Consider the following 111,960-nt stretch of genomic DNA (forward strand, 5'->3'; position numbering starts at 1 on the left):
CACGGTAGTTCTTGGTGAGCACCTGGAACGCCGTGCCGACCAGGATGGCCAGGAACGCGATCCGCAGCGGGGTGATGACCAGGACGTTCACCAGCCGGGCGGTGGGGCTGACCGGCACGATGTCGCCGTAGCCGGTGGTGGACAGCGTCACCGTCGCGTAATAGAGCGCGTCCAGCCAGCTCATCTGGCCGTCGGAGCCGTCCTTGTAGCCGGTGCTGTCGGCCATCACCACGCACACGACCGCGGCCAGGATGCCCAGGCCGTACAGGACGCGCCGGCCGATCTGGCGGACCGGGTCGACCTCGCGCTCGGGCAGCTTGATCTGCCCGCGCTCGATCGCGGCGGCGTGCTTGGTCTTCGGCCCGGCCATGCTCGGAGAGTATCCGACGATCAGCTGTCCAACCCTGACCGTATGAACGAATTAGTAATCGTCGAACGGCCAACAACCGCCACGTACTTCCTGGTGAGGCTCTCTCGATCATCCAGTGACGTAGGTAACAGAATGGGAACGCTCCCATCAGGTCCCTTGACACCCACGTAACCTCACGGCAATCTCATGGGAGCGCTCCCGACCATGTGGTCCACGCCACAGGGAGCCGATCCCTAGTTTTCACCCCCACCGCACATCGACGACCTGAGAGGGGTCAGGATGAGCACGAATCTGCGGCGCCGTTCCTTCGCGGCGATCGCACTCGCTGCCGCCGTCACGCTCGGCGCAGCGGCCTGCTCGTCGGAGGAGCCGGGCACCGGCCCCACCGAGCAGATCACCCTGAATGTGGATGTCTTCGGCAACTTCGGTTACGAAGAGCTTTACAAGCAGTACATGGCCGAGCACCCCAACGTGAAGATCGTTGAGCGTGGCACGGGCTCCCAGCTGGACGCGCACAACCAGCAGCTGACCCAGCGGCTCGCCGCCGGCGCCGGTGCGGGTGACGTCGTCGCCCTCGAAGAGGGCGTGATCATCTCCTACCTGGACAAGGCCAACCTGTTCACCGACCTCGGTGAGTACGGCGCCAAGGACCTCGCGGGCAACTTCATCCCGTGGAAGTTCCAGCAGGGCACCACCGCCGACGGCAAGATCCTGGGCCTCGGCACCGACGTCGGCTCGATGGCCATGTGCTACCGCACCGACCTGTTCAAGAAGGCCGGCCTGCCGACCGAGCGTGACAAGGTCTCGGCCCTGTGGCCGACCTGGGACGACTACATCAAGACCGGTCAGACGTTCAAGAGCAAGGTCAAGGACGCCGGCTTCATCGACGCGGTGACCAACACCTACAACACGATCCTGATGCAGAAGGCCGGTCAGGGCGCGGGCTACACCTACTTCGACAAGTCGGGTGCGATCACGATCGACACCAACCCGGCGGTCAAGGACTCCTACGACCTCGCGGTCAAGATCCTGGACGCGGGTCTGTCGGCCAAGCTGCAGGCCTGGACCCAGGAGTGGAACAACGGCTTCAAGCAGGCCCAGTTCGCCACCATCGCCTGCCCGGCGTGGATGACCGGTTACATCACCGAGCAGAACGGCGCCGACGGCAAGGGCAAGTGGGACATCGCTGCCGCGCCCGGTGGCGGCGGCAACTGGGGCGGTTCCTTCCTCGCCGTGCCGAAGCAGTCCAAGCACGCCAAGGAGGCTGCTGAGCTGGTCAAGTTCCTGACCAACCCGGCCGGCCAGACCGCCGCCTTCAAGTCGAAGGGCAACCTGCCCTCGTCGCCGCAGGCGCTGGCCGACGCGGCCGTCAAGGCCGCCGTGAACGAGTACTTCAGCAGCGCCCCGACCGGCGACATCTTCGCCAAGGGCGCCCTGGACCTCAAGCCGGTCTACCTGGGCGCGAAGAACGCCCCGGTGCGCACCGCGGTCGAGAACGCGCTCCGCACGGTGGAGCAGGGCACCAAGTCGTCCGCCGACGCCTGGACCGCCGCCGTCACCGACGGCAAGAAGGCCGCCCAGTAAGTAACGCCCGATGAAGCCGGGGTGCGCGGTCGAGCCGACCGCGCACCCCGGCCATGGCAGTGACACGGTCGGCCGGCAACGCACAGGAGTGGTCATGGCAGTGCAATCCTCCACGCGACCTGAGGTCGCGCCGGGGCAGCGCAGGGGTGGGTCGAAGCCGCCCATGGAACCGCAGCGGAGCAGGGGAGTGCTCGGGCGGCTCGACATCAAGTACTCCCCGTACCTCTACATCGCGCCGTTCTTCGTGGTGTTCGGCATCTTCGGCCTCTGGCCGCTGATCTACACCCTGCGGATGTCGCTCTACGACTGGGATCTCGGCTCCACCGTCGAGACCGCGAAGTTCGTCGGATTCGACAACTTCACGATGTTCCTCGGCGATTCCGACTTCTGGAACTCGGTCGTCAACACGATCGCGATGTTCCTGATGTCCACGATCCCGCAGCTGATCCTCGCGCTGATCCTGGCGAACGCGCTCAACAAGCGCCTGCGCGGCCGCACGCTGCTGCGGATGGGTGTGCTGATCCCGAACATCACCTCGGTCGCCGCGGTCTCCATCGTCTTCACCCAGCTCTACAACCGCGACTTCGGTCTGATCAACTGGGTGCTCGGCTTCGTCGGCGTCGAGCCGATCGACTGGACGGCGCGCAGCTGGTCGTCGTGGGTCGCCATCTCCTCGATGGTCGACTGGCGCTGGACCGGCTACAACGCGCTGATCTTCCTGGCCGCGATGCAGTCCATCCCGCGCGACATCTACGAGTCGGCGTCGATCGACGGAGCGTCGGGCTGGCGGCAGTTCTGGACCATGACGGTGCCGATGCTGCGGCCCACCATCATCTTCGTGACCATCATCTCGACCATCGGCGGCCTGCAGCTCTACGGTGAGCCGCTGCTGTTCACCGGTGGCGGCAACCCGCTGCTGGGCGGCTCGGACCGCCAGTCGCAGACGGTGACGATGTTCCTGATGGAGCAGTTCTACATGAAGTTCGAGCTGGGACGGGCCGCCACGGTCGCCTGGCTGCTCTTCATCCTGATCATGATATTCAGCATCATCAACTTCCTGTTCACCCGCAGTCTCCGGTCCGCGGACGGGAAGGCCAAGCAGAGGAAGGGCGTGACCCGATGACCGCCACGGCCGTACGCCACGGCACCACGGCGCCCGCGCCGAACCGTCGTCGCCGCAAGGGCGGAGGCGCCGCGGAGCGGCTCTGGCAGGCCAGCCCGCTCACGTACATCACCCTGCTGGCCGCGGTGGCGCTCTCGATCTTCCCGCTGTACTACATGTTCGTCATCGCGACCCGCACCAACGACGCGATCGGGCAGACCCCGCCCCCGGTGACCCCGGGTGGCGAGATCGGCGGCAACGTCGACCGCCTGCTGTCCAACGACAGCGCCGCGTTCATGACCGGCCTGGTGAACTCCGCCATCGTCGCGACCGTGGTCACCGTGTTCGTGGTGTTCTTCTCGTCGCTGGCCGGCTTCGCCTTCGCGAAGCTGCAGTTCAAGGGCCGCAACGGGATGATGCTGGCGATCCTGATCACGATGATGGTGCCGACGCAGCTCGGCATCGTGCCGCTCTACCAGATGATGTACGAGTGGGACCTGCACAACAAGCTGCCCTCGATCATCCTGCCGTTCCTGGTCAGCGGCTTCGGCGTGTTCATGATGCGCCAGTACGCGAGCCAGGCCGTGCCGGACGAGCTCATCGAGGCCGCCCGGATGGACGGCTGCAGCACGTTCCGCACCTACTGGAACGTGGTGCTGCCGGGGCTGCGTCCCGCCATCGCGGTGCTGGGCCTGTTCACCTTCATGGAGCAGTGGAACTCGTTCCTCTGGCCCCAGATCGCGCTGGGCGACCCCACGAACCCGACCGTTCAGCTCTCCCTGCAGCGCCTCTCGCAGGGTTACTACAACGATTACTCCCAGGTGTTCGCGGGTACGCTGCTCAGTGTCGTGCCGTTGCTCGTGATCTTCATTATCTTCGGTCGTCAGATCATCGGCGGCATCATGGAAGGTGCAGTAAAAGCGTGACCACTCAGCAAGACCCTCAGCTCGCCACGCCGACCGTGTCCTTCCCCCAGGACTTCCTCTGGGGTGCGGCCACTGCCTCCTACCAGATCGAGGGCGGCGCGTTCGAGGACGGGCGCACCCCGTCCATCTGGGACACCTTCGCCCGCACCCCGGGCAAGGTGCTCAACGCGGACTCCGGCGACGTCGCCTGCGACCACTACCACCGCAGGGCCGACGACGTCGACCTCATGGCCGAGCTCGGGCTCCGGTCCTACCGTTTCTCCGTCGCGTGGCCCCGGGTGCAGCCCGGCGGCCGCGGGCCCGCCAACTCCAAGGGCCTCGACTTCTACCGGGGCCTGGTGGACGACCTGCTCAGCAAGGGCATCGAGCCCTGGCTGACGCTCTACCACTGGGACCTGCCGCAGGAGCTCGAGGACGCCGGCGGCTGGCCGGAGCGGGACACCGCCTACCGGTTCGCCGAGTACGCGGGCCTCGTCCACGACGCGCTCGGTGACCGGGTGAAGTTCTGGACCACGCACAACGAGCCCTGGTGCAGCGCCTTCCTCGGCTACGGCTCGGGCGTGCACGCGCCCGGCGTGACCGACGGCGCGAAGGCCCTCGCGGCCGCGCACCACCTCAACCTGGGCCACGGCCTGGCGGTGCAGGCGATCCGCGCGGCGGTGCCGGACCGGCAGATGGGCATCACGCTCAACCTGCACTCGCTGCAGGCCGCCACGGACGCGCCCGAGGACCTCGACGCGGTGCGCCGCATCGACGGCGTCGGCAACCGGATCTTCCTGGACCCGGTGTTCCGCGGGGAGTACCCGGCCGATCTGCTGGCGGACACCGCCGAGCTGACCGACTGGTCCTTCGTGCAGGACGGCGACCTGGCGATCATCAACCAGCCGCTGGACATGCTCGGCGTCAACTACTACACCCGGCAGGTCGTGGCGGGTCCGTCCGACGACGGCGCGCCGCAGTCGCACTGGCGGGCCCCGTCGGCGTGGCCGGGCAGCGGGCAGGTCCGCTTCCTGACCCGGGAGCTCCCGGTGACCGAGATGGGCTGGGAGGTCGACCCCGACGGGCTCGTCGACCTGCTCAAGCGCACGCACGAGAACTACGGCCCGATCCCGATGTACATCACCGAGAACGGCGCGGCCTACGACGACAAGGTCGCCCCCGACGGCTCGGTGCCGGATCCGGACCGGGTCGCCTACCTGGACGCCCACCTGAAGGCGTGCCATGAGGCGATGGCGTCCGGGGTGCCTTTGCGGGGATACTTCGCGTGGTCGCTGCTGGACAACTTCGAGTGGGCCTGGGGCTACTCGCGGCGGTTCGGCATCGTCCATGTCGACTATGACACCCAGGTTCGCACGCCCAAGACCAGTGCACACTGGTACGCGGACGTGATCCGGCGCGGCGGGCTCGCCGCCTGACGGCACAGCAACCCGGGGCCGGCCACCGGCCGGCCCCGGACCTGCCCAGAACGAGGAGCATCGATGACGACGCAGCGCACCAGGTCTGCGGGGCGGCCCACGCTGGATGAGGTGGCCGCGCTCGCCGGCGTGGGCCGGGGCACCGTGTCGCGGGTCGTCAACGGCTCACCCCAGGTCAGCCCGGAGGCCCGCTCGGCCGTCCAGGAGGCGATCAAGGAGCTGGGCTACGTGCCCAACCGCGCCGCCCGGGCCCTGGTCACCCAGCGCACCGACTCCGTCGCCCTGGTCGTGTCCGAGTCGCAGGAACGTGTCTTCACCGAGCCGTTCTTCGCCGGCATCGTGCGCGGCATCAGCTCCGCCCTGGCCGACACGTCCCTGCAGCTGTGGCTGGCCATGGCGCAGACCCAGGGCGAGCGCCAGCGCATCGAGAACCACCTCACCAGCCAGCACGTCGACGGCGTGCTGCTGGTCATGCTGCACGAGTCCGACCCGCTGCCGCAGCTGCTGCGCCAGCGCGGCCTGCCCACCGTGCTCGGCGGCCGCCCCGTCAACGTCGACCCGCAGATCTCGTACGTCGACATGGACAACGTCAACGGGGCCCGCGCCGCCGTCGAATACCTGCTGGCCTCCGGCCGCAAGCGGGTCGCCACCATCGCCGGCCCGCAGGACCTCGGCGTCGGTGTCGACCGCCTCGTCGGCTACCGCGCCGCCGTGCAGAACGCCGCCGTCGAGCCGCTCATCGAGTTCGGCGACTTCAGCGAGTACAGCGGCGTCGACGCGATGCGCCGGCTGCTGGCCCGCCGTCCCGACCTCGACGCTGTCTTCGTCGCCTCCGACCTGATGGCCGCCGGCGCGGTGCGCGCCCTGCGCGACAACGGCCGCCGCATCCCCGAGGACGTCGCCGTGATCGGGTTCGAGGACTCGCCCGTCGCGCGGCAGACCGACCCGCCGCTCACCACCGTCTACCAGCCCGTCGAGGACATGGGCCGGCACATGGTCCGGCTGCTGCTCAGCCGCATCCGCGGCGAGGACCAGCCCACTCACGTCCTCCTCGACACCCACCTGGTCCACCGGAATTCTGCGTAAGCTGCGACTGCTCCGTGCGCACTGACGGACGGTGGCCACCGAGGGCCTTGCCCACAACGCGGTCGGCCGCCGGCGTCACGCGCCACCAAGGAGGTAAGCGCAGCGAAGCCGACGACTGGCGCGTGACGTCGGCTGAGAGGCCGAACGCCGCGCCCGCGGAGCGGGTGCCGGATGACAGTGAGTTCATTCGTCGTCCGCGTGGTGGACACGCGTTGACGGCGGTTCGGGTGGGCGTGGAGGATATGAGTCCGCCCCTTGTCGGGCGGTGCATCGCATTCAACATGGTCGTTGTGTGTGGAGCTGATGGTGTGGTGTTGCCGCACCATTTGCCTGTGATCGGCGATCATGGGTAGGCCCGGGTGGCGGCAATGGCGGCGCCGGTCCGGTGAAGACGCGCGCTGACCTGCGGGTATGAGGTGGAGATTGTCTCCCGCGGATACGGCGCTGCAATGCGTACGAAACGGTAATAGGGCAAGCTCGGACAGAGTTCCGGCACAAGCCCGCGTGCCGTCGTGGAGAGGAGCCGCCATGCTGCTGAGGGTCAGAGTCGCCCTGCCCGATCGTCCCGGCTCGCTGGGGCAGGTGGCCCGGACTCTGGGTGTGGCCGGCGCGGACATCGTCCAGGTGGTCGTGCTCGAGCGTCTCGGCGGCCGGGCCATCGACGACTTCACCGTGGTGTGGCCCGGTGGGGCCGGGGTCGAGCGGCTGCGTGCGGGGTTGGGCGCGATGCCCGGCGTGCGGGTCGACGGCATCTGGCGCGCGATCGGCGCGCCGGTCGCGGGCGCGTTCGACGCCGAGCTGCTCACCCAGGTCGCGGCCAACCCCAACGAGGGCCTGGCCACGCTGGTGGACACGGTGCCGGCGCTGCTGGCCGCCGACTGGGCGATGGCCCTGCAGGTGCCGGCCGACTGGGCCGCCCGCGGCTCGGTGGGCATCGACGCGCGCCACGGGGCCGACGACATGGCCGTGCTGGGCGCGGTGCGCAAGCGCCCGACGCCCCCGGTGGTGTACGCGAGCTGGCGCGCCCCGGAGCAGCTGCAGCTGCCGGAGGTCACGCCGCTGCGAGCGCGCGCGATCACCGGCGCCGACGGCACCCGTTATGCGCTCGCGCCGTTCGGCCGGGCGGGGCTGGTGCTGGTGGTGGCACGGACGGCCGACGCGGAGCTGCCGGTGGCGGCGTTCCACGCGACCGAGGTCGACCGGGTGGCGCAGCTGGTGCGCGCCGCCGCGGCGATCGTCGGCGACCGGCTGGACGCGGCGAAGGCGCCCGCCCCGCGGGAGCCCGAGCGCTCGGCGGAAGCACCGGCATCGGCGCTCTGACCTGCATAATCGTTTCTACCGTGTGACCTCGGGCATAGCGAGATCTTGACAAGGCCGTGTAACCGAGCCGAAACACGCCAGGCGCACTCTGAATCCTGTCGGTGGCCGCCCTCATCATGGAGGAGCGTCCATCGACGGGCAGTACCGCCGCAAGAAACGGAGCAGGTCATGGCGTTGTGGCGAGTGAGGGCGACCGTCGACGATCGTCCTGGGTTCCTGGCGGTGCTGACGGCGAGTCTCGCGCTTCGATCGGTCAACATACTCGCGGTCCAGGTGCACACCACGGAGGCCGGCGCCGTCGACGACTTCCTGGTGGACGCCCCCGACGCGCTGTCGGAGGACGAGCTGATCGCCGCGATCGAGCGCGGCCGCGGGCGCGACGCGTGGGTCAGCCGCACGGATGTGTACGGGCTGATCGACCCCCCGACCCAGGCGCTGGGCCTGGCCGCCCGCCTGGCCGCCGACCCCGACGGCCTGCACGGCGCGCTGTCCGGCCTGCTCGGCGGCAGCCTGGTGCGGCGCGAGCAGGGCGGCGCGACCGTCACCGGCCACGCCGACACCACGATGCGCCTGGCGGACCCGTTCACCGACAACGGCGTGCTGGTCGTGACCCGGCTCGCCCCGGCCTTCACGCCGGCCGAGTTCGCCCGCGCGCAGGCGCTGGTCGAGGTCGCCCGCGCGGCGCTGACCCGGCGGTTGGCCAGCGCGGTCGCGTTGCTGCCCGACGGCACCGAGGTGGCGTTCCGCCCGGCGGGCTCGGCGGACGTGTCCGCGGTGGACGACATGCACGGGCGCTGCGGCGACCGCAGCCTGTTCATGCGCTACCTCGCCGGGACCCGCGGCCCGAGCCGCGGCCGGCTGTCCCGGCTGCTGACCCCGGCCCGCGGCTGCACGCTGGTCGCCGAGACCACGGTGCCGGGCACCGCGGGCAGCCGCGTCGTGGCCGTGGCGAACCTGATCGGTGAGGGCGAGACCGCCGAGGTGGCGCTGCTGGTCGAGGACGGCTGGCAGCGGCGGGGCATCGGCACGGCGCTGCTGCGCCGCCTGCTGACGCTGGCGGGTCCGGCCGGCTTCCGGTCGGTCACCCTGCACACGCACTGCGACAACGACGCGATGCTGCGGACGATGAAACGGCTGCCCCACCCGGCCCGCACGGATCGGGACGGCGCCCTCATCAGCGCCACGATCGCGGTGTCCGAGCTGCGTGCGGCCGTGTGACCTGGTGGGTGAGGTGATCGACCGTTGGTAGGCGGTCGCACACATTGTGCGATGGCCATACTTGCGGTCGTCACACCATTTCACTCATGACCGCCCCTCACACACCTCCCACGGGCTACCGTGACGCTCCGTTGACCGACTGGCACCCGGATCGGCCGGTCGACTTCGCCGAGGCCGAGGAGTTCCTGCGTGCCTGCTACGCCGAGCTGCCGAAGCTCGGCCCGGTCGAGCCGCGGCTCGCCGTGGTGCGCGAACAGATCGCCGCGCTGGGGACCTACACCCACACCCACGCCGAGCTGGTCCACGGCGCCCGGATGGCCTGGCGCAACGCCAGCCGCTGCATCGGCCGGGTTTACTGGCGCAGCCTCACGGTGCTCGACCGCCGCCAGCACCGGGTGCCCGATCAAATCTTCGACGACCTCGTCAGCCACCTGCACACGGCCACGGGCGAGGGACACAACCGGGGCAAGCTGCGGGCGGTCATCTCGATCTTCGGGCAGGCGGTGCCGGGCCGCCCGGTCACCCGGCTGTGGAACGACCAGCTCATCCGGTACGCCGGCTACCGCAGCGGTGACGGCATGACCGGTGACCCGCAGTACGAGCACTTCACCTCGGCCGTCACCAGGCTCGGCTGGACCGGCAAGGGCAGCGCGTTCGACCTGCTGCCGCTGGTGCTGCAGACCGGCGACGGCGAGCCCCGGCTCTACGAGCTGCCCGAGTCGGCGGTGCTGGAGGTGCCGCTGGCCCACCCGGAGTACGGCTGGTTCGCCGAGCTCGGCCTGCGCTGGCACGCCGTGCCGGCGATCGCCAACATGCGGCTGTCGATCGGCGGGGTCGACTACCCGCTCGCGCCGTTCTCGGGCTGGTACATGGGCACCGAGATCGGCGCCCGCAACCTCGCCGACGTCCACCGGTACAACCAGATCCCGGTGATCGCCGCCCGCCTGGGCCTGGACACCAGCAGCGAGTCCACGCTGTGGCGGGACCGGGCACTGGTGGAGCTGAACCGCGCGGTGCTGTGGTCCTTCGAGCGCGCCGGGGTCCGCGTCACCGACCACCACAGCGAGTCGCGCCTGTTTCTGACCCACGTCGAGCGCGAGCGCCGGGCGGGCCGGGCCACCCCGGCGGACTGGACCTGGATCGTGCCGCCCATCTCGGGCGGGCTCACCCCGGTGTTCCACCGCTACTACACCGAGGCCGACCAGCGGCCGAACTTCTACCTCGATAGGTCCGCCCAGCACCTGTCGCTGACCGCGACACCCGCGGTGACGGTGCCGGCCCAGCGCACCGCACCGGAACCGCGCACCGCCGTGGCGGGCGAACCGGCCCGCTGCCCGATCACCGGCCAGTTCGCGGCCGCCGCACCGGCGGCGGACTTCGCCGCCGACCGCGACCTCGGCTCGCCCGACGGCCTCGGCCAGGACGACCTGGACTTCGACCTGGACGGCCTGGCCTTCGACGGCCACGACCCGCAGCTCGTGGACGGAGTGAGCCGCCCATCGGCGAGCGATACCGCGCCGGCCGGGTCCGCACCCGCCCCGATTCCCGCCGAGCCGGTGCCCGCCCGCAAACGCGGCCTGCGCCGCCTCCTGGGCTGACAGCCACTGACCTGGGGTTATCCCAGAACTCGTGACAAACATCTCCGTCGGGGTGAGGGTGGGTCGGCGTGACGGCGTCGACCCACCGCTCCGGCGGGCCGCCGGGCCGAGCCGGCCCGGTATCGATCTTGAGCAAGGCTGCAATCGGGCCTGGAGATGGACTATGGTCGGGGCACGCTGAACCCCCTCCCCCCAGGAGTTCGCATGCAACGACGCATCGCGGTTGTCGCTGTGTTCGTCATGATCGCGCTCGCGGCCTGCGCCTCCCCCTCGAAGCCCGCGGCCGGTGGCACCGCCTCGACCCCGACCCCGACCTCGTCGCCCGCCCCGGCGGTGACGCCCACCGCGGCCCCGTCGCCGTCGATGTCGATGTCGGTGCCGAGTGCCTCGCCGACGGTGGCCCCGGCGCCGCCGACCCCCAAACCGGCCCCGCCGGCGACCTCGGCCAAGCCGATCAGCTGCACGGGCAAGATCGCGCAGACCAGGCCGGTCGCGAGCGGCGCCGGTCCCGGCGGCTCGCTGGTGTCGACCGGCTCGCCCGCGGTGGCGCTGACCTTCGACGACGGGCCGGACCCGATCAACACCCCCAAGATCCTCGACGAGCTGAAGCAGTGCGGGGTGAAGGCCACCTTCTGCGTCGTCGGCTTCCGGGCCCGGGACCACCCGGAGATGATCACCCGGATCGCCGCCGAGGGCCACACCCTGTGCAACCACTCCTGGCAGCACCTGTTCGACCTGGCCAAGCGGGATGACGCGTACATCCGCAAGGATCTGGAGAACACCAACAAGATGATCCTGCGGGCCGCACCCGGCGCCCGGGTCGCGTACTTCCGCGCTCCCGGCGGCAACTTCACCACCAAGCTGGTGAGGATCGCGTCCGAGCTGGGCATGAAGTCGATCTACTGGCACGTGGACCCGCGCGACTGGGAGAGCGCCAAGTTCGGTAAGGGCACGGCGATGGTGAACCACATCATCGCGGCGGTGGAGCGGGACGTGCGTCCCGGCTCGATCGTGCTGTCGCACGACAACGGCAAACCCGACACCATCGTGGCGTACCGGACGCTGCTGCCCTGGCTGAAGGCCCGCTACACCCTGATCGCGCTCCCCGACGCCCCGCCCCCACCACCGTCCCCGGCGCCCGCGACCCCCCTGCCCTGACGCCGCCGCGCGCCGCGGCCCTCCCACACCGGCGCAACTCTTGAAGAGTCGCGCCGTCCGGGACGTGCTCAGGCCGCAACTCCTAAAGAGTTGCGGCCTGAGATGGACGCGGCGCGCGGTGCGGGGTGGTGGTCAGTGGTCCGACAGGGTGCCGTGCTCGACGCAGGTGGCGGTCCAGCCGGTGGGCACGACCTGGACCTTCATCCGGCGGCGGCAGTGTGTGCAGAAGCGCGGCGGCTCCAGCTCGCGGGCCGCCTGGCAGCCGTGGTGCGGCGCGCCGTCGGCGGGTTCGCCGCAGCGGTCGCAGTAGGCCGTCTCCACGGTCGGCCTCACAGCGTCGCGGACAGGGCCTTGACCGGCATCTTCAGCTCGGCCAGCAGGTCGAGGTCCGAGGTCGCCGGGCGGCCGAGGGTGGTCAGGTAGTTGCCGACGATCACCGCGTTGATGCCGCCCAGCAGGCCCTCACGGGTGCCCAGGTCGCCCAGGGTGATCTCGCGGCCGCCCGCGTACCGCAGGATGGTGCGCGGCAGTGCGAGCCGGAACGCGGCGATGGCCCGCAGCGCGTCCTTGGGGTCCATCACCGGCTGGTCGCCCAGCGGGGTGCCCGGCCGGGGGTTGAGGAAGTTCAGCGGCACCTCGTCGGGCTGCAGCTCGGCGAGCTGCGCCGCGAACTCGGCGCGCTGCTCCAGGGTCTCGCCGAGGCCGATGATGCCGCCGCAGCAGACCTCCATGCCGGAGTCGCGCACCATCTTCAGAGTGCCCCAGCGCTCCTCCCACGAGTGCGTGGTGACCACGTTCGGGAAGTAGGACCGGCAGGTCTCCAGATTGTGGTTGTAGCGGTGCACGCCCATGTCCACCAGGTCGTCGACCTGCTCCTGGCTCAGCATGCCGAGGCTCGCCGCCACGTTGATGTCGACGGCCTCCTTGATCGCCTTGACGCCGTCGCGCATCTGCTGCATGAGCTTGGCGTCCGGGCCGCGTACGGCCGCGACGATGCAGAACTCGCTCGCGCCGGTGGCCGCCGTCTGCTGGGCGGCCTTCACCAGCGACGGGATGTCCAGCCACACCGAGCGCACGGGGGAGGAGAACAGGCCCGACTGCGAGCAGAAGTGGCAGTCCTCGGGGCAGCCGCCGGTCTTCAGCGACACGATGCCCTCGACCTCGACCTCGGGCCCGCACCAGCGCATGCGGACCTCGTGGGCCAGCTGGAGCGCGGCGGGGATGTCCTCGTCGGGCAGCCGGAGCACTTCGAGGATGTCGGCCTCTTCGAGGCCTTGTCCCTCGGCGAGGACACGGGTGCGGGCGCGGTCGAGTACCGATACTGAGCTGGTCGACATGGGCGTACCCTACAACGCGGCCTGTTCGGGTCGGCCAAAGGCCGAGTGACTGAGGTATGGATGGGTTGAACCATGGGCGACTGGCTGGCGACGCTACGCCGCAAGGCCGACCTGCGCGAACGCGCCGGGTTGCGCCGGGAACTGCGTCCGCGCGCCGGTGACGACGCTCTCGTCGACCTCGCCGGCAACGACTACCTCGGCCTGGCCCGCCACCCGCGGGTGCGGGCCGCCGCGGCGGCCGCGCTGGACGAGTATGGCCTCGGCGCGACCGGCTCCCGGCTGGTGCGCGGCAGCACCGACGCGCACACCGCGCTGGAGTCCGCGCTCGCCGCGTGGCTGGGGGCCGAGCAGGCGCTGGTCTACTCCAGCGGCTACCTGGCCAACCTGGGCGCGATCCGGGCCCTGTGCGGCCCGAACACGCTGCTGGTCTCCGACGCGCACAACCACGCCTCGCTGATCGACGGCTGCCGGCTGGCCGGGGCGCAGACCGTGACGTTCGCGCACGGCGACCCGGCCGACGCGGGCCGCGTGCTCGCGGCGCACCCCGGCCGGCCCGCGGTGGTGCTCACCGAGTCGGTGTTCTCCGTCGACGGAGATCTCGCCCCGCTGGCGGAGCTGCACGCGGCCTCCCGCGCACACGGGGCGCTGCTGCTCGTCGACGACGCGCACGGGCTCGGCGTGCTCGGCCCGCAGGGGTCCGGCGGCGTGGTCGCGGCCGGACTCGCGGGTGAGCCCGACGTGATCGTCACGGCGACCCTGTCCAAGGCGCTGGGTGGTGCGGGCGGCGTGGTCGCCGGACCCGCCGCGCTGATCCGGCACCTGGTCGACACCGGCCGGACCTTCATCTTCGACACCGCGCTGCCGCCCGCGATCGCCGCCGGGGTGGGCGCGGCGCTCGACCTCGCCCTCGACGGCGCGCCGCTGCGCGCGGTGCTGCACGAACGCGCGGCCGCGATCCGCGACACGTGCCGGGCGGCGGGCCTGACCGTCACCGACCCGGCGGGTGGTGTGGTGTCCGTCGAGGCCCCGTCGGCCGAGCAGGCCTGGGCCTGGGCCGGGGCCTGCCGGGAAAAGGGCGTGGCAGTAGGGTGCTTCCGCCCGCCGTCCACACCGGACAGTCGCTCGCGGTTGCGGCTGACGATCAACGCAGGCGTGCCCGCGGCGGACTTCGCGCGGGCCTTGGAGATCATCGTGGAGGTGCGGCCATGACGGCGCTGACGGGGATCGTGCTGGTCACGGGCACGGACACCGGGGTGGGCAAGACCATCACCACAGCCGCGATCGCCGCCGCGGCAACCGCTTCGGGGGTACGCACCGCGGTGGTCAAACCCGCGCAGACGGGCATCGACCCCTCCTACGGCGAGGTGCCCGACATGGCGGTGGTGGCCCGGCTGGCCGCCCCCGCCACCACGGTCACCCTCGCCGAGTACCCGGACCCGCTCGCGCCGACCGCCGCCGCCCGGGTCGCCGGCCTGCCGCCGCTCGACATGTTCGCGATCATCGACCAGGTCAAGAGCATCGCGGCCGAGCACGAGCTGACCCTCGTCGAGGGCGCGGGCGGGCTGCTGGTGCCGATGGGCCTGCACCCCGGTGGCGCGGTGTGGTCGCTGGCCGACCTCGCGGTCGCGCTGTCCGCGCCCGCGGTCGTCGTCGCGCGGGCCGGCCTGGGCACCCTCAACCACACCGCGTTGACCCTGGAGGCGATGGCCCGCCGCAACATCGCCGGCCGTGTCGTGCTCGGCGCGTGGCCCGGCCGCCCCGAACTCGTCCACTACGCCAACCTGTCCGACCTGCCCGAAGAGCTCGACGGTCTGCTCCCCGAGGGCGCCGGCGACATCGAACCCGGGGTCTTCCGCCGCAGTGCCCCCGGCTGGCTCAGCCCCACCCTGTACGGCGACTGCGACGACCCGCGCACCCTGGCCGAGCCCGACGAGGACTGACCCGGCGCCGTACCCCCGCAGCCACCCACCCCACCAAGGTCACTCGACTTGCCTGGCACCTGTGGGAATGGGCCTTCAAGATACGCACGAGTGCCAGGCAAGTCCGACGATCATGAGCCGCGCCGCGCCGGCGGGCGGGTCAGGGGCGGCGGATGGTGAAGGTGTCGGGCATGCGGAAGCTGAGGTTGTCCGGGCACCAGGGGGCGCGGACGACCTCGATGTCGCGGAGCAGGGGTGCGGTCTCGGCGACGACGACGGCGGCCTCCATGCGGGACAGCTGCGCGCCGACGCAGCGGTGCGCGCCCGCGCCGAAGGCCAGGTGACGCCGCGAGCCGCGCTGGCCGGGCACGAAGTCGTGCGGGTGCTCGGCGACCGCGAGCCCGGCGCGGGCCAGCCACAGCACGACGCTCGCACCGGCGCGCACCGGGAAGCCGTCGAGTTCGGTGTCCCGGGCGGCCACCCGCCGCCAGGTGGGGATCGGCGGCACGAGCCGCAGCCCCTCCTCGACCACGTCGTCCACGCCCACGGTGCCCCGGGCCAGGCCGTCGAGCACGGCGGGCTCGCCGGACAGCCGGTGCAGCAGCAGGGTGAGGAACTGCGAGGTGGTCTCCTGCCCGGCCACGAGCAGGAAGAACAACGCCCCGACCGGCGTCTCCTTGGGCAGCCCGGCCTCGGCGGTGTGCGCGCGCAGCTCGCCGACCATGCCGCCGGCCGTGGCAGCGAAGTCGCGCAGCACCGTGTGGAACCGGCCGACGGTCTCGGCCAGTGCCAGCTGCCGGGGCGTGTCGAGCGGGGCCCAGAACAGCTCCAGCGCGGCCCGGGAGAACTCCTTGACCACGGCCGCTTCGGCGTCAGGCAGCTCGACGAGCTTCGCCAGCACCAGCAGGGGCAGGTCGGCGGCGAGGTCGGCGTACAGGTCGACGGGCTCGCCCGTGCGCAGCCGCGCGGCCAGTGTCGCGACGCGGCGCCGGACCACTCCGGTCAGCCAGGGGCGCAACGCCTCGACCCGAGCCGGGTGCAGGGCCTGCGCGGTGATCTCACGGATCGCCGGATGGGACACGCCGCCGTTGTTGGCCAGCGTGGCGGGCAGCTTGAAGCCGTACGAGGCGAGCACACGCAGCGCGCTGACCGGCATGGGGCTGATCGCGTCGAGGGCGTTGTCGGGCCGGAAGGTGTCCGGGTCGGCCAGCACCTGCTTGACGAGCCGGTGCTCGCTGACGACGACGTGCGCGACACCGACGTGGTCGGTCACCTCGACGGTCGCTTCGGCCCGCCCGTCGTTGTCGAAAGGCTGGTCCCAGGTACGGAACAGCACTCGGACACCGTACTAGGCGGGGTGAGCGACCGTTCAGGCAAGGGCTCGCGGGGTGATGACGGTGATGCCGGTCGGGGGCGCCTCGCCCATCGCGGTCAGCGCCGCGGGCACCTCGTCGAGGCCGATGGTGCGGGTGACCAGCGCGTCGGGGCGCAGCCGCCCGGACACGACGAGGTCGAGCATCGGACCGTAGTCGGCGGCGGCCATGCCGTGGCTGCCCAGGATCTCCAGCTCCCAGCCGATGACCCGGCCCATCGGCAGCTCGGGCGCGCCGTGGGGGAGCAGGCCGACCTGCACGTGCCGACCGCTGCGCCGCAGGCTCAGGATGGCCGCGGCACAGGTCGCCGGGCTGCCCAGGGCGTCAACGGTCAGGTGCGCCCCGCCGGTCAGCTCGCGCACCGCCGCGACCGGATCGGTCTCGCGGCTGTTCACGCAGGCCTCGGCGCCGTGTTGCCGGGCGAGGTCGAGCGCGCCCGGGGAGACGTCGACGGCGACGACCCGCGCGCCGTACGCGGCGGCGATCATCACGGCCGACAGCCCGACGCCGCCGCAGCCGTAGACGGCGACCCACTGCCCTGCGGCGACCCGCCCCTGCGCCACCACCGCGCGGTACGCCGTGGCGAACCGGCAGCCCAGCGCTGCCGCGGCGGCATATGACAGCTGCTCGGGCAGGCCGACCAGGTTGAGGTCGGCGTGGTCGATCGCGACGTACTCGGCGAACGAGCCGCGGTGGGTGAAGCCGGGCTGGGTCTGGTGCTCGCAGACCTGCGGCGCGCCCCGGCGGCACGGCTCGCAGCCACCGCAGCCGCAGACGAACGGCACGGTCACCCGGTCGCCGACCCGCCAGCCGGTGACGTCCGCGCCGACGGCGTGCACGGTCCCGGCCAGCTCATGGCCGGGCACGTGCGGGAACGTCGCGATGTCGGGGTCGTGGCCCATCCAGCCGTGCCAGTCGCTGCGGCACAGCCCGGTCGCCTCGACCTTGATCACGCAACCGTGCGGCAGCGCCGTCGGTTCGGGCAGCTCACGCACGTCGGGCTGCTGTCCGAAACCGTCATAGGCGACCGCGCGCACGTGTTCCCCTCCCACCGGGCACCGCGGCCGGTGCTCCGGTCGCGGTGCCCAGCAGACTACGTCGCTACTGCGCCGCCGGGTAGGGCTCCGGGCGGCGGTACGCGACGCCGAGCGCGTCGAAGCGCGCCAGCATCACGTCGAGCCGCTGCCGGAAGTCGCCCAGCTCGGTGCGGGTGCCCCAGCCCGCCTCGGCCACCGCGGACATCCGCGGCAGCAGGTTGTACGCCGCCCGGCCGACCGTCGGCAGGTACTCACCCCACAGGTTGCCCTGCACGCCGAGGACCCGGTTGGCGCCGGCCGGCAGCTCGTCGGGTTCGGGCTGGTAGGCGTACACCTTCTCCAGCGGCAGCAGGCCGCCGATGTTCACCGGCTCGCCGGGCGCGTCGGACTCGTAGTAGTCGAGGTAGACGTGCTCGCACGGGGTGGCGACGACGTCGTGCCCAGCAGCCAGGGCGGCGGTGACGTGGTCCTGGTGCCGCCACGCCATGACCACGGCCTCGGCCGGCGCGCCCCGGCCGACCAGCTCGTCCCAGACCACCACCCGGCGGCCGTGCTCGCGCAGGTGCGCGGCCAGTTCGGAGATCCACCAGCCGAGCAGGTCCTCCGGCTCGGTCAGTCCGAGCTCCTTCATGCGCGCCCGCGCGCCCGGGTTGGCCGACCACTCCGCGGGTGGCACCTCGTCGCCGCCGAGGTGGATCAGCGTCGACGGGAACACGTCGACCAGCTCGTCCAGCACGTGCTTCATGAACTGCACGGTGGCGTCGTCGCAGTTGAGCACCGTGTCGTAGATGCCCCACCGGGTGCCGGTGGCCAGCTGCGTGCCGGGGTTGTTGCCCAGCTCGGGGTAGGCGGCGATGGCGGCGGTGGTGTGCCCCGGCAGGTCGATCTCGGGCACCACGGTCACCCCGCGCCGGGCCGCGTACGCGACCAGCTCGCGCAGCTCGTCCTGGGTGTAGTGGCCGCCGTGCGGGGTGCGGTCGGCCTGCTTGATGTTCTCGTGGCCGATCGGCGACTCCCGCCGCCACGCGCCGACCTCGGTCAGCCGCGGGTATCGCTTCACCTCGAAGCGCCAGCCCTGGTCCTCGGTCAGGTGCAGGTGCAGCGTGTTCATCCGGTGCATGGCGAGCAGGTCGACCACGGTGCGCAGCCAGGACACCGGCTGGTGCCAGCGGCCGACGTCGACCATGATGCCGCGCCACGGATACCGGGGCCGGTCCTCGATCTGCGTGTACGGCAGGGTCCACGCGATCCCGGCGGCGGGGGTCGCCGCGTACGCCTGCGGGGGCAGCAGCTGGCGCAGTGCCTGCACGGCCCAGCGCAGCCCGGCGAGGGTGCCCGCGACGGCGCGCACGCCGGTGCCGTCGACGGTGAGCCGGTAGCCTTCGTCGCCGAGTCCGGCCGTGTCGTCCAGGGTGAAGGCCAGCTCGGCGTCGTCGCCGCCGTCGGCCAGCGGCAGGCCGGTGGCCGGGCCGAGCAGCTCCCGGAGCAGGTCGGCGATCTCTGCTGGGGCGCTGACCGTGGTCTGCGGGGTGAGCGTCCGCTGTCCCGGGGCCGGCGCGTACGAGAGGGGTTGCGGGATCAGCACGGCGGCTCCTCCAGGTAACGACGCCTAGAAAACGATTTCGGGAACAACAGGGTGACCGTAGTACAGCTTCTTAACAGTAGTCAAGATCCACAACTGGCGGATGCCCGTTGTCAGGCAATGGTCAGCGGCGGTGTGCCCGGCGACGGGAGAGAACGTTTTCCGATTTCTCTTGTGTGGCGGAGAGCACATGCCCTATCTTCTGCGTCATCGATGGGGGAAACGGTTACGTAAGTCCGCTGTAGTACTGACGTAAAGAGGATGGATCATGCACCTGTCCCGCCGTCACCTGCTGCGGGCAGGCAGCGCCTCCGCACTGGGCGCGCTGACCCTGCCCCTGCTCCCGGCCGGCCCGGCGTACGCCGCCGACGAGTACGACACGCTGCGCCTGCGGTATCGCGACAGCATCACCGGCACCGGCTTCAACCCGGCGGTGGAGCCGTACGCCTCGCGCCTGGCCGTGATCGGCGAGATCGCGACCCAGCGCCGGGCCGCGATGACCCCCGGCGGCGCCGCGCTGTGGCCGGACCTGCCGCTCGACGTCTCGTCCTCGGTCACCGGCAGCTACTCCCGCCTGCGTGCCATGGCGATGGCCTGGGCGCAGCCAGGCACCGGCCTCACCGGCGACGCGACCCTGCTCGGTCAGATCGTCACCGGTCTCGACTACCTGCACACCAAGATTTTCAAGCCGTCGACCAGCTGGTTCGGCAACTGGTGGGATTGGAACATCGGCACCCCGCAAACGCTGCTCGACATCATGGCGCTCGTCTACGACCACCTCACCGCCACTCAGGTCGCCGACTGGCTCGCCGCCGTGGACACCTTCACCCCGTCGGTGTCGCCGCTGCTCAACGGCGGGGCGAGCACCGGCGCGAACCGTTCCGACGTGTGTGTCGTGGTGGTGCGGCGCGGCATCCTCGGCAAGAACGCCGCGAAGATCATCGCCGGGCGGGACGGTCTCTCTCCGATCTTCACGTATGTGCGCACCGGCGACGGCTACTACGAGGACGGCTCCTTCATCCAGCACGGCGTGGTGCCCTACCAGGGGACCTACGGCGCGGCGCTGCTGTCCGGGCTCGCGGGGCTGTTCGGCCTGCTGGCCGGGTCGACCTGGGCGGTGAGCGACCCCCACCGGCAGATCGCCTTCGACGCGATGACCCGCTCCTGGGCCCCGTTCATCTACAACGGCCTCGTCATGGACTGCGTCAGCGGCCGGGGCGTCAGCCGCGGCCTGTCCCTGCAGGACCCGCTGGGCATTCAGGGTGACGACCACGTGCGCGGCCACGGCCTTGTCGCGAGCTTCGTGCGGATGGCCGACGCCGCGTCCACGGCCGAGGCCGCGCTGTGGCGGGGCATGGTCAAGGGCTGGATCCAGCGCGAGTACTGGGGCAACCTCGCCGACGACCAGACGCTGAGCGTGCCGACCCTGGCCGCGTGCCTCGCGATCCGCGACAGCGCGTCGGTCACCGCCGTCGCGGAGCCCGTCAGCCACCGCCTGCTCGCCGCGCAGGACCAGGCGGTGCACCGCCGCGCGGGCTGGGCCGCGTCCATCGCCATGTGCTCCAAGCGCACCACCTACTACGAGACCGGCAACGGCGAGCACCTCAAGGGCTGGCACACCAACAACGGCATGCTGTCGTACTGGGGCTCGACCTGGGGCAACGGGCAGTACTCGGACGCGTTCTGGCCGACCGTGGACCCGTACCGGCTGCCCGGCACGACGGTGTCGAAGAAGGCGCTCGCCGACGGCGCGGGCGGCACCTGGGGCGCACCCGACCCCGGCACCAGCTGGGTCGGCGGCGCTTCCGACGGAACCTTCGCCGCGCTCGGCCAGGACACCCGCGGCCTGGAGTCGACGCTGCAGGCGAAGAAGTCGTGGTTCTGCCTCGACGACGGCATCGTCTGCCTGGGCGCGGGCATCAGCAGCACCGACGGCGTCGCGGTCGAGACCGTCGTGGACAACCGCAACCTCGGCGGCGGCACCGGCAACCAGCCGCTGTACATCAACGGCGCGACCCAGCTCGCGACCCTCGGCTCGGCCACCTTCACCGGGGTGAACTGGGCGCACAACGCCTTCGCGGGGATCGTGTTCCCCGGCGGCGCGACGGTCAAGGCACTGCGCGAGTCCCGCTCCGGCAGCTGGTCGCAGATCAACACCGGCGGCACCACCGAGGTGCTGACCCGCAAATACCTCACGCTGTACGTCGACCACGGCGTCAACCCGACCGCGGGCTCCTACAGCTACCACCTGCTGCCCGGCGCGGACACCGCCACGACCGCCGCCCGCGCCGCCTCACCCACCGTCACCGTGCTCGCCAACACGGCGAACGCACAGGCGATCAGCGACACCGCCACCGGGATCACCGCCGCGAACTTCTTCGCCGCGGGCACCGCCGGGCCGATCACGGTCAGCGCCCCCTGCTCGGTGCTGATGCGCGAGTCCGGCGGCCAGCTCAAGGTCACCGTGGCCGACCCGACCCGCAACGCCACCACGGTCACCGTCACCATCGCCCGCAGCGGCTTCAGCACCGCCTCCGGCGACGGGCGCATCACCGTCACCGGACTCAACCCGATCACACTGGTGGCCGAGGTCGGCGGCGCGCTCGGCGGCTCCCGGAGCATCACCTTCGGCACCGGCGGCCCCGTCACCGGCGGCCGGCACCTGAGCCTGTCGCCCACCGCCGACGCGCACACCCGCGACGGCAGCTACGCCACCACCAACTACAACGGCGCCACCCTGGAGGTGAAGAACGACGGCGTGGGATACGCCCGCAAGGCGTTCCTCAAGTTCGACCTCACCTCGCTGGCCGCCGCGCCGAAGCGGGCGGTGCTCTGGGTCAGCGGCAACACCGCCGACTCCGTCGGCACCCACACCAGCATCAGCGCGTACGCCGTCAGCGCCGACAGCTGGACCGAGTCCGGGATCACCTGGAACACCGCACCGGCGCTGGGCGCCCAGCTGTCCACGGCGCCCCTGTGCCAGGTCGCCGACTGGATCCCGCTCGACGTCACGCCGTTCGTGCAGGCCGAGTGCGCGGGGGACAGGACCGCGACCATCGGGCTGTGGCAGGCGGCGGTCGGCCGGGCGACGGTGCTCAACAGCCGCAGCAACGCCACCCGGCCCGCGTTCCTGCAGGTCGTCACCGGCTGAAGGATTCCTTCGCGCGGAACGGTCTGCCTGTCGACCGGCGTGGACAGAACGGATGAGGACGCGTAGGGTAAACGCTTTCTAGAATCGTTTCCCCTGCTCTCCTCATCCTTCTGGGGTTCCTATGAACAAGCGGCCCACCATTCGCGACGTCGCGGCGATGGCCGGGGTGTCGGTGGCGACCGTGTCCCGGGTGCTCTCCGGCGACTACCCCGTCGCCAACGCCACCCGCACCAAGGTCCAGCGGGCCGTGCGCGAGCTGGACTACGTCGTCAACGCCCACGCGCGGGCGCTGTCCGGCTCCACTTCCAACGTCGTCGCGCTGGTCATGTACGACGTGGTCACCCCGTTCTTCGCGTTCATCGCCTCGGGCGTGGAATACCAGGCCACCGAGTCCGACCGGCTGTGCCTGGTGTGCACCACGCACGGCGACCCGGACCGCGAGCTGGAGATCGTCAAGCTGATGCGCGAGCAGCACGCCGACGCGGTCATCCTGGTCGGCGGCGTGAACATGACCGACGACTACCGCGAGCGCATGTACCGCTATGCCAAGGGCCTGGAGGACGCGGGCAGCCGCCTGGTGCTGTGCGGCCGCCCCTCGCTCGGCCCGGACTTCCCTGCCATCACCGTCGAGTACGACAACGCCGGCGGCGCGTTCTCGGCCACCAGCCACCTGCTCTCCTCGGGCCACCGCCGGATCGCGATGCTGGGCGGCCCGATCGGCAACACGACCTTCGACGCCCGCCTCGACGGCTACCGCCGGGCCCTGGAGGCCTTCCGGACGCCCGTCGACCCGGCGCTGATCACCCACGGCGACATGAGCCAGGACTCCGGCTTCCGCCAGGTCCAGCGCCTGCTGGCCGACGGCGTGGAGTTCACCGCGATCTTCGCCGCCAACGACTTCGTCGCCGCGGGGGCGATGCGGGCGCTGCGCGCGGCGGGCAAGAGCGTCCCCGACGACGTCTCCGTGATCGGCTACGACGACACCCCGTTCGCCCCCGAACTCACGCCGGCCCTGACCAGCGTCCACCTCCCGCACGAGGAACTCGGCCGCACCGCCGTCAAACTCGCCCTCCAGCGCGGCGATGGCTCCGCCCGCCAGCACGTCATGCTCGGCACCCACATCGCCATGCGCGACTCCGTCCGCCCCCTGATCTGAGGCGAGACGAAGGAACGGCTTGATCGCCGTTTCGTGTCGGAACCTGCGGTAGGACCCGAGGTTCCGACACGAAACGGCGATCATCGCGGCCGGTGGGGGCGGTAGGGGTGGTTACTTCACCGCACCGGCGGTGAGGCCGGCCTTCCAGTAGCGCTGGAGGCTGAAGAACGCCACGATCAGCGGCAGGATCGCCACCAGCGAACCGGTCATCAGCAGCGGGTAGTACAGGTCCTGATCGGTGTTGATCAGCTGCCGCCACATGAACAGGCCCAGGCCGACCGGGTACAGCTCGTGGTCGGACAGCATCAGCAGCGGCATGAAGAACGCGTTCCAGCCGCCGGTGAAGCCGAACAGGAACAGCGTCGCGAAGGCCGGGCGCAGCAGCGGGAACGCGATCTGCCAGAAGGTGCGCAGCTCGCCCGCGCCGTCGACCCGGGTGGCCTCCAGCAGCTCGTCCGGCACGTACGCCTGGCTGAACACCCGGCCCAGGTACACCCCGAACGGGCTGGCCAGGCCGGGCAGGAACACGCCCCAGAAGCTGTTCGTCAGGCCCAGATCCGAGGCCATCAGGTACAGCGGCACCGTGGTGACCGCGGCGGGCACCAGCACGCCCAGCAGCACCAGCCCGAACCAGCGCTCCTTGCCGGGGAACCGGAACTTGTCGAAGGCGTACCCGGCCAGGATCGAGATCATCGAGCTGACCAGCGCGCCGACGCCGGCGTAGAGGAAGCTGTTGAGCAGCCAGCGCAGGAACAGCCCGTCGTTGAAGGTGAACAGCGCGACCAGGTTCTCCCACAGCCGCACCCGGGCGAATTCGAACCCGCCGGTGGAGTACAGGTCGGCGTAGCCCTTGGTCGCCGCGACGACCAGCCACGTCAGCGGCAGCACGGTCCACAGCATGGCGGCGATGAGCACGCCGTTGACGACGCCTCTGCCCAGCAGCGGGGAGGCGGACCGGGTGCGCCGCCGGTCGCCGGGCCGGGTCGCGTGGTCGGCGGAGGCCGCCCGGTCGGGGCGGGTCAGCGTCTGCGAGGGGCTCATAGCGTCGCGCCCTTCTTCGAGAATCGGGTGACCAGGAACGACGCCACGGCAAGCACCACGGTCAGGATCAGCGAGGCCGCGGCCGCGCCGCCCATGTCGTACGCCTTGGTGAGCTGGTAGATGTACAGGCTCGGGGTCCACGCCTGGTCGATGGTGGTGGCCGCGTCGCGCACGATGAACGGCTCGGTGAACAGCTGCATCGCGCCGATGACGGTGAACAGGACCGCCAGCACCACCGCGCCGCGGATCATCGGCGCCTTGACCGACCACGCGATGCGGATCTGCCCGGCGCCGTCGACGGTGGAGGCCTCGATGACCTCGCGCGGCACGGCCTGCAGCGCGGCGAAGAAGATGATGACGTTGTAGCCGGTGTGCATCCAGGTGGTCAGGTTGGCCACCGCGCCGACGGCCCCGGCGTCCGAGCCGAGGTGGAACGGGATGCCGACCTGCTCCAGCGCGTCGATGATCGGGGACAGGCCCGGGGTGTACAGATACGTCCAGATCATCGCGGCGATCAGGCCGGGCACGATGTTCGGCAGGTACAGCGCGAGCTGGAAGAAGCGCTTGGCGCGGGCGTACGCCGAGTCGAGCAGCAGGGCCAGCACCAGCGCGATGCCGATCATGACGGGGATGTAGACCAGGCAGTAGACGCCGACCGTCACGAAGCTGCCGAGGAACTGCCCGTCGGTCAGCGCCCTGGTGAAGTTGTCCAGGCCGACGAAGACCTGCTCGGGCTCGCCGCCGAGGCCGAGGCCCGACGTCTGCTCGCGGTGCAGGCTCAGCCAGCCGCCGTACCCGATCGGCGCGAGGGTGAAGGTGAAGAACAGCAGGAAGAACGGGGCGGTGAAGAGCGCGGCGACGCCGTACTGGCGGCGGGCCAGGCCGGAACGGGTGGGGGGCATGAGCGCACCTCCTTTCAGCAGCTAGAGCGGGGCGGGCGCCGCTGCCCGAGGACAGCGCCGCCCGCCCCGTGATCGTCAGGACGCGTTGATGCCGCGGCCCTTCAGGTCGGCGATCGTCTTGGTCTGCACCGGGCCGTACACGGCCGGGAGCTGCTGCTTGCCCGTCTGCACGAGCTTGAACTGCTCGCCGATACCGTCGAACACGCCGCGCATGCCCGGACCCCACACCCAGCCGGTCTTGATGGTCGGCAGCGCGGTCTTGGCCACCGCGTAGATGTCCTGGCCGCCGAAGAACGTGGTGTCGAAGTTCTTCGCGGCGACGTCGGCCAGCTCCGGGATGGCGGGCAGCGTCGAGCTGGCGCCGCTGGCCAGGCGGGCCTGGATACCCTCCGGGGTGGTGGTCATCCAGGTGATGAACTTCAGCGCGGCTTCCTTCTTCTTGCTGGTCTTGCTCACGCCGAAGGACGAGCCGCCGACCATGGCCGACGCCGGGGCGGCGTCCCACGAGGGCAGCGGGGCCGAGGCCCACTTGCCGGCCTGGTCCGGCAGGCCCGCCTTGAGGCCGCCCGCGGCCCACGCGCCGCCGAGCTGGGTCCACACCTGGCCGGCGGCCTTGCGCTTCTGCACTTCCTCCGCCGGGACGTTGGTCACCAGGTCCTTGGTGATCAGGTCCTGCCAGTAGCCGGCGACCTTCTGCGACTCGGGGGAGTCGAGGGTGACCTTCCAGGAGTCGCCCTGGATGCCGAACCACTTCGCGCCGGCCTGCCAGTTCAGCGACACGAAGTTAGCCGAGTCGGTCTGGTTCCAGTCGGTGATGCGCGACTTCGGGTCGGCCTTCTTCACGGCCTCGGCCGCGGCCTTGAACTCGTCCCAGGTCTTCGGCACGGCGATCTTGTGCTGCTCGAAGAGGTCCTTGCGGTAGAACATGACCATCGCGCCCGCGTCAAGCGGCACGGTCCAGGTCTTGCCCCCCAGCGTCACCAGCTCCTGGATCGGGGCCGGGTACTTCGACTTCACCAGGTCGGTGATGTCGCCGGAGATGTCGGCCAGGTTGCCCTGCGCCAGCATGTCCGGGAGCATCGCGTACTCGACCGTGGCCACGTCCGGCGCGTTGCCCGCCTTGACCGCGTTGGTGAGCTTGCCGTAACCCTCGGCGCCGCCCGGGATCTGCTCGAACTTGACCTGCACGTCGGTGTGGGTCTTGTTGAACGCGTCCGTGACCTCCTGCGAGGCGCGCAGCCAGGACCAGAAGGTGACCTCGGTGACGGCGGATTTGTCGGCGGGGGTGTCGGTGCCCTTGCTGCAGCCGGTCGCGACCAGAGCCATGGAAACCATGGCGCCGGCGAGCGTCGCGGCTGCCTTCATCGATCGGGTCTTCATGACCGCTCCTTTGCGGGGGGAATGGATCGTAGCGGAGGTTTTCGCAGTTCAGAGCCCCGACCCTGGGGCCCGGGAGTGATGCCGGGGAAGTGGCTCAGATCACCGTCCCCGGCGGAGACAGAAACTAAACCGGTTTCTATGACGACGTCAAGTCGTCGTTTCCATCTCGTTGCAATCGGCACGCAAACCCAGTGTTGACCTCGTAAACGGATGCGGCTACGGTCCTGAATCCGTACAGCAACCGTTTACTAAAGATCGCTAGGGAGAAGCCGTGAGCCAGCCGGACCGCCCTGCCGGGCTCATCGTGATGTCGCCGCCGGCGGCAGGCGCGGTGTTCCCCGCCGACCTGCTGACCCGGCTCGACGGCTCGTTGCGCCTGCTCACGCCCGATCCGGTCGGCGGATTCGACGCTGTGGCCGGGGTGCTGTCCGAGGTGGAGATCCTGCTGACCGGGTGGGGCTGCCCCCGGCTCGACGATCACGTGCTGGACGCGATGCCCCGGCTGCGCGCGGTCGTGCACGCGGCGGGTTCGGTGAAGCTGCACGTCGGCCCGGAGGTCTTCGCCCGCGGCATCGCGGTCTCCTCGGCCGCCGACGCCAACGCCGAGCCGGTCGTGGACTTCACCCTCGCGGTGCTGCTGCTGGCGGGCAAGCGCGCCTTCGCCTTCGCCCGCCGATATGCCGAAGGCCGCCAGCCGACCTTCGCGGTCAACGAGCGCGCGGGCAACGACGGGCGGGTCATCGGGGTGGTCGGCGCGTCCCGCATCGGCCGACGCGTCATCGTGCGGCTGCGCACGGCCGGGTTCCGGGTGCTGGTCAGCGACCCGCACCTGGACCCGCTGGACGCGGCCGCGCTGGGCGCGGAGCCGGTCGGGCTCGACGAGCTGTGCCGCCGCAGCGACGTGCTGACCCTGCACGCACCGGAGCTGCCCGAGACCGTGCGCATGATCGACGAGCGGCGGCTGGCCATGCTGCCCGACGGCGCGATCGTCATCAACACCGCGCGCGGGGCGCTCATCGACACCGAGGCGCTCACCCGCGCCTGCGCCGACGGCCGGATCGACGCGCTGCTCGACGTCACCAGCCCCGAGCCGCTGCCCGCCGGGCACCCGCTGTTCGCCATGCCCAACGTGTGGATCACCCCGCACCTCGCCGGGGTCCAGGGCACCGAGGCCCGCCGCCTGGGCGCGTACGCCGTCACCGAGGTCGAGCACCTCGTCGCCGGTCGCCCGATGTCCGGCGAGATCCGCGCCGACCAGCTCGCCGTCCTCGCCTGACCCGGACCGGTGCCCCGCGGGACGCGCGTCCCGCCCCGCGCCACACCGCGGCCCAGGGCCGCATTGTGCGCATCGCCCGCGACACCGGACCGGGCGGCGGCCTCACCAAGGTCGTTCGACTTGCCCGGCACCTGTGCGAAAGGCCGTCCAAGATACGCACAGGTGCCAGGCAAGTCGGGGGATCTAGAGGGCGGCGGATCGGAGGTGGGATAGGAGGAAGGCGGTGATTTCAGCTTCGTAGTGGGCGTGGGCGTAGCGGCCGGCGGGGCCGGTGTGGGCGCCGGAGCCGAGTTCGGGGCGCAGGTAGAGGGGGCCGTCGTCCGGGGTGGCGGTGGCGCGCAGGCGGGCGACCCACTTCGCGGGCTCGTGGACCATCACGCGGGGGTCGTGCAGGGCGCCGGTGGCGAGCAGTGCCGGGCGTCTGCCCTGCGGCAGGTGGTTGTAGGGGGAGTACGCCCACATCCAGTCGAACTCATCCGGCTTGCGGGGGTCGCCCCACTCGTCCCACTCGTTGACGGTCAGCGGGATGTCCGGGTCGAGCATGCTGGTGATCACGTCCACGAACGGCACCTCGGCGACGACCGCGGCCCAGCGTCCCGGCCGCCGCGTGTAGACCGCGCCCTGCAGCAGGCCGCCCGCGGACAGCCCGCGGGTGGCCAGGCGCGACCCGTCGGCGATGCCGTCGGCCAGCCAGTCGGCGACCGCGAGGTGGTCGGTGAAGGTGTTGGCCTTCGCGGCGAGGTGCCCGTCGAGCCACCAGCGGCGGCCGTTCTCGCCGCCGCCGCGCGGGTGGGTCAGCGCGTACACCACCCCGCGGTCGAGCAGGCTCGGCAGCACCGGATCGAACTCGGGGTCCAATACGGACTCGTAGGCGCCGTACCCGTAGAGCAGGGCGGGGGCGGTGCCGTCGAGCGGGGTGTCCGCGCGCCAGGCCAGGGTCACCGGCACGGCGGTGCCGTCCGGGGCGGTCGCGTGCCGTCGCGCGGTCCGGTACGCCGTCGCGTCGTAGCCCGGCACCTCGCGGCGTTTGCGCAGCTCGCGTACGCCGGTGCAGAGGTCGACGGAGTGCCAGGACGGCGGTTCGGTCAGGGATTCGACGACGACCGTGACGGTGGTGTCGCCGTACTCCACCGGGGTGGCCAGCCGGATGTGCCCGGCGTCGATCTCCGCGGCCATCTCGACCACCGCCCCGGTCGCCCGGTCCACGGCCCGCAGCAGCGGGAAGCCGTCGCGGCGCAGCTCGACCAGCCAGTGCCGACGCAGCGCGTGGCAGGCGGTGATCCGCTCGCCCGGCCGCGGCGCGAGCAGTTCGGTCCAGTGCTCCGGGCCGGGGGTCGCCACCGGCGCGGACATCACCCGGAACTCGGGCGCGCCGTCGTCGGTGACGATGACCAGCCGCCCGTCGGCGTGGTCGACGCTGTAGTCGACGCCCTTGCGCCGCGGCGCGACGAGCACCGGGGCCGTATGCGGGGCGTCGGCGGGGATCATCCGCCACTCGGCGGTGTCCCGGCTGCGCGCCTCGATCATGATCCAGCGCAAGTCCCGGGTGGTCTGCACGGTCAGGTCGAACCGGGCGTCGTCCTCCTGCAGGACCAGCACGTCCGCTTCGGGAGACGTGCCGATGAGATGCCGCCACACCTGGTGGGGGCGGAACAGGTCGTCGTGCACGGTGTAGAAGAACGTGCCGGAGTCGGCGCTCCACGCCCCCGTGTAGTACGTACGCGGGAGTTCCTCCGAAAGGTCAGTCAACGTCGCCAACTGGAGGAACTTCAATCGATACACCTCATCACCGGTGGTATCCACTGAATACGCCAGGAGCGTGTTGTCGGGGCTCAACTCCCGCAATCCGATCTCGGCGAACCCGTCGGGACCCGCCAGCCAGGCCCCGTCGAGCAGCACCCGGTCCGAGTCACCGTCATGACCAGCTTGTAAGAACTGCTCGTACTCACTTCCCGCGACGGTCCGGGTGTAGTAGAAACGTGAACCATGTCTCCAACTGACTGAGTCATCAGTCGGAAGGAGTCGTCGCTCCACCTCGTGAAAGACCTCGGTCTGGAGGCCCTCCAACCGGTTCGCGGCGGCATCGTAGTACCCGCGCTCGGCGCGCAGGTAGGCGAGAAACCGCGGGTCGGAATGGTCGCGCATCCACCCGTAATCGTCGGTCCACCGGCGTCCGTGCAGCTCGTGCTCGTGGGGCTCGCGCGGGGCGACCGGCGGGACGGCGGTGTTGTCGAGATCGTGCGGCATGACCGGGCACCCTACCCGCCACGCCCCCGGGCACCAAGGAGAGAACCGATGAGCAGCACCCCTCCTGCTCCCAGATCCTGGTTGACCAATCAGTCAGTGCGCCGTTTGCGCGCCGGGGTGGCACTGGCGGCGGTGGCCGCGCTGACCGCCCTCGGCGCGCTCGCCTCCCCGGCCGCCGCCGACGGGACGCCCACCCCGGGCTCCTCCGCCGAGCGCAGCAAGACGAGCTTCGTCATCGGCGTGAAGCAGGACATCGACTCGCTCAACCCGTACGTGGGTGTCGTCGCGAGCGCCTTCGACGCCTACCAGCTGATGTACGACTACCTCACCGTCTCCGCCGCCGGCGACTTCTCCCCGGAGCCGTGGCTGGCCGAGAAGTGGGAGACCTCGGCGGACGGCAAGACCTGGACGTTCCACATTCGCCAGGGTGTGAAGTGGTCCGACGGCGTCGACCTGACCGCCAAGGACGTGGTCTACACGTTCCAGCGGGCCAAGGACGACGAGACGGCCAACGGCCAGTACGCCAGCTACGTCGACAACATCACGAAGATCAGCGCCACTGACGACCACACCGTGGTGATGGAGACCGAGAAGCCCAGCCCGATCATGCTGCGGCTCTCGGTGCCGATCGTCCCGGAGCACGTCTGGTCGAAGATCAGCGCCAAGGACGCAGCGACGTACGCCAACGACAAGGACGTTGTCGGCTCCGGGCCGTTCCAGCTGGTGGAGGCGAAGAAGGGCCAGTTCTACCGGTTCGCCGCCAACAAGCAGCACTTCGCGGGCGCACCCAAGATCGATGAGCTGATCTACACGGTGTTCGCCGACGACTCCGCGCTGTCCCAGGCCCTGAAGCAGGGCGAGATCGACATGGCTCAGGACCTGCCGGCGGCCATCGCCGACACGCTGGTGAACCTGCCGGGCATCACCGTCAACGACGCCAAGTACTACGGCTTCAACGAGATCGGCTACAACCTCGGCGCCGCGACCACCGAGGGCAAGGCGATCGGCGACGGCCACCCGGCGCTCAAGGACAAGCAGGTCCGGCTCGCCATCGACCACGCCATCGATCGCAAGACGCTGGTGTCGAAGGTGCTGGCCGGGCACGGCAGCCCTGCGACCGGGGTCATCCCGCCGATCTACGCCGACACGCACTGGAACCCGGGTTCGGCCGAGCGCGCGTTCGACCTGGCCAAGGCGAACTCGATCCTCGACGCGGCGGGCTACGCCAAGGGTGCCGACGGGATCCGGGCCAAGGACGGCAAGGCGCTGAAGTTCCGCCTCTTCGGCCGGGACAGCTCCGAGTATTCCAAGCAGAGCACCGAGTACGTGCGCTCCTGGCTCAAGGAGATCGGCATCGACGCGGTCGTGTCGATCATGAGCGAGGACAACCTCACCGCGGTGCTCGGCAAGGGCGAGTTCGACCTGTTCGAGTGGGGCTGGGTCGTCGAACCCGACCCCGACTTCCAGCTCTCCGTGATGACCTGCGACCAGCGGTCGACCGAGGAGGACGGCGAGATCGCCGCGGGCTGGTCGGACAGCTTCTACTGCAACGAGGCGTTCGACAAGCTGTACGCCGAGCAGCAGACGATGATCGACCCGAAGGCGCGCGCCGAGGTGATCAAGCAGGCCCAGCAGATCCTCTACGACGACGTCGCCTACTCGCTGACCTACTACTACAACCAGACCGAGGTGTACCGGTCGGACCGGTTCACCGGGTTCGTGCCGCAGCCGTCCCGCGGCGGCATCCTCGCCTTCCAGTACGGCACCCACAGCTACCGCAACATCGCCCCGGTCACCGCGCAGGCGGCCGACGTGAACTCCGGACCGGGCATGGTGCTCTACGTCGTCGGCGGCGTGGTGCTGCTGGTGGTCGTGGCCGGGGTGGTGCTGGTGCTGGTCCGGCGCAAGAGCGCGGACGACCGGGAATGACCGGCCCGTCCAGCGGGGCCGGCGCGGTGACGCGCCGGCCCTCCCGGCTCCCCTCCCCGATGTTCGTGCTGCGCAAGTGCGTCGCGGCGCTGCTGATGCTGGCCTTCGTCGTGGTGGTGAACTTCTTCCTGTTCCGGGTGCTGCCCGGTGACCCGGCCAAGGCGTTCGCCCCGCGCGGGCGCAACGCCGACCCGGAGGCGCTGCGCGAGCTGCGCGACCGGCTCGGCCTCAACGACCACTGGACCGTCGCCTTCGGCAAGTACGTCAAGAGCGTGCTCAGCGGCGACCTCGGCGTCTCGTTCAGCCAGCACGCCAAGGTCACCGACGTGATCGCGGAGCGGCTGTGGCCGACCGTGCTGCTGTCCGGCACGGCGCTGGTCATCGCGGCGGTGCTCGGGGTGTGGCTGGGCGCGCGGGCGGGCTGGCGGCAGGGCAGCCGCTTCGACAAGCTCAGCTCGAACGCCGCGGTCACCTTCTACTCGATGCCGGAGTGGCTGCTCGGCCTGGTGCTGCTGGTCTTCCTCAACCAGTACGGCATCTTCCCGACCCGGGGCATGAACGACCCCCGCTCGACCCTGCCCGCCTGGCTGGACGTGCTCTGGCACATGGTGTTGCCGGTGACCGTGCTCGCCGTCGTCTACGTCGCCGAGTACTCGCTGATCATGCGGTCGTCGATCCTGGACGAGCGCCGGGCCGACTACCTGACCACGGCACGGGCCAAGGGCCTGCGCGACGACCTGGTCATGCGCCGCCACGCGATGCCCAACGCGCTGCTGCCGTCGATGACCCTGTTCTTCCTGAGCATGGGCTTCGTGGTGGCGGGCGCGATCACGGTGGAGACCGTGTTCTCGTGGCCGGGCCTGGGACGGCTCACCTACGACGCGCTGCGCGGCCCGGACATCCCGCTGCTGCAGGGCCTGTTCCTGGTCTTCTCGGCAGGAGTGATCATCATGAACCTCGTCGCGGACCTGCTGATGCCGGTGCTCGACCCCCGGGTGCGTGCGGCATGAGCGCGCTCGCGGCGGCCGCCCCGCGGCGGCGTACCAGTGCCTGGCGGGCCTTCCTGCGCGACCGCGAGGGCCTGTCCGGGCTGATCGTGCTCACCCTGTTCGGGCTGGTGGCGATCTTCGCGTCGGTGCTGGCCGACCCGGCCGGGCTGGAGGTCACCAAGGCCGACGGCCCGCTCGCGGCCGCGCCGTCGTGGGACTACCCGCTCGGCACCGACCACGCAGGCCGTTCCGTGCTGACCATGGTCATCCACGGCAGTCAGGTGACGCTGCTGGTCGGCCTGGCCGCCACCGTCATCTCGATGCTGCTGGGCACCCTGATCGGCATCACGTCCGGGCACTTCCAGGGCCTGTTCGGCGGTGCGCTGAACAGGTTCACCGAATGGTTCCTGGTCATCCCGTACCTGCCGCTGGCCATCGTGCTGGCGACCGTGTTCCCGGCAGACGTGCCCAAGCTGATCGCCGTCATCATCGTGATCGGCGTGACCTCCTGGTCGGGCACGGCGCGGCTGGTCCGCGCGCAGACCCTGGCCATCGAGGCGCGCCCCTACCTGGAGCGGGCCAGGGCGCTGGGCGGCGGCCACTGGCACCAGATGACCCGGCACGTGCTGCCCAACGTGATGCCGCTGGTGCTGGCGAACACCACGCTGACCGTCTCCATCGCGATCATCGCCGAGACCACCCTGTCGTTCCTCGGCCTCGGCGACCCGCTGCGGGTCTCCTGGGGGCGCGTCCTCGATGAGGCGTACGCCCTGGGCGCGATCGACCGCGGCGCCTGGTGGTGGGTGCTCGGCCCCGGCGTCGCCGTGGTGCTCGTCGTCCGCGCGTTCAACATGTGCGGCCGCGCCCTGGAACGCATCCTCGACCCGCGGTTGGAGGGCAGGTCATGACCGGCGAGCAGCGAGACCCGCACACAGGCACGGGCGCGGCGAGGATTCCGCACCCGCGGACCGGAGGCGCGGCCGGCCTGCTGGAGATCAGGGATCTGCGGGTGTCCTACCGCGACCGGGGGGTGCCGCTGCCCGCCGTGCGCGGAGTGGACCTCGTCCTGGGGGCGGGGGAGACGCTCGGCCTCGCCGGGGAGTCCGGGTGCGGCAAGTCGACGCTGGCGAGCGCGCTGCTCCGGCTGCTGCCCGGCAACGCCGAGGTGTCCGGCGAGATCCTGCTCAACGGCAGCGACGTCATGAAGATGAGCTGGGGACAGCTGCGCGCGGTGCGCTGGAACGAGGCGTCGATCGTGTTCCAGGGCGCGATGCACGCGCTCAACCCGGTGCGCAGCATCGGCCGCCAGATCGCCGAGGCGATCCTGCTGCACGCCCCGAAGTCGTCGTCGGCCGCCGCCCGCAAGCAGGTCGGCGAGCTGCTGGAGCAGGTCGGCGTGCCCGCGTGGCGGGCCGAGTCGTACCCGCACGAGCTGTCCGGCGGGCAGAAGCAGCGCGTCATGATCGCCATGGCGCTGGCCTGCTCGCCCCAGCTGATCATCGCGGACGAGCCCACCACCGCGCTCGACGTCATGGTGCAGGCCCAGGTGCTCACCCTGCTCAAGCAGCTGGTCCAGGAGCGGGGCGTCGGCCTGATCCTGATCAGCCACGACCTGTCGGTGCTCGCGTCCACCTGCGACCGCGTCGCGGTGATGTACGCGGGCCGGGTCGTCGAGCACGGACCGGGGCACCGGCTGTTCGCCGACGCCGCCCACCCGTACGCCCAGGCGCTGGCCGCGGCGTTCCCGGTGATCGGCGACATGGCCTCCCGCCGTGCGCCGCGCGGCCTGCCCGGCGACCCGCCGGACCCGCGCGAGCTGGGCGGGGGCTGCGCGTTCGCGCCGCGCTGCCCGGTCGCGCTGGCCGAGTGCGTGGAGTACGACATCCGGCTGCGCACGGTCGACACCGCGCGCAGCGCCGCCTGTGTGCACGTGGGGGTAAAGGCATGAGCGTCCGTGTTGCCGCCGACGAGTGCGGCGAGGAGAAGGCATGAGCGAGCGTGGTGACGCGGGCGTCTCCCTGCATCCGGTGATCGAGGCGCGGAACCTGCGTGTCGGGTTCGGCGGCCGCGGCAAGGGCGTCCCGCCCGTGCGCGCGGTCGACGGGGTCGAGCTGTCCGTCGACCGGGGGCAGATCGTCGCGCTGGCCGGCGAGTCGGGCAGCGGCAAGACGACGCTGGCCCGCACCCTGCTGGGACTGCAGCGGCCGTACGAGGGCCAGGTGCTGCACCACGGCAAGCCGCTGGACTACAGCGGCCGGGGCCTGAAGGCGCTGCGCCGCAAGGTGCAGCTCGTGCTGCAGGACCCGACCGGCGCGCTCAACCCGCGCCGCACCGTGTACGAGGCCGTCGCCGAGGGGCTGCGCATCCACAAGGTGCCCGGTGACGAGCGTGAGCTGGTCGCCAAGGCGCTGTCGCAGGCCGGGCTGCGGCCCGCGGAGCGCTTCTTCGGGCGTTATCCCCACGAGCTGTCCGGCGGGCAGCGCCAGCGCGTCGTCATCGCGGGCGCGCTGGTGCTGGAACCCGAGCTGATCATCGCGGACGAGCCGGTGGCGTCCCTGGACGCGTCGGTGCGCGGCGAGATCCTCGCGCTGCTGCTGTCGCTGCGCGACGAGCTCGGCCTGTCCGTGCTGGTCGTCACGCACGACCTCGGGCTCGCCTGGAACATCGCCGATCGGCTCGCGGTGATGTACCTCGGCCGCATCGTCGAGGTCGGCCGGACCGAGCAGGTGCTCGCCGCGCCGAAGCACCCGTACACCGCGGCGCTGCTGTCGGTGCTGCCGGAGGCGACGGGGCGTACGCCCGTGATCCTGTCCGGCGAATCGCCGGACCCGTCGCGGATCCCGGCCGGGTGCCGGTTCCACCCGCGCTGCCCGGCGCTGGCCGGCGGCCTGGCGGCGCGGGCCGGCATCGCCGCCCGGTGCGTCGGCGAGAGCCTGCCGGTGCTGCCGCTGCACGGCCCGCACGCCGCCGCCTGCCTGCTGTCCGGTCACATCGGCGACGGCATCGCCGGCGCTGCCGGCGGCTCGCCGACCGGGCTGCTCTCCGTCTGACCCCGTCGGCCCGGGTCCGTCCCGGGCAGACCTGCCCTGCATCCCGGCGGTCTGGTGGTCGCCCCGGCGGCCACAGACCGTCGGGCCCGGGCCGGGCCCGGAGCCGGCGGATGTGCCGGGTCATCGGCTGCGGTGACACGGCCGGGCGGTGGGCGCGGAAATCGCGCGACGTCACCGCCGCCGCTGCCATATCGTCGCCCTTTCGGCGAGGTCGGAGGGACAGCGTGGACGGGTATCAGGTGCGTTCCCCGCGAGACGGCGAGTGGCCGCTGCTGGAGGCGCTGGAGGCCGCGGCCGACCGGGTCTTCGAGCCGATCGGGTTCGGCCCGCTGCCGCCGCCCGCACCGGCCGCCTCCTATGCCGCCGCGGACTGCGTGCTGGTCGTGGCGATCCGCCGGTGGGGCTGGCCCGGCTCGGGCTGGTCGACGGGACGGCATACCTGGCGCAGCTGTCCGTGCACCCCGACCACAGCGGGCAGGGCGTCGGCAGCGCGCTGCTGGCGGCGGCGTGCACGTGGGCGGCGGCCGCGGGCCATCGCGAACTCACCCTGACCACGTACACCGAGGTTCCGTGGAACGGCCCGTTCTACGCCCGCCGCGGCTTCCGGCCGATCTCCGACCTCGGCCCGCAGATGCGCGCGCTGCGCCTGCGTGAGGCCGAGATGGGCCTGGACGCGCTGGGCCCGCGGGTAGCGATGACCAGGGCACTGTGAGCCGGGAAGCGCTCGCGCTCATCGATGTCGACGGGGTGCTCAACCCGCACGGCTCGGCTGCCTGCCCGCCCGGTTACACCGAGCACGAACTGTTTCCCGGTGAGCTGGTCCGGGTTCGGCCCGAGCACGGGCGGATGCTGCTGCGGCTGGCCGACCGGTACACCCTGGTCTGGGCGACGTACTGGGAGGACGAGGCGAACCGGCTGCTCGCACCACTGCTGGGGCTGCCGCGGCTGCCGGTGATCCCGTGCGCGGGGCCGCCCGGCAGCCAGCAGGACAAACTGGTCGGGATCGCGCCCTGGGTCACCGACCGGGCCGTGGTGTGGTTCGACGACCTGCACAGCACGGCCGCCCACGAGTGGGCCGCGAGCAGGGGCGCGCCGACCCGGCTGATCCACGTCGACCCTGTCGGCGGACTGGCCGACGTCCACATCGATCAGGCGCTGCGGCCATGACGCGCCGCCGGGCCGCAGGCTGAGTGCGTCGGGCCGGTCAGATGGCCAACGCGGCCAGGACGAAGAGCCCGGCGATCGCGGCCACCGGGGCACCCGCCAGCCAGCCGATGGCGAGTCCGACGCCGCCGGCGCCATCGCGGCGTACGGTCCTGGCGATGCCCAGGGCGACGACGAAGGCGGCGAGCAGTAACTGGGCGGCGACGCCGCCGATGGCGAAGACCGGGCCCGGGTCGTCGGTCAGGATCGCCGGGAGCAGCGGCAGTGCCACAGCCAGGCCGTGCCCGGCCAGCGCGGTCCAGATGCCGGAGCGCACGCGCCGCGCGCGCCGCGGGCGGCGTTCGTCGGCGGGCGGCACGGGTACGGCGCCACGGCCGGCATCCCGCATGCCGGCCTGAGTGACGCGGCTTCTGGAGGCCGATGCGACGGGCGGCCCGGCTGCGAGCAGGGGAGCCCGGTAGGGGTTGGGGGTCACCTCTTCATTGCACCAACCCGGTGGCCGTACGGCCCCTCGCTGCACGAGGTCTTCACAGCATCCACACGGCCTGCTCCACCGGCGGCGGGCGTGAAGAAGGGCACCTTCCACAACGCGGAGCGTCAAGAAGGTGCCCTTCCCTCGGGTCAGGAGAGTTCGGCGAGGACGAGCTCGGCGATCTGGACGGCGTTGAGGGCGGCGCCCTTGCGGAGGTTGTCGCTGGAGCAGAACAGGGCCAGACCGTTAGGGGCGGTCTCGTCGCGGCGGATGCGGCCGACGTAGGTCGGGTCCTGGCCGGCGGCCTGCAGCGGGGTGGGCACCTCGGCCAGGACCACGCCGGGGGCGTGCGCGAGCAGCTCGCGGGCGCGCTCGGGGCTGATCGGGTTCGCGAAGCGGGCGTTGAGCTGCAGCGAGTGTCCGGTGAAGACGGGCACCCGGACGCAGGTGCCGGAGACCGGCAGGCCCGGGATGTCGAGGATCTTGCGGGTCTCGTTGCGGAGCTTCTGCTCCTCGTCGGTCTCGTCGGAGCCGTCGTCGACGATCGAGCCGGCGAGCGGGAGCACGTTGAAGGCGATCGGGTGCGCGTACACCTTCGGCTCCGGGTAGTCGACCGCGCGGCCGTCGTGGGCGAGCGCACGTGCCTCGCCGACCACGGCGGTGGCCTGCTCGTGCAGCTCGTCGACACCGGTCAGGCCGGTGCCGGAGACCGCCTGGTAGGTGCTGGCGATCAGGCCGGTCAGCGTCGCCTCGTCGTGCAGCGGGCGCAGCACCGGCATCGCGGCCATGGTGGTGCAGTTGGGGTTGGCGATGATGCCCTTGGGGCGCAGCTTGGCCGCCTGCGGGTTGACCTCGGCGACGACCAGTGGCACGTCGGGGTCCAGCCGCCAGCCGGAGGAGTTGTCGATGACGACCGCGCCGGCCGCGGCGACCTTCGGCGCGAGCGCCAGCGAGGTGGTCTTGCCAGCGGAGAACAGCACGATGTCGAGCCCCGTGTAGTCGGCGGTGGCCGCGTCCTCGACGGTGATCTCGCCGTCGGCCCAGGGCAGGGTGCGCCCGGCGGACCGGGACGAGGCGAACAGCCGCAGCTCGCCGACGGGGAACTTGCGCTCCGCGAGCACCCGGCGCATGACGCCGCCGACCTGGCCCGTGGCTCCGACAATGCCGATTCTCATACGCACAGGTTACTCAATCGGTTGATCTACCAGGCCCGCCGTCCCGTCATCCGGGCTGTGTCGGCCCGTGACGAGCGGCACGTCAGCGGGGGTTCGCGCCCGGCCGCGGGTGGTCGCGGCCGGGCGCGAGATCAGCCGCGGCCCATGGTCACACCGACGGCGCCGACGACCACGCCGAGCGCGGCGATCAGCCGCCGCCACATGTCGCGCTCGCCGAGCATCCGCGCCCCCAGGAACACCACCAGCAGCACGCTGACCTCGCGCAGCGGGGCGACCACGGTCACCGGGGCCATCGTCATCGCGGTCAGGGCCAGCATGTACGCCCCGGGTGAGCAGACCGCGGTGCCGAACACCTCGCGGCGGTGCTCCCGCCACACCTGCTTCGCCCGCGCCCGGTTCCTGATCAGCCACGGTGCAAGCAGCAGCGCCCGGCCGGTGTCACCGCCCCAGTTGACCAGGATCGGCGACAGCGCGGCGACCGCGACCGCGTTGCGGTCCCAGAGGGTGTACGCGGCGATGAACACGCCCGTCGCGAGCGCGTACAGGATGGGGGCCGTGCGTTTGAGGGCGTCGGGGGAGGGCTTGCCGATCAGGGCGACGCTGACCGACAGGGCGAGGGTGCCGGCCCAGCCGAGCAGGCCGGGATCCTCGTCGAAGAACGGCACCGCGACGGCGCAGATCAGCACCGGGCCCAGCCCGCGGGCGACGGGGTAGACGACCGACAGGTCGCCGACCGCGTAGCCGCGTTGCAGCAGCAGGTAGTAGCCGGTGTGCAGCAGCGCCGCGCCGCCGAGCAGCACCAGGCTGCCCCAGCCGAGCGCGTCCCAGCCGGTGACCAGCGCCCAGATGCCGAACGGGGCCCAGATCAGCGCGGCGACCACCGACCAGACGGCGACGAAGGCCGTGCCCGCGACCGCGGCCCGCTTGGACAGCAGGTTCCAGGTCGCGTGGCACAGCACCGAAGCGGCGACCAGCGCGAAGGCCGTGAGCGACACGTCAGGCCGTCACGGCGGACTCGACGGCGGGCGCGGCCCCGGCGGCCGGGCGGTCCGACGCGGCTTCGGCGGCGGCGTCCCGGTCGGCGGCCGGTCGGTTGCTCGACCGCTCGGGCACCAGCGAGGTCCCGGCGAGGTGGCTCTCGCCGATGAGCGGCTGCCCCAGCACGGCGAGCACGGTCGGGGCGACCGAGACGTGGCTGACGCCGGCGGGCGGCGTCGCGCCGATGCCCGCGCCGCAGGCGGCCAGCCAGGCGGTCCGCTCCCAGCGGCTGCGGCCGCCGTGGCCGCCCTCGTCGCGGTGCCCGTGGTCGGTGACGACGAGCACCGTCCAGCTCTCCTGCGCATACCGGGGGCGGCTGCGCACCGCGTCGAGGACCTGGCCGAGGCGCCGGTCGGCGCGCTCGATCGCCGCCGTGTACTCCGGCCCCGTGCCCAGCTCGTGCGCGACCTCGTCGGGCTCGCCGAGGTAGACGAACGAGGCGTGGAACGCGCCCCCGCCCAAGGCGTGTGCCGCTGCGTCGGCGACGTGCTGGTCGGCGACGTCGTGGCCGAGCGTGTGCCCGTCGGCGAAGGTGAGCAGGCTGGGCGAGGTGAACATCGGGCCGCCGCACGCCGTGGTGACCAGCGGCGCCCAGCTCGCGCCGACGAACGTGGTGAAGCCGCGGCGCTTGGCCGTGGTGAACACGTCCGGGAACGCGTCGAGGCGGTGGCCGGAGAACACGTTGCCGTAGATGCCGTGTACCCGCGGCCACAGCCCGGTCGCCACCGACGCCCAGGTCGGCCCGGACAGGGTGGGCGCGTCGGTGCTCAGCTCGAACTCGGCCAGCCACCCCTCGCGCTCGATCGCGTCCAGGTGCGGCGTGTGGGCGGCGCGGGCGGTGTCCAGCCGGACCCCGTCGATGCCGACGACCAGGATGTGTGCGGTCATGCCTTCTCCTCGCTGCGCTCGTCGGCGGCATCCTGACCGCTCGTGATTCGCTCGCTGCGCTCGCTCATGCCTTCTCCTCGCTGCGCTCGCTCATGCGGGCTCTCCAGCGGTGTTCATGCGGTGCGCAGCCAGACGGCGCTGTTCGGGGCGATCTTCAGGTCCTCCAGCGGATCGCTGGTGAGCAGCAGGTACTCGTAGGGCGGCAGATCTGCGGGCGTGTCGCCGAGGTTGACCAGGCAGGCGAAGCCGTCGCCGCGCTGGAAGTGCAGCACGCCGTCGGGGGCGGGCAGCCACTGCAGCGGGCCGTCGCCGAGGTCCGGTTCGGTGCGGCGCACGTGCAGGGCGCGGCGGTACAGCTCCAGCATGGAGCGCCGGTCGCCGGTCTGCGCGGCGGCCGACAGCGCGGCCCAGCTCGGCGGCTGCGGCAGCCACGGGTCGGCGACCGCCCGGTCGGGGCTGAAGCCGTACGGCTTCGTCTCGCCCGACCAGGGCAGCGGCACCCGGCAGCCGTCGCGGCCCCGGTCGGTGAACCCGGACCGCAGCCAGCGCGGGTCCTGCAGCAGCTCGTCCGGGATGTCCTCGACCTCGGGCAACCCCAGCTCCTCGCCCTGGTAGACGTAGGCGGAGCCGGGCAGGGCCAGGGTGAGCAGCGCGGCGGCGCGGGCACGGCGGGTGCCGAGCACGAGGTCGCTGGGCTCGACGTGCTTGGCATCGTCGAACGAGTGCGCGGTGTGCGCCCGGCCGTAGCGGGTGGCGTGCCGGACCACGTCGTGGTTGGACAGCACCCAGGTCGCGGGCGCGCCGACCATGGCGTGGGTGGCCAGCGTCGTGTCGATGACGTCGCGGAACGCGGCGGCGTCCCACGGGCAGGACAGGAACGGGAAGTTGAAGCCGGTGTGCAGCTCGTCCGGGCGCAGGTAGCGGGTGAACCGGTCGGGGTCGTCGTCCCACAGCTCACCGACGAACACCCCGCGCTGCGGGTACGAGTCGGCGATCTTGCGCCAGTCGCGGTAGATCTCGTGCACGCCCTCCTGGTCGCGCCAGGGCCGGATCACGTCCGGGCGCAGCGTCGCCAGGTCGGGCAGGGCCGGGTCCTTGACCAGGTGGTCGGCGACGTCGATGCGGAACCCGTCGACACCGCGGTCGAGCCAGAAGCGCAGCGTGGTCTGGAAGTCCTCGCGCACGGCCGGGTGGTCCCAGTTCCAGTCGGGCTGCTCGGGGGCGAACATGTGCAGGTACCACTCGCCGTCGGGGACCCGGGTCCAGGCCGGGCCGCCGAAGTGTGAGCCCCAGTCGGTGGGCGGCAGCTCGCCGTGCTCGCCCTGGCCGGGCCGGAACCAGAACAGCTCCCGCTCGGGTGAGCCGGGGCCCGCCGCCAGCGCGGCCTGGAAGCGCGGGTGCCGGTCGGAGCAGTGGTTGGGCACGATGTCGACGATCACGCGCAGCCGGTGCTGGTGTGCCTCGGTGATGAGCAGCTCGGCCTCGGCCAGGGTGCCGAAGACCGGGTCGATGTCGCGGTAGTCGGCCACGTCGTAGCCGGCGTCGGCCATCGGGGAGACGTACCAGGGGCTCAGCCAGATCGCGTCGACGCCGAGGTCACGCAGGTAGGGCAGGCGTTCGCGCAGGCCGGCGATGTCGCCGAGGCCGTCGCCGTTCCCGTCGGCGAAGCTGCGCGGGTACACCTGGTAGATGACGGCGTCACGCCACCATGGGTGTTCGTGTCGTGAGGACATGTCCGGCTCCGTGGGGGAGTGGGGTGGGGTAGTCCGATAGTAACAAGATGGAAAACGCTTTCCATCGCGGCCGCCCACCCTACCGGGGCACTTCACTCACGGTCAACGGCCCGACCGCGCCCTTGATCGCTCGACTTGCCTGGCACCTGTGCGTATCTTGGGCCGCGTTTCCCCCAGGTGCCAGGCAAGTCGAGCGATCTTGGCGGCTACGAGTGCAGGGCGAGCAGGGCGGCGACGCGGTCGATGGGCAGGCCCTCCGAGGAGTTGCCGTTGCGGCCGGTCACGGTGGGGGCGTTGAGGAGGCTGTTGAGCACGCTCTCCTCGGTCGCCTCGACCACCGCGGCGAAGAACGGGTCCAGCTGGCGGCCCTGCAGCGGGGCGACCGGCGAGACAGCGCCGCGCGGGGCGCGCAGTCCGGTGGCCAGGGCCAGGAAGATCTCGCCGCTGGCGTGGTGCGCGGTCGAGCCGGTGCGGGCCAGGCCCAGCCCGGCCCGGCGGGCCAGCCGCTGGCAGCCGGCGGGGTCGATCGGCGCGTCGGTGATCACGACGACGATGCAGGAGCCCGCCGGGGGCGCGGTCGGCGCGGGCGCGGGTGGCAGCAGCTGTCCCACCGGGACGCCGGCCACCGTCAGTCGACCGCGCTCGCCGAAGTTCGTCATGACCAGCACGCCGACGGTATGCCCGGACGGCACCACCCGCGACGCGGTGCCGATGCCGCCCTTGAAGCCCAGGCAGCTCATGCCCGTGCCGGAACCGACGGCGCCCTCGGCGGGCGGCGCGGTGGGCCGTCCGGCCGCGCGGTCGGCCGCGGCGGTGGCCGCGCTCGCCCGTGCGGCGGTCAGCGCGGCGGCCACGTCCTCGCGGGTCACCTGCATGCGGCGGGACTCGGACAGGAAGCTGTCGTCGCACTCGGCCACCACCGGGATGACCACGTCGTCGTCGCCGATGCCCGGCTCGGCCTCCATCAGCAGTTCGCATGCGGCGTCGTAGACCCGGCCCAGCTGCATCGTCGAGGTCAGGAAGATGGGCGTCTCGGCCAGGCCCCACTCCTGCGCGGACATGAAGCCGGTGCACTCGCCCGCACCGTTGAGGATCGCGCCGCCCGCGGGGATCGGCTCGCGGAACGCGTTGCCGCCCGGGTCGACGACGGTGACGCCGGTGCGGGCGACGCCGCGGCCGACCGGCGGCGGGTCCTCGTCGCGCCACACGGTGGCGTGCCCGACGCCCACGCCGGGCACGTCGAGGATGGAGCGGCTGGGGCCGCTGGGCAGCTCACCGATGGTGATGCCGAGGTCGGTCACACGAGGCATGGGCGCAGCCTAACTGAGTCTCGACTCAGTAACGATCCCTGCCGCCCGGCCGCCTGTGCTGGCATCATGCCGGGATGGCGAAGCTGGACCTGCCCGTGGTGTGGAGCGACGACGTGCTGCGGCACGTGCCGAAAGCCGAGATCTGGATCGGCGTGCCCACGCCCGGCACCGAACTGCCCGAGCGGGCCACCGTGCTGCGCTCGGCGCTGGTACGGGCCGGAGCCCGCCTGGTCGAGGCCCGCCCGCTGGGCGACGAGCTGCTCGCCGAGGCGCACACGCCCGAGCTGCTGGCGCACCTGGAGGGCGTGTACGGCCAGTGGGTCGACGGCGGCTACCTGGAGTACCAGGACCGGGTGGTGCCGTACGTGTTCCCGACCGAGGCGATGCTCGAAGGGCTGCCGATGCGCCGGCCCACGGCCACGCACGCGCGGGCGGGGCAGTTCTGCTACGACACGATGACCCTGGTCGGGCCGGGCACCTGGCCCGCGGCACGGGCGGCCGCACACGCCGCCGCGACCGCGGCCGACCTGGTCGCCGCGGGGGAGCGGGCGGCGTACGCCATCTGCCGGCCGCCCGGCCACCACGCGACCCGCAGCGGCTTCGGCGGCTCCTGCTACCTCAACAACGCCGCGGTCGCGGTGCTCGCGCTGCAGCGCGCGGGGGTGGCCCGGGTCGCGGTGGTCGATGTGGACGCCCACCACGGCAACGGCACGCAGTCGATCTTCTACGACCGCGCCGACGTGCTCTACACCTCGGTGCACGTTGACCCCGGCGAGGGCTGGTTTCCGCACTACGCGGGCTTCGCCGACGAGACGGGCACCGGCGTGGGCGAGGGGGCGAACCGCAACGTGCCCCTGGCGCCGGGCACCGGCGACGAGGGCTGGCTCGCGGGCGTGCGGCAGCTGGTCGAGTTCATCGGCGACCGCGCCGACGCGGTGGTGCTCTCGCTGGGCGTCGACGCGGCCAAGGACGACCCGGAGAGCCCGCTGCAAGTGAGCGAGGACGGCTACGGCCGCACCGGTGAACTGGTCCGTGAGCTGGGCCTGCCCGTCGTCGCGGTGCACGAGGGCGGCTACCACCTGCCGACGCTCGGCCCGCTGACGGTCGCCACCCTGGCGGGGATCACCGGAACCCGCTAACCTCAACGGCGGTAAGCGCTTTCCGCATCATCTCCGCGGCGGGCATGGCAGCAGAGGCGGCGGGTCGCGTGGAGTTCATGGTGGCGGGTCGGGTGGTGGCCGAGTACCGCTCGGGGGCGGAGGTCGCACCGACGCTGGGGCCGCGGCCCTACCTGCATCCGATCCGGACTCTCGCGGGCACGCTCGTCACGGATGCGATGCCCGACGACCACCGCTGGCACCTGGGGCTGTCGCTGGCCGTGCAGGACGTCAACCGGAACAACCTGTGGGGCGGCCGGACCTACGTGCGGGACCAGGGCTACACCTGGCTCGACGACCACGGGTCGATCACCGGTGAGGGGTTCGACGAGGTGGGCTCGGGCGGGTTCGCGCAGCGGCTGGCATGGCGGGACGCGGACGGAAAGGTGCTGCTGGCGGAGCGGCGCTCGATGACGGCGACGTACCTCGACGAGCGGTCGTGGATGCTCGAACTGGGATGGTGGCTGACCGCGACGCAGGCCGTCGTGCTGGGCAGTCCGGCGACCAACGGGCGGCCGGGCGGGGCGGGGTACGGCGGGTGCTTCTGGCGGATCGCGCCGGGGGCGAACCTCGCCCTGACCGCGGGCGAGCTGGCCGGCGAGGAGCAGGTCAACGGGAGCGCGGAGGCCGAGCTGGTCTGGCGGGGCGAGTCGGGCGGCGCGGCGTACACCCTGCGGTTCTCGGGGCTGGGCAGCGGCGACCGGTGGTTCGTGCGCACCAGCGAAGGATCGACCGGTTATCCGGGAGTCTGCGCCGCATGGGCCTACGAGCATCCGCGGCTGATCGAGGCGCACGAGACCTGGCACGGCAGGCTGCGCGTGGTGATCAGCGACTGAACCGCGGCACGGTGCCGGTCAGGCCAGGTCGGACGGGTCCAGGCCGACCTCGCGGGCGGCGACCATGCGCATCCAGTCGAAGGCCTGCTTGCGGGAGATCGCCTTCTCGTGGACGGTGAGCTGCACCGCGAGCCCGTCGATGATGGCGTTGATGCGCCACGCCGCCCCGGCCGGGTCGTCGCAGGTGAACGAGCCGTCGGCGACCCCGTTGGCGATGACCTCGGTGAGGCCCTCCTTCCAGCGCAGGTCCATGCGGCGCGAGACCTTCTCCAGCTCCGGCGTGCGCAGCGCCTCCGACCAGCCGTCGATCCACATCATCCACGACTTGGACCGGCCGGTCGGGGCGAGCAGTTTCACCAGCTTCTTCAGCTTCTCGACGGACGACGCGTTGGAGTCGATCACCGCGTGCAGCCGGGCCATGTCCTGCTCGGCGGCGTACGCGAACGCCTGCGCCAGCAGCGCGTCCTTGCTCGTGAAGTGGTAGAAGACCAGGGCCTGGCTGACCCCGGCCGCCTTGGCGACATCGGCGGTGCGGGTGTTGGCGAAGCCGCGCTCGACGATCACGTCCACTGCGGTGCGCAGCAGCGAGTCCAAGCGCACTTCAGCAGTTCGTCGAGCCACCGCTGAACCCTAACCCACCCCCGCCCGCGCCCCACCATCCACCAACTCCCCGACCAACCCCGGCGCCGGGGCGCGAGATCGCCCGACTTGCCTGGCAGACGGGCGAATGCGCCGCCAAGATACGCACAGGTGCCAGGCAAGTCGGACGATCAACCGACCCGGCGCGGGTCAGTGGGCGGCGGCGGGGGCCGGGAGGGCGGCGGGGTCGGGGTTGGTGGCGGCGTCGGCGGCGATGCGGCGGCTGGCGGTCAGGGCGAGCAGGGCGCCGGTGGCGACCATGGCGGTGGCGATGAGGATGACGACGCTCAGGCTGGTGCCCTGGTTGATGATCAGGCCGGAGAGGGACGAGCCTGCCGCGAAGCCGACGTAGATGCCGGTGCCGACCCAGGTGAACGCCTCGGTGCTGCGCCCGGCGGGGGCGATCCGGGTGACCAGCGCGCATTCGACCGCGGTGGTCGGGGAGATGACCATGCCGCCCAGGAACAGGATCAGCGCCAGGCTGGGCAGGCCGAAGGCCAGCAGCATCGCGGCGAAGCCGACCGTGTTCAGGCACAGCAGCAGCGCGAACAGCTTCGGTTGGCTCAGCTTCGGGTTCATGCCGGAGAACCAGACGCCGCCGAGGATGGAGCCCGCGCTCCAGGCGGCCACCACCGCGCCGGCGGCCTGGGGCGCGCCCAGGTCGGCGGCGTACTTCGGGATCGCCACCTCCATCACGCCGTACGCGGCGGCCTCCAGCGCGCCGACGACCAGCACGACGACCATGCTCAGCCGCATCAGCCGGTTGGCGTGCAGCGCGCGCTTCAGAGCCGCCGCGCTGGTCGTGACGCCGTCCGAGGCGGTCGCGGCGCGGGCGAGCGCGGCGGTGCGCACCTCGCGGTAGCGGGCGGTCAGCCCGGGTGCGGCGGCCAGGCCGACCGAGCCGGCGGTGGCCAGCAGCGCGGTGACGATCACCGCGACGTACGGGTTGGTGGCCGCGGTGACCAGCGCGATCAGCATCGGGCCGAGCACGTAGGTCAGCTCGACGGTGATGGCGTCGAAGGCGTACGCCGTCTGCACGTGCGCCGGGGCCAGGCCGGGCAGCACCACCCGGGTGACCGCGCCGACGGGCGGGTTCGCGGCCCCGGCCAGCGCGGCCAGGCCGATGATCAGCCCCACCGGCTGGTGCGTCCACAGCGCGGCGACCATGCCGGACAGCAGCAGCGCGTAGAGCACGCCGGTGACCCGCAGCACCGCGACGGCGTGCCCCCGGTCGCACAGCCGCCCCAGCCAGGGCGAGGTGAACGCGGTGATCGCCGAGTGCGCGCCGGTGGCGATGCCCGCCACGGCGTACGAACCGGTGCCGTGCTGGACGGCGAGGATGAACACGAGGGTCGCCATGCCGTAGGGCAGGCGGCCGATCAGGGACGGCAGCGCCACCCGGGCGACACCCGGGCTGGCGATGAGGGCACGGTAACGGCGGGCAGCGGTGACGACCGCGAGGCCGGACATGGAAAGGTCTCCCCAAGGAGGAAGTGAAGGATGGTCGACGTCGGCGCGGTGGGCGACGTCAACCGAAGCGGCGGGCCGCCTGGTGGTTCCAGCAGCGCTTGCTCACGACGGCGTCGCCGTCGTACGCCTGCAGCGTGATCGCGACCGTCAGGTGGTCGGCGTCGGCGGTCAGCTCGACCGCGCATTCGGTGCTCACGCTGGTATCGCCCCAGGTGAGCGTGAACCGGGCGGTCGACGTCGACGTCTGCCGCCAGGTGCGCCGGTCGACGGTGACCGACCCGGTGTACCGGTCGGTGCAGGTGCCGCCGGTGATGTCCCAGGTGGAGCCGTGCTCCACGGCCGCCGTGGTGACCCGGTCGACCACGTCGTCGCTGATCCGCCACCCCGCCGGGTCGCCCTCGACCGCGCGCTGCCCCTGGTCGTAGCGGGGCGCGGGGTCGGTGTCGTGCGGCGGCGGCAGCGAGATCGTGGTGGCGTCGCCGTCCACGGCGAGCGTCACCGGGCGCGGGGGCGCGATGGTGTTGGGCCAGTCCACGCCGGTGACCGACAGCCGCAGCCGCCGTCCGGGCAGCAGGGTGTAGGCGCAGGTCTCCAGCTCGACCTCGGCGTCGACGAACTCGCCGGGCACCAGCGGCACGGGATCGGTGTGGCCGTCGCGATGGGTCAGGTTGAGGAATCCGCGGGTGATGAGCGTCGAGGTGCCGTCGTCGGCGACGTCGCACAGCTTCACGGACACGCTCGCCACCGGCTGGTCGGCGGCGACGCGCAGGCGCACCCAGCCCGGTCCGATGAGCGTCATCGGGTCCGACTCCGCGGGGAAGTCCCAGGTCAGTGAGGCGGCATCGTCGAAGCGCTGGTCGGTGGGCTGGCCCCAGGGCAGCCGACCGGCGCAGCTGTTCCACGCGGCGGTGCCGGTGTCGGGGCGCACCGCGAGCACCCGGGTGCCGCCGCCGATCACCCAGGACAGCGGGCAGCGCCAGGTCGTGTTCGGCCAGTCCGGCATGCTGCGCCAGGACCCGGCCACCTGCGCCGCGTCCGGCTCCGGGGCGCCGCCGGATTCGCGCAGGAAGAAGGTGTACGGCGGTTCGGCGTCCACGCCGTTGTCGGCTCCGCGCAGCCAGCGGTCGAACCAGCGGGCCAGTTCGGCGGCGAGGTCGATGTGCGGGCCGGGCAGCGCGGATTCGGCGGACATGTGGCTCCACGGCCCGGCCACCAGCCGCGCCGGGGTGCCCGCGTCGCGTAGCGATGCCACGGTGCGGAAGCTGTTGTTGCGGTAGCCGTCGGCCCAGCCCGCGACGATCATCGTGGGCACGTCGATGCGCTCGTAACCGAGGTGCAGCAGGCCTTCCGGGTCCGGCAGCGACGGGTCCCGCAACGAGCCGTGCCGCCAGTACGGCCCGTCGGTGGCCTCCTGCAGCCAGCGCAGCAGCCACGGCTCGGTGCGGTCGAGCCGGTCGAGCCAGCGCTCGCGCCAGTCCGGCCCCGCGATCGACGGCACCGGCGGCAGCGCGTTCATCGCGATCATGTACGTCGGGTAGTCGACGACGTCGAGCAGCCGCAGCGAGCCACCCATGTAGTGCACGTCGTCGGTGTACCGGTCGTCGGTCGCGTAGATCGGCGCGATCGCCTTCAGCGCCGGCGGGCGGCGCATGGCGACCTGGATCGCGTTGAACCCGGAGTAGGACGTGCCGTACATGCCGATGCTGCCGTCGCACCAGGACTGTGCCGCCAGCCAGGCGATGACGGCGACGAGGTCGTCCTGCTCGCGCGGCGGGTACTCGTCGACCGCGATGCCCTCGCTGGAGCCGGTGCCGCGCAGGTCGACCCGGCAGACGGCGTAGCCGAACTCCTCGCGCAGGCGCTCGTACTCCTCGGTGTAGGAGGAGGTGATGTCGTCCTTGCGGTAGGGCAGCGCCTCCAGCAGGCAGGGCTGCGGGGCGTCGGCCGCGGGCAGGTGGAGCGTCGCGGCCAGGCGGACACCGTCGTCCATGGTGATCCAGACCTGCTCGCTGCGCCCTGCGGCCCGCGTGGCCATCTCGACACCCCTCCCGGTTTCCCCAGCAAGGCTACTTGCTGACTGAGTCGTCAGTCAACAAAGCCCGCATGAACCGCAGCGGTCACCCAGGTCACGGCCGTATGGCCAGACCTCAGTTCTTGTCAGGAGTGTGCAGCAGCGCCTTGATGCCGGCGAGGAAGGTGTCCGGATCGGGCCGTCCCAGCAGCACCCGCTGCAACGCGTACCCCGGCACCATGCTGAACAGCACCGCGCCGACCGCCTCCGGATCGGCGTCGGCCGGCAGGCGTCCGGCGGTCTGCTGGTCGCGGGCGATGTCGTCGAAATGCCCGCGAATCTTGCCGTAGACGGTGCGCACGAACTCGGCCAGCTGTGGATTGCGCAGCGACTCCGCCCAGACCTGCAGCGCCATCGGGAAGACCCCGTCCGGGCCGAACTGCGGGTCGACGGTCCGCAGCAGGCGGCGCATCACGTCCTCGATCGGCGGCGGGGGGTCCATCGCGCGGACCTCGTCGAGCAGCGTGCTGACCCCGCCGATCACCTGCTCGGCGATGGCGGTGACGAGTTCCTCCTTGCTCTTGAAGTAGCGGTAGAACGCGCCGACCGACAGCCCGGCCTCGGAGATGACGTCCTGCATCGAGGTGGCGTGGAAGCCGTTGCGTGCGAAGCAGGCCCGGGCGGCGTCGAGGATCTGCTGGCGGCGGGCGGCGAGGTGGGCTTCGGAGACACGTGGCATGGCTCTCATCGTAAAACGAACGATCGTTCTTGACAGGCGGAGGTGACCGGGCGCATCGTTTCCCTAAAGAGAACGAACATTCGTTTTAAGGAGATCCACCATGCGCCGCACCCCGCCCCCGGCGGCACTGGCGGTGGTCCTCGCCGTAGCGGTGACGACCCTGCAGGCCCTGCTGCTGCCCCTGTTTGCCGGACCCGCCGCCAACCTGGCGCCGCGGGATCTGCCCGTGGTCGTGGCCGGTCCCGCCCCGGCCGTCGCGGCCTTCACCTCCAAGATCGAGTCGACGAGTCCGGGTGCGTTCGAGGTCACCACGGTCGCCGACGCCGCCGCGGCCGACGCGGCGGTGCTCGACCGCGAGGCGTACGCCGCCTTCATCCTCAGCCCCACCGGTGTCACCCTGCACACCGCGACCGCCGCCGCGCCGCCGGTCGCGAACCTGTTCAGCGCCGCCGCCACGCAGCTCGGCGCGGGCACCGGGATGCCGGTGACGGTCGCGGACCTGGCCCCGCTGAGCGCGGACGACGCGCACGGCGGCGGCTTCGCGGCGGGCTTCTTCCCGCTGGTGATCACCGCGCTGCTGGCCGCGATCGCGCTGTACTTCGCCGTGCCGGGCTTCGCCGCCCGGGTGGTCGGCCTGTTCACCTTCGCCGGGCTGGCCGGGGTGTCCGGCGCGACCGTGCTGCAGAACTGGCTCGGCGTGGTCGGCGGCGGCTGGCTGCCGGTGGCCGGCGTCATCGCGCTGATCACCTTGGCCGTCAGCGCCACCGTGCACGGCCTGGCCAGTGTCGCGGGCCCGCGCGGCATCGCCCTGGGCGTGGTGCTCATCCTGCTGGTCGGCAACGCGCTGGGCGCGGTCGGTGCGGCCCCTGAGCTGCTGCCGCAGCCGTGGGGCGAGGTCGGCCAGTGGCTGCCCGTCGGCGCCGGGGCGACCCTGCTGCGCTCGGCCGCCTGGTTCGGCGGCGCGGGCGGCGGCGCGGCGGCCTGGGTGCTGGCCTCGTGGGCGCTGCTCGGCCTGGCCCTGGTCGGGGTCGGCTGGCTCGGGCGCAAGGAGCAGGCCGCACCGGATGACGACCAGGCCCATGAGGCGGCCCGCCGCCTCGGCGCTACGGTGGCTGCCTGAGCTGACGTACGCCGGGCGCGCCCGCCTGCGCGCCCGGCGTATCCCCCTGCGGAACGGGGCCCGTACGGCGCGGTGCGGGAATCCGAGACGATCGTGTTCCGGAAACAGGAATGCGCCCCTCGCACGCGTTGTTGGCTCCGGTGGAACGACCATCTGCAGGAGGCGAACGACGTGCTCGACCCACAGAAGCTCTACCAGCTGAGCGACGAACTGCCCGAGCTGGGCCGTCCGGTCCTGCTGCACGCGCTCTCGGGGTTCGTCGACGCCGGATCGGCCGGCAAGCTCGCCCGCGAGCACTTGCTCGACTCGCTCGACTCGACCGTGGTGGCCGAGTTCGACCTCGACCAGCTCTACGACTACCGCTCCCGGCGGCCGCTGATGCACTTCTCGGCCGACCACTGGGCGGCGTACGACCAGCCCAAGCTGGAGCTGCACGCCCTGCGCGACCACGACGACACCCCGTTCCTGCTGATGACCGGCCCCGAGCCGGACTTCCAGTGGGAGCGGTTCGTCGCCGCGACGACCGGGCTGATCGAGCAGCTCCAGGTCCGGCTGACCATCGGCATCCACGCCATCCCGATGTCCGTGCCGCACACCCGCCCCGCCGGCGTCACCGCCCACGGCACCCGGCCCGAGCTGGTGGTCGGGCACGAGCCGTGGATCTCCGACGTGCAGGTCCCGGCGAGCATGACCAACCTGCTGGAGTTCCGGCTCGGCGAGTCGGGCCACGACGCCATGGGCTTCGCCGCGCACGTGCCGCACTACCTCGCCGACAGCGAGTACCCGCAGGCCGCGGAGCTGCTGCTGACCTCGGTGTCGCGGGCCACCGGCCTGCTGCTGCCCACCGAGGACCTGCGCGAGGCCGGGGACCGGGTGCGTGCCGAGATCGAGCGCCAGCTGACCGACAACCACCAGGCCGCGGCCGTGGTCAAGGCGCTGGAGGAGCAGTACGACGCGTTCATGCGCGGCCGCGGCAGCAACCTGCTGACCGAGCCCGCGCCGCTGCCCACCGCCGAGGAGCTGGGCGCCGAGCTGGAGCGCTTCCTGGCCGAGCACAGCAAGGGCGACAAGAGCGAGGGCTGATAGCCGCACGGCCGAGCCGTCCGCGTCGCCGGATCGTGATGCGTCGCTGTCACCCTGTGCCACATGGACAACGGGGAACAGCGGGACGCGTTGCGGCGGGCGCTCGGGTGGCTCGGCCACCCGGTCAGCGTGGCCGGCCTGCTCCTGCTACTGGTCAACGATCATGTGCTGAAGGCGTGGCAGCCCGGCCCGGTCACCGGCAAACTGAGCGACGCCGCCGGCATGCTGATGTTCCCGCCGCTGCTGGCGGTGCTCGTCGCGCTGGTGGCCCCGCGGGTGCCGGTCCGCGTGCTCGCACCGGCGGCGCTGGCCGTCACCGGCGCCGGATTCGCTTTCGCGAAAGCCACGGCGTACGGCGCATCACTCGCCGCCCAGGCGTGGTCGGCCGTGTTCGGGCCGTCCGTGCTGCGGGCCGATCCGACCGACCTGCTGGCGCTGCCCGCACTCGGCGTGTGCTGGTGGGCGTGGCGGCGCTCGCTCAGGCGTCCCGCCCCGGGCCGGGGCGTGGCCCGGCTCGTCCGCGGGGCGGTGCTGGTGCCCGTCGCGCTGCTCGCCACCGTGGCCACCTCCCCGGCCGACTGGCCGGAGATGGGCGTCGTCGGTGAGGTGGACGGGCAGGCCGTCCTGGTGGTCCTGGACCAGAACGGGCAGGAGTACGCGGTCAGTGACGACGACGGCCGGACCTGGCGCCCCGTCGAACACCCGCCGTCCCTCACCGCCACGTCGCGGAACTGCGCGGGCGACGTCTGCTACCGGGCGGTGGCCGGGCGGCTGCTCGTCGAGTCCAGCCAGGACGGTGGCGCGACCTGGCACACCGCCTGGGAGGTCAGCGGAGAGCAGCTCGACGTGCTGACGGACGAGTACGAGTACGACGGATTCTTCGGGGTGCTGGGCACGCCCGCCGGGGACCTGTCCGCACGATCGCTGGTCGTGCTCGAGCGCGACGGCGGGCACGTGGTGCTGGTCGCCAACGGGCGGGACGGGCTGCTGCGGCGCGACGTCGACGGCAGCTGGACCCGGCTCGGCACGTGGTGGCACGGCGCGATGACCCCGGCTCCGGCACTCGCCGAGGTCTGGCGGCCCGCCCCGGCCGACCGTGCCCTGGGCGCGGGGTTCACCGCGGTCGGCGTGCTCCTGCTGGTGCTGACGGCCGGTGCGATCGCCGCCGCGGCCGGTCGGCGAGTGACGGCGACGGTTCAGCTGGTCCTCGCCGGACTGGTCGCCGCGGCGACCACCATCACCTGCGCGGTGGCCGCGGTGGCCGCGGGCATCTCGCTCGGCTCCGGCTCGGCGGTGTCTGCGCTGGTCTGTGGCGGGCTGGCGGCGGCGGCACTGGGCGTGCTGACGGCCCGGTTGCGGCGTGCCGGGCGGCTGTCCGGCCGCCGGATCGCGGCGGTGCTGGCGGTCGGCGCGGTCGCCGCCGCCGCGGCGGAGTTGTCGCGGTCCGCGCTCCTCGGGGACGGCATCGTGCTCGGCAGGGACGGGTTCGCGCAGTACTGGGCCGGGCTGGTGGTGTGCCTGGTGGCGCTGGTCGCGGCCGGGCTGGGCGTCGCCGCCGGGCGGGCCCGGCTGCCGCGCGGCGAACCCTTCGTGCCGTGAACACAGGACGGTCCAGGACTGGATGAGAAAGGGGCGGCACGCCACGCATGCCGCCCCTCCCGCTGTGCGGCGCTCAGGTGGCCAGCGCGAACTGGAAGCCGGTCGACACGTCCTTCGGCTTGTCCAGCCCGGTCACCACGGTGGCCGGGGTGAGCACCGGGTCGAAACCGGTGAACCCGATGCCGACCTGCCCGGAGCTGTTGTCGCCCCACGCCTTGATGACGCCGTTGGTGATGGCGACGGTGAAGCCGCCGTCGAGGCTCGCGCCGGAACCCGCGGTGGAGATGTCGATGACGCCGGTGAGGCCGACCGCGTCGACCGGGCTCAGCCGCGGGGTGACCGTCGTGCCGTCGCCGAGCTGGCCGTCGCCGTTGGCTCCCCAGCCCTTCACCCGGCCGTTGGCCAGGATCGCGAGGCTGGCGAAACCGCCCGCATTGACGAGCTTCGCGCCGGTGAGGCCGACCACCGGCGTCGGGGTCGGCACCGGGGTGGTGCCGGCCTCGCCGTTGCCGACCTGACCCCGCGAGTTGTCGCCCCAGCCGCGGACGGTCCCGTTGCCGAGCACGGCCAGCGCGTGGCTGTCGCCCGCGTCGACGTGCTTGACCCGGACGCCGGTCAGGCCGGTGACGGCCACCGGGGTGGTCTGCGGGTCGGGGCTGACGGCGCCGGTGCCGAGCTGGCCGGAGCGGTTGTCGCCCCAGGCCCGCAGCGTGCCGTCGGCCAGCAGCGCGAGGCTGAACTGCGAGCCGGCGGCGACGGCGACGACCCGGCCGGTCAGCCCGGTGACCGCGACCGGGGTGGTGCTGTCGTCGACGGTGCCGTTGCCGAGCTGGCCGCGCGCGTTGTCACCCCAGGCGAGCACGGTGCCGTTGTTGAGCAGGGCGAGGCTGTGCGCCCCGCCGGCCGCGAGCGCCTTGACGCCGGTCACGCCGGGCACGGAGCCGGGGATCGGCCGGTCGATGGTGGTGCCGTCGCCGAGCTGGCCGTCGCTGTTGTCGCCCCAGGCCTTCACGGAGCCGTTGTGCAGCAGCGCCAGGCTGAACCGGCCGCCGCCCTCGACGTCGCGGACCTCGTCCGGAACGGCGGCGCTGACCGCGCTCGGCCGGGTGACCAGCGTGCCGTCGCCGAGCTGACCGGAGTCGTTGAACCCCCAGGACTCGACGCCCGCGACGGGCACCGTCGGCGTGGGCTTCGGCGGCGGCTTCGGCTTGCCGTGGTTGCCGCCGCCGTGGTTGCCGCCGCCCTTGCCCTCCACCGCTCCCGCGGCGTGTGGCGCCGCCAGGGCGATCATGGTGCTGACCGCGACGACCCCAAGGGCGCGCAGTCCTGTCGTGATAGGTCGCATGTACGTTCCCCCGCATGTTTGCGACATGAGTCGGCCGTGTCCGAGCGCACGATGAATGCGCAGCTCACGGCCTCGTGCTAGTTGTATCGCAGGGTGGACCGGCGACCGTCGCGACGCGCAGCGGCCGTCGGCGGCCGGATCGTCGCCGGACGTTGCCGGGGTATTGCCGAACGGTGAACGTGCACGCATGATGACGGAACTTCGACGTGCACCGCGTACGAGAGTGAGGCGACGATGCCCTTTTCCAGCCCCCTGGCCGACGTCGAGATCCCCGAGGTCTCCGTCCCCCAGCTCGTCATCGGACCGGCGGCGGCGCGGGGCGACCATCCCGCGCTGATCGACGGCCGCACCGGGCAGACGCTGACGTACGCGCAGCTGGCGCACATGGTGGACCGGCTCGCCGCCGGGCTGGCCGAAGCCGGGCTGCGCCCCGGTGACGTGCTGGCCCTGTTCAGCCCCAACACGCTGCTCTACCCGGTGGTCTTCCACGCCGCGCTGGCCGCGGGGGCCACGGTCACCACCGTCAACGCGCTGGCCACCGAGAAGGACCTGACCACCCAGCTCAGCGACTCCGGCGCGAAGCTGCTCGTCACCGTGTCGCCGTTCCTCGACCGCGCCATGGCCGCGGCCGCGCACGTGCAGGAGATCCTCGTCTGCGACACCGCCGAAGGGCACCGCTCGGTGCAGGAGCTGATGGCCACGACCGCGCCCGCGCCCGCCGTGGTGCTCGACCCGGCCACCGCGCTGGCCGTGCTGCCGTACTCCAGCGGCACCACCGGCGTGGCCAAGGGTGTCATGCTCACCCACCGCAACCTGGTCGCCAACATCGCGCAGACCCAGCAGGTGGTCAAGTACGACCCCGCCGACCGGGTGCTGGCCGTGCTGCCGTTCTTCCACATCTACGGCCTGACCGTGCTGATGAACATGGCGCTGTCGAAGGGCGCGACCCTGGTCGTGCTGCCGCGCTTCGACCTGGTCGAGTTCCTGACCGCGATGGCCGACCAGAAGGTCAGCCGGGCGTTCGTCGCGCCGCCGATCGTGCTGGCGCTGGCCAAGCACCCGCTGGTCGACCAGTACGACCTGTCCGCGCTCCAGGTCGTGTTCTCCGGCGCGGCCCCGCTCGACGGCGACCTGGCGCAGGCCTGCGCGGCCCGGCTGGGCTGCCTGGTGCAGCAGGGCTACGGCATGACCGAGCTGTCGCCGGTCTCGCACGCGCAGTCGCACGGCGACACCCGGGTCAAGCCCGGCACGGTCGGCCCGCTGATCCCGAACACGCTGGCCCGGGTGGTCGACGTGGCCACCGGCGACGACCTCGGTGTCGGCGAGCCCGGCGAACTGTGGATCAAGGGCCCGCAGGTGATGCAGGGCTACCTGGGCCGCCGCGAGGACACCGACGCCACCGTCGACGCCGACGGCTGGCTGCACACCGGCGACGTCGGCCTCGTCGACGCCGACGGCGACTGGTTCATCGTCGACCGGGTCAAGGAGCTGATCAAGTACAAGGGCTACCAGGTGCCGCCGGCCGAGCTGGAGGCGGTGCTGCTGGGCCACCCGCAGATCGCCGACGCGGCGGTGGTCGCCGGCCACGACGCCGACGGCGAGGAGATCCCGCACGCCTTCGTCGCCGCGGCCCCCGGCGCCTTTCTCACCGCCCAGGACGTCAAGGACTACGTCGCCGAACGCGTCGCCCCGTACAAGCGGGTCCGCGCCGTCACCTTCGTCGACGCCATCCCCAAGAGCGCCTCCGGCAAGATCCTCCGCAAGGACCTCCGCGCCCAGCTCTGAAGGGCTGGGAAGGGCACCTTCTCCACGCCTCGCGTGAGAAGGTGCCCTTCCCCATCTATCGGACACAGGGGTATCCCGGCTGCCTGGTCACCCAGGGTGCAGGACTAGCGTGACCAGGTGTTCGCCGCGTTCGCTCCGATCTGGATGATCACCGCCCTGGGTTGGGGCACCATGCGGTTCGGGGTGCTGACCCGGGCCACCCAGCAGGCGCTGGCGAACTTCACCTTCGTCATCGCGATCCCGTGCGTGCTGTTCACCTCGCTGGTCAAGGTGCCGCTCGGGGATCTGCCACTGCGCCCGCTCGCGGCGATCGCGGCGAGCACGCTGCTGATCGGGCTGTCGGTGTACTTCGTCGCGCGGCGGCTGATGCCCGGCCCCGACGGCGACCGGGTCATCGCGGCGATGGCGTCGGCATACCTCAACGCGGGCAACCTGGGCGTGCCGGTCGCGGTGTACGTGCTCGACGACGTTTCGCTGATCATGGCGGTGCTGGTCTTCCAGACGATGCTGCTGACGCCGCTGATCGTCGGCCGCCTCGATGCGTCCGCGCACCGGGCCGACGTCGACCGGCGTGCCGCCGAGACCGCCGACGGGGCCGCGGGCCCGGCTGACGGCACCGTGTCGCGCTGGCGGCGGCTGGCGATGCTGCCGCTGCGTACGCCCGTGATCCTGGGGTCGATGGCCGGCGTCGTCGCGAGCGCGGCCGGGTGGCTGCCGCCGGAGTGGCTGCTGCGGCCGTTGGAGCTGCTGGGCGGCGCGGCGGTGCCGGCGGCGCTGTTCGCGCTGGGCATGTCGCTGCATCAGAGCGGCGCGTCGTCGTGGCGGCTGCCGGGCCGGGAGGTGACCGTGGCGGTGCTGCTGAAGGTGGTCGCGCAGCCGGTGGCGGCGTACCTGATCGGGCGCTACCTGCTCGATCTCGACGGCGCGGCGCTGCTGGCGGTCACCCTGGTCGCGGGCCTGCCGACGGCGCAGAACACCTTCGTGTACGCGTCGGAGTTCCGCGCCTCGACCGCGCTGAGCCGGGACGCGATCCTGTTCTCCAGCCTGCTGTCGATGGGCACCCTGACGCTGATCCTCTGGCTGCTCGGCCCGGCCTGACGCGTCCTGCCTGCTCACGCACGGTCCAGCGTTAAGAAGGTGCCCTTGCGCTACATATGGCGATGTGCAGAGCTGCTGCTCGTCTCGCTGACGCGAGCCGACGATGCCCTTCCTTTCCTCGCGGAGGCGGGTGATGATGGGAGGCGGAGTTGTGGCGTTGCCGTGCGAAGGGCAGAACCATTCGGTTCGTACGGGCAGCGCGAGGCCGTGACGTCTGTCGTAGCCGGGTCCGGGCAGAAACCTGCACGTAGACCATGCACAGACGTCCCAAGGAGACGCGTTGACCCCCGATCTCACGTCATCGCCGCGCCATGTTCGCCGCCGTGACCGCCGCCTCGTCGCGCTCGGCGCGGCCGCCGCGATGACCGCCGCCACCGCGCTGGCCGGTGTGCTGCTGGCCACCACGGAAGCCTCGGCCGGCACACTGACCGGCAGCTTCTACCGCGACCCCACGTCCGCCGTGAACCAGTGGCTCGCGGCCAACCCGAACGACTCCCGAGCGTCGCTGATCAGCCAGCGCATCGGCAGCCAGCCGCAGGCGCGCTGGTTCGCGTCGTACAACCAGAGCACGATCCAGTCCCAGGTGACGTCGTACGTGAACGCCGCGAACAGCGTGAACCAGATCCCGGTGCTGGTGCCGTACATGCTGCCCAACCGGGACTGCGGCGGGGCGAGCGCGGGCGGCGCCCCGAACATCAGCGCCTATCGGACCTGGATCGACAGCTTCGCCGCGGGCCTGGGCACGCGCACCGCGGTGATCATCCTGGAGCCGGACTCGCTGGCCCTGCAGACCTGCCTGTCGTCGACCGATAAGGCCGACCGCAACTCCGCGATCAGCTACGCGGTGACGAAGTTCAAGCAGGTCAACTCGAACGCCAAGGTGTACCTCGACGCGGGGCACTCGGCCTGGAACAGCGCCGCCGACACCGCCTCGCGGCTGCAGGCGGCGGGCGTGTCCAACGCGGCCGGGTTCTACTCCAACGCGTCCAACTTCCGCTGGACCGCCGACGAGGTCAACTTCGGCCGCAACGTGCTCAATGCCCTGGGCAACAGCAACCTGCACCAGGTCATCGACACCGCCCGCAACGGCAAGGGCGCGCTGGGCAGCGAGTGGTGCGACCCGGCCGGCCGGGGCACCGGGCAGGCGCCGACGACCAGCACCAACGAGTCGACCGTGGACGCCTTCGTCTGGATCAAGCCGCCGGGCGAGGCGGACGGCTGTGCTGCGGCCGCGGGGCAGTTCGTGCCGGACCTGGCGTACTCGCTGGCGCAGAACGGCATCGTGACCAGCCCGCCGCCGAGCCCGTCCACGGTGCCGTCGCCGTCGGTGTCCCCGTCGCGGCCGCCGTCGCCCTCGGCCTCGCCGTCCGCGCCGCCGTCCCCGTCGGCCTCGCCGTCCACCCCGCCGTCGCCCTCGCCGTCGGCGAGCCAGGGCACGGGTTCCTGCTCGGTGAGCTACCGGGTGGACAGCCAGTGGAACAACGGCTTCGTCGCCTCGGTGGTCATCACCAACCGCGGCCCGGCGCTCACCTCGTGGACGCTGACCTGGACCTATTCCGGCAATCAGGCGGTCACCAACGCCTGGAACGCCACCGTCACAGCCAGCGGGGCGAACATCACGGCCCGCAACGCCGCGCACAACGGCAGCATCGGCACCGGCGGGACGGCGAGCTTCGGCTTCCAGGCGACCTACAGCGGGACCAACACCAACCCGACCGTCTTCAAGCTGAACAACGTCACCTGCAGCTGACGACTGCGGAAAGGCCGGCGCGAGTTCCGCGCCGGCCTTTCCGCGTCCCGGCACGGGCCGCCGGGCTTAAGGTCGACAAGGCGGAACAACCGGCACCGGGGGTGCGTTCGTCCGAACGGACACGAATACGATTCGGGTCCGACGGTGGATGATCCGGTGACAGTGGAGGCAGGCATGGCGAAGGCACGTGGACCGCAGGTGGGCGAGGTGGCGCCCGACTTCGAGCTGCCGTCGCAGGGCGGCGAGACGGTGCGGCTCAGCGACTTCCGGGGCAAGCAGACCGTGGTCCTGTACTTCTACCCCAAGGACAACACCTCGGGCTGCACCGCGGAGGCGTGCTCCTTCCGGGACAGCTACGAGGTCTTCACCGAGGCCGGCGCGCAGGTCATCGGTGTCAGCTCGGACTCCGTCGAGTCGCACGACGGCTTCGCCCAGCGCTACAAGCTGCCGTTCCTGCTGCTGGCCGACGCCGGCGGCGAGGTCCGCAAGGCGTACGACGTGCCCGCCACCTTCGGCATCCTGCCCGGCCGGGTCACCTACGTGATCGACCGCGAGGGCGTGGTCCGCCACGTCTTCTCCTCCCAGGCCAACATCGGCAAGCACGTCTCCGGCGCCCTCACCGTGGTCCAGTCCCTCGCCACCGCCTGAACGCCCCGCCCCGGGCCGAGGTGGGGCGCGGGCCGGCTTGGCCCGGCCGGTTGATCTCACCTAGGCTCGTGGCTGGACTTCGAAGGCGAAGGGCAGCGCAGCGTGCCGACGGACCCCTTCGCACGCGGGCCGCCCGGCGAGGCAGGAAACGACATGGCGCTGGCCCAGCACCCCCTTGACCACCGCTATCACGGCGAGCACCCGGTGCGCACCGTCGCCTACCTGCTGCGCGAGGACCGCTGGCGGCTGCTGCTCGGGGTGCTGGCGTTCGGCGTCAAGCACAGCCCGACCTGGCTGCTGCCTGTCGTCACCGCGAACGTGATCGACATCGTGGTGCGGCACAAGCCCGTCGAGCAGCTGTGGTGGAACGCGGGCCTGATGGTCGCCTGCCTGAGCCTGAACTACCCGTTCCACGTCCTGTTCGTACGCAACCACAGCGGCTCCGTCCGCCGCATGGGCACCCGCCTGCGCTCGGCGCTGTGCCGCCGCATGCAGGAACTCTCCATCGGCTACCACTCCCGCTCGTCGGCCGCGGTGCTGCAGTCGAAGGTGATCCGCGACGTCGAGGCCATCGAGCAGATGGTGCAGCAGGCCGGCGACGTCGGGGTGGGCGCGCTGATGATGCTGCTCGGCGGTGGCGTCGTGATCGCGCTGCGGGTCCCGCTGTTCCTGCCGGTCTTCCTGGTGCTGGTGCCCTGCGCGGCGTTCCTGGTGATGAAGCTGCGCAACCGGATGCGCACCGACAACGAGTCGTTCCGCCGCGAGGTCGAGCGGCTGTCGTCGCGGGTCGCCGAGATGACCGCGCTGATCCCGATCACCCGGGCGCACGGCCTGGAGCGCGACGCGCTGCGCCGGGTCGACGGCTCACTGGACCGGGTGCTGCGCGCGGGCCTGCGCCTGGACCTGCTCAACGGCCGCTTCGGCGCGCTGGCCTGGACCCAGATGCAGGTGCTGAGCGTGGCCTGCCTGGCCGGGTCGGCGCTGGTCGCCTACTACGGCTGGATCCCGATCACCGAGGGCGACGTGGTGATGCTCAGCGCCTACTTCACCACGCTGACCGGCTCGGTGATGACGCTGATGAGCCTCGGGCCGATCTTCGTCAAGGGGCTGGAGTCGGTGCGCTCCGCGGGCGAGCTGCTGCAGGCCCCCGACCTGGAGGTCAACGCGGGCAAGCAGCGGGTCGACGAGGTGCGCGGCGGGGTGCGGTTCGAGGGCGTGGGTTTCGCGTACGACGGCGCGGCCGGCAGTGCCGTGCGCGACTTCGACCTCGACGTCGCGCCGGGCGAGCGCATCGCGCTGGTCGGCCCGTCGGGCGCGGGCAAGTCCACCATCCTGAACCTGGTCATCGGCTTCCTGCGGCCGACCTCGGGCCGCATCCTGCTCGACGGCCGCGACATGGAGACCCTGGACCTGCGCACCTTCCGGCGCTTCGTGTCGGTGGTGCCGCAGGAGCCGATCCTGTTCGAGGGCAGCATCTTCGACAACGTCACGTACGGCATGGCCGACGTGCCGCTGGAGCGGGTGCGCCAGGCGCTGGCCGACGCGAACGCGCTGGACTTCGTGGACCAGCTCACCGAGGGCCTGGACACGGTGGTGGGGGAGCGGGGCGCGCGGCTGTCCGGCGGTCAGCGCCAGCGGCTGGCCATCGCGCGGGCGCTGATCCGCGACCCGCGCGTGCTGATCCTCGACGAGGCCACCTCCGCGCTCGACACCCACTCCGAGGCGCTGATCCAGCAGGCGATGGAACGGCTGGTCGCCGGGCGCACCGTGTTCGTCGTCGCGCACCGGCTCTCCACGATCCGCAACGCCGACCGCATCATCGTGATGCGCGACGGCGGCATCGAGGAGATCGGTCCGCACGACGAGCTGCTCGACCGCCGCGGCGCGTACGCCCGCCTGCAGTCCACCCAGCTCGCCTGAACCGGCTCAGTCCGGCGGGGCGGCGACCCAAAGGACCACCGGCAGGAGCACGCCCACCACGAGCGGGACGAGGCCGGCGATCCAGTCCGGGCCGCTGAGGACGCCGCGGTGGCCGGCGTGGAACGCCAGGTGCAGCGTGCCGAAGACGGTCGCGCCGGCGAGCGCCAGCCGGGCGACGGCCCGCCGGTAGCGCACGGCGGGCACCGCCAGCAGCACGCCGAGGGTGAGGAAGGTCGCCCCGAGGTCCACGACGAGGTGTTCGTTGTAGGGCGGGTAGCCCGCCGTCCAGCGCTGCCCGAAGCCGGGGAACGTGCCGAAGAAGTGGTGCGGGGCGGCGTACGCCCACAGGCCCCACCACAGGTGCACCACCGCCGCGCCCGCCAGTCCGAGCCGGACGATCAGCCGCCGCGTGTCCCGCCGCTCGCTCATGCCCGCTCCTCGCTCCGCTCGTCGCAGGCATGTTCACCGAGGTCATGATTCGCTCGCTGGCGCTCGCTCATGCCCGCTCCTCGCTCCGCTCGTCGCAGGCATGTTCACCGAGGTCATGATTCGCTCGCTGGCGCTCGCTCATGCCCGGAGTGTGCCCCTAGACCTCGAGCTGTTGCACGGCCGCCTCGATGGCGCGGTGGAAGGTGGGGTACGCGTAGATCATGTGCTGCAGGACGTGCACCGGGACCTGTGCGTGCACCGCGACGGCCAGCGCGCTGAGCACCTCGCCGCCGGTCGGCCCGGCCGAGGTCGCGCCGACCAGCACGTCCCGGTCCCGGTCGGCGACGAGCTTGATGAACCCGTCGTTGCCGACCTTGTGGATCCAGCCGCGGGTCGCCTCCGGCAGCTTCGTGTACGCCGTCTGCACGTGGATGCCCTGGTGCCGGGCGGCCTCCTCGGTGAGGCCGACTGAGCCGATCTCGGGGTCGGTGAAGGTGACCCGGGGGTGCGCCCGGTAGTCGGCGGGCGGTCCCTCCTGCCCGAGGATGTCGCGGATCGCGATGGCCGCCTGGTACATCGCCATGTGGGTGAACGCGCCGTGGCCGGTGCAGTCGCCGACGGCCCACAGCCCGTCGGCGGCCCGCATGTGGCCGTCCACGGTGATCGCCTTCGCGGCCGGGTCCAGTCCGACCGTGTCCAGGCCGAGCTTGTGCAGGTCGGCGGTGCGCCCGGTGGCGACGAGCAGCTTCTCCGAGGTGAACTCCCGGCCGTCGGCGAGGTGCACGGTCATGCCGTCGACCCGGTCGGCCCGGCATCCGGTGTGCACGGTGACGCCGTCGCGCTGGAGCACCTCGGTGATCAGGTCCGACGACTCGGGCTCCTCGTACGACATGAGCCGGTCCATCGCCTCGATGACGGTGACCCGCACCCCGAAACGCTGGAACATCTGCGCCAGCTCCAGGCCGATCGCGCCGCCGCCGAGCACGGTCAGCGACGAGGGCAGCTCCTCGACCTCGATCGCTTCCTTGTTGGTCCAGAAGTCGGTCTCGGCCAGCCCCGGGATCGGCGGGACCGCGGCCTTGGTCCCGGTCCCGAGCACCACGCCCTTGCGCGCGGTGTACGTCTGCCCGTCGACCTCGACCGCCTTCGGTCCGGCCAGCTTGCCCGTGCCCCGGACGAAGCGGCCGCCGCGCTTGACGAACCGGTCGACGGCGACCTTGTCGTCCCAGAAGTCGGTGGCTTCCTCGCGGATGCGCTTGGCGACGGGCGCCCAGTCGGGGAAGACCTCGGCGGAGCCCGCCATGCCGTTGATCCGGCGGCCCTCGGCCAGCAGGCCCGACCCGCGGATCATCATCTTGCTCGGCACGCACCCCCAGTACGGGCACTCGCCGCCGACGAGCCGGTTCTCGATGCCGACCACGCTGAGCCCGGCGTCGGCCAGCCTGCCGCCGACCTCCTCGCCGCCGACGCCCATGCCGAGAACGATGACGTCCACTTCTTCAGCCATGAGTCCTGTATATCCGAATCCGGTCAGGCTGATGCGCGTACCACGAGTTCGGTCGGCAGGACCACGGCCGGCGGGACCTCCTCGCCCGCGATGACCCGCAGCAGCTGGCGGGCCAGCTCCCGGCCCAGCTCCAGGATCGGCTGCCGGACGGTGGTCAGCGGCGGGTCGGTGTAGCGGGAGATGTCGAAGTCGTCGAAACCGACCACGGCGACGTCCTCGGGGATGCGCCGGCCCAGCTCTCGCAGCGTGGTGATGGCCCCGTGCGCCATCAGGTCCGACGCGACGAAGACCGCGTCGAGCAGCGGATCGTCCTCCAGCAGCTGGCGCATCGCGGTCGCGCCGGACTCGCGGGTGAAGTCGCCCACCGCCACGATCGAGCGCCGGTCCGACCCGCGCAGCTCGGCACGGTATCCGGCGAGCCGGTCGATGCCGGCGACCATGTCCTGCGGCCCGGCGATGGTGGCGATGCGGGAGTGGCCGGTCTCCAGCAGGTGCCGCACCGCCTTGCGTACGCCGCCGACGTGGTCGACGTCGACGTAGGGGACCGTGGAGCGGCCCAGTGGCCGGCCGGTGACCACGACGGGCACGCCGAGCCGGGCGAGCTGGCCGGGCAGCGGGTCGACGCCGTGGGTGGAGGCGAACAGCACCCCGTCGACATGGCGGGCGGTGGTGTAACGCTCGACGCGCTCGTATCCGGCGACGGTGTTGGTCATCATCAGCACGAGCTGCTTGTCGGCGGCGTCGAGCTCCTGGCTGACGCCGTGGATGATGCTCGGGAAGAACGGGTCGTCGGAGAAGACGCGGCTGGCGCTCTCCGGCAGGACCAGCGCGATCGAGTCGGTGCGCTGGGTGACCAGGCTGCGGGCGGCGGCGTTGGGGATGTAGCCCAGCTCCTCGACGGCGCGGCGCACCGCGCTGCGGATCGGCTCGGCGACCTTGGGCGACCCGTTGACCACCCGCGACACGGTCGCCCGGGACACCCCGGCCAGGCGAGCCACAGCCTCCAGCGTGGGCCGCTCGTGTGCCTGGCTCATACGACTCCCTAGTGCTGTGCGACCAGCCCTTGACCGGGTCCGGCGAAGGTGACCTTACTCCCTTCGCGTTGCGGCGCGAAGTCGCACGTGAGAGCGCTTTCAGGGTGAGAGCGTTTGCACAGCTCGGTAACGAGCAGGCAATAGACCCTTGACAGCACAGGGGTCTGACTTCATTCTCTGCTGTGAGAGCGCTCTCTCAGCCCGGCCGTGAATTGCCCTGATGAGCGGCCGGGTTCCTACTGACACCCCCAAGGAGGGTCGTCATGCGTGCCTGGATGCGCCGCCTGCTGGTCCCGATCATGGTGACCGGACTGCTGGCGACCGCTGCGTGCGGTTCCGACGAGCAGCCCACCGGCAACGAGAAGATCACTTTGAACGTCGCACTCTTCGGCGACTTCGGCTTCAAGCCGCTCTACGAGGAGTACGCCAAGGCGCACCCGAACATCACCATCAAGGAGCGGATCTCCGACTACGCCGCGCACCACCAGAGCCTGATCTCGCACCTGGCCACCGGCAGCGGCGCGGCCGACATCGAGGCCGTGGAGATCGGCTACCTGTCCAGCTTCACGGCCACCCCGAACCGCTTCCACAACCTGCTCGACCTGGGCGCCGGCTCCCTGGAGAGCCAGTGGCTGCCGTGGAAGTGGCAGCAGGGCCTGTCGACCGACAGGAAGACGCTGATCGGTCTCGGCACCGACGTGGGTGGCATGGCGATGTGCTACCGCACCGACCTGTTCCAGGCGGCGGGCCTGCCCACCGCCCGCGACGAGGTGTCCAAGCTGTGGCCGACGTGGGAGGACTACGTCGCCACCGGCAAGAAGTACAAGGCCGCCGCGCCGAAGTCGTACTTCATGGAGGCCTCGGGCAACATGTTCCGGGCCATGGTCGAGCAGGCCCCGACCGGCGTGTACGACGACGCCGACAAGCTCATCGTGGACCGCAACGCCTCCGTGAAGAAGGCCTGGGACCTGACCGTCGACGCGATCGCCGCCGACCAGTCCGCGAAGCTGGCGGCCTGGACGCCGGAGTGGAGCGCGGCGTTCGGCAAGGGCACCTTCGCGACCATCGTGTGCCCGGCGTGGATGACGGCGTACATCGAGACCAACGCCAAGGACGCGGCCGGCAAGTGGGACATCGCCGCGGTCCCGGGCGGGGCGGGCAGCATGGGCGGCTCGCACCTGGCGCTGCCCAAGCAGGGCAAGAACGCGCAGGCGGCGTACGACCTGATCAAGTGGCTGACCGCGCCGGAGCAGCAGAAGAAGATCTTCAAGGCGACCGGCAACTTCCCGTCGACCCCGTCGCTGTACACCGACCCGGACCTGACCGGGTTCAGCAAGCCCTTCTTCAACAACGCGCCGCTCGGCAAGATCTTCACGGCTTCGGCGCAGGCGGTCCAGCCGCAGCACCAGGGCCCGAAGCAGGGCGACGTGTTCAACACGATCGGCGCCGGGCTGGGCCGCATCGAGCAGGGCAAGCAGTCCGCCGACGACGCCTGGAAGCAGGTCCTGTCCGACGTGGCCAAGCTGGGCTGACGCTCCCACCGGGCCGGCCGTCCCCGCAGCCGGCCCGGTGATCCACCGACTGCCGGGGGCCGGGCGGCGCACACCGATGCCCGCCCGGTCACCGGGCCCTTCAGGGAAGGGGAGCGCTCCGTGCGCACCTGGCTCCACAAGGCGGACACGTCGCTGTCCCCGTACGTCTACATCGCCCCGTTCTTCATCCTCTTCGCGGTCTTCGGGCTGTTCCCGCTCGGCTACACCGCCTGGGTGTCGCTGCACGACTGGAGCCTGCTCTCCGACGAGCACAGCTTCGTGGGCCTGGGCAACTACGCCGAGCTGCTGGCCGACCCGTACTTCTGGAACGCCCTGCGCAACACCCTGTCCATCCTGGCGCTGTCCACCATCCCGCAGCTGATCCTCGCGCTGATCCTGGCGCACCTGGTGAACCGGCCGCTGCGGGCCAAGACGCTGTGGCGGCTGGGCATGCTGCTGCCGAACGTCACCAGCGTGGTCGCGGTCGTGGTCATCTTCAGCCAGCTCTTCGGCCGCGACTTCGGCCTGATCAACTGGCTGCTGGAGAGCTTCGGGCTGGGCCGCATCGACTGGCAGGCCGGTGTCGCGTCCTCGCACGTCGCCATCGCCGCGATGATCACCTGGCGGTGGACCGGCTACAACGCGCTGATCTTCCTGGCCGCCATGCAAGCCGTGCCGAAGGAGCTGTACGAGTCGGCGACGCTCGACGGAGCCACCGCGGGCCAGCAGCTCCGGAAGATCACCATCCCGTCGATCCGGCCCACCGTCATCTTCGTGGTCATCGTGTCGACCATCTACGGACTGCAGGTCTTCGCCGAGCCGCAGCTGTTCGCCGGGGGCGGGCCCAACGGCATCATCGGCGGCCCGGACCGGCAGTTCCAGACGCTGACCCTCTACATGTACGAGCACGGCTTCAACCGCGGCTTCGAGTTCGGCTACGCCTCGGCCACCGCCTGGGTGATGTTCGGGCTGATCGTGCTCGCCGCCGCCGTCAACTACCTGATCACGCGCCGGATCCGGAGCTCCCGATGACACGCAGACTCGTCTACCTGACGCTGACGGGGGTCCTGATGCTGACCGCGTTCCCGCTGTACTTCAGCGTCGTCGTGGCCAGCCAGGACAACTCCGCGCTCTCGCACGTGCCGCCGCCGGTGCTGCCGGGCGCGAACCTGATCGAGAACATCAAGCGTGTCTTCGAGACGGTGCCGTTCGACCAGGCGCTGCTCAACTCGCTGATCGTGTCGGGCATCAACACCGCGTCGGTGGTGCTGTTCTCCACGCTGGCCGGGTTCGCCTTCGCCAAGCTGAGGTTCAAGGGCCGCACGGCACTGCTGCTGGCCGTGGTCGGCACCATGATGGTGCCGATGCAGCTGGGCATCATCCCGCTGTTCATGCTCGTCACCAAGCTGGAGTGGCACGACACGCTGCTCGCGGTGACGGTGCCGGCCCTGGTCAACGCGTTCGGGGTGTTCTTCATGACGCAGTATCTGTCCGAGGCGCTGCCGACCGAGCTGCTGGAGGCCGGCCGCATCGACGGCGCGGCCACGCACCGGCTGTTCTGGCACGTGGTGCTGCCGGTCGCCCGGCCGGCCGCGGCCGTGCTCGGCATGCTGACCTTCCTCAATGTCTGGAACGACTACCTCTGGCCGCTGGTCGTGCTGGCCTCGCCGGAGAACCAGACGGTCCAGGTCGCGCTGTCCCAGCTGCGGGCCGGCTACGTGCAGGACTACTCGCTGGCGCTGACCGGGACGATGCTGGCCACACTGCCGCTGCTCATCGTGTTCGGCCTGCTCGGCAAGCAGCTGATCGGCGGCATCATGCAGGGAGCGGTGAAGGGATGAGCGAGCGTGACGAGCGAATGGCGGATCTGTGTTCGTCGAGCAGACGAGCGTAGCGAGGAGGATCGATGAGCACAGTGCGGGTGGAGGCGGCGGCGGAGACGCTGCGGTTCCCGGAGGGGTTCCGGTGGGGAGCCGCCACGGCGGCGTACCAGATCGAGGGGGCCGCGGCCGAGGACGGGCGGGGTCCGTCCATCTGGGACACGTTTGCGCGCAAGGACGGCCGGGTGTTCGCCGGGCACACCGGGGACGTCGCGTGCGACCACTACCGGCGCTACCGCGAGGACGTCGCGCTGATGGCCGAGCTGGGCGTCGGCACGTACCGCTTCTCCATCGCCTGGCCGCGGGTCAAGCCGGACGGGACCGGGCCGGTCAACGTGCGCGGCCTGGACTTCTACGACCGGCTGGTGGACGAGCTGCTGGCGCACGGGGTCGAGCCGATGGTGACGCTCTACCACTGGGACCTGCCGCTCGCGCTGCAGTCCCACGGGCGGGGCGGCTGGGGGGACCGGGACACCGCGGCGTGCTTCGCCGAGTACGCCGCGGTGACCGCGTCCCGGCTCGCGGACCGCGTCGGCACCTGGACCACGCTCAACGAGCCGTGGGTGTCGGCGTTCCTCGGCTACGCCAGCGGGGACCACGCGCCGGGGCACACCGACAACCGGGCCGCCTTCCGGGCCGCGCACCACCTGCTGCTCGGGCACGGGCTGGCGGCGCAGGCGCTGCGCACGGCGGGCGTACGCGAGCTGTCACTCACCCTCAACCTGGCCCGGGTCAACCCCGACGACCCGGGCGACCCGCACGACGTGGCGGCGGCATGGCGCGTCGACGGCGTACTCAACCGGATCTTCCTGGACCCGGTGCTGCGCGGCCGGTATCCGCTGGACATGCTGGGGCTCTTCGAGCGGTTCGGCGCGGCGGACGCGATCGTCGACGGGGACCTGGCGGTGATCTCCGCCCCGATCGACCTGCTGGGCATCAACTACTACCAACCCGCCCTGGTCCGGGCCCAGGTCGGCGCGGCGGCGCACCCGATGTACCCGGGCAGCGAGGGGGTCGCGTTCCTGCCGCAGCCCGGCCCGGTCACCGACATGGGCTGGACGGTCGACCCGAGCGGCCTGTCCGACCTGCTGCTGCGGCTGTCCCGGGAGTATCCGGACACGCCGCTGATGGTGACCGAGAACGGCGCGGCATACGCCGACGCGCTGACCGGCGACCGGGTCGCCGACCCGGAGCGCATCGCGTATCTGGACGGCCACCTGCGCGCCGTGCACGCGGCCCTGTCCGGCGGCGCGGACGTCCGCGGCTACCTGGCCTGGTCGCTGCTGGACAACTTCGAGTGGGCCTTCGGCTACGACAAGCGCTTCGGCCTCGTCTACGTCGACTACGAAACCCAGCGACGCTACCCCAAGGACTCGGCCCTGTGGTTCCGCACCATAACCCGCGCCAACGCCCTCTAACGCGACGATCTTGCGTGGACTGTGGGTACGACACGCCCTAAGCGGGCATATCGGCAACAGTTCACGCAAGATCGTCGCGATCTTGGGGGGCGTGGTCAGAGGTCGAAGATGAGGCAGGAGGAGGTGGCGTGGGCGAGGAGGCGGCCGTGGGCGTCGGTGAGCTGGGCCTGGGCGAGGGCGGTGCGGCGGCCTCGGGACAGGACGGTGCCCTCGCAGCGGAGCAGGCCGGAGTCGACGGTCACCGGGCGGAGGAACTTGGTGGTCAGGTCCAGAGAGGTGTAGCCGACGCCCGCGGGCAGGGTGCTGTGCACGGCGCAGGCGGCGGCCGTGTCGAGCAGGGTGGCCAGGATGCCGCCGTGCACGCCGCCGAGCGGGTTGTAATGGAACTCCTGGGCGCGCATGGTGACCACGACGCGGCCCTCCTCGGCCTGCACGCTGTCCATGCCGAGCAGGTGCATCACCGGCGGGGCGGGCAGCTCGCCGCGGGCCATCGCGTGCAGCAGCTCCAGGCCGCTGAGCCGGCCCAGCTCGGCGGCGTTGCGCCGCGGGTCGGACCAGGAGAAGGTGCGGGTGCGCTCCGGGCTCACGAGGCCGGCGGTCGGCTCGGTCTGGGTCTGCGTCATGGACTCAGCCTGGCAGGCGGTTGCTGAGTCTGTCAACGAGACTTAGCCTGGAGGGGTGAGACCTACCGCACTCGACTGGTCGGCGGAGAACTGCACCGTCGCCCGCGCCATGGCCGTGCTCGGCGAACGCTGGACCCTGGTGGTGCTGCGCGAGGTCTTCAACGGCATCCGCCGCTTCGAGGACATGCGCGAGCACAGCGGCATTCCCCGCCAGGTGCTCACCAACCGGCTCAACATGCTCGTCGAGCAGGGTGTGCTGCACCGGGTGCCCTACCGGGAGCCCGGCGAGCGCGAACGCCAGGAGTACCGGCTCACCGAGAAGGGCTTCGACCTGTACCCGGTGCTGGTCGCCGTGCGGGAGTGGGGCGACCGGTATCTGGCCGACCCGGCCGGGCCGCCCGTCGACATGGTGCACCGCGACTGCGGGTCGCCCGTGCGCACGCACCTGAGCTGCGACGAGGGGCACGAGGTGGGCTCGCCCCGGGAGGTGGCCACGCGGCCGGGGGCGGGGGCGGTCCGGCGTACGCCCGCCGCCGCGACAGCGGCCTGACCACCCGGCGGCGGGCCGCGGCGCGGGAAACGGCTGGTCGTCTGCCACGAGGGCTGGCAGCATGGCGCGGCGTGGACCGAGTGCTGATGCTGCCGCCGCGGGTGACCGAGACCGGGCTGGCGTTCGCCGACGCCGCGCGGCGGCGCGGCATGCGGGTCGAGACGCTGCGCACCTGGCGGCTGCCGGAACACCTGGCCGGGCACGCCGGAGCGCACCTGTACGCCGGGCCGCTGTTCGCCGACGCGGTCGGCGCGGAGCTCGGCGTCGGGCTGCTGGAACCCGGCCAGGACTGGCTCGCCCGGCTGCCGCGCGCATGGACCCGTCGGGAGGTCGCCCTCACCACGCTGGCCGCGGCGCGGGCGCTGGACCGGCCCGCGTTCGTGAAGCCGCCGGACGACAAGAGCTTTCCCGCCCGGGTCTACCCGTCCGGGGCGGGCCTGCCCGGGCCGGAGGTCCTGGCGGGCGACACCCCGGTGCTGGTCAGCGACGTGGTGACGTTCCAGGTGGAGTACCGGCTCTTCCTCGGCGCGGGCCGGGTGCGCGCCGCGAGCCGGTATGCCGTGGACGGCGAGCTGGATCTCGCCGGTCCCGCGCAGGACGCGCGGTGTGCGGACGCGGCCGCCTTCGCGGCGGGGCTGCTCGGCCCGGGGCTGCCGGAGCTGCCGAGCGCGGTGGTGGTCGACGTCGGCCTGCTCGCGGACGCCGCGACCGGCCGTCCGGAGTGGGCGGTGATCGAGGCGAACGCGGCCTGGGCGAGCGGCCACTACGCGGCCGACCCGGACCGGGCGCTCGACGTGGTGCTGTCGGCGAGCCGCCCGGCGGACGAGATCGCGCCCGCGGACCGGCGTTTCCTGCGCGGGCTGCCGACCGTGTCGCGCTGACCCGGTCCGGCCGGCACCCGTCGGCTCGCGGGTCGGGTCAGGTCCGCGTGCTGCCGCCGCACGGGGAGACGGTGATGGAGGTGAAACCCTGCTGGTCGGCAGGGGAGCCCTGGACGGTCACGGTGACGAAGATGTTCGTCGCCGCGCTGCTGAAGTGCTTCTTCTCCAGCTTGGGCAGGGTCGCCGAGTAGCGGGCCATGGTGGCGTCACGGGTCAGGGTGACCTCGCCGGTGTAGCTGCCTCCGGTCATCGCGTAGCGCGCCTTGGCGGCCACCGGCGTGCCGCCGTCGGCGATCTCCGCGGTCACCGTGACGGCCGGGGGGAGGACGCCGCCGCAGGTCGGGTTGCCGACGGCGGCCACATTGGACTCCACCCGGCTGATGGTCGCCGCCGCAGCCGTCGTGACCGCGGGCGCGCTCGCGGTGGGCCGGGCGGCGGCCGGCGACGTGGCGACGCCCGGTGCGGCCTGGTCGCGGGTCCACGAGTCACCGACGCCGATGCAGCCCTGCAGGCTGAGCATGGTCACCACCGCGAGTCCCACCGCCACGGGCGCACGGAATCTGATCACCACCAGAGCTTAGCCAGGCTCACGGCTCCCATGGGATCGCACGGCCACATCATTTCCGCCCGGCGCCACCCCCCAACCGCGTCGATCATGAAGTTGTGGCGGTGACACGCCGTCGAACACGTCCATAAGTTCATGATCAACCCGTCAGGCGGGGTGGTGGGTCAGCCAGCGGGTGTAGGTGGGGCTGAGGCGGATGGCGTCGGTATAGGACTGTTCGGCGTAGTCGATGAGGCGGGGGGCGACGCGGGCGGCGGGGGAGTCGGGGTGCCAGCCGATGAGGTGGCGCCAGCGCAGGGGCGTGGCGGCCAGGGGGACCGCGCGCACGCCGGCGATCTCGCGGAAGGTGGGCTGGCAGAGGGCGACGACGCTGCCGCCGCGGACCAGGTCGGCGCAGCCGCCGAGGTCGCTCTCGTGGATCGGGCTGGGGGTGAACCCCGCTCGCGCGCAGGCGGCGGCGAAGCAGTCGGCGAAGCAGCCGTCGCCGGGGGTGGCCGCCCACCGGGAGCCGGCCAGATCGGCCAGCGCCACCTCGTCGGCGTCGGCGTACGGGTGCGAGGCGGGCAGCAGCACGAAGACCGGCGCGGTCGCCACGGTGTGCCAGACCAGCCGGCCGTCATCGGGCGGGGTGGCCTCGCCGCAGGTGCCGATGAGCGCGAAGTCCAGCCGCGCGTCCAGCAGCATCGCCGAAAGCTCGGCCGACGACCACGACGGGTACGTGCTGAGCTGCGCGCTGGGCTGGGCGGCGGCCAACCGGTGCACCACCCCGCCGATGAGCGGGCCGTTCACCGCGCCGATGCGGTAGCCGGGCAGCCCGTCGCCGCCGGAGTCCCGGGCCAGCCCGGCGAACCGGGTCGCCTCGTCCTCCAGGCCCTGCACCGCGGGCAGCAGCACCCGGGCGCGGGCCAGCACCAGCTCGCCCAGCGGGGTGGGGCGGGCGCCGCGGCGGTCGCGCTCGAACAGCAGCCCGCCGAAGGCGCGCTCGATGCGCTGCAGCTGGGTGGTGAGGGCGGGCGCGGCGAGGCCCAGCACGGCCGCCGCCTTGGTGACGCTGCCGGCGTCGGCTATCGCGCAGACCACCCGCAGGTGCCGCAGCTCCAACCTCACCCGCTGATGTTATGGCCGCACCGGCGGCGCGTGAAGGTGTCGCGTCCGATCACCCCACCGGACGGTATGGACGGAGATCGAAACCCGTCGGTAGGGTCGGTGGACCCGACTCGACGGCAAGGGTTCGCGCGGCGCGGGGACGTGTACCAGGAGGTGGCGATGCAGCGCAGAGCGGCGCTGATCGGGCTGCTCGGCGCCGAGCTGGTGTCGACCGTCGGCTCGCGGATGTCGTTCCTGGCCATTCCGTGGCTGGTCCTGGTCACGACCGACGACCCGACGAAGGTCGGCGTGGTCGCGTTCGCCGAGGCGCTGCCGTACATCCTGGCCGGGATCTTCGGCACGCCGCTGGCGGACCGGTTCGGCGTACGCGAGGTCTCCATCGGCACCGACCTGGCCAGTGCGCTGGTGGTGGGCGCGATCGCGGCGTTCGGCAGCGGCGACTTCACGGTGCTGGTCGTGCTCATCGCGACGCTGGGCGCGCTGCGCGGGGTCGGCGACAAGTCGAAGCGGGTGCTGCTGCCACCGGTGGTGGAGGCGTCGGGCACGCCGATGGCCCGGGTCACCGCGGTCTTCTCCGCGCTCAACCGGATGGCGATGGTGATCGGCGCCGCCGTGGCGGGCGTACTGATCGCCTGGCTCGGCCCGGTCGGCGCGATCTGGGCCGACGCGGCGACCTTCGCGGCCTGCGCGGGCGTGGTGGTGGCACTGGTGCGCATCACCCGCGAGCAGAACCACCCGGCCCGCGGCGCGCAGGAGTCCTACTGGCAGGGGCTGCGCACCGGGTTCGGCTTCGTGCGGCGCGAGCGGCTGCTGCGCAGCCTGGTCGGCATGATGTTCGTGACGAACCTGTTCAACCAGGCCAGCGCGGTCGTCTTCATCCCGATGTGGGTACGCGAGCACCTGGGCTCGCCGGTGGCCCTGGGCTGGATCGGCGGCGCCTTCGCACTCGGCGCGATCGCGGGCGGGGCGGCCTTCGCCGCCCTGGTGACGCGGCTGCCGCGGTACGCGACCCTCGTCATCGGATACTTCGTCGGCGGCGCACCGCGGTTCCTGGTGCTGGCGCTGAGCGACGACCTGCGGGTGGCGCTGGCCGTGTCGTTCGTGTCCGGGGTCGCCATGTCCTCGGTGAACCCCACCTACGGCCTGCTGATGTTCGAGCGGGTGCCGCGGGCCATGCAGACCCGGGTGTTCGGCCTGACCGGGGCGATCACGTTCGGCGGCATCCCGCTGGGCGGCATGGTCGGCGCGTGGGCGGTGGAGACACTCGGCCTGTCCGGTGGGCTGTGGCTGGCCGGGGCGGCGTACTTCGCGGCCACCCTGACGCCCGTGTTCGGGTGGCGGCTGTGGCAGCAGATCAACGACATCAAGGGCAAGGCCGCCCCGGCCGCCCCGCTGTGGCAGGAGTACCTGTCCGAGCTGGGCCGCCGGATGGGCCTGGTGGACACCGGTCCGGCGGTGCCGGTGACGGTGACGCTGGCCTACGCCGGGGGCGGCTGGACGGTGACGGCACGGCGCGGCAGGCGGCGGCTGGCACGCCCGTACGCCGTGTCGTCCGCCGCGGCGCTCCAGCACGTCGCCGCGCTGGAGCTGCCCGACGTGTACGAGACGGTGGAGCAGGTGCACCTGGCCCGCCGCCGGGCCGCCGAGCAGCAGGCGGCGGCGGTGCGGGCGAACCTGCGCGCGCTCGAGTCGACGCTGACCGAGCTGCGGGCGGCGTCCGCTCAGTGGCCGTCCGGCCAGCCGGGGGAGCGGCCGAGGTAGGCGACGAGCCGGTCGCCGGGCGGGGCGTCGGCGGCCGGTTCGACCATGACGCCGAAGGCCTTGCTGGGTCGGCCGGTGGGCCAGCGCAGTGCGATCTTCATGGCCGACGCGCTCAGGTCAGGGTCGAGCGTGGCGTCCGCGCCGGTCGACTTCGCCACGTCCCAGGCGTGCACCAGGAAGTCGACGAAGTGCATGCCGAGCACCGTCGGCGCGGTGAAGGTGCCGTAGCCGTACACCTCGATCTTGCGGTCCAGCAGCGTCTTCGTGCTGAACGCCTTGGTGACCAGGGTGACGGAGTCGGCGAACGCCCGGCGGGGGTCGGTCGGCGGGGTCAGGTCGTCCCACACGGACGGATCGGTCGGCTTGCCCGCCGCCGCGGCGGCGAAACCGCGGTTGTGCCCGATCATGTGCCCGAGCAACTGGCCGAGCGTCCACTCGCCGCAGGGGGAGGGCCGGGCGAGATCGGCGCGCTTGACGCGGTTCACGGCCGCTGCGGCCGCGGCGAGCGCACGCCGGTCGAGGTCACGAAGGTCCATGTGTCGCACCATAGTGCCGCAGCTCGGTGTGCTCCACCGGTGACGCCGCCAGGCGGGAAACCTGTCCGGACAGTCCGATCAGCCGGGTCGTCGCATCGACGCGTCTGGTGTCGGCGAACGCCGATCAGATAGACATATGCATGGGTGTTGACATGACGGGATCGGCGCGTGAGGCTGTTCGTGCCGATCCCGCATGTCGGACAGATGGCAACGGGGTCGAAAGGGAGAGCATGACCGTCCATGACGACCGGCCGCTGCTGCTGATGGTCCGCACCGGCAAGCGCGAGTTCCGGGAATACCTGCTGCGCTCGCTGGCCCCGGCCTACCGGGTGCACCTGTTCACCGGGGTCGCGCCCACCTGGGAGCTGGACTACGTGGCGGGCGCCACCGAGCTCGGCGGCCTGCTCGACGTGAAGGCGATGGCCGAGGCCGCGCAGCGGCTGCCGGACGGGCCGGTCGCGGGCGTGTTCACCTGGGACGAGGCGCGCACGCCGCAGACCGCGGAGCTGGCCGTGGCGCTGGGGCTGCCCGGCGACCCGGCCGTGACCGCCCGCTGCCGGGACAAGCTGCTGACCCGCCGGGCGCTGGCCGCGGCCCAGGTGGCCCAGCCCGCGTCCGTGCCGGTGGGCTCGCTGTCGCAGGCGTTCGCCGAGGCCGCCCGGATCGGCTACCCGGTGATCCTCAAACCCAGCGACCTGGCGCTCAGCGTCGGCGTGATCAAGGTGGCGGGGCCCGCGGAGCTGGCCGCGGCATACGAGTTCACCAGCGCGGTGCGCCACGGCGCGCTGCCCGACTGGCGACCCCAGGTGCTGCTGGAGGAGTACGTCGACGGCGAGGAGATCAGCGTCGACGCGGCGGTGCACCACGGCGAGGTCACCCCGCTGTGCCTGGCCCGCAAGGAGATCGGGCACCCGCCGTACTGCATCGAGATCGGGCACTACGTGCACGGCGACGACCCGCTGCTGCACGATCTGCAGCTGCGGCGGCTGCTGCAGGACGCGCACGAGGCGCTCGGGTTCCGCGACGGGGTCACCCATACCGAGATCAAGCTGTCCTCGCGCGGGCCGCGGATCATCGAGGTGAACGGGCGGCTCGGCGGCGACATGATCCCCTACCTGGGGTTGCGGGCCACCGGCGTCGACGTCGCGCTGGCCGCCGCCGCGGTGGCCTGCGGCCGCCCACCGGTCGTCGCACCGGACCGCAAGCTGGTGGCGGCGGTGCGCTTCTTCTACCCGGCGCAGCCCGACACCGTCGTCGAGACGCTGGCCTTCGACCGGGCCGGGTTGCCGCCCGCCGTGGACGAGCTGGCCCTGCTGGCCGAGCCCGGCGACCGGCGCTCACCGCCGCCGGCGGGCACGGTCAACGGCCGGGTCGCGTACGCCACCGCGGTGGCGGCGACGCCGCGCGAGTGCGAGCGGGCGCTCGACGCCGCCGGCGCCGCCCTGCGCATCAACGGCATGCCGCCGGCCGACCACGGCTGACGGGTCGCCCCGGGGCCGGACTCGCCACCCCCGGGGCAGCGGGCGCCCGGCCCGGGGCGCGAGCGTCACCAGTCGTAGCCCAGGCGCTCCACGAGGTCGCCGTAGCGGGCCCGGAACGCCGCCAGGTGCTCGGCGGTGAGGTGGTTGCGCCAGTCCCCGGCGACCCCGCGGCGGTAGTGGCTGTGCACGTCCTCCTGTCCGCGCTCGCGGCCCTTGGCCAGGCGGCTGAACGAGAAGCGCTCGCAGGCGCTGGCCACGTACGCGCCGGGCAGCCGGCGCAGCGGCAGCCGGGGCAGCACGTGGCGGGGATAGGCCAGCCAGTGCGGGGTGCCCCGGCGGGCGGCGACGTTCCAGCGCACCGCGGCCATACGCGCCTGCTCCGGACCGGAGCCGTCGGGGGTGAGCAGGTCCAGGTGGCCGAGGATGGCGGTCCAGGCCTTCACCGGGTCGGTGATGGCGTCCTCCATGCGCAGCTCCAGCACGCCGGGCCGGGTGTAGTCCCACTGCGCCATCGGCTCCAGGAACATGCCGCTGAACTCCACCTCGGCCAGCAGCCCGCCGGCCTCGTCGAGGGTGCGCAGGTTGCGCCGGTGCGCCACCAGCTCGGGCCAGGGCACCCCGCCGACCACCTCGGGGTGGCTGTTGAGGTGGCTGAAGTAGCCGGAGACTACGATGTCGCGCGGGTCGCGGATGAGGTGGAACCCCCGGTGCTCGGGCAGCGTGTCCACCCATTCCGGCTTCGCGTTCGTCATGATCAGGAGGTCGGGGCGGGTGGCGCGGACGTAGTCGCCGAGGGTGTCGTGCGGCGCCCACTGCTCCGGCACGTGGATCGTGGCGACCTTGAGGTCCAGCGCGAACGCCGCCTCGTGCAGGATGGATCTGGCCCAGGTCGACGCTGATTTGTGGCGCGCGAAATACGCACGAAGCACCGGTTCACTCCTGACAAAGGTCCTGATGAGACGTCATGTCGACGCGGCTTGATCGCTGCGTTAACAATAAATACATCTATTCAGGAAGGGCCATCACTGTCAAGAACGTGAATGGGCCGCCGATCAGTCCAGCGGCAGCCCGGCGGCGTTCAGGATCTTCTTGCGCTCCTTGGCGGTGAGCCGGTCCACGTACACCGTGCCGTCCAGGTGGTCGGTCTCGTGCTGCAGGCAGCGGGCGACCAGCCCGGCGCCCTCGACGCGCACCGGCTCGCCGTGCATGTCCACCCCGGTCACCACGGCGACCGCGGTGCGCGCCACATCGCCGCGCTGCCCGGGCACGGACAGGCAGCCCTCCCCGGAGACCTCCAGCTCACGCGGCGGCGCGGGGAGTTCGAGGACCGGGTTGACCACGTGGGCCACCACGTTGGCGCCGTTGCCCGGATCGGGGCAGTCCATCACGAACACGCGCAGGCCGACGCCGATCTGGTTGGCGGCCAGGCCCACGCCGTTGGCCGCGTACATGCTGGCGAACATGTCGGCGACCAGCTTGTGCAGGTCCGGCCCGAAGTCGGTGACCGGAGCGGTCGGCCGGTGCAGCACCGGCGTGCCGTACAGCGTGATGTCCCGGGCGATCCCGGGCCGGACGGCCTGCTCGCTCATGCCGCGGTCCCGGCAGGCGGCAGTTCACCGGTCTGGCGGGTGCCGCCCGAGCAGGGCGCGCCGATCTCGGGCCCGGCGTTCTGGCGGGCGGCGTTGACGAAGAAGTCGATGCGCGGGTCGTCCGCGCTGTCCACCTTCAGCTGGTATCCCCACGCCTGCAGCGAGATCGGCGCATCCTGGCCGGGGAACGGGCTCAGCATCAGGTAGTCGCGCCCGGACACCTTCTCCGCCAGCGTCCGGGCGTCGTCGTCGCCGATGCCGGGCCGGTAGGTGATCCACACCGCGCCGTGTTCGAGGCTGTGCACGGCCCGCTCGCTGGCGATCGGCTCGTCGTACACCGTGCCGGAGCAGTTCTGCCAGGTGCCGTTGTGCTGCCCGCCGATCGGGGGCTGCTGCGGGTAGACCACCCCGCCCTGGGCATGGTCCTGGCTCAGCGGGCCCTCGGTCAGGTAGTCGCGCACCCCGTCGATCCCCGCGAGCTGCTGCTGCCAGGTCCCGGTCGGCGCGACGGCCTGCGTGTCCTTCTGCTGTGCGCGCCAGACGTAGTAACCCACGCCGCCCACCCCCGCGCAGAGGCACAACAGCACGACGAGGCCGCCCACCACCCACGCCCACACCGGCACCGCCGGTTTGGGCGGTGTGTTCGTGTAATCCACCATGGCGTGGCCTCCCCAGGAACTCGATTCGCCGCGGTGATCCTAGCTTCCCGGCTCTGCGGAGCGGAGCGGTGCAGGTCAGGCGGTGGGGCGGATGTCGAAGCCGGACAGGCCCTCGGGGGTCTCCTCGAAGACCGCGACGCCGTCGACGATGGCGAGCTCGGGGCCGTGCCTGGTCCAGGAGACGAGGCGGTCCACGCCGTCGGGCGTGCCCTCGAAGACGGCCTCGACCGTGCGGTCGGGCCGGTTGCGCACCCACCCGGCGACACCGGCCGCCTGCGCCTGCTGCCGGCAGGAGTCGCGGTAGAAGACGCCCTGCACCTCGCCGGAGACCACAACGCGCCTGCGGATCATGTGTCAACCGTAGACTGGACGGCATGGCCCGGCCAAACGAGGTCGTCGCGGCGGCACTGCAGGAGTACGCCGATCTCATCTCGATCACCGGCGGTGACGCCTTCCGGGCCCGCACCTACGAGAAGGCCGCCCGCGGGGTGGCCGGCCATGCCGCCGACGTGGCCACGCTCGACCTGAAGGGTCTGGAGCAGATCCCGGGCGTCGGCAAGTCCACCGCCGAGAAGATCGTGGAGTTTCTGTCCTCCGGCCGGATGGAGGCGCTGGAGCAACTGCGGGCCAAGGTGCCCGCCGGGGTGCGCGAGCTGATCGCGATCCCCGGCCTCGGTCCGGCCAAGGCCATGACGCTGCACCGCGAGCTGGGCATCTCCTCGATGGACGAGCTGGTCCACGCGATCGAGGCGGGGCGGCTGTCGGGGCTGCGCGGGTTCGGCGCGAAGACCGCCGCGAACATCCTGCACGGCATCGAGGTGCTGCGGCACAGCGGCGGCCGGGTGATGGTCTCCACGGCGCTGGAGGTGGCCGAGGAGGTGATCGCGGCCCTGTCGGCGCTGCCCGGCTGCGAGAAGTGCACGTACGCGGGGTCGCTGCGGCGCGGCCGGGACAGCATCGGCGACGTGGACATCCTGGTCGCCGCGCGCGAGTCCAAGCCGATCATGGCGGCGTTCGCGGAGCTGCCGTTGGTCGGCGAGATCATCGCGAGCGGGCCGGCGAAGACCTCGATCCGCACCACCGGCGGGCTCCAGGTCGACCTGCGGGTGGTGCCGCCGGAGTCGTGGGGCGCGGCGCTGCAGTACTTCACCGGGTCCAAGGAGCACAACATCCGGGTACGCGAGATCGCCGTGCGCAAGGGCCTCAAGCTGTCCGAGTACGGGCTGTTCCGCGCCGAGGACGACACGCTGCTGGTGTCGGAGACCGAGGAGGAGGTGTACGAGCGGCTCGGCCTGCCCTGGATCGCGCCGACCCTGCGCGAGGACCGCGGCGAGGTCGCCGCCGCCCGCAACGGCACGCTGCCGCAGCTCGTGACCGAGGCCGACATCCGCGGTGACCTGCACACCCACACCAACCTCACCGACGGCGTGTCCACGCTGGAGGAGATGCTGGCCGCCGCGCGGGCCCGCGGCTACCGCTACTACGCGGTCACCGACCACGCCAAGGACATGCCGATGCAGCGGATGACCGACGCGAAGATGCTGGCCCAGCGCAAGAAGCTGCGGGCGCTGGCCGATGACGGGAAGATGGCGCTGCTGCACGGCAGCGAGCTGAACATCGACCCCGACGGCGGGGTGGACTGGGACGCCGACTTCCTGGCCGGGTTCGACCTCTGCGTCGCGTCGGTCCACTCGCACTTCACGCAGACTCCGGCGGAGCTGACGGACCGGTTCGTGAAGGCGTGCGAGAACCCGTACGTCAACATCATCGGGCATCCGACCACGCGGCTGATCGGGCGGCGCAAGCCGGTCGAGCCGGACTGGGACGCGGTGTTCGACGCGGCCGCCGCGACCGGCACCGCGATGGAGGTGAACGCGTTCCCCGACCGGCTCGACCTGCCGGACGAGCTGATCATGCGGGCGCGCGAGCGCGGGGTGAGGTTCGCGATCAACACGGATTCGCACTCCACGGTGCACCTGGACATGCTGCGCTTCGGCATCGCGATCGCCCAGCGCGGCTGGCTCACCCCGGCCGACGTGATCAATACGTGGACGCTGACCAAGCTGAAGGCGTTCGTCGCCGTCAAGCGCCGCGCGGCGTGACCCCTGCGCCTTCGGCAGACGCTGGCCCATCTGATCATTTCGATCTACGAAAACTCGATTAGATAGGCCAGCGTCTATTGCAGGGGGGGTGATGGCGGCGTGAGCGGGGCGGGGTGGGGGCGGCGGGGTCAGGTCAGGTGTTGGGTGAACCAGGCGGTGAGTTCGGTCCAGGCCTGGGCGGCGGCGGGGGCGTTGTAGCGGGCGCCGGTGTCGTTGAAGAAGGCGTGGTTGACGTCGGGGTAGGTGACGACCTCGAAGGTCAGGCCCGCTTTGCTCAGGGCCGCGCGGGCAGCGTCGCGGGTGGCGTTGACCCGGTCGTCGAGCTGGGCGTACACCCCCAGCACGGCGGCGTCGGGGGAGCCCGCCAGCGACGCGTTCGCGGGGAACGGGCCGTAGAACGGCGCCGCGGCGTGCAGGCGCGGTTCGCCCGCGGCCAGCAGGGACCAGACCATGCCGCCGCCGAAGCAGAAGCCCATCGCGCCGACGGTGTGCCCGGGGTTGCGCCGCAGCAGCTCGCCGACGCCGGCCTTCATGTCGGCGATGAACCGCGCGGGCGGGGCGGCGTTCAGCGCGGCGGTGGCCTGGGCGGGGTCGGTGAACTTCGCGGTGCCGCCCTCCTCGGAGAGCAGGTCGATCGCGAGTGCGGACCAGCCCGCGGCGGCCAGCCGCCCGGCGATCGAGGCGATGTGGTCGGTCAGGCCCTTGTTCTCGTGGACGACGAGCACGGAGCCTCTCGGCGAGGCCGCGGCGGCCCAGCGGCCCTGCAGCTGTCCGTTGGGGCCGGAGAACACGATGGGCTCGGTGGGCAGCGGGCTCGGGCCCGCCGGGCCGGTGACCGCGGGGGTCGGCGCGGCCGGCGGGGGCGTGGCGGTGTCACGCTGCGCGTCGCACGCGGCCAGCAGCGGAGCCGCCACGGCCGCGCCGACCCCGAGCAGGCCCAGGCGGCGTAACGCCTCGCGGCGGGAGATCAAGCCGTCGGCGTAGTCGACGACGACCTCGCTCGACAGGTATTCGCCCAACTCAGACATGTCTCATTCATACTCCTGCGACCGGCGAGGGTGCGGGAGCCGGGCACGACCGGTCCTGGCCCACCGTCGGCGACCACGGCCGCCGACGACGGCCGGGACGGTGCCACGACGGCCAGGCCCGGCCCCGGCGGCATCCGGGGGCCGGGCCGGCGGGGATGGCGCCGTGACGGCAGGGCCGGCCCCGATGGCAGCCGGGACCGGGCCTACCTGTGCGGCGGTGGGTCAGCGCTCGTCGACGCTGCCGACGATGGTCTGCCGCCAGGTGGCGTGATAGCTGACCAGGGGATCGAACTTCGGGCCGGACCTGGGTGGCAGCAGGGTCAGCTCATCGCCGAGGTCGATGTCGCGCCATCCCACGGCCCAGGCCGTGACCGGGTCGAACAGGATCTCGTCCGCCGAGTCGCCGTCGGTCTGGCGGATCGCCACCAGCTCGCTGTCGTCGATCATGACCTTGCCGACGGTCAGCCCGTCCATGCCCTGGAACGCGCGCAGCAGCGCGGCCCGCAACTGTGGGCTGAGCAGGATGTCGCAGTCGTGGTAGAGCCCGGCCATCGCGTCCCAGAGCATGTGGTCCTTGGTCCAGGTCTCGTTGTCCTCGACGTCGGCGCGCAGCAGGGCGAGCAGCGGCCGCGGGTCGGTCGGCAGCTGTGCCAGCCATTGCGGGGTGGGGACCTCGATGCTCGGGCCGTTGTCACGCAGGAAGGAACGCGCGTGTTCCATGTTGCCCTCGTGGTCGGCGAACATGCTCTCGAACATGTTCTCGTCCCCGTTGAGCAGCTTCAACGCGATCATGCCCTGCGGGTCCAGCCAGACCTCCCGTGGCTGGAACCGCACGGTCCCGGTCCCGCCGCTCAGCGCGGCGCCCCAGCCCTCGGTGAGCACATGCACCAGCCGGCCCGGCAGCAGGTCGACCGCCGAGGCGCGTTCGGCGGTGCGGGCCAGTTCCTCCAGCGCCGCGATCGCCTCCGGCGTGGTCCGGGACAGCGCGGGGTTGGTGCCGCGTGCCGTGGGCAGCGGCTGGTGGGAGGCCTTGACCAGGGCGATGTTCGGGGTGGCGAACCGGTGCCCGCCGAGGCCGCCCACGGTCACCGCGCCCAGCGCGACGGCCGTCACCACCAGGCCCGCGGTGACCGGGACGAGCCAGCGGGCCGGCCGCCGCGGGGCGCGCTCCCGTGTCGCGGCCTGCCGGGCGTTGAGCAGGTACCAGGTGCGGGCGACGGACTCGTCGGACGGTTCGGTCGCGCCGACGGGCAGGTCGCGTACCGCGGTCAGGTCGGGGTCGGTGCGGGTCATCGGGAACCTCCGGCGGCGGCGAGCGCGGATTTGATCTTCGTACGGGCGCGGTGCAGTGCCGACTGCACGGAGCCCAGCGGGATGCCGAGCGCCTGGGCGATCTCGGCGTACTCCAGCTCGGCGACGGCGAACAGCAGCAGCACCTCGCGCTGGCGGCGGGGCAGCTTGGCCAGCGTGGTCGCGACGCGGGCCACGGCGCGCTGCGCGTCGACGCGCTCCGCGGAGCGGGCGTCCGGTGCGACCTCGTCAGCGGCGTGGGACTGCGTCGCGGCCACGGCGCGCAGCGCCCGGACCTCGGTGCGGTGGTGGCGGCGCAGCAGGTTGCCGCAGATGCCGTACAGCCAGGGCAGCATCGCGCCGCGGGTGCCGTCGTAGCGGTGGCGCTGCTCGTACGCGATCAGGAAGGTCTGCGCCACGACGTCCTCGGCGACCTGCTCGCCGACCCGCTGCCCGGCGTAGCGCAGCAGGTCGCGGGCGTACGCGTCGAACATCGCGCCGAGGTCGGCCGGGTCGGGCGGCGGCTGCGCGACTGGCGGGTCGGCTCCGGCCGGTGGGTCGTGCTCGGTCGTCACGGTCATGCCAGTACTTGCCCGCGGGTGCCGCCCATGTTCCCGGCTCCTCTCGCGGCGGCGGGGAGCCGAGATTACGGCTCCACGCCGGTCCGCGCCGTCCCGGGCGCGATCAGGTGAAGGCGCGGGAGCCGGGCTCGACCAGTCCGTGCTGGTAGGCGGCGACGACGGCCTGGGTGCGGTCGCGCACGCCGAGCTTCATCAGCACCCGGCCCAGGTGGGTCTTCACCGTGGCCTCGCCGATGACCAGCGACGCCGCGATCTCCGTGTTGGACAGCCCGTACGCCGCGAGCACCAGGACCTCGCGCTCGCGCTCGGTCAGCCCGCGCATCCGGGCCGGGGTGGGCGCGTGCTGGCCGGGCCGGGCGGTGAACTCGTCCAGCAGGCCCCGGGCCACCGCCGGGTCGAGCCAGGCCTCCCCGGCCGCCACCGCCCGCACCGCGAGGGTCAGCTCGGCGGGCACCGCGTCCTTGAGCAGGAAGCCGGACGCGCCCGCGCGCAGGGCCGCGTACACCGTCTCGTCGACGTGGTAGGTGGTCAGGATGACGACCTTGACCGGCCGGTCCGGGTCGCCCGTGAAGCCGTCGGCGGTGATGCGCCGGGTCGCCTCCACCCCGTCCATGCCGGACATGCGCACGTCCATCAGCACCACGTCCGGCCGCAGCGCCAAGGCCTGGGCCACCGCGTCGGCGCCGTCGCCGCACTCGCCGACGACCGCCATGTCCGGCTCGGCCGCCAGCAGCATCGCGATCCCGGCACGGACCAGCGGCTGGTCGTCGACGAGCAGCACTCGCAAGGTCATCGCAGCCCACCTCTCCGCGGTCGTAGGTCCGACCCGCTCATCGCGCACCGCCGACCGGAAGTCGGCCGCCCCGGGTGGCCTGGGCCGGCAGCGCCGCCGAGACCTGGAAACCGCCGTCGCCGGTAGGCCCGGCGTCCAGCCTGCCGCCCGCGACGGCGACCCGTTCGCGCAGCCCCAGCAGGCCGTGCCCGGTGGACAGCGGGGAGCGGGGCAGCTCGACCGCGCCCGTGTCGGTGACCTTGACCAGCAGCTCGTCGGCCCAGACCAGGCGCACCACGGCGGGCACGTCGCCGCCCTTGTGCTTGGCGATGTTCGTCAGCGCCTCCTGCACGGTGCGGTAGGCCGCCAGCCCCACGGACGGATCCAGCTGCCGCGGCTCGCCCTCCACCACCAGGTCCACCGGCATGCCGGCGGACCGCATCCGGCCCAGCAGATCGTCCAGGTCGGCGAGGCCGGGCTGCGCGGCGGGCTCGGCGGGGCCGTCCGCCGCCAGCACGGCCAGCATCCGGCGCAGTTCGGCCATCGCCTGCCCGCCCAGCTCCTCGATCTGGGTGAGCGCGGCCCGGGCCTGCTCGGGGCGGGTGGCCATGATCCGGCCGGCTCCGCTCGCCTGCAGCATCATCACCGTCACCGTGTGCGCGACGATGTCGTGCAGCTCTCGCGAGATGCGTGCCCGCTCGGCGGCGACCGCCGCGTGGGCCGACGCGACCCGCTGCTGCTCGGCCGCGGCCAACCGCCGCCGGTTGGCGCCGGCCCACCGGCCCAGCGCCCACACGCCGCCGACCAGCAGGCTGAACGCCAGCAGCAGCCCGACGAAGGTGGCCGCCTGGCGCGACGGCGGTTCGAGCCACGCGCCGTTGGCGGCGAGCACGCCGTACGGCACCAGCGCCGGCGCGATCAGCCAGGCCCGGCGGCGGGACAGGTGGGCGCCGACCGTGTACACGGCCACCATCAGCGGCAGCGTCGGCAGGTAGCCGGCGACGAACACGCTCCCGACCACGGCGTGCAGCCACAGCCAGGCGAACACCGCGACCGGGGCGCGCCGCCGCCAGATCAGCGCCACCGCGCCCAGCGCGACGTAGCCGGCGATGACCAGCGCGGACCGGCCGCCGCGGGCCGCGCCGAGGTCGGCCCCGGCCGTGGAGAACAGGGCCGTGTCGAGCAGCCACACGGCCAGGGCCAGCGCCGTGTCCTGCGCCCGCCGCCACCAGGTCACGGCTTGCTCCGCGGGTGGTGGGGGTGGCAGAAGCAGAAGAAGATGCAGAAGCCGTCGGTCATCGCCTCGTACGAGTCGAACGAGTGCTCGGCCCGGCGCGGCACCCGCTGCGCGCGCTCGACCTCGCCGAGCCGGGCCAGCAGGTCCGGGTCGATCTCGCCGATGCCGGGCGGCACCGCCTCCAGCCGGGTCAGCGCCGCCCACAGGTCGCCGTCCAGTTCGGCGGTGAGCCGGGCCAGCTCGCCGCTGTCCACCTCGCCGATCTGCGCGCCGTAGGTGGCGTGGTGGGCCAGCTTGGCGATGGCGGCGGTGGGCTGCTTCTCCTGCCCGCGCAGGGCGAAGCGGCTCCACTTCCAGCCGGTCAGCACGTCGACGGGGGTGTGCTCGGCCAGGTCCGTCGGGAACACGACGATCTCCAGGTCGCGCGACGGGTCGAGCAGTTCGGCGGACGGGCGGGGCACGAGCACGGCATCCGCGTCGACCAGGATGCCTGCGGCGAGGTGGCCGGCGACCCGGTCGGGCGCGGATCTGTCCTGGACGGACACCCGGATGTCGGCGTGGACGGAGGTGCCGATGCACATGGTCTGCTCCTGGGGGTGGAGGGCGCCCGGGGAAGGGTGTCAGCAGAGTAGCCCCGGTGTCTGCGCAGGTCGATCGGTTCGGCTGTCGCCTTTCCGCGTTCCGGTGCGGCGACCCGGGTCCACCTCGGGCGGGAGCCGGCTGTCCGGGTACGACTGTGGGCGTACGACCTGGTTCCGATCCTCGGCCGACGCCGTGCGACCCGGATTACCGCAGCCTGAGTGGGTCGCCGGGGACCGGCGGCGGACACGAGGGAGGAAGCGATGCGCAGCAGCGGGCAGCGGAGACGCCGTACGGCACTGGGTGTGCTGGCACTGGTGGCGGTGTGGGGGGTGGTCGCGGGGACGCCCGCCGCGGCCGCGTACGAGGAGGACAAGCCGGCCTGGACCAGCGAGGACCCGAAGGACGGGTCGAACGCCGCCGCGGAGATCATGTCCGCGCAGCTGCCGCTGGTCGAGGCGGCGCAGCGCTTCACCGACCTGGATGCGAAGTTCCCGGGTCTGGGCGGGGTGCGGCTGCAGGTCGAGAAGCGGACCCTGGAACTGTGGTGGAAGGGCGAGGCGCCGGCCGAGATCCGCGAGGAGATCGCCCGGGCGGAGTCCGAACTCGGCATCCGGATCGCGCTCGGCGAGTCGAAGTACACCCAGCGGGAGCTCGTCGAGTCCGCCGCGGTGGTCGCGGAGCGGGCGGAGGCGTATCCGGGGCTGACCCGGGTCGGGCCGCTGCCCGACGGCAGCGGCCTGGAGGTGGCGACCAGCGACCCCGAGGCGGCGGGCAAGTACGAGTTCGCCGTGGCGGCCACCGTCGTCAAGGACGAGGAGCAGATCCAGCCGTACAGCCGGGCGAACGACTTCGCGCCGTGGTGGGGTGGGGCCCAGCTGCGCGGGCAGTTCGCCGGCGCGGGCGGGTGCAGCACCGGCTTCGCGGTCGCGCGCTACTTCCTGTGGTGGGAGACGGCCCGCGGCATCCTCACCGCCGAGCACTGCATGCCCGGCGGCGGGCTGAACTTCACGGACCCGACCGGGGAGCTCATCGGCCTCTCGGAGCCCGCGCCCGCGCGGCGGCTCAGCGACTCGCTGTTCATCCGCACCAGATCCGGTGCGCGCATCTACGACGGCGGCGTCGGCGTGGGGGAGTTCTCCAAGCCGGTGGTCGGCGCGGTCAGCAACTTCCCGGGCCAGTTCGTCTGCACCTCGGGCGGGTTCACCGGGGTGCACTGCAACATCCGCACCAACCGGATCAACCAGCTGGTGCTGGCCGGATTCTCGTTCGTGGACGTGGTCTCGCTGGGCAACGAGGTCTCCGGGCGGGCCGCGGCCGGTCCCGGTGACAGCGGCGGTCCGGTGTTCACGCTCACGGCCGATTTCTCGAAGGTCCGCGCCGCGGGCCTGATCGTGGGCGGCACGACCCCGGTGTCCTGCGGCTCGTTCGGCACGGGCTGCGGCAACGTGGTGGCCTGGGTGGACATCAGCTGGGTGCTCATCGCCCAGCAGGCGAGCCTGGTCACGTCCTGACCCGACCACCCGGCGCCGCCGCCCCCGTGCGGCGTCGGGCCGCACCGGCAGTCGTCCGGAAGCGCCCCCGCCCGGGGCGGTTTCCGGACGACTGCCGCGTTTCCGTGGACCGGCGGGCCCCGATGCGGAAGGCTGGACGGCATGAGTGCGGACGAGCAGGTATTCGTCATCGTCGGTGCGTCGCTGGCGGGGGCCAGGGCCGCCGAGGCGCTGCGCGCCGAGGGCTTCACCGGCCGCGTGCTGCTGATCGGGCAGGAGGACGAGGTGCCCTACGAGCGCCCGCCGCTGTCCAAGGGCTTCCTGCAGGGCAAGAACCCGCGCGAGAAGGCGTACGTGCACCCGCGTGAGTGGTATGCCGAGCAGGACATCGAGCTGATGCTCGGCCGCCGCGTGGTGGCGGTGCATCCGGAGTCCCGCACGGTGACGCTGGACGGCGACGAGCAGTTCACGTACGACAAGCTGCTCCTGGCCACGGGCTCGATCGTGCGCACCCTCGACGTGCCTGGTGCCGACGCGGAAGGGATCCGCTACCTGCGCGCCTATCCCGACTCCGAGGCGCTGCGGCAGGCGCTGACCGCCGATCCGCGGCCCCAGGTCCTGGTCGTCGGCTCGGGCTGGATCGGCCTGGAGATCGCGGCCGCGGCCCGGGGCTACGGCTGCCCCGTCACCGTCGTGTCGAGCGAGCGTGCCCCGCTGCGGCACGTGCTCGGCGACGAGCTGGCCGCACTGTTCCGGGCGCTGCACGAGGCGAACGGCGTCGAGTTCCGGTTCGAGGCCGGCGTGCGCTCGTTCGGCGACCTGGACGGCGCGGTGCGCAGCGCGCTGCTGGACGACGGCACCGAGCTGGCCGCCGACCTGGTGGCGGTCGGGGTCGGCATCCGGCCCGCCACCGAGCTGGCCGAGCGGGCGGGGCTGGCCGTGGACAACGGCGTCGTCACCGACGCGGGACTGCGCACCTCGGATCCGCACATCTACGCCTGCGGGGACGTGGCGTCGACCCTGAACCCGCTGCTGGGCAGGCACCTGCGCACCGAGCACTGGGCCAACGCGCGGGCCGGCGGCAAGGCGGCGGGCAAGGCGATGCTCGGGCAGGAGGTGTCGTACGCGCAGGTGCCGTACTTCTTCACCGACCAGTACGACCTGGGCATGGAGTACTGCGGCTGGGCGGGTCCTGGCGACTACGCCCGGGTCGTGTTCCGCGGCGACCCCGCCGTCCGCGACGGCAAGGCCCCCGAGGTCATCGCCTTCTGGCTCACCGACGACAACCGCGTGGTCGCCGCCATGAACATCAACATCTGGGACGTCCAGGACGACCTCAACGCCCTGGTCAAAGCCGGCTTCGCCGGCACCCCCGCCAACCCCGCCCGCCTCACCGACCCCACCGTCCCCCTGGCCGACACCCTCGTGCGTTGATCATGAACTAATGGCCGTGTTCGACGGCGTGTCGCTGCCCTAACTTCATGATCGATGGGCGGACGTAGCATCGGTCCGATGCGGACACGGCTGATCTTTGTGCGGCATGGGGAGTCGGTGCACTCGGTCGAGAGGTTCGTCGGCGGGATCGCGGGGTGCCGGGGGCTCACGCCGTTGGGGCACGAGCAGGCGGCGGCGGTCGCGCGGCGCCTGGCGGCGGAGGTGTCGGGGCCGGTCGCGGTGTACTCGTCGGTGCTGCGCCGGGCGATCCAGACGGCCGCCCCGATCGCGGCGGCGCTGGGCGTCGCCGCGGAGACCGACTGCGGGCTGTGCACCTGGCACTATCCGGCGTACGCCGACGGGCGGCCGCTCGCCGTGCTCAAGACCGCGGAGCTGCCCGGCGGGGGTGTGCACCGGCCGTTCCAGCGGGAGAACGAGAGCTGGGCGGAGCTGGTGGTGCGGACCGGCCGGGCGATCATCGACATCGCGTACCGGCACGCGGGCCAGACGGTGGTGCTGGTCGGCCACAGCGAGACCGTCAACAGCTCCTTCCACGTGCTCGGGATGCAGCCGCTGCTGCGGGCCTTCGACACGGTGGTCGCCCCGGGCTCGGTCACCGAGTGGACCGCCGACGGCGACCCCGCCACCTCGCCACCCACCCGCTGGACCCTGCACCGCTTCAGCGCCTGACCCGCGGCCCGCCCGGCGGCCGGCCGCCGCGGCCCGCGCCGCGGCAAGCCCCTGTTCGCAACTCTTATGGAGTCGTGGCCTCAACTGCCCTGGATGGCCGCGACTCTTCAAGAGTCGCCGCAGGTGGGTGGGGCGGTGCTGTTGCGGAGGATGAGTTCGGTGTGGAGTTCTATGCGGGGGGCTTCGAGGTGTTCGCCGTTGACGAGGCGGAGCAGGAGGCGGGCGGCGGACGCGCCCATCTCGTGCAACGGCTGGCGGATGGTGGTCAGGGGCGGGGCGGTCCACTGGGCGTAGTGCAGGTCGTCGAAGCCGACCACGGACAGGTCATGGGGGATCTGGCGGCCGATCAGGCGGGCGGCCTCGTAGACGCCGGTGGCCTGCTGGTCGCTGCCCGCGAAGATCGCGGTGGGCGGGTCGGGCAGGGCCAGGAGCTGCTGGGCGGCGCGCAGGCCGCCGTTGTGCTGGAAGTTGCCGTAGCGCACCAGGTCGCGGTCGGTGGGCAGGCCCGCCGACTCCAGCGCGGCGCGGTAGCCGGCGATCCGGGCGCGGCTGCACAGCAGCTGCTCGGGGCCGCCGATCGCGCCGATCCGGCGGTGCCCGAGCCTGATCAGGTGCTCGGCGGCGGCGTACCCGCCGGAGAAGTTGGTCGCCCCGACGCTGGGCACGTCCGGCGGGGGCTGGCTGACCCCGTCGACCACGACGAAGGGCAGGGTGCGGCGGTGAAGTTCGGCGCGCTGGTCCTCGGACAGGTCCGACAGCACCAGGATCGCGCCCTGCGAGCCGCGTGAGATCAGGCCCTCCAGCCAGCGGCGGGTGAGGCTGGCCCGGTTGTGCACCGCGGAGACGACCAGGCCCAGCCCGGCGGCCTCGGCGACCTGCTCGACGCCGGTGAGGATCTCCAGGCCCCAGGCGCTGTCCAGCTCGTTTATCACCAGGTCGATCAGGTCGCCGCGCTGGGTCTTGCGGCGCGGGGCCCGGGGGCGCTGGTAGCCGTACCGGGTGAGCAGGGCTTCGATCCGGCGGCGGGTCTGTGGCGAGATGTCGCTGTGGCCGTTGAGGACCTTCGACACGGTCGGCACGGACACGTTCGCCTCGCGGGCGATGTCGCCCAGCGTGCAGCGTGGGGCGGCGGCGGTCCGGGCCGGGGTTTCAGGGGCGGCGGTCACCGGGACAGTTTCGCAACATCCTCCGCCGGACGACCCCACGTTTCGAAACTTGTTCTCGTTTGTTTCGGCCGCTCCTAGGTTGCTGTCACCGCGCCGCCGCCGGAGCTCCTCGGCATCCCGGCGGCGCGGCGCTCCCCCCATCGACTCACTTTCCGGGCCGCCCGCCGGCCCGTTCATCGAGGAGGAACGCATGGCAGCAGGAGGCGTGTTCGCCCGCAGGGGCGTTCGCCTGGCCGCCGGTCTCGTCGCCGGAGCGCTCGCGCTCACCGGCTGCGGCGGCGGCGACGAGAGCGGCGGTGAGGGCGAGAAGATCACCCTCACCGTGGCCACGTTCAGCGACTTCGGATACGAGCCGCTGGTCAAGGATTACATGGCCGCGCACCCGAACGTCACGGTCAAGCTCCGGGTCACCGAGTTCGACCAGCACCACAAGCAGCTGGCGACCCGCCTGGGCGCCGGTGCCGGCGCGGCCGACATCGAGGCCGTGGAGGAGGGTTACCTGCCGCAGTTCCGCCAGTCCAAGGACAAGTTCGTCAACCTCGCCGACTTCGGCGCGAAGGACCTGGCCAAGCAGTGGCTGCCCTGGAAGTGGGAGCAGAGCCTGGCCGACAGCGGCAACTTCGTGATGGGCCTGGGCACCGACATGGGCGGGCTGGCCCTGTGCTACCGCTCCGACCTGTTCAAAGCGGCCGGGCTGCCGGTCGAGCGGGACCAGGTGTCGGCGCTGTGGACCGGCTGGGACGAGTACTTCGCGGTCGGCGACCGGTTCGTCGCGTCGGGCAGCAAGGCCAAGTGGTTCGACGGCGTGGGCAACATCTACCAGGCCATGATGAACCAGACCCCGTACGGCTACTTCGACACCTCCGACGCCTACGTCGGCGACAGCAACCCGGCCGTGAAGGCGGCGTTCGACAAGGTCGCCGCCGTGGCGAACAAGCCGGGCATGTCGGCCAAGCTCGACCCGTTCAGCCAGCAGTGGAACGTCGGCTTCAAGCAGGGCACGTTCGCCACGCTGCCGTGCCCGAGCTGGATGCTGGGCCTGATCAAGGACGGCTCCGGACCGGAGAACGCCGGCAAGTGGGACATCGCCAAGATCCCCGGCAACGGCGGCAACTGGGGCGGGTCGTTCCTGACCGTGCCCAAGCAGGGCAAGCACGCCAAGGAGGCGTACGAGCTGGCGAAGTTCCTGACCTCGCCGGACGCCGAGGCCAAGATCTTCCAGAACGTCGGCTCGCTGCCCTCGCAGCCGGAGACGCTGAAGAACCCGGCCGTGCTCGGCTTCAAGAACGAGTACTTCAGCAACGCCCCGGTCGGCGAGATCTACGCCAAGTCCGGCGAGACGCTGCAGCCGAACTACCGCGGCACCCGTGACGCCGACGTGCGGCCCGTCTTCGGCCGGGCGCTGGCCCGGGTGGAGCAGGGCAAGCAGTCCCCGGCGGACGCCTGGGCGCAGGCCCTCACCGAGGCCGGCAAGGCGCTCGGCAAGTGAGAACCCGGGCGGCACGGCGTCACCTCTCGACGCCGTGCCGCCCCTCCTCGACCCCTCCAGGAGCTGACATGCGCGGGCGCCTCGACCGGCACCTCACCCCGTACCTGTTCGTCGCACCGTTCTTCGTGCTGTTCGCCGTGTTCGGGGCATACCCGCTGCTGGCGACGCTGTGGATGTCGCTGCACGACTGGCACCTCATCAACGGCGACGGCGGCTTCATCGGCCTCGCCAACTACAGCGACCTGTTCGCCGACCCCGACTTCTGGAACGCGCTGGTCAACACGCTGAGCCTGTTCGTGATCTCGACGGTGCCGCAGCTGTTCACCGCGCTCGGGCTGGCGGCACTGCTCAATACGAAACTGCGCGGGCGCACCTTCTGGCGGGCCGGCGTGCTGGTGCCCAACGTGGTCTCCGTGGTGGCGGTGGCGCTGGTCTTCGCCCAGGTCTTCGGCCGCGACTTCGGCATCGTCAACTGGCTGCTCGGCCTGGTCGGGCTCGACCCGATCGACTGGCCCGCCAACGTGTGGTCCTCGCACCTGGCCATCGCGGCCATCGTGACGTGGCGCTGGACCGGCTACAACGCGCTGATCTACCTGGCCGCGATGCAGGCGGTGCCGAACGACCTGTACGAGTCGGCCCGCCTGGACGGCGCGTCGACCTGGAAGGCGTTCTGGACCGTCACCGTGCCGATGATCCGCCCGACGATCCTGTTCACCACGGTCGTGTCCACCATCGGCGGCCTGCAGCTGTTCGCCGAGCCGCTGCTGTTCGAGTCCAAGGGCGCCTCGACCGGCACCGGCGGCTCCGACCGGCAGTACCAGACGATCACGATGTACCTCTACGAGAAGGGCTTCACGCTCTTCGACGCCGGCTCGGCCGCGACCATCGCCTGGGTGCTCTTCCTGATCGTCGCCGTCTTCGCACTGATCAACTTCGCGGTGGTACGCCGCGCCGTCGCGAGCCGCTGAGGAGCCCTCGATGACCACCACCACCGCAGCCACCGCCGTGCCCCGCCGCCGACGCCGGGCCCGCTCCGCCGGGGGCCGCGGCAAGCCGCTGAGCTACCTGCTGCTGGCCGCCGTGCTCGCCTCGTCCGTCTTCCCGCTGTACTGGACCTTCGTCGTGGCCAGCTCCGACAACAGCGCCATCGGCGAGGCCACCCCGCCGCTGGTGCCCGGCGGCAACCTGATGGAGAACATCAGCCGGGTCTTCGACAGCTCCGAGTTCTCGCTCGCGCTGATGAACTCGGCGATCGTGGCCACCACCGTCGCGGTCGGCAACGTGTTCTTCTCCGCGCTGGCCGGTTTCGCGTTCGCCCGGCTGCGCTTCCGCGGCCGCAACGCGCTGCTGGTCACCGTCGTGGCCACCATGATGGTGCCGACCCAGCTCGGCATCATCCCGCTCTACCTGCTCACCACCGAGCTGGGCTGGACCGGGCACCTGCAGGCGCTGATCGTGCCCGCGCTGGTGTCGGCGTTCGGGGTGTTCTGGATGCGCCAGGCGGTCGACGAGACCGTGCCCACCGAGCTGGTCGAGGCCGCGATGATGGACGGCTGCTCGCTGGTGCGCATCTTCTGGCACGTGGCGCTGCCCGCGATCCGGCCCGCCGCGGCGGTGCTGGGCCTGTTCACCTTCATGGGCGCGTGGAACGACTTCTTCTGGCCGCTGGTCGTGCTCAACCCGGAGAACCCCACCGTGCAGGTAGCGCTGTCCGTGCTGGCCAGCGGCTACTACACCGACTACGCGCTGATGCTGACCGGCGCGCTGCTCGGCGTGCTGCCGGTGCTGGCCGTGTTCCTGCTGCTGGCCCGGCAGATCGTGGGCGGCATCATGGCCGGCGCGGTGAAGGGATGATCCGCAACCCGATCCTGCCCGGCTTCCACCCCGACCCCTCGATCCTGCGCGTGGGCGAGGACTACTACCTGGCCACGTCGACGTTCGAGTGGATGCCGGGAGTGCGCCTGCACCACTCGCGCGACCTGGCGCACTGGCGGCCGCTGGGCGGCGTGCTCACCGAGCCGCGGCTGCTGGACCTGACCGGCACGCCCGACTCCGGCGGGGTGTGGGCCCCGTGCCTGTCGTACGCCGACGGGGTGTTCTACGTGGTGTTCACGAACGTCGCCGGGTATGCGGGCGGGTTCTGGGACGTGCCCAACCACGTCGTCACGGCGACGTCGATCGAGGGGCCGTGGTCGGACCCGGTGCCGCTGCATGCCCGGGGCTTCGACCCGTCGCTGTTCCACGACGAGGACGGCCGCAGCTGGCTGCTCAGCAACGATCTCGACTGGCGGCCGGGGCACCACTGGTCGGCGGGCATCATCGCGCAGGAGTTCGACCGGGACACCGGCAAGCTGCTCGGCGAACCCGTCACGATCTTCAGCGGCACACCCGCGCTGTACACCGAAGGCCCGCACGTGTACCGGCGTGACGGGTGGTACTACCTGCTCACCGCCGAGGGCGGCACCGGCTGGGACCACCAGGTGACGGTGGCGCGTGCGCGGTCGCTGCTCGGGCCGTACCAGGTCGATCCGGTCACGCCGCTGCTGAGCGCGGCCCGCGAGCCCCGGCTGCCGCTGCAGAAGGCCGGGCACGGCAGCCTGGTGCAGACCCCGGCCGGGCAGTGGTACCTGGCGTACCTGGTCGGCCGGCCGCTCACCGAGCGCGACGAGTGCGTGCTCGGGCGGGAGACCGCGCTGGCCCCCGTGCACTGGACCGCTGAGGGCTGGCCGCGCATCGAGGGAGCACGGCCCGCGCTCACCGTCCCGGCCCCGGACCTGCCCGCGCACCCTTGGCCCGCCGAACCGGAGACCGACGACTTCGCCGCGCCCGTGCTCGGCCCGCAGTGGAGCACGCTGCGGCGGCCGTTCCACGCCGACTGGGCGTCGCTGCACGCCCGGCCCGGCCACCTGCGGCTGCACGGCGGGCGCTCGCCGTCGTCGAAGTTCGACACCAGCCTGGTGGCACGCCGGGTGACGGCGGCGAAGTGCACGTTCACGGCGTCGGTCGAGGCTGACCCGCGCAGCCCGCAGCAGCTCGCCGGGATCACCGCCTACTACAACACCCGCAACTGGCACTACGCGTACCTGACCTGGCGGGAGGGTCTCGGCCGCTGCCTGGAGCTGCTGTCCTGCGACCGGGGCCGCCTGCACCGCCCGGCGCACGTCCCGGCCCCGGTCCCGCCGACGGGCCCGATCCGGCTGCGGGCCGACCTCGACCTGCCCGACCTGCGCTTCAGCTGGTCGGCCGACGGCGACACCTGGCACCGCCTGGGCTCCGCCCTGGACGCGCGGATCCTGTCCGACGAGCACGCCATCGAGGCGAGCCCCGACGGCGTCTTCCAGATCTGGGGCTTCACCGGCGCGTTCCTCGGCCTGTGGTCCCACGACCTGTCCGGCAACGCCATGCCCGCCGACTTCGCCCACGCCACGTACACCGTGTGAAGGCAAGGAAGGGCACCTTCTTATCGCTCCGCGTATAAGAAGGTGCCCTTCTTAACCCTGCCGGGCGGCGGTGCGCTCGCGGTGGCGGTTCACCGGGGGGTGACGGCGCGCATCAGCTCGGCGACGAGCCGCCGGAGTTCGGGCGTCGGTTCCAGCCCGAGATCGTTGTGCAGGTATCGCTCGTAGCGGTCCAGATCGCGCAGTGCCTCGCCGCGGTTGCCCGCGGCGAGGTGGGCTCGGATCAGGATGGAGTGGCCCGTCTCCCGGAGCGGGTCGTCGCGGACCGCGGTCAGTGCGGCCACCTGCGCCTCGGCGAACCGTCCCACCTCGATGAGCCCGACCGCCACCGCCTCCAGAGCGCCCAGCCGCAGCTGCCGCCAGTTGTCGGCCTCCAGCAGAACCCAGTCGTCGTACCAGCCGGGCAGGAGATCGGTCGAGAGGTCCTTCATGGTCTCCGGATCCAGCCCGAGGTCGTGGACGGCCACCGCCGGGTCGAGCGCGCGGTATGCCGTCCGGCGGGCGCGGTGCAGGTCCACACTGACGTGCCGGGCCAGGTGGATCTCGTCGGGATGGACGTCGAGCGCGTCCCGGGAGGCCCGGGGCAGCCGGGACAGCGCCGAACGCAGGTTCGCGTAGGCGCACCGTTCCGGTGCGGCGGGCCAGAGGGTCTGCGCCACCAGCGCACGCGGAACCGCGGCACGGCAGCGCATCGCCACGAACGCCAGCAGGCGCGCCGACCCGCCCGACACCGGCACGGGCTCGTCCTGCACGGTCAGCTCGAAGCCGCCGAGCAGTGCGAGGTGTGCCGCGGGTGGCGTACTGCCGTCCTGCGCCCGAGGAAGGGACATCACCACTCGTCTCGCCGGCCCGGCTGCGGCGCCCACCGCACAGCCTCGGGAAAGGAACGGGGTGTCGTTATCACCCACGAGCAGCCTACGGTCCGGACCATGCCGGTGCAGGCCGGATGCCCGATCTGTCCGGACGGCTCGTCACGCCGGCGTCACGTCCGGGTGACGGTGCCCGCCACAGAATGAATCGACGTCGCACCGATGATCACCGGCCGAGGGGAGGAAGACCCCATGCGTACCCGAAAGGTGTCAGTTCTGTTCGGCACCGCCGCGATAGCGGCCGCCCTGGCGGTGTCCGCGCCGGCCACCGCCGCGCAGGCGTCCTCGGGACCGGCGTCCGCCGCACCGTCGTCCACGGTGGCGACGCAGGATCAGCCTGTCGCCGATCCGTGGCGCGACGGCTACCGGCAGGGCTACCGCGACGGCTTCAAGGACGCGAAGGACGACTGCCAGCGCTCCTACGCCAGCCGCCAGTTCGACAATTGGAAGTTCGCCCAGGGTTATGAGGCGGGCTTCGGTGAGGGGTGGGAGGCCGGCGTGGCCCGGTACTGCTAGACCGGGCCTGTCGGGAAAGTGGAAGGATGCCCTCCCGGATGGGCAGGGCATCCTCCGTGTCCGGCGAACCGCGGGTCAGCCGCGGGGGTAGTCGAAGTCCTCCGGGGTCCACTGCTTCTCCTCGACGAGGACCAGCCAGTTGCCGGAGTTGTCGCGCATGACCGCCTCGACGCCGTACGGGCGGTCGGCCGGCTCCTGCAGGAACACCACGCCCTTGGCGCTGAGCTCCTCGAACGTCTTGCGGCAGTCGTCGACGCTCAGGCCGAGCCCGCCCATCGCGCCCTTCTCCAGCTGGCGGCGGATGAAGTCGGCGGCGTCGGCGTCCAGCGGCGGGCCCGGCGTCATCAGGGTGACCTGCAGTTCGGGCTGGCTCGGGTGCCGCACGGTCACCCAGCGGAAGCCCTCGCCCATGGTGATGTCGGCCCCGGCCTCGAAGCCGAGCACGTCCACGTAGAAGTCACGGGCCTTGTCCTGGTCGAGGCAGTACACGGTGACCAGCGAGATGTTTGTGATCATGTTGCCAGCCTAGGACTCGGTGCTGAGCTGCGGCTTCTCCGAGATTGCGCGGTCTGCGGCACCCGCCGTGGGATGCCCGGTGGTGCCGCCGAGGTCGAGCACGCCGCGCATGAACAGGAAGCAGCCGGGCACGTGCGGGCCGCCCCGGGCCGCCCAGCGGTCGCGGTATGCCGTCGGCGTCTCGCCGGTCAGCGCGCGGAACCGGGTCGAGAACGAGCCGAGGCTGGCGAAGCCGACGATCATGCACACTTCGGTCACCGTCAGGTTGGCCAGGCGCAGCAGGTCCTGGGCCCGCTCGATGCGCCGCCGGGTGAGATAGCGGATCGGTGTCTCACCGTAGGTCGCCTCGAAGCTGCGGACGAAGTGGAACTTGGACACACCCGCCACCCGGGCCAGCCGGTCCAGGTCGAGCGCCTCGGCGTAGTGGCGGTCGATGTGATCGTGCGCCCGCCGCAGGTGGGGCAGCAGGTCCACCGCCACCGGCCGGGACACCCTCGCCATGCATCCGAGCCTAGGCCCGCCCACCGACGAAACCGGGCGGGTCGCCGAGCTGACCGAGCACAGGGCCCCGCCTGCGGTCTCAGGCTGCGGCGTCGTACGCGTGCAGGCCGATCAGCAGCCCCGCCGGGTCCGTGATGTAGCAGCCCTGGCCGACCCCGGTGATGGTGAACGGCTCGACCACGACGGTTCCGCCGTGCCGGCGCACCCGCTCGATCGCCGCCGCCATCTCCTCCACCCGGATCACCGGAATCGCCCGGGGCTGCCCGTCGCGCGACGGCATGATGCCGGTGTCGACACCGGCGGCGTCGCCGTGCGCCGCGACCAGGTAGTCCGGGGCGGCGAACGGCTGCGGCCGCCAGCCGAACGCGGCCGACAGGAACGACGACGTCGCGTCGAGGTCCGGACTGTTGAGCTCGACGTAGCTGATGGGCTGAATCATGGTTGCTCCTTGTCAGGCGGTTCGGGCAGGCGCAGCTCAGGGGCGGCGCGGGCGATCTGCGCGGTGCGGCGGGCCCAGTTCTCGACCGCCGCGAGCGCCCCGGTGTCGAGCTGGTGCCAGCGGTGCCGGCCGGCCAGCGTGGTGCGCAGCAGCCCCGCCTCCTGCAGCACCTTGATGTGCTGCGAGACGGCGGGACGACTCATCGGCGCGAGCTCGGCGAGCTGGCCTGTCGTCGCGGGGCCGTGGGCGAGTCGCTGCACGATCGCCCGCCGGGTGCCGTCGGCGACCGCGTTCAGGATCTCGTCGAGCCCGGCCACCACCACCCCCGCGCCGCGGCACGCCCGCCGCCGTTCCTGCTCGACCGCGTGCTGCCCGTGCCGTCTCCGGCTTGGTCGCGGCAGATCCGCTGCCGCAAATCGCGTAAGCTACAGCTTACCTATTGGTCGGTCGGTGCGCCAACCCACCCGCTCAGGTGTGCTGCGACTGCCTGGCAGAGGTGGCAGACTCGCGCGATGACCGACGGACTGGTGATCCCCGAACTCGACGCGGGACCGTTCCTGCTGCGCCCGTTCCGGGCCGGTGACCTGCCGCTCATCGAGGAGGCCGCCGCGGACCCGTACATCCCGGTGATCAGCTCGGTGCCGGTGCCGTACACCGAGGCCGACGGGCTGGCGTTCGTGCAGCGCCAGCACGACCGGGCGCGGGAGGGCGTCGGGTACTCCCTGGCGATCGTCGACCGTGCCGCGGACCGGGCGGTCGGCCAGATCGGGCTGTGGGTCACCGAGCTGGCCGAGGGCCGGGCCGCGACCGGCTACTGGATCGCACCCTCCGGCCGTGGACGCGGCGCGGCCGGGCACGCGCTGGCGGCGGTGGCCCGCTTCGCGCTGACCGACCTCGCGATTCCGCGGGTGCACCTGCACGTCGAGCCGTGGAACACCGCCTCGGTGCGCACCGCCGAGCGCGCCGGGTTCCGGCGGGAGGGCCTGCTGCGCAGCTGGATGGAGCTGGGCGGGACACGCCGCGACATGCTGCTGTTCGCCCGCGTGGCCGCCGACGAGCCCAGCTCGGCCGCGCGCTGACCATCGGCCCGTGCCCGACCGCTGGTTCGTCGCTGGCGCGTCGAGCCTGGCCGAGAGCGCTGATGGCGGTCAGGGTGTCGATGAGGTCACCGGACGTCGATGTGCCGGGTGCCGCGCGATATCGTCGCCGGATGCCCGAACCCCGGCAACGATGGCCCCTGGCACCGCGTGAGCTGGACGAACCGCATCCGTCGCGGCTCCGCGAGGACCACCCGGACCGGGCCGAGATCCTGGCCCGGCACGCCGAGGCGCTGCGCGACGGCACCCCGGGCTACCTCGACCCGTCCTCCGGCCTGTTCGTGCTCAGCGCCGGGTTCCTCGCCAAGCGCGGGTTCTGCTGCACCCGGGGCTGCCGCCACTGCCCTTACGTGACCTGATCGGGCGGGCGCGGCCGCATCGTCTCGGCTAGCCTGCGGGTCGTGATCGAGACGCGGCGAGCGGTGGCGGGGGACGCGGCGGAGCTGGTCAGGCTGCGGGCGGTGATGCTCGGCGCGATGGCGGGGCAGCCGGTCGAGCCGGGGCCGTGGCAGCAGGAGGCGCTGGCGATGCTGCGGGCGCGGCTGGCGGAGCCGGTGCCGACGATGGCGGCGTACGTGGTGGACGTGCCCGACGGGGTGGGCCTGGCCGCGTGTGCGGTGGGCACCGTCGACCTGCGGCTGGGCGGGCCGGCGAACCCGTCGGGGCGGACCGGGTACGTGTACAACGTGGTGACGGACCCGGCGTGCCGCCGCCGGGGTTTCTCGCGGGCCTGCATGAGCGCGTTGCTGGACTGGTTCGCCGAGCGCGGGGTGTCGACGGTCGATCTGCGGGCTACGGCCGACGGCGAGCCGCTCTACCGGGAACTGGGCTTCGCGCCGGTCTCGCACACCTCGCTGCGGTGGGTCGCCGGGCGGCGGTGACCCGACCGAAGCCCGTCCGCACATGGTCGGACGGGGGACGCGCCGGTAACCGCCGGGTGTGATGATGGCGCCAGATCTCAGCCGCGCCGCGCCCGGGTCCCACGAAGTCCCCGGACGTGGCGCAACCACGCTGGGCACGACCTTCAGGCGTCAGGCGGGACCTGTCTCTGCATGGTGGGACAGGTCCCGGACTGTATACGCCGAGGTCCCGCAGGGTCAGCCGTTAAGAAGGTGCCCTTCCTCTACGCGGAGCGATAAGAAGGTGCCCTTCCTTTCCTCAGGGTGTGGGGTTGGAGGTCGAGGCGGCCGGTGAGGGTGGCGGTGGCGCGGAGAGGGGCGCCGGGGCTGGGGCTGGTGGGCAGGGTCGAGGCGGGGGCTGCCACGTCGATGTCGATGTGCGGGTGCACGCGCAGGCGCAGCCAGTGGAACTGTTCGCCGGTGAGGGTGTTGGTGCGCAGTTCGGCCAGGCGGACCGTGCCGCGCAGGCGGGCACGGGCGGTGGGCGTCCAGCCGGGTTCGGCCAGTCCGGGGCGGACCAGGTCGTCGCAGATCAGGCCGCGCGGGGTGGTCGCGGCGGGTTCGTCGGCGGGCGGCGGCTCGACGGTCTCGGCCAGGGCGGACAGGGTGACCTGGCCGCGGGCCAGCCCGCCGCCGGCGACGTGCAGCGCGGTGTGGTCCTCCAGGTGCACGGCGACCGGGCAGACGAGGCCGCCGTCGGTCTCGTCGAGCAGGTCCATGACCGCGGTGCGGTCGTCGATGAGGCGGATGTTCGCGCAGGCCACGGCCACTGCGCCGCCGGCCAGTGAGGGCTGCATGTGGTGGATGCGGCCCCAGCGGGCCCGCGCGATCACCCGGGCGCCGGAGGCGTCGGTCCATACGTGGTCGCAGAAACGGCGGGACAGGGTCACCGCGACGCCCGCGGTGACGACCGACATCGTGAACTGCCGCAGGTCTTCCCGGGCGAGGTCGACGCCTATCGAAGCGAAAAGGCCTGTCACCTTGCCCTCCCCAGTGAGGCCGGTCGTTCTTCCAACGTACCTCGCAACCGAGGGCTGTCCCGTTAAACGCGCCACGGTACGGTGGGCACTCGGCGCACGCGGGATACGGAGGCAGAGATGTTCTGGTGGAGGAGGCGAAAGGCGGCCGCAGGCAAGTGGATTGTCGTGGTCAGCCGCGTTCGTCCGCTTGACCCGAATGGTGGTGGACGCGACGAGCTGCGCTGGCCGGAGCAGCGCGATGCCGAGCACACCGCCGATTCGCGTGACGCCGCCGACACCATCGCGGGTCGGCTGACCGCCGAGGCCGGGGTGCAGCAGGGCCAGCGCCGGGTGAAGGTGCTCTTCACCGGCCACTGACCTGATCGGACACTCGTTCGCCGTCCGAAAGGGACGGAGCTGTCCGCTGCGCCGGCGAGGAGCGCCGGCCGGGCCGCCCTCGTCAGCCGACGGGGCGCAGCCGCCGCGGATCGGGATCGCGTTCGGGGAACCGCCGCAGGTATTCCAGTTCCAGCTCGCGGCTGCGCTGATCATGGTTGGCCAGCGCGCTGTCCGAACCGTGCACGAACGTGTCGTGCCGCGTGCGGTGCAGCGACGCCAGCTCGCGGGACAGCTCGTGGTTGCTCAGCGCGGCGGCCGGTATACCGCTGCGGTCGGCCACGTCGGACCTCATCATGCACCTCCGGGTGGGTCAACCGGGCCGGACGGGCACGTCCGGCTCGGTACGATCACGGTGGGCACATACCCACCGGCCGCGGTGGCTCACCTCTCCAGTCTGGCCTGCGCGGGTGGGTCACACCGGCCGAACGAGGGGGTACGTCGATGACGGTGCGGACCGTGCGGGAGGTGATGTCCGCACCGGTGATCAGTGTGGGCACCGCGACGCCGTACAAGGAGATCATCGACCGGCTGGCCGAGCACGGGATCAGCGCCGTGCCCGTGCTGGATCCCGGCGGTGTGGTGGTCGGCATCGTCTCCGAGGCCGACCTGCTGCACAAGCTGGCCCTGACCGGCGAGGAGCCGCAGCGGCACCTGTTCGAGCGCAGGCGGCGTGCCGTGGCGCGGGCCAAGGCCGAGGGCGACCAGGCCGAGGACCTGATGACCAGCCCGGTGATCACCGTCGCGCCGGACGCCTCCGTGGTCGCGGCCGCCCGGATCATGGAGGACGAGCACCTCAAGCGGCTGCCGGTGGTCGACGCCGAGGGCATGCTGGTGGGCATCGTGTCGCGGCGCGACCTGCTGCGCACGTACCGCCGCTCGGACGAGGCCATCCGGCACGACGTGGTGCACGACATCATCCAGGGCATGCTGTTCGTGCAGCCGCCCGAGATCGACGCGATCGTCGACGAGGGCGTGGTGACGCTGACCGGCGGCACCGGCCGGCGCAGCTCGGCCCAGATCGCCGAGCGCCTGGTGCGCGGCGTGCCGGGCGTGATCGACGTGGTCAACGCGCTGACCTTCGAGTACGACGACACCGACCGCCTCAACCGGCGCTACGAGTTCAACGCCGAGGTGGACGGACCCGAGCGTCCCCGCGACGGCACGCTGGGGATCGAGTAGGCAGGATCGAACGAGCGGGAGGCCCGATGCCGATCCAACGGGAGATGCGCAGCAAGCTGCGATACCAGTCGAACCAGACCAAGGACCAGCTGCTCGGCATGGCCAAGAAGCTGAACATCACCGGCCGCTGGCAGATGACCAAGGTCGAGCTGGTGCGCGCCATCGAGAAGGCGAACAACCCGGCGCGGCGCAACCGCCGGGACCAGGGCTGACCAGCCAGGGGCGTACCCTCGGTCGATGCTGATCCCGCTGCTGCCCGGCGACATTGCTCCGGGCTCGCCCGTGCTGGCCGAGCTCGCGGAGCTCTACGCCGGCAACGCCGCCTTCCACCGCCTCAGCGGCGAGTTTGGTCCGGAACCGGAGTCGGTGAGCCCGACCGAGGTCGCCGGCGCGCTGACCGAGGAACTGGCGACGCCCGGCGTCGGGGTGTTCCTCGCTCGCGTGCCCGGCTCCGGCGGTCCGACCCGCCGGGACGAGGGGGATGCCGTCCGAGGTGACGCGGGCGCGCCGCTCGCCGGTGTGGTGGCGCTGCTGGAGGCGCACCCGGTGGACGGGTTTCCGTGGATCGGGCTGCTGATGGTCGACGCCCGGCGCACGGGTCGCGGGCTGGGCCGTGCGGTGGCCGAGGAGGTCCACGACCGGCTGCGCCGGGCGGGCCGGCCCGGGGTGCGGCTGGCCGTGCTGGTGAACAACCCGGCCGCGCTCGCGTTCTGGACCCGGCTCGGCTACACCGAGGTCGACCGCCGCCCGGACCTGCAGGCCGGGCGCGACTGCATCGTGATGCACCGCGACCTGTGACGCGGCGACGGCCGTGGCGTGCCGGGGAAGGCCGCCGCCGGTCGCCGTAGGCTGTCGAGGTGCAGCAGCGAATCCTCGGCCGGACAGGCCGGAACGTGAGCGTGGTCGGGCTCGGCGCATGGCAGCTCGGCGCGGACTGGGGCAGCGTCAGTGAGGACGACGCCCTGGCGGTGCTCGCGACCGCGGTCGACGCGGGCGTGAACTTCATCGACACCGCCGACGTGTACGGCGACGGCCGGAGCGAGACCCTGATCGGAAGGTTCCTGCGCGAGCGCGGCCCCGGCCACGGGATCACCGTGGCCACCAAGATGGGCCGCCGGGTCGCGCAGGAACCCGCCAACTACTCGATGGACAACTTCCGGGCCTGGAACGACCGGTCCCGGGCAAACCTGGGCGTGGACACGCTGGACCTGGTCCAGCTGCACTGCCCGCCGACCGAGGTCTACTCCGACGAGGCCGTCTACGACGCGCTGGACACGCTGGTGCAGGAGAAGCGCATCGCGGCGTACGGCGTCAGCGTGGAGACCTGCGACCAGGCGCTGACCGCGATCGCCCGGCCGAACGTGGCCTCCGTCCAGATCATCTTCAACGCGCTGCGGCTCAAGCCGCTGGAGCGGGTGCTGCCCGCCGCCGCGGCCGCCGGGGTGGGCATCATTGCCCGGGTCCCGCTGGCCAGCGGCCTGCTGTCGGGGCGCTACGACGAGCACACCACGTTCTCGGCGGACGACCACCGCACCTACAACCGCCACGGCGAGGCGTTCGACGTCGGCGAGACCTTCTCCGGCGTCGACTTCGCCACCGGCCTGGCCGCGGTGCGCCGGCTGGCTCCGGTGGTGCCCGCCGGCGCGACCATGGCCCAGTTCGCGCTGCGCTGGATCATCGACCAGCCCGGCGTCGGCGTGGTCATCCCCGGCGCCCGCAACCCGGAGCAGGCCCGCGCCAACGCGGCCGCCGCCGACCTGCCCGCCCTCCTGCCGGACCAGCTCCGCGTCGTCACCGAAACCTACGACGACCTGATCCGTCCCCAGATCCACCACCGCTGGTAAGCAAAGGAAGGGCACCTTCTTATCGCTCCGCGTATAAGAAGGTGCCCTTCTTAACCCCCGAAGGCTGCTGCCTGCGGTGACGGCGGTCCGCGCGCAGCCGGTGCTGAACGGGCGGCGGAGGTGGCTGCGCGGGCTTCAGCCCGCGGTCGCGAGCGGCAGCCGGATCACGTTCCAGGACAGCGGCGGCAGGGTCGCCGTGAGCCGTCCGCCCTCGACGGCGGGTGCAGTCCGCGTCCGAGGCGTCACCCGGTCGGGCTCGGACGCCGTGTTCGCGGCCGCGGGATCGGCGTCGGCCAGCACCGAATGGCTGCCCGGCCCCCCCGCGGCGAAGCCGCCCAGGTGCACCGCCAGCGGCAGCTCCGCCGCCGGGTCGCGGTTGACCGCGAAGACGGTCAGCACGCCGTCCTCGCCGTGCACCGCCGTGGCGTGCAGCAGCGGCACGTCGCCGTACTTCGGGGTCTCGTAGGTCGGCGACGCGACGTGCAATTGCAGCACCTGGCCGCGGGCATACCGCGCGGCCTGGGCGAACGGGTGGAACGTGGTCTGCCGCCAGGCGGGCCCGCCCGGCTCGGTCATGATCGGCGCGATGACGTTGACCAGCTGCGCCAGGCACGCCGCCGTGACCCGGTCGCAGTGGCGCAGCAGCGTGATCAGCAGGCTGCCGAACACCACCGCGTCGGCGACCGTGTACACGTCCTCCAGCAGCCGCGGCGTGCGCGGCCACTCGCCCTGGCCGGGCCGCTGGCGGGACATGTACCAGATGTTCCACTCGTCGAAGGCCAGCGACAGCCGCTTGGTCGAGCGGTGGCGGACGCGGGCCGCGTCGCACAGGGCGATCACGTCGGTGATGAACCGTTCCATGTCCTGCGCGCTGGCCAGGTAGGAGGCCTGGTCGGTGGCGTCGGGGTCGTAGTAGGCGTGCAGGGACAGGTAGTCGACCTGGTCGTACGCGTGCGAGAGCACGGTCGACTCCCAGTCGCCGAACGTCGGCATGCCCGATCCGGAGCTGCCGCAGGCGATCAGCCGCACCGACGGGTCGATCATTCGCATCAGCCGGGCGGTCTCGGCGGCCAGGCGGCCGTACTCGTCGGCGGTCTTGTGCCCGACCTGCCACGGCCCGTCCATCTCGTTGCCCAGGCACCACAGCCGGATGCCGTAGGGCTCCGGTGCGCCGTGCGCGCCACGCAGGTCCGACAGCGTGGTGCCGCTCGGGTGGTTGCAGTACTCCAGCAGGTCGCCGGCCTCGCTGATGCCCCGGGTGCCGAGGTTGACCGCCATCATCGGCTCCAGCCCGGCGGCGCGGGTGAAGGCCGTGAACTCGCCGAGGCCGAACCGGTTGGTCTCGATGGTGCGCCAGGCCGGGTCCAGCCGCCGCGGCCGCAGGTCCGCCGGGCCGACCCCGTCCTCCCAGCGGTATGCCGACACGAAGTTGCCGCCCGGGTAGCGGACCATGGTCACGCCCAGCTCGCGGATCAGTGCCAGCACGTCGGTGCGCAGGCCGGCGGCGTCGGCGGCGGGGTGGTCGGGTTCGAACAGTCCGGTGTACACGCACCGGCCGAGGTGCTCGACGAACGAGCCGAACAGCAGTGGGTCCACCTCACCGGTGGTGAAGTGCAGGTCGAGGAAGATCTCGGCGGTATGGGGTGCGGGCATGACGGCCAGCTTCGCGCACCCGGCCCGCCCCGTCCACAGCCGCGAAACTATCGCTCCGCCGGACCCCGGGAACAGCCCTGGCGCACCTGCCCGCCGATAGACGTCGGCCTATCAGGATGAGAATTCGGCGATCGAAGTCATCCGGATAGGCCAACGTCTGTCAAAGGCGGCTCGGACGGGGCCGGGCTCAGTCGCGAGGGCGCGGGCTGGGGCGGCGGCGCAGCGCGGCGACGGCTCCGGCGGCCTGCGCCTGCAGGCGGGTCCCCTCGAGGCGGCGGGACATCGCGGCGGCCAGCCACAGCGCGCCCGCGCCGAGCAGCAGCACGGTCAGGCCGGTGAGCAGGATCGTCGCGGTCGACGGACCCGAGACGCCGGTCCGCGGCAGCTCGTCGTCGCCGCCACCGCCGCCACCGCCGTGGTCGCCACCGTCATCGTCGTCATCGTCGTCGTCATCATCGCCACCGTCGTCATGGTGGGTGCCGGAGACTCCGGTCGACGGGGTCGCCGATTCGGAGGGGCCTTCCGACGGCCACTCGGACGGGCCGGTGCTCGGTCCGGTGGACGGGCCGTCGCTCGGTGCGGTGGACGGGCCATGGCTCGGGCGGGCGGACGGGCCGTCGCTCGGGCGGGCGGACGGGCCGTCGCTCGGGCGGGCGGACGGGCTGTGCGAGCCGTAGCCGCGGTGCTTGGTCCGGTCGTCGGGGCCGGCGGTGTGGCCGGGCGCGACGAACAGGAACATCACGGACGCGACCACCATCGCGGTGAGCGCCGTCGCGAGAGCGGCGAGGCAGGCCAGACGGGACTGCTCTCGGGTCATACGCATGGGTCGTCCTTCTCTGGCCGTCCGGGCGGGCGGCGGGTAGGAGGGCTGGCCGGGCTGCTGCACCACCTGGTCAACGCGGATCTCCTGCCCTGGATACGTGCCATCACGGATGAGACCCCATAAAACGGGCGCGCGTGATACCACCGATCGTAGGCCGTTTCTATCCATATTGTCCCGAGTTGAGCCCGCAGAGCGAAAGGGCGGGCGATGGCGGATGCAGGGCGGTCAGCGCGACGGAGCGGGCGGGCCGCGCGGGTCCTGGCTGCCGTCGCCGGGCTGGTCGGCGTGGGGCTGGCCGGGTGGTGGGCGGCCGGGGACACCGGCGGCGGATCCGCGGGCCTGGCCGAGGACGGCCACGACCACGGGCTACTGCTGGGCAGGCTGACGGCCGAGTTCGCGGGGCTGGTCGGGCGGGAGGCGCTGACGCCGGGGTTCGCCCTGCTGGCGATGGGGGTGGCGCTGGCGCTCGGGGCGGGCCACGCGCTGGCCCCCGGGCACGGCAAACTGCTGATGGCGACGTACCTGGTGAACGAGCGCGGTTCGCTGCGGCAGGCGGTCTCGGTGGCGGGCACGGTCGCGCTCACCCATACCGCCGGGGTCCTCGTGCTGGGCGTGGTGCTGGCCGCCGGGCTGCGTTTCGTCCCGCACCGGGTGTACACGCTGCTCACCGTGCTGAGTGGAGCCCTGGTCGTCACCGTGGGGCTGTCGCTGCTCCGCCGGGCCTGGCGCGACCGGGACCGGGTCGGCGAGCACGGGCATGGTGCCCCCATGCCAATCGCGGGCGGGCACGCCGGCCAGGACGGACGCGGCGGGCACGACGGACACGGTGCCGGCGGGCATGACGGCTGTGCCGGGCACGGCCCGCGGCGGCCCGGTGGTCAGGGGGTTGTGGCGATGGGGCTCGCGGGTGGCCTGATGCCGAGCCCGTCGGCCGTGGTGGTGCTGCTGGGCGCGGTGGCGCTGGGGCGGGCCTGGTACGGCGTGTTGCTGGTGGCGGCGTACGGGGCGGGCATGGCGGCGTCCTTGCTGGGGATCGGCCTGCTGCTGACCCGGATGCGCGACCGGCTGGAGCGGGCGCCGCGCGCCTGGACGTCGCACCGCGCCTGGCGGCTGCTGCCGCTGGTCACCTCGTCCGCGGTGATCGTGGTAGGAGTCGGCGTGGCGGCCACGGCGCTGCTGGCCTGAAATCCACAATGGAGCTTCATCAATCTGGCATGGACATTAACAGTTAAGAGAGTTAATAATCAGGGCCATCCATCAAGAGGAGGGCCCGTGACCAGAAGACCACTCTCACTCGCCGCCGCCCTGTCACTGCTGGTCGCGGTCGGCGTCCTCGCCGTCGCCACCCCCGCGTCGGCGGCCAACCTGCTGGCCAACCCCGGTTTCGAGAACGGCACACTGTCCCCGTGGAGCTGCACCGGCGGCCTCGGCTCCGTGGTGAGCAGCCCGGTGCGCACCGGCACCAAGGCGCTGCAGGGCGCGGCGTCGGCATCGGACAACGCCAAGTGCTCGCAGACCGTCGCGGTGCAGCCGAACACGGCGTACGCACTGACCGGCTGGGTGCGCGGCAACTACGTGTACCTCGGCATCGACGGCGGTGCGTCCACCTGGACCCCCGGCGCGGCCGCGTTCACGCAGCTCACCGTCAACTTCACCACGGGCGCATCGCAGACCAGTGTGGTCGTGTACACGCACGGCTGGTACGGCCAGGGCACCTACTTCGCCGACGACATCAGCCTCGACGGCCCGGGCGGCACCGGCGTGCCCGGCGTGCCCGGCAACCCGTCCGTCGGCACGATCACGAACACCTCGATCGCCCTGTCGTGGGGCGCGTCGAGCGGCACGGTCACCGGCTACCGGGTGTACGAGGGCACGACCGTGCGGGCGACCGTGACGGGCACCTCGACGACGATCACCGGCCTGGCGGCGTGCTCGGCGCACAGCTACACGGTCGCGGCGTACAACGCGACCGGTGAGTCGGCCAAGACCTCCGCGGCGAGCGCGACCACCACCGGCTGCACCTCGGTGCCGCCGACCCCGGGCGGCCTGGCAGTCGGCACGATCACGAACACGTCGATCGCGCTGTCCTGGAACGCCTCGTCCGGCGCGACCGGCTACCGGGTGTACGAGGGCACCACGCAGGTCGCCTCCGGCACCGGGACCACGGCCACGGTCAGCGGCCTGGCCACGTGCTCGGCGCACACCTACACGGTCGCCGCGTACAACGCCTCCGGCGAGTCCGCCAAGAGCGGCGGCGTCAGCGCCACCA

The 111,960-nt window shown here is 72.1% G+C and carries 106 protein-coding genes (2 of these 106 cut by a window edge); 58 read left to right on the top strand and 48 right to left on the bottom strand.

What is annotated here, in order from left to right:
* Positions 1–370: the 5' end (the start) of a potassium channel family protein gene (locus HAV39_RS03345; protein ID WP_191837680.1), read on the bottom strand. Its footprint begins 701 nt before the window's first position; the window shows 370 of its 1,071 coding nt (coding positions 1–370); it begins with the start codon at positions 368–370; the stop codon falls past the left edge of the window.
* Between the two features lie 279 nt (positions 371–649).
* Between HAV39_RS03345 and HAV39_RS03350 the strand changes: the two genes are divergently transcribed.
* From HAV39_RS03350 to HAV39_RS03390, 9 genes are all read left to right on the top strand, one after another.
* Positions 650–1,954 (top strand): ABC transporter substrate-binding protein, encoded by a 1,305-nt coding sequence (locus HAV39_RS03350; RefSeq protein WP_120318731.1) that lies wholly within the window; start codon positions 650–652, stop codon positions 1,952–1,954.
* 94 nt (positions 1,955–2,048) lie between these two features.
* The gene (locus HAV39_RS03355) at positions 2,049–3,077 is read left to right on the top strand and encodes a carbohydrate ABC transporter permease (protein ID WP_120318732.1); all 1,029 of its coding nucleotides are present in this window, start codon (positions 2,049–2,051) and stop codon (positions 3,075–3,077) included.
* The gene (locus HAV39_RS03360) at positions 3,074–3,982 is read left to right on the top strand and encodes a carbohydrate ABC transporter permease (RefSeq protein WP_191837681.1); all 909 of its coding nucleotides are present in this window, start codon (positions 3,074–3,076) and stop codon (positions 3,980–3,982) included. The genes HAV39_RS03355 and HAV39_RS03360 overlap by 4 nt, the downstream gene beginning before the upstream one ends.
* On the top strand, positions 3,979–5,397 hold the full coding sequence (locus tag HAV39_RS03365; RefSeq protein ID WP_191837682.1) for a GH1 family beta-glucosidase: 1,419 nt from the start codon (positions 3,979–3,981) through the stop codon (positions 5,395–5,397). The genes HAV39_RS03360 and HAV39_RS03365 overlap by 4 nt, the downstream gene beginning before the upstream one ends.
* Positions 5,398–5,460: 63 nt before the next feature.
* Positions 5,461–6,483: a LacI family DNA-binding transcriptional regulator gene (locus HAV39_RS03370; protein ID WP_120318735.1), complete on the top strand. Its 1,023-nt coding sequence runs from the start codon at positions 5,461–5,463 to the stop codon at positions 6,481–6,483.
* 528 nt (positions 6,484–7,011) lie between these two features.
* Positions 7,012–7,803, top strand: a complete 792-nt coding sequence (locus HAV39_RS03375) for an ACT domain-containing protein (protein ID WP_191837683.1) — start codon at positions 7,012–7,014, stop codon at positions 7,801–7,803.
* Between the two features lie 168 nt (positions 7,804–7,971).
* The gene (locus HAV39_RS03380) at positions 7,972–9,021 is read left to right on the top strand and encodes a GNAT family N-acetyltransferase (RefSeq protein ID WP_191837684.1); all 1,050 of its coding nucleotides are present in this window, start codon (positions 7,972–7,974) and stop codon (positions 9,019–9,021) included.
* Positions 9,022–9,107: 86 nt separating this feature from the next.
* Positions 9,108–10,619: a nitric oxide synthase oxygenase gene (locus tag HAV39_RS03385; RefSeq protein ID WP_191837685.1), complete on the top strand. Its 1,512-nt coding sequence runs from the start codon at positions 9,108–9,110 to the stop codon at positions 10,617–10,619.
* A 204-nt stretch (positions 10,620–10,823) separates the two neighbouring features.
* Entirely contained in the window at positions 10,824–11,777 is a 954-nt protein-coding gene (locus HAV39_RS03390; protein WP_239120370.1) for a polysaccharide deacetylase family protein, read from the top strand.
* 132 nt (positions 11,778–11,909) lie between these two features.
* Here HAV39_RS03390 and bsaP read toward each other — a convergent pair whose 3' ends face one another.
* Together bsaP and bioB are read right to left on the bottom strand one after the other, a co-directional pair.
* On the bottom strand, positions 11,910–12,098 hold the full coding sequence (gene bsaP, locus HAV39_RS03395; RefSeq protein ID WP_191837686.1) for a biotin synthase auxiliary protein BsaP: 189 nt from the start codon (positions 12,096–12,098) through the stop codon (positions 11,910–11,912).
* Positions 12,099–12,106: 8 nt separating this feature from the next.
* Positions 12,107–13,114, bottom strand: coding sequence for a biotin synthase BioB (gene bioB, locus HAV39_RS03400; protein ID WP_191837687.1), 1,008 nt, complete (start codon positions 13,112–13,114; stop codon positions 12,107–12,109).
* A gap of 72 nt (positions 13,115–13,186) precedes the next feature.
* Here bioB and HAV39_RS03405 point away from each other — a divergent pair, with 72 nt between their 5' ends.
* Together HAV39_RS03405 and bioD are read left to right on the top strand one after the other, a co-directional pair.
* Positions 13,187–14,323, top strand: coding sequence for an 8-amino-7-oxononanoate synthase (locus HAV39_RS03405; protein WP_191837688.1), 1,137 nt, complete (start codon positions 13,187–13,189; stop codon positions 14,321–14,323).
* Positions 14,320–15,054, top strand: coding sequence for a dethiobiotin synthase (gene bioD / locus HAV39_RS03410; RefSeq protein ID WP_191837689.1), 735 nt, complete (start codon positions 14,320–14,322; stop codon positions 15,052–15,054). Before HAV39_RS03405 ends, bioD begins: the two co-directional genes overlap by 4 nt.
* 139 nt (positions 15,055–15,193) lie before the next feature.
* Here the strand turns inward: bioD and HAV39_RS03415 are convergent, their stop codons facing one another.
* The 3 genes from HAV39_RS03415 to HAV39_RS03425 form a co-directional block, all read right to left on the bottom strand.
* Positions 15,194–16,369, bottom strand: coding sequence for a cytochrome P450 (locus tag HAV39_RS03415; RefSeq protein WP_191837690.1), 1,176 nt, complete (start codon positions 16,367–16,369; stop codon positions 15,194–15,196).
* Positions 16,370–16,402: 33 nt separating this feature from the next.
* Complete coding sequence (locus HAV39_RS03420) at positions 16,403–17,443, bottom strand: zinc-dependent alcohol dehydrogenase family protein (RefSeq protein ID WP_191837691.1); 1,041 nt, start codon at positions 17,441–17,443, stop codon at positions 16,403–16,405.
* 64 nt (positions 17,444–17,507) lie between these two features.
* On the bottom strand, positions 17,508–19,028 hold the full coding sequence (locus HAV39_RS03425) for a beta-N-acetylhexosaminidase (protein WP_191837692.1): 1,521 nt from the start codon (positions 19,026–19,028) through the stop codon (positions 17,508–17,510).
* A gap of 265 nt (positions 19,029–19,293) precedes the next feature.
* Here HAV39_RS03425 and HAV39_RS03430 point away from each other — a divergent pair, with 265 nt between their 5' ends.
* On the top strand, positions 19,294–22,176 hold the full coding sequence (locus HAV39_RS03430) for a polysaccharide lyase family 8 super-sandwich domain-containing protein (RefSeq protein WP_191837693.1): 2,883 nt from the start codon (positions 19,294–19,296) through the stop codon (positions 22,174–22,176).
* Positions 22,177–22,297: 121 nt separating this feature from the next.
* Positions 22,298–23,332, top strand: coding sequence for a LacI family DNA-binding transcriptional regulator (locus tag HAV39_RS03435; RefSeq protein WP_191837694.1), 1,035 nt, complete (start codon positions 22,298–22,300; stop codon positions 23,330–23,332).
* Positions 23,333–23,443: 111 nt separating this feature from the next.
* Here the strand turns inward: HAV39_RS03435 and HAV39_RS03440 are convergent, their stop codons facing one another.
* The 3 genes from HAV39_RS03440 to HAV39_RS03450 all read right to left on the bottom strand — a co-directional run bounded on the left by HAV39_RS03440 (position 23,444) and on the right by HAV39_RS03450 (position 26,655).
* On the bottom strand, positions 23,444–24,373 hold the full coding sequence (locus HAV39_RS03440; protein WP_191837695.1) for a carbohydrate ABC transporter permease: 930 nt from the start codon (positions 24,371–24,373) through the stop codon (positions 23,444–23,446).
* On the bottom strand, positions 24,370–25,275 hold the full coding sequence (locus HAV39_RS03445; RefSeq protein WP_191837696.1) for a carbohydrate ABC transporter permease: 906 nt from the start codon (positions 25,273–25,275) through the stop codon (positions 24,370–24,372). Before HAV39_RS03445 ends, HAV39_RS03440 begins: the two co-directional genes overlap by 4 nt.
* 75 nt (positions 25,276–25,350) lie before the next feature.
* Complete coding sequence (locus tag HAV39_RS03450; RefSeq protein WP_191837697.1) at positions 25,351–26,655, bottom strand: ABC transporter substrate-binding protein; 1,305 nt, start codon at positions 26,653–26,655, stop codon at positions 25,351–25,353.
* Positions 26,656–26,926: 271 nt separating this feature from the next.
* Here HAV39_RS03450 and HAV39_RS03455 point away from each other — a divergent pair, with 271 nt between their 5' ends.
* A complete protein-coding gene (locus tag HAV39_RS03455; protein WP_239120369.1) occupies positions 26,927–27,931 on the top strand; it encodes a hydroxyacid dehydrogenase in 1,005 nt (334 codons plus the stop codon).
* Positions 27,932–28,114: 183 nt separating this feature from the next.
* Here the strand turns inward: HAV39_RS03455 and HAV39_RS03460 are convergent, their stop codons facing one another.
* Positions 28,115–30,178 (bottom strand): S9 family peptidase, encoded by a 2,064-nt coding sequence (locus HAV39_RS03460; protein ID WP_191837698.1) that lies wholly within the window; start codon positions 30,176–30,178, stop codon positions 28,115–28,117.
* Between the two features lie 96 nt (positions 30,179–30,274).
* Between HAV39_RS03460 and HAV39_RS03465 the strand changes: the two genes are divergently transcribed.
* The 7 genes from HAV39_RS03465 to HAV39_RS03495 all read left to right on the top strand — a co-directional run bounded on the left by HAV39_RS03465 (position 30,275) and on the right by HAV39_RS03495 (position 37,313).
* Positions 30,275–32,107, top strand: coding sequence for an ABC transporter substrate-binding protein (locus HAV39_RS03465; RefSeq protein ID WP_191837699.1), 1,833 nt, complete (start codon positions 30,275–30,277; stop codon positions 32,105–32,107).
* On the top strand, positions 32,104–33,117 hold the full coding sequence (locus tag HAV39_RS03470) for an ABC transporter permease (protein ID WP_203736137.1): 1,014 nt from the start codon (positions 32,104–32,106) through the stop codon (positions 33,115–33,117). Before HAV39_RS03465 ends, HAV39_RS03470 begins: the two co-directional genes overlap by 4 nt.
* Positions 33,114–34,004 (top strand): ABC transporter permease, encoded by an 891-nt coding sequence (locus tag HAV39_RS03475; protein ID WP_191837700.1) that lies wholly within the window; start codon positions 33,114–33,116, stop codon positions 34,002–34,004. Before HAV39_RS03470 ends, HAV39_RS03475 begins: the two co-directional genes overlap by 4 nt.
* Positions 34,001–35,044, top strand: coding sequence for an ABC transporter ATP-binding protein (locus HAV39_RS03480; protein WP_191837701.1), 1,044 nt, complete (start codon positions 34,001–34,003; stop codon positions 35,042–35,044). The genes HAV39_RS03475 and HAV39_RS03480 overlap by 4 nt, the downstream gene beginning before the upstream one ends.
* 40 nt (positions 35,045–35,084) lie before the next feature.
* A complete protein-coding gene (locus tag HAV39_RS03485; RefSeq protein ID WP_191837702.1) occupies positions 35,085–36,146 on the top strand; it encodes an ABC transporter ATP-binding protein in 1,062 nt (353 codons plus the stop codon).
* 397 nt (positions 36,147–36,543) lie between these two features.
* Positions 36,544–36,858, top strand: coding sequence for a GNAT family N-acetyltransferase (locus HAV39_RS03490; RefSeq protein WP_239120368.1), 315 nt, complete (start codon positions 36,544–36,546; stop codon positions 36,856–36,858).
* Positions 36,855–37,313, top strand: coding sequence for an HAD domain-containing protein (locus tag HAV39_RS03495; protein ID WP_191837703.1), 459 nt, complete (start codon positions 36,855–36,857; stop codon positions 37,311–37,313). Before HAV39_RS03490 ends, HAV39_RS03495 begins: the two co-directional genes overlap by 4 nt.
* A gap of 37 nt (positions 37,314–37,350) precedes the next feature.
* Here HAV39_RS03495 and HAV39_RS03500 read toward each other — a convergent pair whose 3' ends face one another.
* The 6 genes from HAV39_RS03500 to HAV39_RS03525 all read right to left on the bottom strand — a co-directional run bounded on the left by HAV39_RS03500 (position 37,351) and on the right by HAV39_RS03525 (position 43,926).
* Entirely contained in the window at positions 37,351–37,698 is a 348-nt protein-coding gene (locus HAV39_RS03500) for a hypothetical protein (protein ID WP_191837704.1), read from the bottom strand.
* Positions 37,699–37,931: 233 nt separating this feature from the next.
* The gene (locus tag HAV39_RS03505; protein ID WP_191837705.1) at positions 37,932–38,957 is read right to left on the bottom strand and encodes an aspartate-semialdehyde dehydrogenase; all 1,026 of its coding nucleotides are present in this window, start codon (positions 38,955–38,957) and stop codon (positions 37,932–37,934) included.
* A gap of 131 nt (positions 38,958–39,088) precedes the next feature.
* Positions 39,089–39,952, bottom strand: coding sequence for a DMT family transporter (locus HAV39_RS03510; RefSeq protein WP_191837706.1), 864 nt, complete (start codon positions 39,950–39,952; stop codon positions 39,089–39,091).
* Between the two features lies 1 nt (position 39,953).
* On the bottom strand, positions 39,954–40,883 hold the full coding sequence (locus HAV39_RS03515) for an alkaline phosphatase family protein (RefSeq protein ID WP_191837707.1): 930 nt from the start codon (positions 40,881–40,883) through the stop codon (positions 39,954–39,956).
* A 113-nt stretch (positions 40,884–40,996) separates the two neighbouring features.
* Positions 40,997–42,616, bottom strand: a complete 1,620-nt coding sequence (locus tag HAV39_RS03520; protein WP_191837708.1) for a glycoside hydrolase family 13 protein — start codon at positions 42,614–42,616, stop codon at positions 40,997–40,999.
* A 206-nt stretch (positions 42,617–42,822) separates the two neighbouring features.
* The gene (locus tag HAV39_RS03525; protein ID WP_191837709.1) at positions 42,823–43,926 is read right to left on the bottom strand and encodes a P1 family peptidase; all 1,104 of its coding nucleotides are present in this window, start codon (positions 43,924–43,926) and stop codon (positions 42,823–42,825) included.
* 74 nt (positions 43,927–44,000) lie between these two features.
* On the opposite strand from HAV39_RS03525, the gene HAV39_RS03530 reads away from it, so the two are divergent.
* Complete coding sequence (locus HAV39_RS03530) at positions 44,001–45,065, top strand: arginase family protein (RefSeq protein WP_191837710.1); 1,065 nt, start codon at positions 44,001–44,003, stop codon at positions 45,063–45,065.
* A 44-nt stretch (positions 45,066–45,109) separates the two neighbouring features.
* Complete coding sequence (locus HAV39_RS03535; protein ID WP_239120367.1) at positions 45,110–45,919, top strand: DUF6807 domain-containing protein; 810 nt, start codon at positions 45,110–45,112, stop codon at positions 45,917–45,919.
* Positions 45,920–45,937: 18 nt separating this feature from the next.
* On the opposite strand, the gene HAV39_RS03540 is transcribed toward HAV39_RS03535, so the two are convergent.
* The 4 genes from HAV39_RS03540 to HAV39_RS03555 all read right to left on the bottom strand — a co-directional run bounded on the left by HAV39_RS03540 (position 45,938) and on the right by HAV39_RS03555 (position 50,778).
* On the bottom strand, positions 45,938–46,540 hold the full coding sequence (locus HAV39_RS03540; RefSeq protein ID WP_120318766.1) for a TetR/AcrR family transcriptional regulator: 603 nt from the start codon (positions 46,538–46,540) through the stop codon (positions 45,938–45,940).
* A gap of 168 nt (positions 46,541–46,708) precedes the next feature.
* Positions 46,709–48,028 carry an MFS transporter gene (locus HAV39_RS03545; RefSeq protein WP_191837711.1) on the bottom strand — a complete coding sequence of 440 codons (1,320 nt, stop codon included), beginning with the start codon at positions 48,026–48,028 and terminating at the stop codon, positions 46,709–46,711.
* A gap of 58 nt (positions 48,029–48,086) precedes the next feature.
* The gene (locus HAV39_RS03550; protein ID WP_191837712.1) at positions 48,087–50,063 is read right to left on the bottom strand and encodes a CocE/NonD family hydrolase; all 1,977 of its coding nucleotides are present in this window, start codon (positions 50,061–50,063) and stop codon (positions 48,087–48,089) included.
* A gap of 112 nt (positions 50,064–50,175) precedes the next feature.
* Positions 50,176–50,778 carry a TetR/AcrR family transcriptional regulator gene (locus HAV39_RS03555; RefSeq protein ID WP_191837713.1) on the bottom strand — a complete coding sequence of 201 codons (603 nt, stop codon included), beginning with the start codon at positions 50,776–50,778 and terminating at the stop codon, positions 50,176–50,178.
* 100 nt (positions 50,779–50,878) lie between these two features.
* On the opposite strand from HAV39_RS03555, the gene HAV39_RS03560 reads away from it, so the two are divergent.
* From HAV39_RS03560 to HAV39_RS03570, 3 genes are all read left to right on the top strand, one after another.
* The gene (locus tag HAV39_RS03560; protein ID WP_191837714.1) at positions 50,879–51,898 is read left to right on the top strand and encodes a hypothetical protein; all 1,020 of its coding nucleotides are present in this window, start codon (positions 50,879–50,881) and stop codon (positions 51,896–51,898) included.
* A gap of 171 nt (positions 51,899–52,069) precedes the next feature.
* Positions 52,070–52,981 (top strand): proteasome assembly chaperone family protein, encoded by a 912-nt coding sequence (locus HAV39_RS03565; RefSeq protein WP_191837715.1) that lies wholly within the window; start codon positions 52,070–52,072, stop codon positions 52,979–52,981.
* Positions 52,982–53,044: 63 nt separating this feature from the next.
* Entirely contained in the window at positions 53,045–54,580 is a 1,536-nt protein-coding gene (locus HAV39_RS03570) for a hypothetical protein (protein ID WP_191837716.1), read from the top strand.
* A 73-nt stretch (positions 54,581–54,653) separates the two neighbouring features.
* Here HAV39_RS03570 and HAV39_RS03575 read toward each other — a convergent pair whose 3' ends face one another.
* The gene (locus HAV39_RS03575; protein WP_191837717.1) at positions 54,654–55,925 is read right to left on the bottom strand and encodes an RCC1 domain-containing protein; all 1,272 of its coding nucleotides are present in this window, start codon (positions 55,923–55,925) and stop codon (positions 54,654–54,656) included.
* A gap of 234 nt (positions 55,926–56,159) precedes the next feature.
* On the opposite strand from HAV39_RS03575, the gene HAV39_RS03580 reads away from it, so the two are divergent.
* From HAV39_RS03580 to HAV39_RS03600, 5 genes are all read left to right on the top strand, one after another.
* Positions 56,160–57,710, top strand: coding sequence for a 4-coumarate--CoA ligase family protein (locus HAV39_RS03580; RefSeq protein WP_191837718.1), 1,551 nt, complete (start codon positions 56,160–56,162; stop codon positions 57,708–57,710).
* Between the two features lie 117 nt (positions 57,711–57,827).
* The gene (locus HAV39_RS03585; RefSeq protein ID WP_191837719.1) at positions 57,828–58,808 is read left to right on the top strand and encodes an AEC family transporter; all 981 of its coding nucleotides are present in this window, start codon (positions 57,828–57,830) and stop codon (positions 58,806–58,808) included.
* Positions 58,809–59,088: 280 nt separating this feature from the next.
* A complete protein-coding gene (locus HAV39_RS03590) occupies positions 59,089–60,558 on the top strand; it encodes a glycoside hydrolase family 6 protein (protein ID WP_239120366.1) in 1,470 nt (489 codons plus the stop codon).
* Between the two features lie 174 nt (positions 60,559–60,732).
* On the top strand, positions 60,733–61,206 hold the full coding sequence (locus HAV39_RS03595; protein WP_191837720.1) for a peroxiredoxin: 474 nt from the start codon (positions 60,733–60,735) through the stop codon (positions 61,204–61,206).
* A 102-nt stretch (positions 61,207–61,308) separates the two neighbouring features.
* On the top strand, positions 61,309–63,126 hold the full coding sequence (locus tag HAV39_RS03600; protein WP_239120365.1) for an ABC transporter ATP-binding protein: 1,818 nt from the start codon (positions 61,309–61,311) through the stop codon (positions 63,124–63,126).
* Between the two features lie 6 nt (positions 63,127–63,132).
* Here HAV39_RS03600 and HAV39_RS03605 read toward each other — a convergent pair whose 3' ends face one another.
* From HAV39_RS03605 to HAV39_RS03615, 3 genes are all read right to left on the bottom strand, one after another.
* Positions 63,133–63,555 carry a hypothetical protein gene (locus HAV39_RS03605; RefSeq protein ID WP_191837721.1) on the bottom strand — a complete coding sequence of 141 codons (423 nt, stop codon included), beginning with the start codon at positions 63,553–63,555 and terminating at the stop codon, positions 63,133–63,135.
* 157 nt (positions 63,556–63,712) lie between these two features.
* Positions 63,713–65,062 carry a dihydrolipoyl dehydrogenase family protein gene (locus HAV39_RS03610; RefSeq protein WP_191837722.1) on the bottom strand — a complete coding sequence of 450 codons (1,350 nt, stop codon included), beginning with the start codon at positions 65,060–65,062 and terminating at the stop codon, positions 63,713–63,715.
* 23 nt (positions 65,063–65,085) lie between these two features.
* A complete protein-coding gene (locus HAV39_RS03615) occupies positions 65,086–66,096 on the bottom strand; it encodes a LacI family DNA-binding transcriptional regulator (RefSeq protein WP_120318781.1) in 1,011 nt (336 codons plus the stop codon).
* Between the two features lie 263 nt (positions 66,097–66,359).
* On the opposite strand from HAV39_RS03615, the gene HAV39_RS03620 reads away from it, so the two are divergent.
* The 4 genes from HAV39_RS03620 to HAV39_RS03635 all read left to right on the top strand — a co-directional run bounded on the left by HAV39_RS03620 (position 66,360) and on the right by HAV39_RS03635 (position 70,926).
* Positions 66,360–67,628: an ABC transporter substrate-binding protein gene (locus HAV39_RS03620; RefSeq protein WP_239120364.1), complete on the top strand. Its 1,269-nt coding sequence runs from the start codon at positions 66,360–66,362 to the stop codon at positions 67,626–67,628.
* Between the two features lie 120 nt (positions 67,629–67,748).
* The gene (locus tag HAV39_RS03625) at positions 67,749–68,660 is read left to right on the top strand and encodes a carbohydrate ABC transporter permease (RefSeq protein WP_239120363.1); all 912 of its coding nucleotides are present in this window, start codon (positions 67,749–67,751) and stop codon (positions 68,658–68,660) included.
* Positions 68,657–69,469 (top strand): carbohydrate ABC transporter permease, encoded by an 813-nt coding sequence (locus tag HAV39_RS03630; protein WP_191837723.1) that lies wholly within the window; start codon positions 68,657–68,659, stop codon positions 69,467–69,469. Before HAV39_RS03625 ends, HAV39_RS03630 begins: the two co-directional genes overlap by 4 nt.
* A 65-nt stretch (positions 69,470–69,534) precedes the next feature.
* On the top strand, positions 69,535–70,926 hold the full coding sequence (locus tag HAV39_RS03635; protein WP_191837724.1) for a GH1 family beta-glucosidase: 1,392 nt from the start codon (positions 69,535–69,537) through the stop codon (positions 70,924–70,926).
* A gap of 95 nt (positions 70,927–71,021) precedes the next feature.
* On the opposite strand, the gene HAV39_RS03640 is transcribed toward HAV39_RS03635, so the two are convergent.
* The gene (locus tag HAV39_RS03640; protein ID WP_191837725.1) at positions 71,022–71,549 is read right to left on the bottom strand and encodes a PaaI family thioesterase; all 528 of its coding nucleotides are present in this window, start codon (positions 71,547–71,549) and stop codon (positions 71,022–71,024) included.
* A 55-nt stretch (positions 71,550–71,604) separates the two neighbouring features.
* Here HAV39_RS03640 and HAV39_RS03645 point away from each other — a divergent pair, with 55 nt between their 5' ends.
* On the top strand, positions 71,605–72,099 hold the full coding sequence (locus HAV39_RS03645; RefSeq protein ID WP_120318786.1) for a winged helix-turn-helix transcriptional regulator: 495 nt from the start codon (positions 71,605–71,607) through the stop codon (positions 72,097–72,099).
* A 71-nt stretch (positions 72,100–72,170) separates the two neighbouring features.
* Positions 72,171–72,980, top strand: a complete 810-nt coding sequence (locus HAV39_RS03650) for an ATP-grasp domain-containing protein (RefSeq protein WP_239120362.1) — start codon at positions 72,171–72,173, stop codon at positions 72,978–72,980.
* Positions 72,981–73,017: 37 nt separating this feature from the next.
* Here the strand turns inward: HAV39_RS03650 and HAV39_RS03655 are convergent, their stop codons facing one another.
* Positions 73,018–73,548, bottom strand: a complete 531-nt coding sequence (locus HAV39_RS03655) for a hypothetical protein (RefSeq protein WP_191837726.1) — start codon at positions 73,546–73,548, stop codon at positions 73,018–73,020.
* Positions 73,549–73,692: 144 nt separating this feature from the next.
* A complete protein-coding gene (locus tag HAV39_RS03660) occupies positions 73,693–74,652 on the bottom strand; it encodes a LysR family transcriptional regulator (RefSeq protein WP_191837727.1) in 960 nt (319 codons plus the stop codon).
* A 159-nt stretch (positions 74,653–74,811) separates the two neighbouring features.
* On the opposite strand from HAV39_RS03660, the gene HAV39_RS03665 reads away from it, so the two are divergent.
* Positions 74,812–76,413 carry an MFS transporter gene (locus tag HAV39_RS03665; RefSeq protein WP_191837728.1) on the top strand — a complete coding sequence of 534 codons (1,602 nt, stop codon included), beginning with the start codon at positions 74,812–74,814 and terminating at the stop codon, positions 76,411–76,413.
* Here HAV39_RS03665 and HAV39_RS03670 read toward each other — a convergent pair.
* Positions 76,374–76,949: a TIGR03086 family metal-binding protein gene (locus tag HAV39_RS03670; protein ID WP_191837729.1), complete on the bottom strand. Its 576-nt coding sequence runs from the start codon at positions 76,947–76,949 to the stop codon at positions 76,374–76,376. The genes HAV39_RS03665 and HAV39_RS03670 overlap by 40 nt on opposite strands.
* A 230-nt stretch (positions 76,950–77,179) precedes the next feature.
* On the opposite strand from HAV39_RS03670, the gene HAV39_RS03675 reads away from it, so the two are divergent.
* Entirely contained in the window at positions 77,180–78,430 is a 1,251-nt protein-coding gene (locus HAV39_RS03675; protein WP_191837730.1) for an ATP-grasp domain-containing protein, read from the top strand.
* Positions 78,431–78,495: 65 nt separating this feature from the next.
* Here the strand turns inward: HAV39_RS03675 and HAV39_RS03680 are convergent, their stop codons facing one another.
* From HAV39_RS03680 to HAV39_RS03695, 4 genes are all read right to left on the bottom strand, one after another.
* The gene (locus tag HAV39_RS03680) at positions 78,496–79,359 is read right to left on the bottom strand and encodes a sulfotransferase family protein (protein ID WP_191837731.1); all 864 of its coding nucleotides are present in this window, start codon (positions 79,357–79,359) and stop codon (positions 78,496–78,498) included.
* A gap of 123 nt (positions 79,360–79,482) precedes the next feature.
* Positions 79,483–80,019, bottom strand: a complete 537-nt coding sequence (def, locus tag HAV39_RS03685) for a peptide deformylase (protein WP_191837732.1) — start codon at positions 80,017–80,019, stop codon at positions 79,483–79,485.
* Positions 80,016–80,678 carry a thioredoxin-like domain-containing protein gene (locus tag HAV39_RS03690; RefSeq protein ID WP_191837733.1) on the bottom strand — a complete coding sequence of 221 codons (663 nt, stop codon included), beginning with the start codon at positions 80,676–80,678 and terminating at the stop codon, positions 80,016–80,018. Before HAV39_RS03690 ends, def begins: the two co-directional genes overlap by 4 nt.
* A gap of 75 nt (positions 80,679–80,753) precedes the next feature.
* Positions 80,754–81,029, bottom strand: a complete 276-nt coding sequence (locus HAV39_RS03695) for an acylphosphatase (RefSeq protein ID WP_191837734.1) — start codon at positions 81,027–81,029, stop codon at positions 80,754–80,756.
* A gap of 23 nt (positions 81,030–81,052) precedes the next feature.
* Here HAV39_RS03695 and polX point away from each other — a divergent pair, with 23 nt between their 5' ends.
* Positions 81,053–82,780 (top strand): DNA polymerase/3'-5' exonuclease PolX, encoded by a 1,728-nt coding sequence (gene polX / locus HAV39_RS03700; protein ID WP_191837735.1) that lies wholly within the window; start codon positions 81,053–81,055, stop codon positions 82,778–82,780.
* 128 nt (positions 82,781–82,908) lie between these two features.
* On the opposite strand, the gene HAV39_RS03705 is transcribed toward polX, so the two are convergent.
* The 6 genes from HAV39_RS03705 to HAV39_RS03730 form a co-directional block, all read right to left on the bottom strand.
* The gene (locus tag HAV39_RS03705; protein ID WP_191837736.1) at positions 82,909–83,808 is read right to left on the bottom strand and encodes a dienelactone hydrolase family protein; all 900 of its coding nucleotides are present in this window, start codon (positions 83,806–83,808) and stop codon (positions 82,909–82,911) included.
* A gap of 222 nt (positions 83,809–84,030) precedes the next feature.
* Complete coding sequence (locus HAV39_RS03710) at positions 84,031–85,101, bottom strand: hypothetical protein (RefSeq protein WP_191837737.1); 1,071 nt, start codon at positions 85,099–85,101, stop codon at positions 84,031–84,033.
* On the bottom strand, positions 85,098–85,679 hold the full coding sequence (locus tag HAV39_RS03715) for an RNA polymerase sigma factor (RefSeq protein ID WP_191837738.1): 582 nt from the start codon (positions 85,677–85,679) through the stop codon (positions 85,098–85,100). Before HAV39_RS03715 ends, HAV39_RS03710 begins: the two co-directional genes overlap by 4 nt.
* Before the next feature lie 103 nt (positions 85,680–85,782).
* Positions 85,783–86,472: a response regulator gene (locus HAV39_RS03720; RefSeq protein WP_191837739.1), complete on the bottom strand. Its 690-nt coding sequence runs from the start codon at positions 86,470–86,472 to the stop codon at positions 85,783–85,785.
* A gap of 37 nt (positions 86,473–86,509) precedes the next feature.
* Entirely contained in the window at positions 86,510–87,688 is a 1,179-nt protein-coding gene (locus HAV39_RS03725) for a sensor histidine kinase (RefSeq protein ID WP_191837740.1), read from the bottom strand.
* Complete coding sequence (locus tag HAV39_RS03730) at positions 87,685–88,269, bottom strand: hypothetical protein (protein WP_191837741.1); 585 nt, start codon at positions 88,267–88,269, stop codon at positions 87,685–87,687. The genes HAV39_RS03725 and HAV39_RS03730 overlap by 4 nt, the downstream gene beginning before the upstream one ends.
* 261 nt (positions 88,270–88,530) lie before the next feature.
* Between HAV39_RS03730 and HAV39_RS03735 the strand changes: the two genes are divergently transcribed.
* The 3 genes from HAV39_RS03735 to HAV39_RS03745 all read left to right on the top strand — a co-directional run bounded on the left by HAV39_RS03735 (position 88,531) and on the right by HAV39_RS03745 (position 91,884).
* On the top strand, positions 88,531–89,781 hold the full coding sequence (locus tag HAV39_RS03735; protein ID WP_191837742.1) for a chymotrypsin family serine protease: 1,251 nt from the start codon (positions 88,531–88,533) through the stop codon (positions 89,779–89,781).
* A 141-nt stretch (positions 89,782–89,922) separates the two neighbouring features.
* Complete coding sequence (locus HAV39_RS03740) at positions 89,923–91,194, top strand: NAD(P)/FAD-dependent oxidoreductase (protein WP_191837743.1); 1,272 nt, start codon at positions 89,923–89,925, stop codon at positions 91,192–91,194.
* Positions 91,195–91,272: 78 nt separating this feature from the next.
* Positions 91,273–91,884, top strand: coding sequence for a histidine phosphatase family protein (locus tag HAV39_RS03745; RefSeq protein WP_191837744.1), 612 nt, complete (start codon positions 91,273–91,275; stop codon positions 91,882–91,884).
* Positions 91,885–91,991: 107 nt separating this feature from the next.
* Here HAV39_RS03745 and HAV39_RS03750 read toward each other — a convergent pair whose 3' ends face one another.
* Positions 91,992–93,050: a LacI family DNA-binding transcriptional regulator gene (locus HAV39_RS03750; protein WP_239120361.1), complete on the bottom strand. Its 1,059-nt coding sequence runs from the start codon at positions 93,048–93,050 to the stop codon at positions 91,992–91,994.
* 190 nt (positions 93,051–93,240) lie between these two features.
* Here HAV39_RS03750 and HAV39_RS03755 point away from each other — a divergent pair, with 190 nt between their 5' ends.
* From HAV39_RS03755 to HAV39_RS03770, 4 genes are all read left to right on the top strand, one after another.
* Positions 93,241–94,539, top strand: coding sequence for an extracellular solute-binding protein (locus HAV39_RS03755; protein WP_191837745.1), 1,299 nt, complete (start codon positions 93,241–93,243; stop codon positions 94,537–94,539).
* Positions 94,540–94,607: 68 nt separating this feature from the next.
* The gene (locus HAV39_RS03760; RefSeq protein ID WP_191837746.1) at positions 94,608–95,507 is read left to right on the top strand and encodes a carbohydrate ABC transporter permease; all 900 of its coding nucleotides are present in this window, start codon (positions 94,608–94,610) and stop codon (positions 95,505–95,507) included.
* 10 nt (positions 95,508–95,517) lie between these two features.
* The gene (locus HAV39_RS03765) at positions 95,518–96,393 is read left to right on the top strand and encodes a carbohydrate ABC transporter permease (RefSeq protein ID WP_191837747.1); all 876 of its coding nucleotides are present in this window, start codon (positions 95,518–95,520) and stop codon (positions 96,391–96,393) included.
* Positions 96,390–97,979 (top strand): glycoside hydrolase family 43 protein, encoded by a 1,590-nt coding sequence (locus tag HAV39_RS03770; protein ID WP_191837748.1) that lies wholly within the window; start codon positions 96,390–96,392, stop codon positions 97,977–97,979. Before HAV39_RS03765 ends, HAV39_RS03770 begins: the two co-directional genes overlap by 4 nt.
* 89 nt (positions 97,980–98,068) lie before the next feature.
* Here the strand turns inward: HAV39_RS03770 and HAV39_RS03775 are convergent, their stop codons facing one another.
* Entirely contained in the window at positions 98,069–98,827 is a 759-nt protein-coding gene (locus HAV39_RS03775; protein ID WP_191837749.1) for an AfsR/SARP family transcriptional regulator, read from the bottom strand.
* Between the two features lie 231 nt (positions 98,828–99,058).
* On the opposite strand from HAV39_RS03775, the gene HAV39_RS03780 reads away from it, so the two are divergent.
* A complete protein-coding gene (locus HAV39_RS03780) occupies positions 99,059–99,382 on the top strand; it encodes a hypothetical protein (protein WP_191837750.1) in 324 nt (107 codons plus the stop codon).
* 75 nt (positions 99,383–99,457) lie between these two features.
* Here the strand turns inward: HAV39_RS03780 and HAV39_RS03785 are convergent, their stop codons facing one another.
* The 4 genes from HAV39_RS03785 to HAV39_RS03800 all read right to left on the bottom strand — a co-directional run bounded on the left by HAV39_RS03785 (position 99,458) and on the right by HAV39_RS03800 (position 101,155).
* Positions 99,458–99,898, bottom strand: coding sequence for a VOC family protein (locus tag HAV39_RS03785; protein WP_191837751.1), 441 nt, complete (start codon positions 99,896–99,898; stop codon positions 99,458–99,460).
* Between the two features lie 9 nt (positions 99,899–99,907).
* A complete protein-coding gene (locus tag HAV39_RS03790; protein WP_191837752.1) occupies positions 99,908–100,399 on the bottom strand; it encodes a helix-turn-helix domain-containing protein in 492 nt (163 codons plus the stop codon).
* A 79-nt stretch (positions 100,400–100,478) separates the two neighbouring features.
* Positions 100,479–100,838: a VOC family protein gene (locus HAV39_RS03795; protein WP_191837753.1), complete on the bottom strand. Its 360-nt coding sequence runs from the start codon at positions 100,836–100,838 to the stop codon at positions 100,479–100,481.
* On the bottom strand, positions 100,835–101,155 hold the full coding sequence (locus HAV39_RS03800; protein WP_191837754.1) for an ArsR/SmtB family transcription factor: 321 nt from the start codon (positions 101,153–101,155) through the stop codon (positions 100,835–100,837). The genes HAV39_RS03795 and HAV39_RS03800 overlap by 4 nt, the downstream gene beginning before the upstream one ends.
* A gap of 195 nt (positions 101,156–101,350) precedes the next feature.
* Here HAV39_RS03800 and HAV39_RS03805 point away from each other — a divergent pair, with 195 nt between their 5' ends.
* From HAV39_RS03805 to HAV39_RS03815, 3 genes are all read left to right on the top strand, one after another.
* On the top strand, positions 101,351–101,917 hold the full coding sequence (locus tag HAV39_RS03805) for a GNAT family N-acetyltransferase (RefSeq protein WP_191837755.1): 567 nt from the start codon (positions 101,351–101,353) through the stop codon (positions 101,915–101,917).
* A 131-nt stretch (positions 101,918–102,048) separates the two neighbouring features.
* A complete protein-coding gene (locus HAV39_RS03810; RefSeq protein ID WP_191837756.1) occupies positions 102,049–102,294 on the top strand; it encodes a DUF5522 domain-containing protein in 246 nt (81 codons plus the stop codon).
* Positions 102,295–102,336: 42 nt separating this feature from the next.
* Positions 102,337–102,816 carry a GNAT family N-acetyltransferase gene (locus tag HAV39_RS03815; protein WP_191837757.1) on the top strand — a complete coding sequence of 160 codons (480 nt, stop codon included), beginning with the start codon at positions 102,337–102,339 and terminating at the stop codon, positions 102,814–102,816.
* Between the two features lie 242 nt (positions 102,817–103,058).
* Here the strand turns inward: HAV39_RS03815 and HAV39_RS03820 are convergent, their stop codons facing one another.
* On the bottom strand, positions 103,059–103,814 hold the full coding sequence (locus HAV39_RS03820) for a hypothetical protein (protein ID WP_191837758.1): 756 nt from the start codon (positions 103,812–103,814) through the stop codon (positions 103,059–103,061).
* A 117-nt stretch (positions 103,815–103,931) separates the two neighbouring features.
* On the opposite strand from HAV39_RS03820, the gene HAV39_RS03825 reads away from it, so the two are divergent.
* On the top strand, positions 103,932–104,171 hold the full coding sequence (locus HAV39_RS03825; RefSeq protein ID WP_191837759.1) for a hypothetical protein: 240 nt from the start codon (positions 103,932–103,934) through the stop codon (positions 104,169–104,171).
* Positions 104,172–104,253: 82 nt separating this feature from the next.
* On the opposite strand, the gene HAV39_RS03830 is transcribed toward HAV39_RS03825, so the two are convergent.
* Entirely contained in the window at positions 104,254–104,484 is a 231-nt protein-coding gene (locus HAV39_RS03830) for a DUF6158 family protein (RefSeq protein WP_230689580.1), read from the bottom strand.
* Between the two features lie 149 nt (positions 104,485–104,633).
* On the opposite strand from HAV39_RS03830, the gene HAV39_RS03835 reads away from it, so the two are divergent.
* Genes HAV39_RS03835 through HAV39_RS03850 form a run of 4 tightly spaced genes read left to right on the top strand, consistent with a single transcriptional unit; the run spans position 104,634 to position 107,215 of the window.
* Complete coding sequence (locus HAV39_RS03835; RefSeq protein ID WP_239120360.1) at positions 104,634–105,371, top strand: CBS domain-containing protein; 738 nt, start codon at positions 104,634–104,636, stop codon at positions 105,369–105,371.
* A 26-nt stretch (positions 105,372–105,397) separates the two neighbouring features.
* Complete coding sequence (locus HAV39_RS03840; RefSeq protein ID WP_191837760.1) at positions 105,398–105,583, top strand: hypothetical protein; 186 nt, start codon at positions 105,398–105,400, stop codon at positions 105,581–105,583.
* Positions 105,584–105,608: 25 nt separating this feature from the next.
* Positions 105,609–106,169: a GNAT family N-acetyltransferase gene (locus HAV39_RS03845; RefSeq protein ID WP_191837761.1), complete on the top strand. Its 561-nt coding sequence runs from the start codon at positions 105,609–105,611 to the stop codon at positions 106,167–106,169.
* Between the two features lie 59 nt (positions 106,170–106,228).
* Positions 106,229–107,215: an aldo/keto reductase gene (locus HAV39_RS03850; RefSeq protein ID WP_191837762.1), complete on the top strand. Its 987-nt coding sequence runs from the start codon at positions 106,229–106,231 to the stop codon at positions 107,213–107,215.
* A 135-nt stretch (positions 107,216–107,350) separates the two neighbouring features.
* Here HAV39_RS03850 and arfA read toward each other — a convergent pair whose 3' ends face one another.
* Positions 107,351–108,868 carry an arabinosylfuranosidase ArfA gene (gene arfA, locus HAV39_RS03855; RefSeq protein ID WP_191837763.1) on the bottom strand — a complete coding sequence of 506 codons (1,518 nt, stop codon included), beginning with the start codon at positions 108,866–108,868 and terminating at the stop codon, positions 107,351–107,353.
* Between the two features lie 187 nt (positions 108,869–109,055).
* Positions 109,056–109,691: a PT domain-containing protein gene (locus HAV39_RS03860; protein WP_203736134.1), complete on the bottom strand. Its 636-nt coding sequence runs from the start codon at positions 109,689–109,691 to the stop codon at positions 109,056–109,058.
* Between the two features lie 207 nt (positions 109,692–109,898).
* Here HAV39_RS03860 and HAV39_RS03865 point away from each other — a divergent pair, with 207 nt between their 5' ends.
* Positions 109,899–110,876 carry a nickel/cobalt transporter gene (locus tag HAV39_RS03865; protein WP_191837764.1) on the top strand — a complete coding sequence of 326 codons (978 nt, stop codon included), beginning with the start codon at positions 109,899–109,901 and terminating at the stop codon, positions 110,874–110,876.
* Positions 110,877–110,963: 87 nt separating this feature from the next.
* Positions 110,964–111,960, top strand: the start of a protein-coding gene (locus HAV39_RS43580) for a fibronectin type III domain-containing protein (RefSeq protein WP_239120359.1). 1,304 nt of this gene lie beyond the right edge of the window; only the first 997 of its 2,301 coding nucleotides appear in the window; its start codon is at positions 110,964–110,966; its stop codon lies off the right edge, out of view.

Source organism: Catellatospora chokoriensis (assembly GCF_011297315.1).
Classification (GTDB): domain Bacteria; phylum Actinomycetota; class Actinomycetes; order Mycobacteriales; family Micromonosporaceae; genus Catellatospora; species Catellatospora citrea.

Bases quoted from the DNA above. Each gene is read 5' to 3' on its own strand.
- HAV39_RS03350 (WP_120318731.1), top strand. From the start codon at position 650: ATGAGCACGAATCTGCGGCGCCGTTCCTTCGCGGCGATCGCACTCGCT.
- HAV39_RS03355 (WP_120318732.1), top strand. From the start codon at position 2,049: ATGGCAGTGCAATCCTCCACGCGACCTGAGGTCGCGCCGGGGCAGCGC.
- HAV39_RS03360 (WP_191837681.1), top strand. From the start codon at position 3,074: ATGACCGCCACGGCCGTACGCCACGGCACCACGGCGCCCGCGCCGAAC.
- HAV39_RS03370 (WP_120318735.1), top strand. From the start codon at position 5,461: ATGACGACGCAGCGCACCAGGTCTGCGGGGCGGCCCACGCTGGATGAG.
- HAV39_RS03375 (WP_191837683.1), top strand. From the start codon at position 7,012: ATGCTGCTGAGGGTCAGAGTCGCCCTGCCCGATCGTCCCGGCTCGCTG.
- HAV39_RS03380 (WP_191837684.1), top strand. From the start codon at position 7,972: ATGGCGTTGTGGCGAGTGAGGGCGACCGTCGACGATCGTCCTGGGTTC.
- HAV39_RS03385 (WP_191837685.1), top strand. From the start codon at position 9,108: ATGACCGCCCCTCACACACCTCCCACGGGCTACCGTGACGCTCCGTTG.
- HAV39_RS03390 (WP_239120370.1), top strand. From the start codon at position 10,824: ATGCAACGACGCATCGCGGTTGTCGCTGTGTTCGTCATGATCGCGCTC.
- bioB (WP_191837687.1), bottom strand. From the start codon at position 13,114: ATGTCGACCAGCTCAGTATCGGTACTCGACCGCGCCCGCACCCGTGTC.
- HAV39_RS03405 (WP_191837688.1), top strand. From the start codon at position 13,187: ATGGGCGACTGGCTGGCGACGCTACGCCGCAAGGCCGACCTGCGCGAA.
- bioD (WP_191837689.1), top strand. From the start codon at position 14,320: ATGACGGCGCTGACGGGGATCGTGCTGGTCACGGGCACGGACACCGGG.
- HAV39_RS03430 (WP_191837693.1), top strand. From the start codon at position 19,294: ATGCACCTGTCCCGCCGTCACCTGCTGCGGGCAGGCAGCGCCTCCGCA.
- HAV39_RS03435 (WP_191837694.1), top strand. From the start codon at position 22,298: ATGAACAAGCGGCCCACCATTCGCGACGTCGCGGCGATGGCCGGGGTG.
- HAV39_RS03440 (WP_191837695.1), bottom strand. From the start codon at position 24,373: ATGAGCCCCTCGCAGACGCTGACCCGCCCCGACCGGGCGGCCTCCGCC.
- HAV39_RS03445 (WP_191837696.1), bottom strand. From the start codon at position 25,275: ATGCCCCCCACCCGTTCCGGCCTGGCCCGCCGCCAGTACGGCGTCGCC.
- HAV39_RS03450 (WP_191837697.1), bottom strand. From the start codon at position 26,655: ATGAAGACCCGATCGATGAAGGCAGCCGCGACGCTCGCCGGCGCCATG.
- HAV39_RS03460 (WP_191837698.1), bottom strand. From the start codon at position 30,178: ATGCCGCACGATCTCGACAACACCGCCGTCCCGCCGGTCGCCCCGCGC.
- HAV39_RS03470 (WP_203736137.1), top strand. From the start codon at position 32,104: ATGACCGGCCCGTCCAGCGGGGCCGGCGCGGTGACGCGCCGGCCCTCC.
- HAV39_RS03475 (WP_191837700.1), top strand. From the start codon at position 33,114: ATGAGCGCGCTCGCGGCGGCCGCCCCGCGGCGGCGTACCAGTGCCTGG.
- HAV39_RS03480 (WP_191837701.1), top strand. From the start codon at position 34,001: ATGACCGGCGAGCAGCGAGACCCGCACACAGGCACGGGCGCGGCGAGG.
- HAV39_RS03485 (WP_191837702.1), top strand. From the start codon at position 35,085: ATGAGCGAGCGTGGTGACGCGGGCGTCTCCCTGCATCCGGTGATCGAG.
- HAV39_RS03500 (WP_191837704.1), bottom strand. From the start codon at position 37,698: ATGCGGGATGCCGGCCGTGGCGCCGTACCCGTGCCGCCCGCCGACGAA.
- HAV39_RS03505 (WP_191837705.1), bottom strand. From the start codon at position 38,957: ATGAGAATCGGCATTGTCGGAGCCACGGGCCAGGTCGGCGGCGTCATG.
- HAV39_RS03515 (WP_191837707.1), bottom strand. From the start codon at position 40,883: ATGACCGCACACATCCTGGTCGTCGGCATCGACGGGGTCCGGCTGGAC.
- HAV39_RS03520 (WP_191837708.1), bottom strand. From the start codon at position 42,616: ATGTCCTCACGACACGAACACCCATGGTGGCGTGACGCCGTCATCTAC.
- HAV39_RS03525 (WP_191837709.1), bottom strand. From the start codon at position 43,926: ATGCCTCGTGTGACCGACCTCGGCATCACCATCGGTGAGCTGCCCAGC.
- HAV39_RS03530 (WP_191837710.1), top strand. From the start codon at position 44,001: ATGGCGAAGCTGGACCTGCCCGTGGTGTGGAGCGACGACGTGCTGCGG.
- HAV39_RS03535 (WP_239120367.1), top strand. From the start codon at position 45,110: ATGGCAGCAGAGGCGGCGGGTCGCGTGGAGTTCATGGTGGCGGGTCGG.
- HAV39_RS03545 (WP_191837711.1), bottom strand. From the start codon at position 48,028: ATGTCCGGCCTCGCGGTCGTCACCGCTGCCCGCCGTTACCGTGCCCTC.
- HAV39_RS03550 (WP_191837712.1), bottom strand. From the start codon at position 50,063: ATGGCCACGCGGGCCGCAGGGCGCAGCGAGCAGGTCTGGATCACCATG.
- HAV39_RS03555 (WP_191837713.1), bottom strand. From the start codon at position 50,778: ATGCCACGTGTCTCCGAAGCCCACCTCGCCGCCCGCCGCCAGCAGATC.
- HAV39_RS03560 (WP_191837714.1), top strand. From the start codon at position 50,879: ATGCGCCGCACCCCGCCCCCGGCGGCACTGGCGGTGGTCCTCGCCGTA.
- HAV39_RS03570 (WP_191837716.1), top strand. From the start codon at position 53,045: ATGGACAACGGGGAACAGCGGGACGCGTTGCGGCGGGCGCTCGGGTGG.
- HAV39_RS03575 (WP_191837717.1), bottom strand. From the start codon at position 55,925: ATGCGACCTATCACGACAGGACTGCGCGCCCTTGGGGTCGTCGCGGTC.
- HAV39_RS03580 (WP_191837718.1), top strand. From the start codon at position 56,160: ATGCCCTTTTCCAGCCCCCTGGCCGACGTCGAGATCCCCGAGGTCTCC.
- HAV39_RS03595 (WP_191837720.1), top strand. From the start codon at position 60,733: ATGGCGAAGGCACGTGGACCGCAGGTGGGCGAGGTGGCGCCCGACTTC.
- HAV39_RS03605 (WP_191837721.1), bottom strand. From the start codon at position 63,555: ATGAGCGAGCGGCGGGACACGCGGCGGCTGATCGTCCGGCTCGGACTG.
- HAV39_RS03610 (WP_191837722.1), bottom strand. From the start codon at position 65,062: ATGGCTGAAGAAGTGGACGTCATCGTTCTCGGCATGGGCGTCGGCGGC.
- HAV39_RS03615 (WP_120318781.1), bottom strand. From the start codon at position 66,096: ATGAGCCAGGCACACGAGCGGCCCACGCTGGAGGCTGTGGCTCGCCTG.
- HAV39_RS03620 (WP_239120364.1), top strand. From the start codon at position 66,360: ATGCGTGCCTGGATGCGCCGCCTGCTGGTCCCGATCATGGTGACCGGA.
- HAV39_RS03630 (WP_191837723.1), top strand. From the start codon at position 68,657: ATGACACGCAGACTCGTCTACCTGACGCTGACGGGGGTCCTGATGCTG.
- HAV39_RS03635 (WP_191837724.1), top strand. From the start codon at position 69,535: ATGAGCACAGTGCGGGTGGAGGCGGCGGCGGAGACGCTGCGGTTCCCG.
- HAV39_RS03640 (WP_191837725.1), bottom strand. From the start codon at position 71,549: ATGACGCAGACCCAGACCGAGCCGACCGCCGGCCTCGTGAGCCCGGAG.
- HAV39_RS03665 (WP_191837728.1), top strand. From the start codon at position 74,812: ATGCAGCGCAGAGCGGCGCTGATCGGGCTGCTCGGCGCCGAGCTGGTG.
- HAV39_RS03670 (WP_191837729.1), bottom strand. From the start codon at position 76,949: ATGGACCTTCGTGACCTCGACCGGCGTGCGCTCGCCGCGGCCGCAGCG.
- HAV39_RS03675 (WP_191837730.1), top strand. From the start codon at position 77,180: ATGACCGTCCATGACGACCGGCCGCTGCTGCTGATGGTCCGCACCGGC.
- def (WP_191837732.1), bottom strand. From the start codon at position 80,019: ATGAGCGAGCAGGCCGTCCGGCCCGGGATCGCCCGGGACATCACGCTG.
- HAV39_RS03690 (WP_191837733.1), bottom strand. From the start codon at position 80,678: ATGGTGGATTACACGAACACACCGCCCAAACCGGCGGTGCCGGTGTGG.
- HAV39_RS03695 (WP_191837734.1), bottom strand. From the start codon at position 81,029: ATGATCCGCAGGCGCGTTGTGGTCTCCGGCGAGGTGCAGGGCGTCTTC.
- polX (WP_191837735.1), top strand. From the start codon at position 81,053: ATGGCCCGGCCAAACGAGGTCGTCGCGGCGGCACTGCAGGAGTACGCC.
- HAV39_RS03705 (WP_191837736.1), bottom strand. From the start codon at position 83,808: ATGTCTGAGTTGGGCGAATACCTGTCGAGCGAGGTCGTCGTCGACTAC.
- HAV39_RS03710 (WP_191837737.1), bottom strand. From the start codon at position 85,101: ATGACCCGCACCGACCCCGACCTGACCGCGGTACGCGACCTGCCCGTC.
- HAV39_RS03715 (WP_191837738.1), bottom strand. From the start codon at position 85,679: ATGACCGTGACGACCGAGCACGACCCACCGGCCGGAGCCGACCCGCCA.
- HAV39_RS03720 (WP_191837739.1), bottom strand. From the start codon at position 86,472: ATGACCTTGCGAGTGCTGCTCGTCGACGACCAGCCGCTGGTCCGTGCC.
- HAV39_RS03730 (WP_191837741.1), bottom strand. From the start codon at position 88,269: ATGTGCATCGGCACCTCCGTCCACGCCGACATCCGGGTGTCCGTCCAG.
- HAV39_RS03735 (WP_191837742.1), top strand. From the start codon at position 88,531: ATGCGCAGCAGCGGGCAGCGGAGACGCCGTACGGCACTGGGTGTGCTG.
- HAV39_RS03740 (WP_191837743.1), top strand. From the start codon at position 89,923: ATGAGTGCGGACGAGCAGGTATTCGTCATCGTCGGTGCGTCGCTGGCG.
- HAV39_RS03745 (WP_191837744.1), top strand. From the start codon at position 91,273: ATGCGGACACGGCTGATCTTTGTGCGGCATGGGGAGTCGGTGCACTCG.
- HAV39_RS03755 (WP_191837745.1), top strand. From the start codon at position 93,241: ATGGCAGCAGGAGGCGTGTTCGCCCGCAGGGGCGTTCGCCTGGCCGCC.
- HAV39_RS03760 (WP_191837746.1), top strand. From the start codon at position 94,608: ATGCGCGGGCGCCTCGACCGGCACCTCACCCCGTACCTGTTCGTCGCA.
- HAV39_RS03765 (WP_191837747.1), top strand. From the start codon at position 95,518: ATGACCACCACCACCGCAGCCACCGCCGTGCCCCGCCGCCGACGCCGG.
- HAV39_RS03770 (WP_191837748.1), top strand. From the start codon at position 96,390: ATGATCCGCAACCCGATCCTGCCCGGCTTCCACCCCGACCCCTCGATC.
- HAV39_RS03775 (WP_191837749.1), bottom strand. From the start codon at position 98,827: ATGTCCCTTCCTCGGGCGCAGGACGGCAGTACGCCACCCGCGGCACAC.
- HAV39_RS03780 (WP_191837750.1), top strand. From the start codon at position 99,059: ATGCGTACCCGAAAGGTGTCAGTTCTGTTCGGCACCGCCGCGATAGCG.
- HAV39_RS03785 (WP_191837751.1), bottom strand. From the start codon at position 99,898: ATGATCACAAACATCTCGCTGGTCACCGTGTACTGCCTCGACCAGGAC.
- HAV39_RS03790 (WP_191837752.1), bottom strand. From the start codon at position 100,399: ATGGCGAGGGTGTCCCGGCCGGTGGCGGTGGACCTGCTGCCCCACCTG.
- HAV39_RS03795 (WP_191837753.1), bottom strand. From the start codon at position 100,838: ATGATTCAGCCCATCAGCTACGTCGAGCTCAACAGTCCGGACCTCGAC.
- HAV39_RS03805 (WP_191837755.1), top strand. From the start codon at position 101,351: ATGACCGACGGACTGGTGATCCCCGAACTCGACGCGGGACCGTTCCTG.
- HAV39_RS03810 (WP_191837756.1), top strand. From the start codon at position 102,049: ATGCCCGAACCCCGGCAACGATGGCCCCTGGCACCGCGTGAGCTGGAC.
- HAV39_RS03825 (WP_191837759.1), top strand. From the start codon at position 103,932: ATGTTCTGGTGGAGGAGGCGAAAGGCGGCCGCAGGCAAGTGGATTGTC.
- HAV39_RS03830 (WP_230689580.1), bottom strand. From the start codon at position 104,484: ATGAGGTCCGACGTGGCCGACCGCAGCGGTATACCGGCCGCCGCGCTG.
- HAV39_RS03835 (WP_239120360.1), top strand. From the start codon at position 104,634: ATGACGGTGCGGACCGTGCGGGAGGTGATGTCCGCACCGGTGATCAGT.
- HAV39_RS03840 (WP_191837760.1), top strand. From the start codon at position 105,398: ATGCCGATCCAACGGGAGATGCGCAGCAAGCTGCGATACCAGTCGAAC.
- HAV39_RS03845 (WP_191837761.1), top strand. From the start codon at position 105,609: ATGCTGATCCCGCTGCTGCCCGGCGACATTGCTCCGGGCTCGCCCGTG.
- arfA (WP_191837763.1), bottom strand. From the start codon at position 108,868: ATGCCCGCACCCCATACCGCCGAGATCTTCCTCGACCTGCACTTCACC.
- HAV39_RS03860 (WP_203736134.1), bottom strand. From the start codon at position 109,691: ATGCGTATGACCCGAGAGCAGTCCCGTCTGGCCTGCCTCGCCGCTCTC.
- HAV39_RS03865 (WP_191837764.1), top strand. From the start codon at position 109,899: ATGGCGGATGCAGGGCGGTCAGCGCGACGGAGCGGGCGGGCCGCGCGG.